Genomic DNA, 115,343 nt, shown 5'->3' on the forward strand with positions numbered 1-115,343 from the left:
CGGCTGGACGCGCCGACCGTGCGCGCCATCGCGCTGGAACACGAGGTGTGTCCGTATTACCTGTCGCAGGAGCTGATCCGATGGAGCGACGTGGTGGTGGGCGACTACAACTATTACTACGACGCCACGGCCATGCTGCATGCGCTGACGCAGGCGCATCAGTGGAAGGTGGCCGTGCTGGTCGACGAGGCGCACAACCTGGTCGACCGCGCGCGCCGCATGTACACGGGCGAGCTCGATCAGAACCGGCTGACCGCCGCGCGGTATGCGGCGCCCAAGGCGCTCAAAAAGCCGCTGGACGGGCTGCACCGGTCGTGGAACGCACTGAACAAGAAGCAGACGGAACGCTATCAGGCGTACGACGCGGCGCCAGCCGGCGTGCTGACGGCAGTGCAGAAGGCGGTGGCGGCCATCACCGAGTTCATCGGCCAGACGCCGCTGCCGCAGGGTGATCCCTTGCTGGGGTTCTATTTCGAGGCACTGCATTTCATGCGGCTGGCGGAACAGTTCGGCTCCCACGCGCTGTTTGACGTGACCCTGGGCGAAGCGGGCGTCAGCAGCGCCAAGACGCCGCCGTCGACGCTGTGTGTGCGCAATGTGATTCCCGCGCCGTATCTGACGGCGCGCTACGCGACGGCGCATGCGACGGTGCTGTTTTCGGGCACGCTCAGTCCGCAGCAGTTCTACCGGGACACGCTGGGGCTGCCCAAAGACACGCCCTGGATCGACGTGGCCGCGCCGTTTCAGGCGGGTCAGCTGGCCGTGCGCGTGGTGGGCAACGTGTCCACGCGCTTTCGCGATCGCGAGCGGTCGCTGGCGCCCATCGCGGACCTGATCGCGCGCCAGTACGACGAGCGGCCGGGCAATTACCTGGGCTTTCTGAGCAGCTTTGACTATCTGAAGCGCGTGACGGACCTGATGCGGGAGCGCCATCCGCAAGTGCCGATCTGGCTGCAGACGCCCGGCATGGACGAGCCAGGGCGGGCGGCCTTTCTGGCGCGGTTTACCGAAACGGGGCAGGGCGTGGGATTCGCGGTGCTGGGCGGCGCGTTCTCGGAAGGCGTGGACCTGCCGGGCAAGCGGCTGATCGGCGCGTTCATCGCGACGCTGGGACTGCCGCAGGTCAACCCCGTGAACGAAAACATGAAGCGCGCCATGGACATGCGTTATGGCGAAGAGAACGGGTACGACTACACGTATCTGTACCCGGGCATGCAGAAGGTGGTGCAGGCGGCGGGCCGGGTCATCCGGACCGAACACGATGAGGGCACCGTGCACCTCATCGATGACCGCTATCGGCGCGCCAAGGTGCGCGGGCTGTTGCCGGGGTGGTGGCGGGTGGACTGATCGCGCGAGCCGCTAGGCGGGGCGCGCTTCGGGATGTGGTTCGGGATGCGCCGGCGAGCGGAGTTCGGTCAGCGGCTGGTTGGGATCGCGCGACAACTGATAGCCGTACCAGAGGCTGCGCGCCATGCGCTTGGCCATTTCCTGCGCGGCATCGGCCAGGGCGCGATTCGGCAGGGCGTCGGTGGTCTCACCAAAGAGGACCAGCCAGCGTTCGAAAAGCTCGGCTTTCAGGTTGGGCATGGCCGCGTGTTTGGGCATGGGCATGCCGGTGAACCGCCGCGTGCCCAGGATAACGGCTGACCAGAAGTCCGAGAGCGTGGCCAGGTGTTCGTCCCAGTCGTGGACCATGCCGTTGAAGATGGGCCCGAGCGCTTCGTCGGCGCGCGCCTTGGCGTAGAAGGTATGGACCAGGTCCTGGATTTCGGCTTCGGTGCAGATGTCGGCGGGGGCGGTATCGGTGGCGATGTCGTGCGTGGTCAAGATGGTCTCCGGGCGGGGGGCAGGAGGCGATCTTAGGGCGAGGGTGGAAGCACGCGGGTTGATATGGCTCAAGCGGCGCGGCGTAATTTATTCGGACGCGTGCTCGGACGGGATCGGGATCCGTTTTCGGCAATAATGATATCCATTCTTATTAAGGCGGATGGATATGCGACAGATGAACGGGCGGCGCAATGGCCTGACTTCGACGGTATTGGCGGTTGCGTTGAAAGCGGCATTAACGGCTGCGCTAGCTGCGACAGCGCCGGGCGTGGCGGTTGCACAGTCAGCGCAAGGCGCGGTCATGCCGCAGGGCCATGCCGACAAGCCGCTCCCCATGCAAAAGGGTGAATTCGTGGCGGGAACGTGGTCGGCGGACAGCGGCGTGACGCTGGATCTGCTGGACCCGCAAGGGCGCCATGTCCGCCGCCTGAGCGACCGCGAAAAGCCGGCCGGCGTGCTGATGCTGGTGGGGCCGGCCGATGGCGTCTATACCGTACGGGCGCAGGGGCAGGGTGCGTATGAATGGTCCGTGACCGAACGCCTGCCGCTGGCCGAACAGCATGCGCCGGCGCCCTCGCTGGACAGCCCGCGCCTGACCGCGCTGGCGCAGACGTTGTCGCAGGGCGGCACGACGGCCACGTTCTGGGAAGAGATGAAGCGGCAGGGCACGCCGCTGATCGAGCCGGCAAACGCCACGCACGACCGTGTGACCTTCTTGTGGCAGGGCGCGGAACGTAACGTGCGCTTGTTCGGCGGTCCGTCAACGGACCACGCGCAGCTGTCGCGGCTGGGCGATTCCGACGTCTGGTACGTGAGCTTCCTGGTGCCCAAGACGGCGCGCCTGTCGTACCGGCTTGCGCCCGATGTGCCGGAACTGCCGGGGACCGGCATGGCGCGGCGGCGCGCGATTCTCGCCACGGCGCAGGCCGACCCCAACAATCCCAAGGTCTATCCCGCACGCGGCATCGACGCGTTCCAGACCTATTCGGTGCTGGAACTGGCGGACGCGCCGCCGCAGCCGTGGGTCGAGCCGCGCGCGGGCGTGCCCGCCGGCAGTGTCGAGGCGCTGGAACTGCGCAGCGACATCCTGGGCAATACGCGCACGATACATCTGTACCGGCCGGCGGGCTGGAAGCCCGATGGCCCGGACAACCACGTGCTGGTGCTGTTCGACGCGGGCGCCTATCTGGGACGCGTGCCCACGCCCACCATCCTGGACAACATGATCGCGGCCGGCGTCATTCCCCCGACTGCGGCCGTGCTGATCGACAACCCCACCGCAGACTCGCGCGGCCGCGAGTTGCCGCCCAATCCGGATTTCGCCGACTTCCTGGCGCGCGAGCTCATGCCGTGGGCGCGCAAGCAGGGCATTGCAGCGCCCGCGGCACGCACGGTGATTGGCGGGTCAAGTTATGGCGGCCTGGCGTCGTCGTATGCGGCGTTGCGTCATCCCGAGGTCTTCGGCAATGTGCTGAGCCAGTCCGGCTCGTACTGGTGGTCGCCGCCCGGCGAGGAAGACCAGTGGCTGACGCGGCAATTCGTGGCGGTGCGCACGCTGCCGGTGCGGTTCTTCCTGGGCGCGGGCCTGTTTGAATCGGGGCGCGGCGGCCAGCCCGGCATCCTGGAGACCAACCGACATCTGCGCGACGTGCTGCGAGCCAAGGGTTATCTCGTGACCCATCGCGAGGTGGCGGGTGGCCACGATTACCTGAGCTGGCGCGGAACCTTGTCGGACGGGTTGCTGGAATTGATCGGCAAGAACGGTCTGGCGCGGCAGTAGACGGGGCGCCGGGCGGCGCGGCATGCTGCCGTTGTCCTGCCGGTGTCCGCGGCGCGCGGAAGCCTTCACGCCCTGGGCGCGGCGTTGCCGATTTGCGTAGTATTGTCGCGATGCGCGCGGCCGGCCGCCGCGCTGCGCCCAATGACAATACGCGCGCCCGGCGGATCCGCGGCGCGCGCCAAGGAGACGAACGCCCATGCCTATCCCCGCCCCGCTCAATGACATCGTCGCTATGCCCGCGCACGCGCTGTCGGATGCCATCCGCAGCCGCCGGGTGTCCTGCCGTGAAGTGATGCAGGCGTACTTGGCGCATATCGACCGGGTCAATCCCAAGCTGAACGCCATCGTCGCGCGCCGCGACAGTGACGAGCTGCTGCGCGAGGCCGATGCGCGGGATGCGCAGTTGGCCGCGGGACAGTGGCAGGGATGGCTGCACGGCATGCCGCAGGCCCCCAAGGACCTGACCGCCGTGCGGGGCATGGTCACGTCGATGGGGTCGCTGGTCTACAAGGACGTGGTGACGGCGCACGATTCGATTCTGGTCGAGCGCATGCGCGCCGCCGGCGCGATCTTCATCGGCCGCAGCAATGTGCCGGAATTCGGCCTGGGCTCGCACACCTACAACAAGGTTTATGGCGCCACGGGCAATCCGTATGACGCCACCAAGACCGCCGGCGGCAGCAGCGGCGGCGCGGCGGCGGCGCTGGCGGCGCGCATGCTGCCCGTGGCCGACGGCAGCGACTTCGGCGGCTCGTTGCGCAATCCCGCGGCGTTCTGCAACGTGTATGGGATGCGTCCGTCGGCCGGGCGTGTGCCGTCCGGTCCGTCGCCCGAAGTCTTCCTGAAGCAGCTTTCCTACGAAGGCCCCATGGGGCGCACGCCGCGCGACGTGGCCTTGCTGTTGTCGGTGATCGCCGGCCACGACAAACGCGCGCCGCTGTCGCTGACGGACGATCCGGCGCAATACGCGCAGCCGCTGGATGCGGACTTGTCCGGCAAGCGCGTGGGCTGGCTGGGCGATTGGGGCGGCTACCTGGCGATGGAACCCGGCATCCTGGATCTCTGCGAAGCGGCCTTGAAGGATCTGGAGACCGCGGGCTGCCAGGTCGATGACTACCAGGTGCCTTTTGCGGGCGACCGGCTATGGCGTATCTGGCTGGCGCACCGCCACCTGATGGTGGGCGGGCAGTTCCATGCCCTGGTCAACAATCCCGAAACGCGCAAGCTGGTCAAGCCCGCGCTGATCTGGGAGGTCGAGGGACTGGAGGGCTTGACCGCCCGCCAGATCTATCAGGCGACCGAGGAACGCAGCGCGTGGTATCAGACGGTGCTGCGCATGTTTGAAGACGTCGACTTCCTGGCGGTGCCGTCAGCGCAGGTGTTTCCGTTCGACGTGAACCTGGATTGGCCCAAGGAGATCGCGAGTCGGCCGATGGATACGTATCACCGTTGGATGGAGACCGTCACGCCGTGGACGCTGGCCGGTTGCCCGGTCATCAGCGTGCCCGTGGGCTTTAACGCCGAAGGGCTGCCGATGGGCATGCAGCTTATCGGTCCGCCGCGCGGCGACCTTGCCGTGCTGCAACTGGCCCATGCGTACGAAAAGGCGCGTGATTGGGTGCAGGACAGGCCGCCGGTTGCGCTGTGGGAGGCTGCGGGCTGACCCGCCTGCCGCGTCTGTAAATTTCGCCGGCTGACCCGCCGGCCGCATCCAGAAGCATCGCCGGTTCAGCTGCCGGCGTACCCCCGCTAACAAAGGACGCTTGATTTTATGTAATAGAACTTTGCATTTTCCCGACAAGCTAGCCATGTTTTGCGTTTTCCTGCGTTTTTCATGGCTGTGATGCGGCACCTTTGTAATAATTGTCGAAATTTCCCACATTCGAGCAGGAATGCGCTGATTGCCGGCGGGGAAATACCCAGGGGCGTCCCGGCAGGGCGTCGACGAGTCGATACAGTACAAAGGTCTCCCGGTATGAAGAATGTGACGCTCCGCCAAAGAATCATGGCCAGTTTTCTGGCCATTCTTGCCATCATGACGTTGATGGTGGTGGTGGACTACCGGCGGCTTCTGGATGTCGAAGCGGAAGCGCAGATGATCAACACCGACGCCGTGCCCGGCATCTACTACAGCACGTCGATCCGGGCAGCATGGTTCGCCGGCTTCGTGGTCGTGCAGGACGCCTTCAATGCGCCCACCGAGGCCGAGCGCCGCGCCGCGCTGGAAGCCTTGCCGCGCAACGACCAGCAGCTTGAAGAACACATCGACTTCTACCGGCGCACCATCGCCCGGCAGGACGACCAGCAGATGTTCGACGACTTCCAGAAGGAATTGCTGGAGTACAAGCGCATCCGCGCCGACATCCTGACGCCGGCCCTGTTGGCGGATCCGGCGCGGGCACAGACGCGGATCCTGACCGAGTTGCGGCCGTCGTTCTACCGGGGACGCGACATCCTGGCCAGGATGGTGATCGAAAACAAAAAGCAGGCGGATGATGCTGCGGTGAGCATCCAGAAATCCGTGGAGTCGGCCGAGACCGGAATGCTGGTGTCCCTGCTGATGGCAATTGCCGCGTCCATCGTGTGCGGCTACCTGCTGATGCGCGCCATTGCCAACCCCATGCACGACATCGTGAAGACGCTGGAAGCGACGGGCGGAGGCGACCTGACGCGGCGGCTGAAGCTGGCGCGCAACGACGAATTCAACGCCATCGAGACCGGCTTCAACGGCATGGTCGACGAGCTGACCGGCCTGGTCGGCCGGACGCAGCGCTCGGCCGTGCAGGTGGCCACGTCGGTGACCGAAATTGCCGCCACGTCCAAACAGCAGCAGGCCACCGCGTCGGAAGTCGCCGCCACCACCACCGAAATCGGCGCAACGTCGCGCGAGATCTCGGCGACCTCCCGCGAGCTGGTGCGCACCATGACCGAAGTCTCCAGCGCGGCTGAGCAGACCGCCACGCTGGCCGGCAGCGGTCAGGTGGGCCTGGCGCGCATGGAAGACACGATGCGCAACGTGGTGGGCGCGGCGGGCTCGGTCAACGCCAAGCTGGCGGTGCTGAATGAAAAGGCCGGCAATATCACGCAAGTCGTGACGACCATCACGAAGGTGGCCGATCAGACCAACCTCTTGTCGCTGAACGCGGCGATCGAGGCCGAGAAGGCGGGCGAGTACGGCCGCGGCTTCGTGGTGGTGGCCACCGAGATCCGCCGCCTTGCCGACCAGACCGCGGTGGCAACCTACGACATCGAGCAGATGGTGCGCGAGATCCAGTCGTCGGTGTCGGCCGGTGTCATGGGCATGGACAAGTTTTCCGAGGAAGTGCGCCGCGGCATGGCCGACATGCAGCAGGTGGGCGACCAGCTCTCGCAGATCATCCAGCAGGTGCAGACGCTTGCGCCGCGCGTGCAGATGGTCAACGAAGGCATGCAGGCGCAAGCCACCGGGGCCGAGCAGATTAACCAGGCCCTGCAGCAGCTCAGCGACGCGGCCCAGCAGACGGTGGAGTCGCTGCGGCAGTCCAGCCTTGCGATTGAAGAGCTGACACTGGTGGCCAACGACCTGCGCAGCGGCGTGTCGCGCTTCAAGGTGTGATCGCGTCCATGACTGCTCCTGCCGTCCGCGCCCGCGCTGCCGCGAGCCACGCCGGCTCCGCTCGCCGACTGTACCTGCTTTTCAGAATTGGCGCGGATCGCTATGCGCTGGACGCCGGGGATATTGCCGAAGTGCTGGGGCTGCGCGTCTTCAAGCAGGTGCCGGGTGCACCCCATTGGGTGGCGGGCTTGATGGAGCGCCGCGGCGTTGCCGTGCCGGTCATCGACATGAGCGCGCTGGCCGGCGCGGGCACGTTCGCCGCCGTCACCAGCACGCGCGTGGCGTTGGTGCGATACCGGCCGGAACACTCTGACGCCGAGCGGCTGCTTGGGCTGATCCTGGAACAGGCCACCGAAACCGTCCACTACGACCCGTCTGGGTTTCAGCCGCATGCGCTGGACAATGCCGAGGCGCGTTATCTCGGTCCGGTCCTGACCGACGCGCAAGGCATGGTGCAGGCCGTTTCGGTCAATGATCTGCTGCCCGCCTATGTGCGGGCGCTGCTGTTTCCGTCTGACGGCAATGCGTCGGCAGCCGAGGCGCAGCCATGAGCCTGGTCGAGGAATTCAGCGGGCTGCTCAAGCGCCGCATGGGACTGGACAGCGGCTCCATCGGCCAGGCGGCCGTCGAGCGCGCGGTGCGGCACCGGATGCATGCGGCCGGCGTGGACGATGAGCAGGACTATCTGATGCGCGTGCAGGCCTGGCCTGAAGAAATGCAGCAGTTGATCGAAGCCGTGATCGTGCCCGAGACCTGGTTCTTCCGGTATCCGGAATCGCAGGATGCGATGGCGGCGCTGGCACGCGAGCGGTTGTTCGCGCCTGGCTGTGAAGGGCGCATGTTGCGCGTGCTGAGCGTGCCGTGTTCCAGCGGCGAAGAACCGTATTCGATTGCCATGGCGCTGCTGGATGCGGGCGTTCCGCCGCATCGGTTTCATGTAGATGCCATCGACATCAGCGTGCGCATGGTGGAATTCGCCCAGCGCGCCGTGTACGGCCGCAATTCGTTTCGCGGAGGCGATCTGGCGTTCCGCGATCGCCATTTTTCAGAGGTGCCGGACGGCCATCAATTGGCTGCGCGCGTGCGCGGGCAGGTCCGGTTCCAGCCGGGCAACCTGTTTGATCCGAACCTGTTGGCGGGCGCTGCGCCGTATGACTTCGTGTTCTGCCGCAACCTGTTGATCTATTTCGACCTGGCGACGCAGGAACGGGCAGTGCAGGTGCTGCGCCGGTTTGCGCGCGATGACGGTGTGCTGTTCGTGGGACCGGCCGAGACCAGTCTTCTGACCGGCCGCCGCCTGCCTGCCGTGCCGCTCGCGCGGTCCTTTGCATTCCGCGCCAAGCCTGCGCCCGCGCCGGCAGAGATGCCGGCTGCTGCGCGCGCGCCGCTGTCCGGCCAGGGTCCGATCGTTCACGCCTGGACGCCGCCGCGCCGCCCGGTCGCGCAGACGCCCGCGCCGCGGCTGCCGGTGCCACATGCGGCAATTTCCGATACGCCATCCGCACCGCCCGCCGCCGCAACGGGGCTGGCCGCGCAGACGTCGCTGCGCGAGATCGCCGCGCTGGCCGATCTGGGCCGGGTGCGCGATGCGATGGCGAAATGCCAGGCGCACATCGAGATCCACGGCGCCAGCGCCGACGCGCTGCATTTGCAAGGTCTGCTGCTGGATGCGGAAGGGCAGTCGCGGCAGGCGCAGGCCGCGTACCGCAAGGCCTTGTATCTGGACCCGAACCACCGCGAGGCGTTGCTGCATCTGGCCGCGCTGGTGGCGTCAGATGGCGATCATGAGGGCGCCCGCCGCCTGCAAGCGCGCGCGGCGCGCGGGGAGGCGCGACGTGACTGACGCGATCCAAGCCCTGTCCGGCGTGGACGACTGCTGGAACCGCATCGGGATACGCGGCGACAAAAGCTGCCCGCAGCTTGCCGAGCATGTGCATTGCCGCAACTGTCCGGTGTATGCCGCGGCGGCCAAGCGCATCCTGGACCGCCTGCCGCCCGCCATGGAAGCGGCCGACGAGGCCGCTCCGCCGCAGCATTCGGCCAATCTGTCCTCGCTGCTGGTGTTCCGGCTGCACCGCGAATGGATGGGCCTGCCGACCCGGTCGCTGGACGAGGTGGCCGGCACGCGCGGCATCATCAGCCTGCCGCACCGGCGCGATCCGGCGGTGCTGGGCGTGACCAACGTGCGTGGCACGTTGACGGTGTGCGTGTCGCTGCCGCGCCTTTTGGGCCTGGATGCCGCGGCGCCGCAGGCGCGGGAGCGTCCTGCCACCGCCCGCATGCTGATTTTCGGCGGCGCGGGCCGCGCCGTGGTGCTGCCCGTGGACGAAGTCGAAGGCATGCACGAAGTGGACCTGGAGGCGCTGGAGCCGCTGCCGTCGACGGTGCAGGGCGCAAGCCTGAAGTATTCGCGCGGCGTGGCGCGCTGCGGCGGCCGCGCCGTCGGCGTGCTGGACGAAACCCTGCTGATGCAGGCATTGGAACGGAGCCTCGCTTGAATCCCGATCAGATGCGCGACGCCTCGCTCCTCGAGCTGTTCCAGATCGAGACCCGCACCCAGGTGCAGGTCTTGAACGACGGGCTGCTTGCCCTGGAAAAGAACCCCACGTCCGCGCCGCACCTTGAAGCCTGCATGCGCGCCGCGCATTCGCTCAAGGGCGCGGCGCGCATCGTGGACCTGCATCCGGCGGTGCGCATCGCGCACGCCATGGAAGACTGCCTGGTGGCCGCGCAGGAAGGCCGTCTGCTTTTGCAAGCCGCCGACATCGATGCCTTGCTGCTGGGCACCGACCTGCTGCAGCGTGTCGCAACGCCGGGCGTGGAACTGGACGCCGAGATCGGCGATCTGGTGGCGCGGCTGAGCAGCGCGCCCAATCTGCCCAACGCCTCCAAGGCGCCCAGCACGTCCGGCACGCCGCCGGCGCCGGGCCCGCGCGCGGGGCGGCCGTCGGACTACCTGCCGCCCATCGTGCGGATCGAAGACGAGCCTGCCGCCGCCGCGCCGGCTGCCGCCGCAAAGCCGACCGCACCCGCCACCCTGCCATCGCGCCGCAGTTCGGACGGCAGCGTGGGCGAGGGCGAGCGGGTGCTGCGCGTGACCGCCGACACGCTGAACCGCCTGCTGGGCTTGTCCAGCGAGACCCTGGTCGAATCGCAATGGGTGGGGCCTTTCAGCACGGCCATGCTGCGGCTGCGGCGGATGCAGACGGGCGCGGCGCACGCGTTGGACGGCCTGCGGGCCGTGCTGGCCGATCAGCAACTGGACGCGCGCGGCCAGGCCGCATTGGACGACGCCCAGCGCATCCTTGAACAATGCCAGCGTGAACTGACGCAGCGCGCCAGCGAAGTCGACGAATTCGGCTGGCGCATGAATCATCTGACGCGGCGCCTTTATGACACCGCGCTCGCCTGCCGCATGCGGCCCTTTGGCGACGGCGTGGGCGGCATGCCGCGCATGGTGCGCGATCTCGGCCGTTCGCTCGGCAAGCAGGTTCGCCTTGAAATCGAGGGCGAAAACACGCAGGTGGACCGGGACATCCTCGAAAAGCTGGATGCGCCGCTCATGCACCTGCTGCGCAACGCCGTGGATCACGGCATCGAGGCGCCCGACGTCCGCGAACGCGCCGGCAAGCCGGCCGAGGGCCTGATCACGCTGTCGGCGCGCCATTCGGCGGGCATGCTGCTGGTCGAACTGGCCGACGACGGCACCGGCATTTCGCTGGACCACCTGCGTGAAGAAGTCGTCGAACGCAAGCTCACCAATGCCGAGACCGCGTCGCGCCTGAGCGAAGCCGAGCTGCTGGAATTCCTGTTCCTGTCGGGTTTCAGCACGCGTGACGAGGTGACCGAGATATCCGGGCGCGGCGTGGGGCTGGACGTGGTCCAGACGATGGTGCGCCAGTTGCGCGGCGCAGTACGGGTCTACCAGCAGCAGGGGCGGGGCACGCGCTTTGTGCTGGAGATGCCGCTGTCGCTGTCGGTGGTGCGCAGTCTGCTGGTCGAGGTGCAGAACGAGATCTACGCGTTTCCGCTGGCGTACGTCAGCCACGCGTTGCAAGTGGACGCCCAGGACATCGAGCAGCTCGAAGGCCAGCAGCATTTCCGGTTCCAGGACCGGCAGATCGGCCTGGTGTCGGCGCGCCAGATCCTGCGCGCCGGCGAGGCCGCGCCAGCCACGGATACCTTGTCCGTGGTGGTGGTGGGCGACCATGACCGGCTCTACGGCATTGCCGTGGACCGCTACGTGGGCGAGCGCACGCTGGTCGTGCAGCCGCTGGATCCCCGCCTGGGCAAGGTGCAGGACGTGATGGCGGGATCGCTCATGGATGACGGCACGCCGCTCCTGATCCTGGACGTCGAGGACATGCTGGTGTCCGTCCAGAAGCTGATCGAGGGCGGGCGGCTGTCGCGGGTCGACAGCGGGTCGGGCGCGGCGGCCACGCGCCGCCGCAAGCGCGTGCTGGTGGTGGATGATTCATTGACGGTTCGCGAGCTTGAGCGCAAGCTCCTGTTGAACCGCGGCTTCGATGTGGCGGTCGCCGTGGACGGCATGGATGGCTGGAACATGCTCCGCAGCGAGGACTTCGATCTGATCGTGACCGACGTCGACATGCCGCGCATGGACGGTATCGAGCTGGTGTCGCGGATCAAGGCGGATCCCAGGCTGCAGACCCTGCCCGTCATGGTGGTGTCGTACAAGGACCGGGAAGAGGACAGGCAGCGCGGGCTGGATGCCGGCGCGGACTACTATCTGGCCAAGGGCAGCTTCCATGATGATGCGCTGCTCGACGCCGTTGAAGACCTCATCGGGAAGGCACGGACGTGAGAATCGGGATCGTCAACGATATGCCCCTCGCCGTCGAAGTCCTGCGGCGAGTCATTACATTGGAACCCGGCCTGGAGGTCGCCTGGACGGCGTCCGACGGTCTGGAGGCCGTCCAGCAATGCGCCCGCGACCGTCCCGATGTCGTGCTGATGGATCTCATCATGCCCGTCATGGATGGCGTCGAGGCCACGCGCCGCATCATGGCCGAAACCCCCTGCGCAATCGTTGTGGTCACCTCCGACGTGGCGGGCCACACGTCGCGCGTTTTTGACGCCATGGGTCACGGGGCGTTGGATGCGGTGGACACGCCGGTGGTCGGCGCCGCCGACATGCGCACCGCGGCGGCCCCGCTGTTGCGCAAGATCCGCAACATCGGCTGGCTGATCGGCCGTTACGGCAATCGTGCCGCATTGACGCCGGTCAGCAAGCCTGCGGCGCCCGCCAGCACGCGCCGGCTGCTCGCGGTGGGCGCGTCGGCCGGCGGCCCGGCGACACTGGCCCAACTGTTGCGCGACATTCCCCTGGATTTTCCGGCCGGCATCGTGCTGGTGCAGCACGTGGACGCGTCGTTTGCGGCGGGCATGGCGGACTGGCTCAATGACCAGGTGCCGCTGCCGGTCAGGCTGGCGCGCGAAGGCGAACGGCCGTTGCCCGGCCAGATCCTGCTGGCGGGCACGGATGACCATCTGACGTTGCTGGAGGATGGTACCCTCCGGTACACGGATTGCCCGCGCGAAAGCCTGTATCGGCCCTCCATCGATGTCTTCTTTCATAGCGTCGCGCAGCACTGGCGCGGCGTCGCGGTCGGCGTGCTGCTGACCGGCATGGGCCAGGACGGCGCGCGCGGCCTGAAGGCGCTGCGCGAGCGCGGATGCCTGACCATCGCACAAGACCAGGCCACCAGCGCGGTCTATGGCATGCCGAAGGCGGCCGCGGCCATGCAGGCCGCGGTGGAAATCCGGCCGCTCGAACAAATCGCGTCCCGCGTCATTCAGGCTTTCGCCTGAGCCGCGGCACATCGTTAGCATCAAGGACTCACTATGCTCCCATCCCCCGACGACACGGTCTCCGCGGATCTCAATTCGCATGGGGCGATGGTGTTGCTCGTCGACGACCAGGTCATGGTTGGAGAAGCGATCCGGCGCGCGCTCGTGCCCGAGGGCAACATCGATTTTCACTATTGCTCGGACCCTTACAAGGCCTTGAGCGTGGCGATCCAGACCCGGCCCACGGTCATCTTGCAGGATCTGGTGCTGCCCGGCGTGGACGGCCTGAGCCTGGTGCGCGAATACCGCGCCCATCCCGTCACGCGCGACATCCCCATCATCGTGTTGTCCACCAAGGAAGATCCCGCCATCAAGAGCGCGGCCTTCGCGACAGGCGCCAACGATTACCTGGTCAAGCTGCCGGACTCCATCGAGCTGATCGCGCGCATCCGCTACCACTCGCGTTCGTACATGGCGCTGGTGCAGCGCGACGAAGCCTATCAGGCGCTGCGCCAGAGCCAGCAGCAACTGCTGGAAAGCAATATGGAGCTGCGCCGGCTGACCAATTCGGACGGCCTGACCGGCCTGGGCAATCGTCGCTATTTCGATGAATACCTGAATGCCGAATGGCAGCGCGCGGGACGGGACAGCCGCGAGATCAGCATGCTGATGATCGACGTGGACCACTTCAAGTCCTACAACGACACCTATGGCCACATCGCGGGCGACGAAGCGCTCAAGCGCGTGGCCAACACCATCTTCGCCAGTTGCGACCGTTCCACCGACCTGGCGGCGCGTTTTGGCGGCGAGGAGTTTGCGCTGGTGCTGCCGGGCACGCCGGGCGGCAGCGCGCGGCTGGCGGCCGAAAAGCTGCGCCGCGCCGTGGAAGCCATGCAGATTCCCCAGCGCGACGCGGGCTTTGGCCCGTGGCTGACTGTCAGCATCGGGCTGGCGACGGCGGTGCCGCAAGAGGGGCAGCCGTGCACCGAACTGATCCAGGCCGCGGACCGGGGCCTGTATGAAGCAAAGCGGCAGGGGCGCAACCGGGTGGTGCCCGGACAGCTCTGATGCGCGTGCCTGCCGCCCCGTTTGCTAGCGGGGTTGGCGGCGGCTGATGCCGGAAGCGCCCAGCATCAGCAACAGGCTGACGGCAACGGCCACCGTGGCCATCGCCATGCCTTCTCCCACTGATCCCTGCTCGAACTGCCGCCACACGAAGATCGACACGGTCTGCACGCCGGCCGGCGCCAGCAGCAGCGACGTCACCAATTCCCGGGACGCCACCGCAAACACCATCAGCATCGACGCCGCCAGCCCGGGCAACACCAGCGGCAGGACGATGCGCCGCAGCGCGCGCGCTGCGCTGGCGCCATGGACCCGCGCCGCCGCTTCCAGGTTGGCGCCGATCTGCGCCAGGGCCGCGCCGACATACCGCACCGGGTAGGGCAGAAGCAGGCAGGTGTACGACAGCAGCAGGATGGCCCAGGTGCCGTAGGGCGTGGCCGGCCAGAACGGCTGGTTCCACGCCAGGATCAGGCCGACGCCGACCACCACGCCGGGCAACGCCGCAGGCAACAAAGCCAACGCGTCGATCAGCGCGGCCCCGCGTACGTGCCGCCCCGCGATGCACCACGCCGCCAGCAGGCCGACCGCGCCCGCCAGCAAGGCGGTCCCGCTTGCCAGCGACAGGCTGGTCGACAAGGCTACCCAGGCGTCGCCACGCGCATCGAACAGCGCGGCAAAATTGGCCAGCGTCAGATTGCCGGCCGCGAGGCCGCCCGACACGTTGCGCGTCAGCGCGGCAGCCAGCATCGAGGCCAGGGGCGCCGCCACCGCAATCAACGCCACCGTGGCAAAACCCAGCAGCACGGGGGCGCGCCATGGGCCGAGTTCAACGCGCGCCAGCGGCGCAGGCTTGCCCGTCGTGGTTTCGAAACCCCGGCCCGCCAGCGCGGCGCGTTGGACGGCGTAGGCGGTCAGGGCCAGCGCCACCAGCACCAGCGACAGCAGCGATGCGCCGGGCAGGTCGATGGGCCAGTCGGCGAGCCGGCGTTCGATGGCGGTGGTCAGCACGGCAACGCCGGATTGCGAGCCCAGCGCCGCGGGTACGCCGTACTCCTCGATGGCGAGCGTGAACGCAAGCAGCAGGCTGGCGGCAATGGCAGGCAGCGCCAGCGGCAGCGTGACGCGCACGAAGGCGCGCCATGGACCCGCGCCGAATACGCGTGCCACGTCCGCCATCCGCGCGCCGGTGGCGGCCATGCTGCGCGAGACGGCGAAGTACACGACGGGAAAGATCGCCAGGCCCATCGCCAACGTCACGCCGGCCGGCGAAAACAGCAGCGGGCCAAGATTGAAGCCCGTCAGCTGTTCCAGATAGCCGCGCGGCTGCAATGCCATCGTCCACGACAACGCGGCGATGTACGGCGGAAGCAGAAAGGGAACCAGGAACAGCAGGTCCCACATCCGCGCCAGCGGCACGCGGAAAAGCCCGCGCAGGGCACCAAGCGGAATGCCGATGGCCGCGCTGACCGCCGCCACGCCAAGGCCCAGTTTCAGCGTGCCGCCGATCAGGCTGAGCGTGCCGGGACTGCCCAGCGTCGCAGGCCAGGCGCCGAACGGATCGCGTAGCGAACCTTCGCCCAGATGGGGAAAGACGGCTTGCAGCGCCACGAACGCCATGGGCAAGGCGACGAGCACCGCCAGGGCGGCCAGGGTGGCGGCCGCCAGGAGATAGATGCTTTTCATGGAGGGGATCGGATGCCGGGCAGGCCGGCATCCCGGCCTGTCAGTGTTGGCCGAAGATCCGGCCGAAGCGGGTCAGCACCTCGGCCCGGCTGGCGCCGGATTCGGTGGCGGTGTCGGGCAGCAGGGCCAGATCCTTGAACACCGGCCGCTTGGCCGCCACGTCCTGACGCGCGGGCATCAGCCAGGCGTCCGCCACGGCGCGCTGGCCTTCTTCGGACAGCACGTAATCCACGAACTTGCGCGCCTCGTCTGCCTGGCGCGCGGTCTTCAGGATCATCATCGGACGCGGGGCGATGGCGGTGCCGCTGGACGGGAAGATGACCTTCACCGACTCGCCCTTGGCGACGCTGGCATACGACACGTAATCCACCGCGCCGAACACCGCCGCCTTGGCGCCTTGCAGCACTGGCGTCAACGCCTGGGCGTTGGGGCCGGAGATCGTCATGCCGTTGTCGCGCAGCGTTTCGAACAGCTTCCACGCGGCCTCGCCCTGGGCGTTTTGCAGACCCAGCAGCAGGTCGAGCGACGCGCCTGACAGGGCCGGATCCGGCATGGTGACCAACTGCTTGAATTGGGGGGCGGTCAGATCTGACCAGTCGCGCGGTTCGGGCGTGCCGCTCTTCGTGTTCCAGACGATGCCCAGCGCCGAGATGCCTTGCGCGACATAGGTGGGCGCCTTGAAGCGCGCAGGCACCTGCGCGGCGTTCGGGCTTTCGTAGGCCATCAGCCAGCCGCGCTGGTCCAGGTCCTGGGCGGTGTCCCACGAGGCCGAGATCAGCACGTCGGCGCGCGGGTTGGCCGCTTCGGCCTCCAGGCGCGCCATGACCTTGCCCGTGGTGGCCTGGAACACGTCCACCTTGATGCCGGTCTTGTCCTGGAAGCCGGCTGCCAGTTGCTTGATGAGGCCGCCCGGTCCGGCGGTGTAGACGGTCAGCGCCTTGGCCTGGCCCGAGGCCAATCCGATAGAAAGCGTCATGAAGAGCGTTGCGAGTAGTTGGGAAGAAGGTGCGAGTGACATTTAAGCAGAGTCCTTGTTGACCGACACGAGTTCGGCGATGCGGCCGTTTTGCATGCGGGCGATCGTGTGCGCCAGCGCATGGGCTTCCTCGTGGTCGTGGGTGACGTAGACGGCGGTCGTGCCGATGCGGCGCAGCAGCGCGCCGATCTCGGCGCATAGCGTTTCGCGCAGCGTCCGGTCCAGGTTGGAGAGGGGTTCGTCGAACAGCAGCACGCGCGGGCGGGCGACAATGGCGCGCGCCAGCGCCACGCGCTGCTGCTGGCCGCCGGACAGGTCGGCAGGGCGGCGTTCGGCATGTTCGTGCAGGCCGACCATGGCAAGGGCGTCGCGCACGAGCGCGGGACGCTCGCGGCGCGAGACGCCCCGCATTTCAAGCGGAAAGCCCACGTTGCTGGCCACGCTCATGTGCGGCCAGAGGGCGTAGTCCTGAAACACCATGCCCAGGCCCCGGCGTTCCGGCGGCTCGTGCTGGCCCGCGCCGCTGACCACCGCGCCGCCGAACCGGATGTCGCCGAGCTGCGGCCGCAAGAGGCCGGCCAGCGCCTTGAGCAGCGTGCTCTTGCCGCAGCCGGAGGGCCCAAGCAGCGCCAGGACCGTGCCCGCAGGCACGTCCAGGTCCACGCCGTCCAGCACCGTATGGCCGTTGAACGCATGCCGCAGGCCGCGCACGGCGATGGCCGTGCCGCCGGCATTGGAGGCGGGCGCGTTCAAAACCGATGCCGCATGCCGAGGTTCAGGCCGAACTGGTTCTTGCCCGGTTCGACGTTGGCGCCATACTTGCCGCCGACCACGCTCAAGGACGATTTGTCGTCGTTGATGGCGTAAGCCGCCACCGCGTACAGCGTGGTGCGCTTGGACAGATCGTATTCATTGCCGAGCACGATCATGGTCGACTTCTGGCCCGTGCCGGCGGCCTGTACGGCGGGGCAGGCGGCATTGTTCATGTCGTCGCACACCGAGTCGTTCAGGTGGTAGACGGCAGCCGACAGGCGCATGTTGCCCTGCGGCTTGTAGCTGGCGCCCAGCCACGTCATGTTGTTCTTGTAGCTGCGCTGCGTCAGCTTCTGGTCCAGCCAGCGGTAGCCGGCGTAGACCTTGACGTCCTCGAAGTCGTACGACACGCCCGCGACCACGCGGTCTTCGCGGTTGCCGCTGTTGGCGCCCGTCTTGGGCTTGTCAGCGTTCTTCGAGTGATACAGCACCGCGGCGTCCAGACCGCCCGACTTGTAGCGCAGACCGCCGCCCACCATGCGTCCGAGCTTGCTGTCATCGAACGACTGTTCGTTGTTCCAGCCGAAGCTGTAGTAGCCGCCGACGGACAAGGCCCCCAGCTTGCCGACATACATGACGGCGTTGTCGGTACGGTCCGAGAACGCGGCGTCAGGCCGCTTGATCGAGAAGTTGGCGTTGTCGAACGGGTTGTACTTGCTCATCCATTCGATCATCAGCGTGTTGTGGCGCCCCAGCGTCAGGCGGCCCCACGTGTTGCTGGAAAAGCCCACGTAGGCCTGGCGCCCGAACAGCCGTCCGCCTTGCAGCGTGGTGCCGTTGCTGGAGTCAAAGCCGTTTTCAAGCACGAAGATGGCGGAAACGCCGTCGCCCAGGTCCTCGGAACCCTTCAGACCCCAACGCGAACCGTTCAGGTTGCCTGCGCTCATGCCCGTCTTGCTGTTGCCGTCGGGACCGTTGCTGAGGTACTGCAGGCCGGTGTCGATCAGGCCATAAAGCTGGACCGAGGTGGCGGTGGCGGCGAGCGCGGCGGGCGCTGCCAGGGAGAAAGCGGACAGGCAGGCGCCAGCCGCCGCAATGCGGAGTGTCGATTTCAAAATGAAAGTCCTCTTTGGGATTCAATCGGAGCCGACACTCTAGGGGCGTGTTGCTACACGTCGATGACACTGCCCCCCATGCATTGCCACTGCCTTGCGGGCGAGCCGCGGCAAATGGCCTTCGATAGTCCCGCCGCAGGCTACCCGCCCGTCTTGCCGTCCTTGCGATGCGACCGGAACAGAAGATGGGTCGTCGCCAGATGAAAGCGCACCGCGATCTCGGCGCATTCGGGATCGCGCGCGCGGATGGCGGCGATGATCTGGCGATGGTGTTCTACGCTGCGCAGCATGTCGTCGCGGCCGTAGAAGTAGAACGAGCCGATGATGATCGGCATGTCCAGCAGGTTTTCGACCAGGGACCGCACCCGCGCGGACTGCGCGGCGTTGAGCAGGGCGTGGTGGAACAGGTTGTTGTAGTGCTGGACCTGGGCGACGTGGTCGGGCGCGCCGGAGTTGACGGCGTCCAGCATGCACTGGTTGATGCGGTCCAGTTCGTCGATCTGTTCGGGCGTGGCGCGCTCGGCGGCGGCCTTGGCGGAATAGGGTTCGAGCAGCATGCGCAGCTCGAAGGCCTCGTCGATGTCGCGGTCTTGCCAGCCCAGCACGACCGCGCCGCGCCGGCCTTCACGGGTAACCAGGCCGTCCGCGATCAGGCGTTCGATCGCGTTGCGCACGGGCGTGCGGCTGACCGAGAGCTGCGCGGCGATGTGCTCCTCGCGCAGCGGCTCGCCGGGCAGGAACGAGCCGGCCATCAGGCGGCGGCGCAACTCTCCGTATACGTAATCACTGGCGCTCGACATGACGCGGATTGGCTCTTCTCGGATGTGGAAGCTGGGACTATAACAACGGCGCGCGCGGCCATGGGCGCCGAGGCTTTGGCCGCCGCGCGAGCGGGTTCTACACCTTCACCCCGTGCTCCGCCAGACGTGCCAGAAAGCGCGGCCAGACCTCGGGATTGAGCAGACGCGCAGGCTTGCGCCCGGCGAGCATGTCCAGGATCTGCGTGGCCGACCCCTGCGCCACCTTGCAGCGGCCTTCGTGCGTGACGCCGCCCGTGTGGAAGGCGGCGGCCACGTCCGGACGCTGCAAAAGGCCGCTGCGCGGAGGCGGCGGTTCCACCTGCCACACGTCCAGGCCAGCACCCGCAATATGACCGGATTCCAGCGCCGCGAGCAGGGCGTCTTCGTCATGGATGCCGCCGCGTGCAGTGGAGACGAACAGCGCGTCGCGCTTCATCCGGCGCAAGGCGGCGGCGTCGACCATCCCGCGCGTGACGGCGTTCAGCGGGCAGTGCAGGCTGACGATGTCTGCCTGTTCCAGCAGCGCATCAAACGAGACGGGCGCGGCGCCGCGTTCGGCGATCTGTGCGTCCGTCAGCAGCGGATCGTACGCAATGACCTTCAGGCCGAAACCCGTTGCGATCCGCGCCACCCTGCGTCCGATCTCGCCGATGCCCACGATGCCGATGACGCGGCCTTCGATCTCGTGACCCATCAGGGCCTCGCGGCTGACGGCGGTGCCCGCGCGCAGTGCGGCTTCCGATTCGCTCAGCCGCTTGACCAGCGACAGCAGCAGGGCAAAGGTCATTTCGGCGACCGACGCGGCATTGGCGCCGGCCTGGTTGACGACCGCCACGCCCGCGCGGGTGCATGCGGCCACATCCACCGTGTCGTAGCCCGCGCCGCCCGACGACACGCACAGCAACTGCGGGCAATGGGCCAACAGGTCCGCCGACACCTGCCACCGCGCCGGGACCTCGTCTTTCGCCGCACTGACGTGGTAAGCATGCGCGCCGGCCAGGCCGGCCGCCGTCACGGCGTCGCCGCCGGCCGGCAGCACGCGCAGGTCCAGCGTGCCGTCCCGCGCAATCGTCTCGTCGAACACCGGATCGATCCACAGATCCAGGCGCGCGACGCGCAGTTCGGGCCTGCTGACTGCCGCATCGCTCATGGTCAGACTCCCGTGCAGCCCAATGCGCGCAGACGGGCGTCGACCCACGACGTATCCAGCGTGCCGGCGGCAATGTCCGCCAGCATCTTGGTTTCCACGTCGTGCTTGGCCGCTGCGGCCTCAAAAATGGCCTGCGCCTGCTCGTACGGCACGGCAAGCAGCCCGTCGTCGTCACCCAGGATCAGATCGCCCGGGGCGATGGTCATGCCGTCCAGCGCGACCACGCAGTTGATCTCGCCGGGGCCGTCCTTGTACGGGCCGCGGTGCGTGACGCCGGCTGCGTAGACGGGAAACGCGCTGCGGCGGATGGTGCCGCAGTCGCGGATGGCGCCGTTGATGATGATGCCCGCGATGCCGCGCGACTCGGCGTAGGTCGTCATGATCTCGCCGATGATCGCGTTGGTCAGGTCGCCGCCGGCATCGACCACGATGACGTCGCCCGGCTGCGCCAGGCTCAGCGCCTTGTGCACCAGCAGGTTGTCGCCGGGACGCGTGCGCACGGTCAGCGCGGGGCCGGCCAGCGGCGTGCCGTCGTGCATGGGCCGCAGGCGCGCGCCGCCGGCCGTCATGCGCGACATGCAGTCGCTGACGTTGGCGACCGGCACCCGGCGGAATTTATCGACCAGTTCCTTGCTGACCGCGCGCTGGCGGGCGTGGATTTCAAAACCTGTCATCACTGCTCCTGATAGCGGGATATGTACAAATCGGGTTCACTGCTTGGGAATGCCGGCTTCCTGCACGACTTTGCCGAAGGCGTCGTGGTCCGTGCGATGGCGGCGCGCCAGGTCTTCGGGCGAGCCCTTCAGCACGCTGTAGCCGGCGTCCTCTAGCTTCTTGATCAGTTCGGGGTTGGACTGCACCTTCTGCAGCTCGGTGTTCAGCGCGGCGATCACGTCATCGGGCGTCTTGCCCGGCGCCATCAGGCCCCACCAGATCGACTGGTTGATGGTCGGAAAACCGCTTTCAGGAAAGGTCGGCATGTCGGGCAGGGCGGGCGAACGCTCGCTCGCGACGACGCCCAGCGCGCGCACCTTGCCGCCGCGGATCTGCGGCAGCAGCGACGCGACGGAGCCCACGTAAATGTCGATCCGACCGCTGGCCAGGTCGGGGAACGCCTGGCTCCAACCGCGGTACGGCACATGCATCAATTCCATGTTGGCGGCCTTGCGCCACAAGTAGCCGGTCAGGTCGCCCGTGCCGCCGATGCCGGGAATGCCGAGCGAAACCTGGTTGGGGCGCGCCTGCGCGGCCTTGACGACGTCGGCGATGGTCTTGAACGGCGAATCGGGCACCACGACGAAGACGCTGGGCGAAGACGCCACGGGGCCGACCGGCTTGAAGTCCTTGAAGGTGTCGTAGCTGAGCTTGCTGTAGAGCCAGGGGTTCAGCACGATGTTGTCGGTCTGCGCCATGACCAGCGTGTGGCCGTCGGGTTGAGCGCGCGCCGTGGCGTCCAGCGCCAGGTTGCCGCCCGCGCCGGGCTTGTTCTCGACGACGATGTTCCAACCGGCGTCCTGGCTGATGGCGCTGCCGATCATGCGCGTCAGGGTGTCGGTGCCGCCGCCGGGGGGAAACGGCGAGATCAGGGTGATGGGGGACTTGCCCAGGTCGGCGCCATGCGCGGCGGCGCAGCCCAGCACGAGCGTGGCGGCCAGCAGTTTCTTGAACAGTTTCATTGTCTTCCTCACGAAGTGTTTGCAGATTCGGTCCGCGCTCTGTGGCGCGGTGGGGTTGTCAGGACTGGCGGGCCAGCGTGGTCAGCCAGGCCAGGCGCGCCTCGACGGTGTCGGGCGCCGGGGCTTCGCCCTTGGCGCGCGCGGCCTCGATGCCGCGGGTGGAGCGTGCAAAGAGCTGTTCGACGCCATCCAGGACCAGGGGCTCCAGGCCTGCTTCATGCAGCTGGTCGCGGGCCTCGCGCACTTCGGCCAGCCGGCGCGGTGCATGCAGCACGTGCGAACGCACGAACGAGTCCATGAACTCGGTCAATGGCGTGCGGTCGATGTCGGCCAGCACTTCGTACAGCGATTCGCGCAGACCCATGCGCTCGGCCGCCACCAGGCATTCGACGGCCAGGCTTTCCATGCCTTTGGTCATGATGCTGCGCAAGAGCTTCAGGCGCACCGCGTCGCCGGGTTTGCCTTCGATAATCCGGACCGTGGCGCCCGCGCTTTCGCCCAGCGCCGTCACCACGGCCGCGCCTTCGCCGGCGCATAACAGTGGCGTCTTTTCGGCGAGCAGAGCAATGGCGCCCATGATGGCCACGTCCATGAACGGGATGGCGCTCGCGGCAGCGGCGGCGGCTGCCTGCTGCATGTCGGGCGCGCTGGCGGTGGTGAAGTCCGCGTAGACGGCGCCGGTGCGCATGTGGGGAAAGGCTTGCGCGGCGACTTCCGCCGCGCTGTAGCCGTACACGGCCGAGACCACGACGTCGGCCTCGGCCAACCAGGCGCCCGGTTCGGCATGCAAGGCCGCGTCTGCGGCCTTGGCGCGATCCGCCATTTCTGCGTCCGAGCGCAGGTCGCAGATGCCGACGATGCGATGTCCTGCGGCGATCCAGGCCCGGGTGTAGCAGTGGCCGACCTCGCCGCATCCAATCAGTGCGATTTTCATCTTAGAAACACATAAAAAAAACAATACGTGTTTATAGATCCGCGAATTGAGCGAGAAAAGGCCGCGTTTACCCTAGGATATGCGCCTTACTAGTACATTAAAAAAACAAATAGCGGCTCTTTGGTTTGGCATGACGGGGAGTGGCGGAGGCGGCATCGGGCGCAGCTGCAGCCCTCGATCCGCCCAGTCTGCCTGGAAGATCCACCCCGCGCACGATCGGCGTGCAGGCGCCCCCACCCGTCACAACCTGCAATGTTTCGCCCGCGGCGCGGCGTTATTGTCTGCAAGATGCATGTCGCGCCCGCCGGGTCGGCTGGAACACCAGAATGAGGCACACCATGACTTACTCGAGCTATCACAAGAAGGACATCTTCGGCCGCCCCTTGCATGCCGAAACGCAGATGATGTCCTATGGCTACGATCCCTATCTGTCCGAGGGGGCGGTCAAGCCGCCGGTGTTTCTGACGTCCACCTTCGCGTTCCGCACGGCCGAGGACGGCGCCGCGTTTTTTGATCTGGTGTCCGGCCGCAAGCCCTTGCCGCAGGGCGAGACGGCGGGGCTGGTGTACAGCCGGTTCAATCATCCCAATCTGGAGATCGTGGAAGATCGGCTGTCGCTGCTGGATGGCTCGCAGGATGCCGCCGTCACTTCCAGCGGCATGTCCGCGATCAGCGCGGTGCTCATGGCCTTTCTGCGGCCGGGCGACCAGCTGGTGCAGTCCGTGCCGCTCTATGGCGGCACCGAGACGCTGATCGGAAAGATCTTTCCGGAGTGGGGCGTGGGTTCGCATCCCGTGGCGGACGGGCTGTCGCCGCGCAACATGCGCACCGCGCTGGAAGAGGCCGCAGCCAAGGGGCCGGTAAAGCTTTTCTATGTCGAAACGCCCGCCAATCCCACCAACGCGCTGTTCGACTTCGAGGCCATGAAGAACGAGCTGGATGCGTTCGAAACGCGTCACGGCTACCGGCCGATCTCGGTGTGCGACAACACGCTGCTCGGGCCGATCTTCCAGAAGCCGGCGGAGCACGGGGTGGATCTGTCGGTGTATTCGCTGACCAAGTATGTTGGCGGCCATAGCGATCTGGTGGCGGGGGCGGTCACCGGCAGCAAGGAGCTCATCAAGAAAGTGCGCGCGATCCGCAGCGCCTTCGGGTCGCAACTGGATCCGCATTCGTGCTGGATGATCACGCGGTCAATGGAAACGGTGGTCCTGCGCATGAAGCAGGCGGCACGCACGGCAACCCGCGTGGCGGAATGGCTGGCGGGCAATCCGCACGAAAAGGTGCAGGTGTTCCACCCGGAACTGATCGCCGATCGCGCCTACCAGGAGGTGTACAAGCGGCAATGCACCGGGCCGGGTTCGACGTTCGCCTTCGTGCTGGACGGCGGCCGCGAGCGCGCCTTCCGCTTCATCAATGCGCTGCATCTGTTCCGTTCGGCCGTCAGCCTGGGCGGCACGGAGACGCTGGTGTGCCATCCGGCGTCGACCACGCATTCCGGCGTGCCCGCGGCGGAGCGTGATGCCGCGGGCGTGTCCGAAGGCCTGATCCGGGTGTCGATCGGCCTGGAGCACGAGGAAGACCTGATCGCGGACATGGACCACGCATTCCGCAACGGCTGATCGGTACAGGCAGTGCGCCCGCACGCAGGCAGACCGCTCCCGCCGCGTCCCGGGATTTCAGGCCGGCTGAATCGCCCGGCGGGCGCGGTTCAGCAGCACGAACGCGGCAGTGCCCAGCAGCATGATCGTGGCGGTGGCGATCACCGCCGCGTAGCCTGTCTCGAAGGCGCCACGTGCCATCTCGGTCAGCGTCGCCGCGAGCTCCGCGGGCAGGCTTTCGGCGACGACGAGCGCCTCGTCCAGGCTGTCACGTGCGGCGCCGGTCGCTGCCACCCCCTCGGGCACAGACAGCGACTGCGCATACACGCCCGACAGGATCGAACCCATCAGCGTCACGCCCAGCGCGCCGCCCAGTTCATATGAGACTTCCTCGATCGACGCCGCCATGCCGGCGCGTTCGGGCGTGGCGCTTTGCATGATGGTGCTGGAGGCGGCGGTCATGGTGGCGCCGATGCCCAGTCCCAGCACGCACAGGCTGATCATCTGCGGGATCACCGCCGCATCGTAGGTCAGGAGGTACCCGCCCATACCCGCGCCTGACACCAGCAGCGACAGAAACAGCATGCGCCGGCTGCCCACGCGCCCGAGCAGAAGACCCGCGAGCGGCCCGGCGACAAAGGCGGCCAGCGGCAGGGGCAGGATGAACAGCGCGGACTGGATCGGCGACATGCCCAGCACCAGTTGCAAGCGTTGGCTGAACACCAGCTCCATCCCCAGCAGTGCCGCGGCGGCAAACAAGGCGGCGGCCACGGCCGAACTGAAGGACGCGTTGCGGAAGATGGCGAAGTCGATCAGCGGATAGGGCCGCCGCCGCTGACGGCGCACGAAAACGGCCAGCATGGCGGCGCCCGCCGCGCAGGCCACGATGGCGTGTAGCCAGGACGGCGACGCACGCCCCAGTTCCTTGAGCGCATAGGCAGACAGGATCATGCCCGCCATCACCTGCAAGGAGCCGACCAGATCCCACGGCCGCGATGCGTCGGGCTGGCTAGCCGGGATGAACCTCCAGGCCAGCGGCAACGCCAGCAGCACGATGGGGACGTTGATGAGAAACACCGAGCCCCACCAGAAATGCTCCAGCAGCAGGCCGCCCACGACGGGTCCGAGCGCGGCGCCGCCCGAGGCGACCGACGCCCAGACGCCAATGGCCACGGCGCGCTCGCGCTCGTCGGCAAACGCCAGGCGCAGGATGGACAGCGTGGCGGGCATCATCATCGCCGCGCCCACACCCAGCAGCGCGCGGGCCGCGATCAGGATGACCGCGCCGGGCGAATAGGCGGCGGCGAGCGACGCCGCGCCGAATACGGCCAGCCCCATCATGAAAAGGCGCTTGTGGCCCAGCCGGTCGCCCAGCGTGCCCATGCCCAGCAACAGGCCGGACACGACCAACGCGTATACGTTCACGATCCACAGCTTGGCGGATGCGGTGACGCCCAGTTCGTGGGTGAGCCGGGGCAAGGCGGTGTAAAGGACCGTCATGTCGACGACGATCAGCAGCAAGGCGCTGGACACGATGGCCAGCACGAGCCAACGGCCGGGGGTGGCCGCGGCGACAGCGTTCGAATGAGTCCGCTGCATGGTTCTACTCCTTTTGAAGACCGTGATTCCGGGGGCGGCGTGCGCGCTCGGGATCACGGGTTGGCATTATCCATCTACATATCCGCCATAAAAAGTTGGATTGCATCTATAAAATCGATGGATTGAAAGGAGCTCACCATGCAATGGACCTTGGACCAACTACGGCAATTCGTGGCGGCGGCGGAGGCCGGCTCGTTCTCGGCGGCGGCGCGCCGCATCGGCCGCGCCCAGTCCGCGGTCAGTACGGCGGTGGGCCTGCTGGAGGCGGATCTGGGCGTGGAACTGTTTGACCGGTCGCGCCGCAACGCGGTGCTGACGCCGGCCGGCGAGGTGATGCTGCTGGAAGCGAAAGAACTACTGCGCCAGGCGGGCGGGCTGTCGCAGCGCGCGCTGGCGTTTGCCGGTGGCCAGGAGGCGCGACTGTCGATTGCGCTGGACGAAGCCTTGCCGTATCTGGTGCTAGGCGCGCTGGCGCTGGAACTGGCCGAGCGATTCCCGGCGCTTGAGCTGACGCAGTTGAACGGCACCGCGACCGAGGTTGCCGATTACGTGCGGCAGGGCCGGGCCAGCATCGCGTTCCACTTCGACCGGGGCGACCCCGGCAGCGACTTTGCGCACCGTTCGCTGGGCAACGTGGCGCAAGGGATCTTCGTGGCGTCTGGCCATCCGCTGGCTGCGCTGCCGCAGGTGTCGCGCGAAGACCTGGCGCGTCACCGCCAGCTTGTCATGCAGATGGAAGGCGTTGAGGACATGGTGCTCAGTCCCACAGTGTGGCGCACCGACAGCTTCTACAGCATCGCGGGCATGGTGGCCGACGGCCTGGGCTTTGCGATCCTGCCGCTGAATATCGCGGAATACGAGAGCTTCAGCACCACGCTGACGCCGGTGCCGTGCGCGGAACTGGCCCTGCCGATGCTGTCCGTGCGGACGTTGTGGCTGCAAGGGGCCGTGTTGAACGAGACGGAACGCTGGCTTCAGCAGCGCATGGAGCAATTGCTGAGGGCGGGATAGCGCTGCGGAGCGGAAAGCGAGTCAGCTCAGCCGCGTCTCAGCTCAGCAGCGCGGCAACCAGATCGCTGCCCGCCTGCCGGTCACCGCTGAAATCCAGCGCGGCCAGCACGTGTTCCAGGTGTTCGTCCATCAGGGCGCAGGCGCGATCGGCGTCGCCGGCGCGCGCCGCCTCGATGAAGGCGTGATGTTCGCGCGACGAGCAATTGGCGTCGTGGGAGCTTTGATACAGCACAGTGATTACCGCGCTGCGCGCCGACAATTCGCGCAGCATGCCGGTCAGCACCGAGTTGCCCACGGTTTCGGCAAGCAGGATGTGGAACTGGCTGAGCAACCGGTTTCTCGCCTGCACGTCGCCGCTTTCCAGGGCCCGGCGTTCCTCGGCCAGATGCGCATCGATGCGGCGGAAGTCGGCGGTATTGGCGCAGGCCACGAACTCCCGGGCCAATGCCGCTTCCAGGATGCGGCGCACGGCGTAGACCTCGCGCGCCTCGTTCGCGTCGGGCTTGCTGACGAAGGCGCCCTTGTCGGGAACGATGTTGATGAGCTTGTCCTTGGACAGCATCAGGAGCGCGGCGCGGATCTTGGTGCGGCTGACCTTGTAGACCCGGGCCAGGGCCTCCTCGCGCAGCCGGGTGCCGGGCGGAAGCTTGTGCGCCACGATGGCGGCGGACACTTCCTGGGCGATGTCGTCGGCGCTGGGGTCTGGCTGGACGTCCTGATTCATGAGGCGCGGCAGGGCTGCCGGTAGCGGGAAATCGTCGGGCAGCCAGTCTAACAAAAGGCGGCCGGGGCGGCAGACATTTCTTGCATACAAAATCTGTCTGCACGCTCCTTCCTAAGGGTGCGGGGCTGCGCGCGGCGCCGGGACCGGGGCAGCAGCGCCTGCCGGCCTGCCCCTGTCCTCCCGGCGTCCGTCCCACTTGCTCGTCCCGCCAGCTTGTCGCGCTACTTGGCCATCAACCCCAGGTTTTCGATCAATGCCTTTTCCTTGACGAAGGTGGCCTGCGCCCAGGCCTTGTAGTCCTCGCTGCTGCGGTAGGCCGGTTCCTGATTGAGCTGCTTCATGACGTCAATGCTGGCCTGGTCGAACAGCGCCTTCTTGAACGCGTCATGCAGGATCTTCACGACCGCCGGGTCCATGCCCTTCGGACCGGCCAGACCATACGGCGACGTGGACACGACCTTGTAGCCCAGCTCTTGCGCGGTCGGCACGTCGGGCCACCGCGTGGTGCGCTTCTCGCCAAAGGTGACCAGCAGGCGCATCTTGCCGGAATCGACGAACTGGTCCCAACCGGTGGCGTCGCTCTGCGCCATGACATGGCCGCCCAGCAGCGCCTGCTGCATGTCGGCGTTGCCCTTGAACGGCACGTGGTTGAGCTTGACGTTGGCGTTGATGGCGATCTCTTCGATGATCAAATGCGGCGACGAGCCAATGCCGGTCGAGCCGTAATCGATCTTGCCGGGCGCCTTGCGCGCCGCCTCGATGTACTCGTTGAAGGTCTTGTACGGCGAATCGGAGCGCACCGTGAAGCCGAAGGTATAGCCCGACAGGCCCAGGATGAAGGTGAAATCGTTGATCGGATCCCAGCTGCTTTTCTGCATGTAGGGCATGCGCAGCATCGCCAGCGTGTACAGCGCGATGGTGTAGCCGTCCGGCTTGGCCGTCTTGGCCATGGTCGCCGTGCCCAGCGTGCCGCCGGCGCCTGGCCGGTTTTCCACGATGACGGGCTGGCCCAAGTGTTTCGAGGCGTCCTGCGCCACGATCCGCAGGTGGCGGTCGGTGGATCCGCCGGCCGGGAAGGGCACGATCAGGGTGATGGGCTTGGTGGGAAAGTCCGTCTGGGCGCTGGCGGAAAAGGGCAACGCGGCGCTTGCCAGCGTGAGCGTCAGGGCGGCGAGGACAGCGCGTCGCAGGGGAAGTCGGTTCATATTGTTTGTCTCCTGGTGGTTTGCCTGATGGTTGTTATGGGCGGCCGGTCAGTCGCGCAAGTCGACCTTGACGGGCAGCCGGGACAGCGCTTCGCGCAGCTGGGCTTTCAGCGGCGCGGGCGCACCGGCGCCGGCTTCTACGGCGACATCCGGTTGCGCATCGGCCAGCACGCGGAAGACGGGATCGTCTTGCGCGCGGCCAGCCGTTTGCAGGGTGCGCGCCACCACGGCCTCGACCGACACGGCGGTCGCCAGGCGGCGCAAATCGGGTTTGTAGATCTTGCCCACGTTGGTCATCGGCATGGTCTCCAGCACGACGACCCGCTTGGGCCGTGCGGGGCCTTCGTCCACGTGCTCAGCGGCGTAAGCCACCAATTCCGCCTCGGTCACCTCGCTGCCTTCGGCCAGCGTGACGAAGGCGATGGGCAATTCGCCCGCGTAGGCATCGGGGGCGCCGACCGCCGCGCAAAGCTGCACCGCCGGGTGTCTGGCAAGCGCGTCCTCGATAGTCTTGGGGTCGATGTTGTGGCCGCCGCGGATGATCAGGTCCTTGGCGCGGCCCTGCAGATGCAGGCGGCCTTCGGCATCCATCAGGCCGACGTCGCCGCTGATGAGCCAGCCGTCTTCGGTGAAGGCGCGCGCGGTGTCATCGGGGTCCAGAAAACCGGGGATGACGTTCGGCGCCTTGATCAGCACCATGCCCGGCGTGCCGGGCGGCAGATCGCGCGCGGGCTGGCCCGCGGGCATGTCCAGGCTGACGATGCGGATTTGCACATATGGCAGCGGGAACCCCACGCAGTTGACGGGGAATTCGCAGCCGGGGGGCGAGATCGAGGTGATGCCCGCCATTTCGGTCATGCCCAGGCTTTCGCTGACGTGCAGGCCGAAGAGGCGCTTGAAGCGCGCGGCCAGTTCGGCGGGCAGGGGCGCGGCGCCGGTGCGGCAGTAACGGAGCGATGAAATGTCGGCGCCGGCCAACGGCACCTCCGCCAACGCGGCCAGGATGGTCGGCACGCCCTGCAGCGACGTTGCACGGTGCTTTTCGACAAGGCGCCAGTAATTGCGCAGCACGTCGCGGTTGCGCAGCAGCAGGGTGGTGGGAATGACGGTTTCGACGCCGGACGACAACGCCGCCAGCGATGCCGGCAGCACGCCCGCCACATGAAACAGCGGATAGCCATTGATGACCACGTCGCCGGGACCTGCGTTTTGCAGCTGCACGGCCGCCCAGGCGGAAAACACCTGGTTGGCGTGCGTGTGGATCGCCAGCTTGGGCGCGCCCGTGGTGCCGCCCGTGTGGAAGTAGGCCGCCACGTCGCTGGCGCGGATGACGCGTTCGCTGACCAGCCGGTCTGAAGGCTGGGCCGCACGCGCGGCATTGAAATCCAGCGCGAAGTCCGGCAGCGCGGGGCGGTTCGCTTCGGCTTCATGCCACGGCGCTACGCGCAACAGCGACTTCAGGGTCGGCACGCGCTCCATCAGACGCAGCGCCTTGGACCACGAGCCACACTCCACGTCGGATCCATAGGCGATCAGCGCCTTGGCGCCGGCCGTCGTCATCAGCGATGCCAGCTTGTCTTCGGTGAGCAGCGGATTGAGCGGTTGAACAATGCCGGCCGCCTCGCCGCCCCAGAGGGCAAGGTGGTATTCCAGGCAGCCGGGCAGCAGCACGCCCACGGCGTCGCCTTCCCGGATGCCCAGGCTGTGCAGCAGGTTGGCGGTCTGGTGGATGCCGGCCAGCAGGTCCTGATAGGTCCAGCTGATGGCGTCGTCGGCGGGGTCCGCGCTGCGCAGGAAGGTCAGCGCGCGCCGTTCGCCAAACGCGGCCGCGGAATTGCAGAAGATCTCGTAGGTGCTTTGCACCGTCAGCGTTTCTTCCAGCGGCCGCGCCTGCAGCCGCTGGACGTCCTGCGCAGTACGCACGGGGAAGGGCGCGGCGAAGGGGCGGGAGAGGGTGGCGGAACGGGATTCGATCATGGCCGTGCGTCCGCGTTCATGCCTGCCCCAGCGCAATGTAGCGGCGCAGGTGGTGGTCTTCGTCGCCCAATTGATGGTCGATCATGACCAGGCGCTTGGCGTAGTGCGCCAGCGGCAACTCCCAGGTCATGCCGATGCCGCCATGCAGCTGGATGCATTCTTCGGCCACCAGCGTGCCGATGCGCCCGATGGTGACCTTGGCGGCCGACAGCGCGCGTTCGCGCGTGACACGGTCGGGATGGTCGACGGCGGCGGCCGCGTTGATGACGGCCGAGCGCGCCTGTTCGATCTCCAGCAGCACGTCGGCCATGCGATGCTGCAAGGCCTGGAAGCTGCCGAGCGGTGCGCCAAACTGGCGGCGCGTGCGCAGGTATTCCAGCGTGGCATCGCGCGCGCAGTCCATGGCGCCGACGGCCTCCGCGCACAGCGCCAGGATGCCGCGTCCCACGGCGCGCTCCAGCAGCGGGTAACCGGCGTCCGCCTCGCCCAGCAACGCGCCGGGTCCAAGCTGCACGTTGTCCAGCACCAGCTCCGCGGCGCGCCCGCCGTCGATCAGTCCGTAGCCCCGCAGGCTCAGGCCGGGCATGGCCTGGGTCACCAGAAAGAGGCTGATGCCGGCCTCATCGTCATCAGCGCCCGACGTACGCGCCGACACCAGGAATAGATCCGCGTATTCGCCCGCGTAGACGACCGCCTTGGCGCCATTGAGCACCCAGCCGTCGGCGCTGCGTTGCGCACGCGCCTGCACCTGGTTGAGGTCGTACCCGGATTGCGGCTCGGCGTGGGCCAGCGCGGCGGTCAGGCTGCCGGCGATCAGGCCTTCCAATGCCTCGCGCTGATCCGGCGTGCCCTTTGATGCGATCGCGCTGCCCACCATCACCGCATCCAGGAAGGGTTCCACGACCATGCCGCGGCCCAGCGCTTCAAAGACGACAGAGATGTCAAAGCCCGCGCCGCCCAGCCCGCCGTCCGCCTCGGTGAACAGCGCGCCGATGGCGCCCAGCTCTGCGTAGCGTTGCCAGAATTCAGGGCTGTACCCCTGCGGCGATTCGGCGTGGCGCATGCGGGTGGCAAAGTCGTATTGCTCGGCGACAAAGCGGCGCAGCATGTCCGAGAGCATGCGCCGGTCTTCGGTATGTTCGAAATTCATGGCCAGCCCTTACAGTCCCAGGATCATCTTGGAGATGATGTTCTTCTGGATTTCATTGGAGCCGCCGAAGATCGACAGCTTGCGGTTGTTGAAGTACTGCGCCGCGGCGCTGTTGGCGCCGTCCGGGCCGATGGGCGGCAAGTCGTAGCCGTCGTGCAGCGCCTCGGGCACGAAGGGGCGCGCGTACGGGCCCATGGCGCGGCGGTTCAAGGCGCTGATCTCCTGGCGGATCTGCGTGCCGCGGATCTTCAGCATCGAACTCTCCGCGCCGGGCGCGCCACCGCCGGCCACGGCCGCGACCACGCGCAGGTTGGTCGTGCGCATGTTGGCCAGCTCGATCTCAACGCGCGCCAGCCGCGCGGCAAAATCCGGGTCTTCGGTCAGCGGGCGGCCATGCCGTTTCTGGCTCGCGGCCACGGCCTTCAGGCGTTCCAGCGCGGCCGTGGACTGGCCCACGCCCGCAATGTTGGTGCGCTCATAGGTCAGCAGATATTTGGCGCACGTCCAGCCGCGGTTCTCTTCGCCCACCAGGTTTTCGACGGGCACGCGCACGTCCGAGAAGAACACTTCATTGACTTCGTGTTCACCGTCCAGCGTGATGATGGGGCGCACTTCGATGCCCGGGCTGTTCATGTCGATCAGGAGAAAGCTGATGCCTTCCTGGCGCCGGCCTTCCTGCGAGGTCCGCACCAGGCAGAAGATCATGTTGGCGTACTGGCCCAGCGTGGTCCACGTCTTCTGGCCGTTGACGACGTAGCTGTCGCCATCGCGCACGGCGGTGGTTTTCAGCGATGCCAGGTCCGAGCCCGCGCCGGGTTCGGAGTAGCCCTGGCACCACCAGTCCGAGCCGTCGAGAATACGAGGCAGCCAGTAACGGCGCTGCGCCTCGGTGCCGTACTTGATCAGCACGGGCCCCAGCATGCTCAGGCCGAACGGCACGATGCGCGGGGCGTTGGCCAGTGCGCATTCGTTGTCGAAAATGTACTTCTGCGCGGCCGTCCAGCCGGTGCCGCCGTATTCCTCGGGCCAGTGCGTGGCCAGCCAGCCTTGCGCGTTCAGGATCGCGTGCCATTCGGTCATGTCGTCACGCGTCAGCAGCTTGCCTTCGCCAACTTTGTCCGCCAGACGCCGGGGCAGCCTGGCGTCCAGAAAGGCGCGCACTTCGTCGCGGAAGGCGATTTCTTCGGGGGTGAATTCCAGATCCATGCGGGTCTCTCAGTAAATTTCAAACAGGCCGGCCGCGCCCATGCCGCCGCCGATGCACATCGTGACGACGGCGTAGCGGGCGCCGCGGCGGCGGCCTTCGATCAGGACGTGGCCAGCCAGCCGCGCGCCGGTCACGCCGAAGGGGTGACCCAGCGCAATGGAACCGCCGTCCACGTTCAGGCGGTCCATGGGGATGCCCAGCTTTTCCTGGCAATACAGGGCCTGCGAGGCGAATGCCTCGTTCAGTTCCCACAGGTCGATGTCCTGCACTTTCAAGCCGTGGCGCGCCAGCAGCTTGGGCACTGCGTAAACCGGGCCGATGCCCATTTCGTCCGGCTCGCAGCCGGCGATGGCAAGGCCGCGGAACGCGCCCAGCGGACGGATGCCGGCGCGCTGTGCCTCGGCCGCTTCCATCAGCACGCAGGCGGCCGCGCCGTCGGACAACTGCGAGGCATTGCCCGCCGTGACGAACTGGCCTTCGCCGCGCACGGGCGCCAGGCCGGCCAGCGCCTCGTAAGTCGTGCCGGGACGGTTGCAGGTGTCCTTGTCCACCGTCACTTCGCGTTCGGTGACGGCGCCGGTGGCGCGGTCCGTGACGGACATGGTGGTGGTGACCGGAATGATTTCCTCGCGGTAGCGGCCCGCCGCTTGCGCGGCCTCGGTGCGCGCCTGGCTTTGCGCGGCAAAGCGGTCCTGCGCCTCGCGGCTGATGCCGTAGCGGGCAGCCACGATGTCGGCGGTCTCGATCATGGGCAGATAGAGCTCGGGCTTGTTGGCGACGATCCACGGGTCCATGCCGCTGACGCCATCGTCGCGGGTGCGGATCTGCGACACCAGCTCGACGCCGCCCGCAATCACGGCGGGCGCGCCGTCCATTACGATGCGGCTCGCGGCCGACGCGATCGCCTGCAGGCCGGATGCGCAATAGCGGTTGATGGTGGCGCCGCCGACGCTGACGGGCAGCTCCGCGCGGATCACGGCCTGGCGGCCGATGTTGCGCCCGGTGGCGCCTTCCGGATAGCCGCAGCCGATGAACGCGTCTTCGATCAGCGCGGGGTCGATGCCGGCGCGGTCCACGGCGGCACGCACGGCGTGCGCGGCCAACGTGGGCCCGGCAATCAGGGTGAATTCGCCGCGCCCCGCCTTGGTAATGGGGGTGCGGGCAGTGGAAACGATGACGGCTTCACGCATGAGAGTTCCTAGGATGAATTCGGATCAGGCGGCGTTCAGGCTGCCGAAGGTGCGGCCGGACTCGGCCAGTTCCACGAGCAGCGGCGACGGCTTCCAGAACGCGGGGTCTTCCTTCGCATAGCTGCGGATGTCGGCAAGAATGCTTTGCAGGCCCACGCTGTCGGCGTAGTGCATCGGGCCGCCGCGGTGGCGCGGAAAGCCATAGCCGGACAGGAACACGACGTCGATGTCGGACGGGCGCAGCGCGATGCCCTGGTGCAGCACGTTCGCCGCTTCGTTGACCATCGCGGCCAGGTAGCGGCGCAGGATGTCTTCCTGCGTGAACGGCCGCGGCGTGACGCCGGCGCGGCGGCGTTCTTCGTCGATGATGGCAAGCACTTCCGGGTCCGGCGTGCCCTGGCGCGCGCCGTCGGGGTACAGATAAAAGCCGCGGCCGGTCTTCTGACCAAACCAGCCGCGCTCGCAGAGGCGATCAGGAATCTGCACGTAGCGCAGCGCCGGGTCGCGCGTGGCGGCGCGGCGTTTGCGCGTCGCCCAGCCGATGTCTCCGCCGGCCAGATCGGCCATCTGGTACGGACCCATCGGATAGCCAAACGCGCGTATGGCGGCGTCGATGTCATAAGGCGAGGCGCCATCCTCCATCATCATGTCCGCCGCCTGCCGATGCACGGCCAGGATGCGGTTGCCGATGAAGCCATCGCACACGCCCGCGCGCACGGGAATCTTGCGCAGCCGGCGCGCCAGCTCGAAGCCGGTTGCCACGGTGTCCGGCGCGGTGTGGCGGCCGACGACGATCTCCATGAGCTTCATGATGTTGGCCGGCGAGAAGAAGTGCAGCCCCAACACGTCGGCCGGTCCGCGCGTCGCTTCGGCGATGCGGTCCACATCCAGGTAAGAGGTGTTGGTGGCCAGCACGGCGCCAGGCTTGGCAACGCGATCCAGTTGCGCGAAGACGGCCTGCTTGACGGCCATGTCCTCGAACACGGCTTCGATGATGAGGTCGGCCTCGCCCAGCGCGTCATAGCTGGTGGCGCCGGTGTAGCGCGCCATGCGCGATGCGCGGTCGTCGGCGGTGATCCGGCCTTTCTTGACCAGCAGGTCGTACACCTGCTCGACGCGCGCGCGGCCACGTGCCAGCGCGGCCTCGTCCTGTTCCACCATCACGACCGGCAGGCCCGCATCGAGCACGGCCACGGCAATGCCCGCGCCCATCGTGCCGCCGCCGACGATGCCCACGCGCTCAAGCCGGCGCGAGCGCGCTTCCTTCAGCTCGGGAATCTTGGCGGTTTCGCGCTCGGCAAAAAACGCGTGGACCAGCGCCGCGCGCTGCGGGCTGTCCAGGCATTGCAGGAAGAGCGCGCGCTCGATGCGCAGGCCTTCGTCGAAGGGCTGTTCAATGGCTGCGCGCACCGCGTCGACGATCTTTGCAGGCGAATACAGGCCGCGGGTGGTAGCGGCGACGCGTTCGGCGGCGGCATCCACCACCGCCAGTTGCGCTTGCCGGTCTGAAAGAGCCTCGGCCGCATCGCGCGTGCGGCGCGGGCCGGCGTTCAGCGCCAGCAGTTCGCGCGTGTAGGCAAGGCCTGCGTCCAGCGCATCCTCCTCTGCGGACAGCACGTCGACCAGCCCCGAAGCCAGGGCGGCTTCGGCGGGCAAGTGCTTGCCGGTCAGCATCAGGTCCAGCGCGGCTAGTGCGCCCATGAGGCGCGGCGCGCGCTGCGTGCCGCCCGCGCCGGGCAACAGGCCCAGGTTCACTTCGGGCAGGCCCAGCTTGGCAGTGGCCAGCGCCACGCGATAGTGCGCCGCCAAGGCAATCTCCAGCCCGCCGCCCAGCGTTGCGCCGTGCAGCGCCGCCACGACGGGCTTGGCGCTGGCTTCGATCTGGTTGCATAGGTCGGGCAGCAGGGGCGGTTGCGGCGGCTTGCCGAACTCGCGGATGTCTGCGCCCGCGATAAAGTTCTTGCCAGCGCCCATCAGCAAGATCGCGCGGACCCGCGCGTCCGTCTGCGCCTGTGTGATGGCGTCGGACAGGTCTCGACGCACGGCGGCGCTCAGTGCATTCACGGGGGGATGGTCGATGACGATGACCAGAATGTCTTCGTAGCGGCGCGTCTGGGCCGCGCCGGTGCTTGCGCTGTCTGTCATGGACAGTGTCTCCAATGATGCTTCCTGCTCGCGCGCCGCGCCGGCATGCCGGTGCGCCGGCGCCTGGCGCGAACGGAGCCTTGGCGGGCCAGGGGTGGCCCGTCTCTTATGGCTTTATTCTTTCGCAGCAAAGATGTCTTGACAATGACATCGATAATTGACACTACGGATAAGAAAATTTGACAATGCACGGCAAGGAGCGCCGCCATGGACACCAAATCCCTTACCCTGCTGGTCGAAATCCTGGACGCGGGCAATCTCAGCGAAGCCGCGCGCCGCCTGAAGATGACGCGCGCCAACGTCAGCTATCACCTGAGCCAATTGGAGCGTTCGGTCGGCATGCAGCTGGTGCGGCGCACGACGCGGCGCGTGGAACCCACCGAGATCGGCCTGAAGCTGTACAAGCACGGGCGCAGCATCCAGGATGAGCTCGCAGCCGCGCGCGAATCGATCGAAACTCTGGGCAAGACACCGCAGGGCAAGGTGCGCCTGAGCGTGCCCAGCGGCTACGGGCAGTTCGTGATGACGCCCTGGCTGCTTGAGTTCAAGAAAACCTATCCCGACATCGTGCTGGACGTGCTGTTTGAAAACAGCGTCGAGGACCTGCTGCGCGACGAAGTCGACATTGCTGTGCGCATCATGTCCGAACCGCCGCAGCATCTGGTCGCGCGCGAACTCGGCCAGGTCCGCTACGTGGCCTGTGCGTCCAGGGACTACGCGGAAAGCCGCGGGCTTCCCCAGCGGCCCGAAGACCTGGCCGGCACGCCCGTCATCAGCGCCGCCGTGATCGGCCGGCCGCTGCGCCTGTCGGCGTACTACGGCGGGCAGCCCCGCCAGCATGTCGTCCTGGAACCCACCGTCATTTCCCGCAACTATGCCTTCCTGCGCGACGCCATCCGCGCGGGCCTGGGCGTCGGAGTGGTGCCGGATTATGTGGTGCACGAGGACATTGCGCGTGGCGAGCTTGTCCCCGCGCTGACCGATTGGCGCTTGAGCATTTTTGGGCGCGGCATGTATATGCTGTACATGCCCAATCGCCACCATCCGCGGGCGCTCGCAATGATCATTGAATTCATCCTGGAGCGGGCGCAGCGGCAGCACGAGGGCGAGCCGGGTCTGCTGGCAATCAGCAGCGGCTGAACCTGCCGGGCACGCAACTTGCTGACGGCCTTCGCAAAACGGATGTGAGGGGAAAGATGGACAGCGCGACGCCAGTGGTCACTTCGCCGCAGAGGGAAGGCCCGGAACCTGTAGCGGCCGAGGCCGCCGAAAAAAAGGCCGAGCCGGCGGCGGCAAAGCCCGATCCTTCCGAGGAAAAAGTCACGGCGCAGGACGCCGGCCTCATCAAGCCGCCGTCGCCCACGCCGCTCGTGCGCGTCAGCGGCTTCTGTCTGGTGACGCTGACTGTCCTTGCCGTGTTGTTTGGCCTGAAGGCGGGGCAGGAATTCATCGTTCCGGTGGTGATGGCGATTGTGGTCGCCTATACCTTGGATCCCGTCGTCGCCCTGATGGAGCGATATCGCGTGCCGCGCTCGCTGGGCACCATCATCGTGATGTCGGCCATCGCCGTCGGGATCGTGGGCGTCATCTACGTCACGCAGGACCAGGTCGCCGACATCATCAATGCGCTCCCCGAGATATCTAGCAAGCTGTCCCGCACGCTGGGCGGCCTCTTGAGCGGCGACGGCTCCCTGATGGAAAAATTGCGCAACGCAGCAAGCATCCTGCAGGAGTCGGGTGCGCCCAAGCCCGGCGGTCGCGTCGTCGTGGCCAAGTCGGACGGCGGGCTGAGCGACATCCTGCTGTGGGGCTCCAAGGGGCTGGCCACCTTCGTCGGGCAGGCCACCATGTGCGTGTTCCTGGTTTTCTTCCTGCTGCTGTCGGGCAACGCGTTCAAGCGCAAGTTCGTCAAGATGGCCGGCAAGACGTTGTCGCAAAAGAAGATCAGCGTGCACATGCTGGACCAGATCAACAACTCGATCCACATGTACATGGCGATGATGCTGGTGACCAATGTGGCGCTGGGGCTGCTGTCATGGGGCGCCTTCCGCCTGCTGGGACTGGAAAACGCCGCGACCTGGGCGGTGGTGGCGGGCGCGCTGCACATCATCCCGTACTTCGGCCCGCTGATGACGGCGGTCGGCACTGGCGTCGCGGGACTGGTGCAGTTCGGTGAGCTCGGCCCCGCACTGGCCATCTCCATGAGTTCCGTCGCCATTGCGTTGTTGATGGGCGTCGTCGTCACCACCTGGATGTCTGGCCGCATCGCACGGATGAACGCCGTGGCCGTGTTCATCCTGCTGCTGCTATTCACGTGGCTATGGGGCATCTGGGGAACGCTGCTGTCCGTGCCCATTGCCTTCATCGCGAAGGTGGTGGCCGATCATATCGAAGGGTTGGAGGCGTTGTCGGAGTTCCTGAGCGAGTAGGGCGGATGGCGGTTCCCGGGTGCAATAGCCTGGCCGCCATCGATTGGTATGCTCGGGGCTTGCATCACCGGATTCTTCATGACCGAAACTTCCCAGACCCAACGAATCGCCGGCGCGCACACCGCGCTGGATGCCGATGCGCGGCGCGTGCAATTGCGCCGCATGAAGATCGGGGCGCTGGCGCTGCTGGTCGCCATGGTCAGCGGCTTCATCACCAGTCACGTCATGGGCGGGCAGGGCGCGTGGGCCTGGGTGCGGGCGTTTTGCGAGGCAGCCACCGTTGGCGCGTTGGCCGACTGGTTCGCCGTGGTTGCGCTGTTCCGGCGGCCGATGGGTCTGCCCATTCCGCACACCGCCATCATCCCCAGCAACAAGGACCGCATCGGCGACAGCCTGGCGATCTTCGTGCGCGATCACTTCCTGGACCCCGACACCCTCATTGAAAAGCTGCGCGTCTTCGATCCCGCCGCGCGGCTGAGCCGCTGGCTGGCCCGGCCCGCGCAGGCGCACGCCCTGAGCGATGGGGCCCGCCGCGTGGCGCTGCAGACGCTGGACCTGCTGGACGATCGGGCCGTGCGCGGTGTCATCCAGGAATTCGTCGTCAGCAATCTGCGCCGCTGGGATGCGGCGGGCACCGCCGGCGAGGTGCTGGGCCTGTTGACCCGCGACGGGCGGCACCAGGAGCTGCTGGACGCCGCGATGGAACGCCTGGGCGGCTACCTGGCCGAGGAAGACGTCAAGGAGCGCGCGGCGACCCTGCTCGTGAAGTTCGCCCGCAAGGAATGGCCGCGCATCATCGCCGCCGTTGACGTGGTCAAGTCCGTCGACAACATCGCCGACAACCTGGCCGACCGCCTGGCGCGCGCGCTGGTCGAAGAGCTGCGCGACGTGCTGTCCGAGCCCGACCACCCCGTGCGCCGCGACTACGAGGCGTGGGTGATGAACTACATCGAACGCCTGACGACCGACCCGGCGCTGGCCAGCCAGGTCGAAGCCCTGAAGCAGCGCGCCATCGACCACCCCAAGGTCCAGGAATACGTTCAAGGCCTGTGGGACGACATCCATGCGGCGCTGCGGCGCGACCTGGCGGACGAACATTCCGCGCTGGCCGCGCATCTGGAAAGCGCGCTGCTGGCGCTGGCGCGCAAGCTTGGCGAAGACCCCGGCCTGCGAGAAGCCATCAACAACCACATCCTGGGCGGCGCGCGGCGTCTGACCGGACGGCTGCGTGTGGGTGTCACCGAGCACATTTCGCGCACCGTCAAGAACTGGGACGAACGTCATCTGGTCGACGAACTGGAACTCAGTGTGGGGCGCGATCTTCAGTACATCCGCTTCAACGGCACGCTGGTGGGCGGCCTGATCGGCGTGCTGCTGCATGCGGTGGTCCTGATCGTGAACGGTTAGGCAGGGTCTTCGGCCTTTCCCCACACCGTGTCACAACCTTGTATCAGGAACGAAGTTTTCTGGCGGACCGCCCGGCCCCGGTGCTATCTTCATCTGCGCCGCCGGCTGCGCGAGGCGCGCCTTACCGATGGCCGCCCGCAGCTTGCGGGCATCTTTCCCGGAGGCAATTCATGAAGAAATTCTCGATGCTTGTCACGGCGCTGGCATTGGCGGGCGCGTCCAGCGCGGCGCTGGCCGAAGACGTCTCGATGTCGTTCCTGACGCCCGATGGCGTCGGCAAGAGCGCCGGCACCATCACCCTGAAAGACACCAAGGAAGGGCTGCAATTCACGCCCCACCTCAAAGGCCTGCCGCCCGGCGAGCGCGGCTTTCATGTGCACGAGAAAGGCTCGTGCGAGCCCGGCCCGGTAAGCGGCAAGACCGCGCCGGGCGGCGGTGCGGGCGGGCACCTGGATCCCAAGGGCACCAAGGCGCACAAGGGGCCGATGGCGACCGACGGACATCAGGGTGACCTGCCGTTCCTCACCGTCGCGGCCGATGGCAGCGCGACGAAAACCGTGCTTGCGCCGCACCTGAAGCTGGCTGACGTGAAGGGCCGGGCGTTGATGATCCACGCTGGCGGCGACAACTACAGCGACAAGCCCGAGCCGCTGGGCGGCGGAGGCGGACGTATCGTTTGCGGCGTCGTGAAATAGGGGGAGTGCGCCCGCGGGCGCTTTCCTCAAGCCGTGCCGTTGCGGCCGTACTGCCGGTAGCCGTCGCGCTGCGCCAGCCGGTCGTAGTACGCCGCCACGGCTGGCAGCGCGGGCTTTTCGAACGGCGTCTCGAACCAGCGGTTCACCGACAGCCCCACCGGAATGTCGGCCAGCGTGAATGCATCGCCGGCCACATAAGCGCCGGTGGCGGCCAGCCGCTGGTCCAGAATCCCCATGAACCGGGCCCAGTCGCGGCACGACGCCTCGATGGCGGCCTCGTCCCGGTGCGCGGGCGACTGCCGCGCCAACGCCATGAAGGCGTAGCTCCAGGACCGGTTCAAGTCGGTTGCCTGCCAATCCATCCACTGGTCCACCCGCGCCCGCAGCTTCGGCTCGGCCGGATACAGGTGTTGCCCCTGATACTGGCCCGCCAGATAGCGGATGATGGTGTTCGACTCCCACAGCACGAAATCGCCATCCTGGATCACGGGCACCATGGCATTGGGATTGCGCGCCAGAAACTCCGGTTCGGACGTGGGCCGGAAACCGCTGCCCCAGTCTTCGCGATCAAACGGCAAATTCAGTTCAGCGCACGTCCACAGCACTTTACGCACGTTGATGGACGAGGCTTTTCCCAATATTTTCAGCATGTTGGCTACCGCGGGCAGGGCGCTTTTCGGAATCGAAGGTCGTCGCAGTCTAGCGGGCCGGGGAACGTGCCGCCATATACAGATTCGGGCGCCGGCAGGCAGAACAGATGCCGGGGGAACGGCACGTGACGGACAAGACCACCTCGCCGCTATCCACGCGCTCCTACATTGCCGACACCGTTGCGCTGATCCTGTTCTTTACGACGACAGGCATCATCAATGAGCGCTGGATCGCGGGAATGACGTGGGAACAGGTGTTCCACGCGCGGCTGATCGGCGGTGCGCTGATGATTCCGGTAGGTAGGCCTTACGGTCTCTGGCGCGATTGGATAATGCGGCGCGCGAAGGACACGCGCGTATCCCGGCTGCTTTGGGATAGCGTGGCGCTGATGACTTTCCAGGTGCCTATTTACGCCGCGATCATCGCGATCAGCGGGGCATCGGGCGAGGGTCTGGTGCGAGGGATATTGGGCGCGGCCGTGATGATGCTGGTGCTGGGCCGGCCTTACGGCGCGTTTTTGAATGCGATCAGGCGCGTGTTCGGCCTGCCGCCGGGAGGATCGCGGCCGATGTCGCTTAACGAGTAAGCCGTGCGCTTGGGCCTGTCGTGATTGCCGCTCGACGAGTACCGGACTTGAAGTGTGCCGGTACTAAACGAGCGGCGATGGTATTGAATCTGCGACGCGGGTTTTACATCGTCGGTTGCGGAATCGGCGTTTCCGCCGGCATCGAGCCCGTCATGCGCGCCGGGCAACCCGACAGACCCCACTTCGTCACGATGCCCTTTTCGATCATGAACTTCTCGACGCACACGTGATAAGCCGAAATCGGGCCCCAGATTTCTTCGTAAGAAATGATTCTTGCACCGCTTTCAAGCGTGTAGCTCTTCTTGGGCGGTCCCCACTTGGAAACCAGTTGCTCTTCGGTGCTGCCTACCCATGCTGCATTGACGTCGTTGTAGGTCTTGTTCCGCTTGCCGGTAATCATGCTCATCTGCGCGGAAGTGCAACCCGCGAGCAGCGCAGGCAAAACCACAAGCAGTGCAATTTTTCTCATTTTGATTGTTACCCCGAAGATCGACGATTGAGACCGAGGCGCTTGAACGCGGCACGTTGTTGCTTGACGTTGTGCGTGCATGTCTCACGCACGGCGGCTGCCGCGCGGTGAGGTTGGCCTCGCTTTTTCATGATTTTTGAGGCGCCAATGTATCAGATAGGTACACGGGCGGCCGGTAACAATTCTGACGGTTTGTATGGCCTTCAGGCCCGGCCACGTTTGCGGCGCGCGGGGTGTTCAGCGCATGCCGCTTTGCCCATTGCCCTCAACAGCGCCCACGCGACCCGAAATTCTTTCGGTGTATGCTTGCCGCCAAAATGCACTGTGCCGGTGCATGAAACTCTGTCTCCACACCATGACCAAGGCCTTGTTAGTCGAAGACGATGCGAAGCTGGCGCGCCTGATCGCGCAGTTTCTGGAACAGCACGGATTCAACGTTGTTCAGGCGTATCGTGGTGATCATGCGGTGGATGCGTTTCGTCGTCACGAGCCGGCCATCACCATTCTTGATCTGATGCTGCCTGGCCGAGACGGCCTGCAGGTCTGCCGGGATCTGCGGGCGTTCTCGTCTGCGCCGATCCTGATGCTGACCGCCCGCGAAGACGACGTGGATCAAATCCTGGGTCTGGAATCCGGCGCAGACGATTACGTCATCAAGCCCGTGGAACCGCGTGTTCTGCTGGCGCGGATCCGCGCCCTGATGCGTCGTCACAACCAGGCTGAAATGCAGCCTGAACTCCTGGTGTTCGGACCGTTGTCGATCGACCGTCAGACCCGCGCGGTCGTGCTGGCCGGCGCAGAGGTCGACCTGACGACGCTGGAATTTGAAATGTTGTGGGCGTTGGCTAGCCAGGCCGGCCAAGTGCTGACGCGCGACGATCTGCTCAACGCCGTGCGCGGCATCGAGTTCAACGGGCTCGATCGCACCGTGGACGTGTGCATCAGCAAGTTGCGCCGCAAGCTGGACGACGATCCGCGTGACCCGGCGCGCATCAAGACCATTTGGGGCAAGGGCTACCTGTTCTCGCCCAAGGTCCACGAGCTGGGCAATGCTTAGGTTCGTCCTGCGCATTTTCGTGGTGCTGGCCATCGGGTTCGTGCTGTCGAACGAGGTGGTGGACCGGGCGGCGAACTATCTCTTTGAGTCCGAGACGACGAACTACACGCGTGAAGCCGTGCGCGGTCAGCTGCACAGCCTGAAGCAGGAACTGGCCCATGTGCCGCCCGAGGCGCGCCCCGACTACGTGCGCAACACGTTGGCGCCCCATTACGGTTTGGCGTTGCAGGTCCTGAATCCGGCCGACTACAACGCGGCGGAATTTGCGCTGACCGATGCGGAACGCCGCACCATCGACGCCGGCGGATTCTTCCTGCGCGACGACCAGATGAGCTTCGTGGCGGCCATACCGGGTCCGGGCGCGCAGTGGCTGATGGTCAAGCTGCCGCCCGAGCCGCTGGTCGGCACGTGGGTGATCGTCGCCATCTACGCCGCCCTGGGCGTGATGTTGTGTGGATTCATGCTGGTGTGGGCGCTGCCGGTCTGGCGCGATCTGGAAGCGCTGAAGACCGCCGCGCAACGGATGGGACAGGGCGACCTGCGTGTGCGCGCCGAATTGTCGCGGTTTTCCAGCATCCGTGGGCTGGGCGACACGTTCAACCAGATGGCCGATCGCATCAGTGCGCTGATCAGCAATCAGCGCGAGCTGACCAACGCGGTGTCGCACGAACTGCGAACGCCCATCGCCCGGTTGTCGTTTGAACTGGACATGATCGAGCAAGAGGCCGACGCCGCTTCGCGCAAGCGTCTTGTCGAGGAAATGAAGAACGATGTCGCCGAGCTGGACAGCATGGCATCGGAGTTGCTGATGTACGCCCGCCTGGAGCACAAGCGCGACGACATCCCGCTACAGCCCCAGGATGCCCGCGGCTGGCTCGATTCCGTTGTGCAGCACGCGTCGTTTGAGGCTGAGCGGGCGCGTGTGCATTGCGAGGTGACGCACTGTGATGCGGGCGAAGTCCGGCTACATCCGCGTTACATGACGCGCGCGTTGCTGAACCTGCTGCAGAATGCCATCCGGCATGCCGGCGGAAACGTTCAGGTTGGACTGACCAGTCCAGAGCCTCTGCATTACGTGCTGACGGTGGATGACGACGGACCCGGCGTGCCGCCTGCGGATCGTGAGCGGGTTTTCGATCCCTTCATCCGGCTCGACGAGAGCCGCGCGCGCGGCACCGGAGGAACGGGACTGGGATTGGCCATCGTGCGCCGTGTGGCCCGATGGCACAACGGCGAGGCGCTGGTGTCCGACAGTCCGCTGGGCGGCGCCCGCTTCGTTATCCGTTGGCATGCCGCCTGACTCGACCTGGCGCGCGCGCAACGCACGCGCAAAGATCTTCACAAACTCCCTACAAAGCAGGAAGGATCGCGCGGTGGCGCATCGATAGCATCTCGGCATTTCTCTTTCACGGGGTTGCCGTCATCCATGTTCTCGCTTGCCCGCCTGATTGCCATCGGATCGCTCTTCGTCGCTGTGGGCGGTTGCCAGGGGTTGCCACCCGCCGCGCCCGCGACGATTCAGAAAGGGGACTATGCGGCGGTGGTCGACTACCTGACCGAGCGCATCCCTTACGAAATGGGCGTGTCCAAGGTTCCCGGCCTCTCCATTGCGGTCGTGGACGATCAGCGCATCGTCTGGAGCACGGGTTTCGGGTACGCGGACACGGCACGGCATCGACGGGCGACCGGCGACACGCTGTATCGCGTGGGCGCCATCAGCAAGGTCGTCACGGCGGCGGCCGTGCTTCGCGCCGCGGACGACGGCTTGCTGTCGCTGGACCTGCCGGCTGACGACGCCTTGATATACGGGCGCCTCGAACCGCGCCGCAACGCCGCGCAGTGGATGGATGCTGCGCCCTTCACCGCCCGCACGCTGCTGGGCGTGCATCCGGCCACGCTGGAAGACACGATGGGCCGAGCCCGTGCCGACATGGCGTATGCCTTGCTGGGCGACATGGTGGCGCATGCGGCACAAGAACCGCTTGACGCGTACGTGAGGCGCACCGTTCTTCGACCCCTGAACATGCCGCGCGCGGGATTTCATCCGCACGAGCGCATGAAGGGGCAGCGGGCGGCCGGCTACCGGCGCGGCCAGCCCTGGGCGGAAGGGCCACAGCCGAACGCGGCGGCAGATGGCCTGTGGATGAGCGCATCCGAGATGGCGCGCTTTTCCAGCATGCTGTTCGGGCAAGGCAGAGCCGGCGCCGGATCCGGGGCAGGACAGGTGCTGTCCGAGCGATCCGCGCAGACGTTGCTGGGTTTGGAAACCGTGGCCGTTAGCAGCATGGATCTGGATTGCCGCCTTGCCTTGTCATGGCTGGCCGCGCCTTGCGGCGACGAATTGGTGAGCGCGACATCGCTACGCGACCATAGCGGTGCGACGGAAGCGTTCCACTCGCGGTGGGTCGTTGCGCCGCAGGACAGACTTGCCGTGATGGTCATGAGCAATGCGGATTCGGGCGAGGCGCTGGTCGGCTCGGTTGCGACGCTGACGATGCGCCTGATGCGCCAGGCCAGGCATGGCATGTAGTCGCCGCCCGGGGCGGCTATCGCAATGCGCCGCGGACAACATGTGAAGCTGTTTTAAGGGCCGCGCAAACTTCTTCACAATTGTTCAAAGGACGCCGGAATTATGCCGGCCACCTGCCGATACATTGCCCGCCAGCGGCCGACCGGCCGTGCAATCAGCAGGGAGGCAGCAGGTGTCGGAAATCGTTGTGTATGTCAGAAGCAAGCCGCAGCTTGGCGATCAGATCGTCGCCATGCCGACGCTGTATCAGCTCAAGACATGGTGGCCGTCGCGCCGGATCAAGGTGGTCGCGCGTGACGATGTGGGCAGCTTCTACCGCGCGTTGCCCTGGGTCGATGAGTTCGTGCGCGCGGCTACGTTCTTCGACTATTTGCGCAGTCTGAGAAAGGAAACGCGCCTGTCCGTCAGCCTGCATCACAGCAGCGAGCGCTTCGGCGTGGTCAACCTGCTGCGCCCGCCGTCGATCCGTTTGGGGTTCCGCAACGCCCGGATCAGCGACCTGGCCTGGACGCATTGCCACCGCAAGGACGTCACGGAATATATCGGCCAAGCCAATCTGCGCGTGCTGGCCGCATATCGGCCGTTCGACCTGCAAGGCGCGACGCGCGCGTGCTTCCAGATGCTCGCTCGTCCCCACGTGCACTCGGTGCTGGGCGCCGACGTGGTGATGATCCCCGGGGGCGGCGCGGGCGCTTTCAAGCGGTGGAGTCTTGCAAACTACGTGAGGCTGGCCGACAGGCTCAAGCCGCTGCTGGGCGCCGGCGCCCGCTTTCTGTTCGTGCTTGGGCAGCAGGAAAGCGCCGAGCGGGAAGCCCTGCAGGCGATGCAACGGCCCGACTTTTCCATTGCCTATTGCCGGCCCATTTCGGAATTGAGCGCCATCATGTTGCGCGCGCGCCTGGTGGTGGCCAATGACTGCGGTCCCTCGCATATCGCGCAGGGCGCTTGTGTGCCCTATGTCGGCATCTTCAACGAGGCGAATCCCGAGTGGTTCTGGCAACGGCCCGGGTCGGCGTTCGTCGTCCCACGGCACCCCCAGAGCGGCATCAACTCGATCACGCCCGGTGAGGTGCTTCCCGCCTGCCTGGATGTACTGGATCATCATGCGCATTCTGCATACGCTCGCTGAGCGCAGCCTCGGCGGCCTGGAGTTCCGCACGCTGGAGCAGGCTAGCTGGCTGCACGACCGTGGCTACGAAGTCGCGATCGCCTCGCCCTCGAACAGTGCCGTCAGCCACGCCGCGCGCGAGCGCAAGCTGACGACCATAGACATCGATTTCAATCCCGCGTACTCGATTCGGACCGTCTTGGCGCTTCGCCGGGCCGTCCGATTCCTTCGCATTGAGGTCATCGACAGTCACAGCCGTGCCGACGCGAAGACCGCCGCGCTCTGCCGTGACCTGTGCGCCGTCGTCCGGACGCGTCACTTCGCCAAACCCATGCGTTCCTCCCTGCGTCGCCGGCTGGAATGGGCGATCGGGTGCGATCACGTCATCGCAACCAGCGAAGTCGGCAAACAGGAGCTGCTGGCGGCCCGGTTGGCCGCTGAAGACAGGATCAGCGTTGTCGGGGAGTGGGCCGGGGACCCGTTCTTTTCGCCCAATGACGCGCTCGATGCGAGCCTGCACATCCGTCGCGCCCTCGGGGTGCCCACGCCCAGAGCCGCATACGTCGTCGCCACCATCGGGATGCTGCGGCCAGAAAAAGGGCAGGCTGATCTGCTTCACGTCGTGCAACGCCTGCGCATCCGAGGGGTGCCGGCGGTGGCGCTCGTCGTGGGCATGGCGACCGCTCGCACTCAACCCTATGCCTATGCGCTTTACCGTCTGGCGATCGATCTTGGCATTTCGGACTATGTGGTGTTTGCCGGTCACCGCACCGATGTGCCTGACATGATCCGCGCGGCGGATGTCGTGCTGGTTCCATCCGCAACGGAAGCCTGGTCGCGTATCGTGCCCGAGTCGTTTGCCGCAGCCCGGCCTGTCGTTGCCAGCGATGTGGGCGGCTTGCCGGAGATCGTCGTGCCCGGCCAGACAGGCTGGCTGGCTGCGCCCGGCGATATAGCGGGCTATGCCGACTGCATCATGCAGATTCGAAACCGGCCCTGGCGTACCCACGCCATCGTTGCCAATGCGCGGGCGTTCGCGGATACGCACCTGCGCCTGGGCGAACAGATGCTACGCACGCTCGCGGCGTATCGACGCGCCATGGGCGTCAGCTTGCCCTCTGACGGCCACAAGTGCGAGGAGGCGTCTGCATGAATGTGGTCGACGCAATCTGCAAGGTGGCGGAAGGTAGGCCGGTGGGGTGCGCGCGGCCGGCCGATGGCCCGATCCCGGCGCGCGGTGCAACGCCGCAGCCTTTGGAACCCATGGCCGGCGAGCATCTGCTGGCGGGCCATGGCGGGCACGGACGCACGGGCATCCTTCTGATTCATCGGGTGGGCGGCCTGCCAAGCGAGCTGCACGAGCTGGCGCGCGGCCTGAATCGGTACGGCTACGCGGTGCTCGTGGTCAAGCTGGCGGGGCACTGCGGCTCTGTGCAGGATCTGGCCGGCGCAGGGTGGCTGGATTGGTTGGCCAGCGTGCGGCGTGGCGCGGATGTGCTGGCTTGCCAGGTTGATCGCGTGATCGTCGGCGGTGTTTCCACGGGGGCCGTGCTGGCGCTCGCCTTTGCGCAGGAACGTCCGTTCCACGTGGCCGGTGTCCTGGCGCTGTCGCCCGTGTTTCGTCATGACGGCCGGACGGTTCCGCAACGCGTGAGGGTGGCCTTACGGCTGCTGGCCGCAAGGACACTGGGCATAGGCCGGCATCGGGCGCTTCAGCGCCGGGAGCGCGCGGCGGGCTTGCCGCGCCTCCCCTGGGGGTCACTTGCCGAGATGCGCAAACTGGCGGCCTCGGTATCGCGCCGCCTGGACATGCTGCGCGCTCCCTGCCTTGTCATTCATGCGCGGCAGGATGACGTGGCGCCCGTATCGAACGCGTTCAAGATCGTGAAGAGGGCGTGCAACACGAATGTGCAGCTGCAGTTGCTCACAGATCGCCGTCACGTGGTCACGATGGGCCGCGGGTGCGGCGATGTGGTCTCGCGGGTGGCGGCGTTTGTCAGCAACACGTCCCTTAACCCTTCGCCGCCGGCAAAGCCTTCAGCAACGCTTCGTTGAACCGCTTCGGATCCTGTACCTGCGGGGAATGGCCAAGCTCCGGCCACGTGACGAGCTTTGCATTCGGGATGGCCTTGGCCGCCTTCGGGCCCAGCTCAGGATAGTTGCCGAGCTGTTTTGCCACCTCGGGCGCCGCGGCGTCCTTGCCGGGGGCAGTGTTGTCCTTTTCCCCGATGAGCAGCGTGGTGGGCACGGCGATCTGACCGAACTCGTGCACGACGGGCTGCGTGTAGAGCATGTCGTAGGTCAGCGCCTGGTTCCACGCAACACGTTCGCGGCCTTCGCCTTGCAGCATGCCGGCGGCCATGAGGACCCACTTGTCGTAGTCGTCGCGCCATTGGCCGGCGTAGTAGGTGCCCAGCTGGTACTTCTTCATGCCCTCGAAGTTGGCCTTGAGCTCGCGCTGATACCAGTCGTCGATGCTGCGGTAGGGCACGCCTTTCTGTTTCCAGTCTTCGAGGCCGATGGGATTGACGAGCACCAGGGCGTCGGTTTGCGGGCCGTACATCAACGCGTAGCGCGCGGCGAGCATGCCGCCCATGGAGTGGCCGACGATGCTGGCGCGGTCTATTTTCAAATGATCGAGCAGGGCGTGGGTGTTGGCGGCCAGTTGATGAAACGAAAACTGGTAGGCCTGCGGCTTGTCGGATTTGCAGAACCCGATCTGGTCGGGAACGACGACGCGGTATCCGGCTTGGCTCAGGGCGGCGATGCTGGCGTCCCAGGTGGCGCCGCAGAAATTCTTGCCGTGCATGAGCACGACGGTCTTGCCGTTGGGCTTGGCGGCGGCCACGTCCATGTAGGCCATCGACAGCTTCTGGCCTTGCGTGTCCAGCGCCAGCCGCTTGACCTCGTGCGGATACTCAAAGCGCTCCAGGTTGGGGCCGTAGTCCGGCACCTTGGGGGCGTCGGCCGCGATGGCGGTGCCGGCAAGCGCCACGCCCGCGCAGAGTGCGCTCAGCCGGAGATGTTGGGATCGTGTCATTCATGTGACTCCTGTTATGACGCCGGCCCGCTGCCGGCGCTGTACAACAGGGACAGCAAAAATGGGGCCTGGGTTCCGCAGGGGGTGAACTCGAAGGCCATCGTCATTCTCCCTGCGTCGCGGAGGTGGCGGACAGTGCCGGCAGCAGGCCGCCGGTTCCTGGCGGGTAATGCGACGCTGCATATTGTCTGGCCTTGGCCTGGAAGTAGGCTTCGACCCACTTGAAACGCTCGCCGTCCTTGGCAAGCCCGACGGTGTTTGCAATGGCGGCGAGGCTGATGGTGTGTCCGCCCGCGCCCCAATTGCCTTCCGACACTTCCTCGATGATGACCAATGCGCCGCTGCCGTCTTCGTGCGTGGCGCCCAGGCTTTCCATCATGGCTGCGTGTACCGACGCGTGGACCTCGGACTTGTGCTGCTGGCTCATGTAGCCTTCAGGAATGCTGACGCGGGCGAGCAGGCGGCCGTGGGTGCGGATGGGCGTGTCGTCGATCTTACCGCCAACCCACCAGTCTTCGGCGGGCACTTCGGTGAACAGCACCGACGCGAAGGCCAAGCCGCCCGGGGTGCGGGCGCCGCCTTCCATCGTCAACAGCACCTCCGTCAGCCGCTTGCCCATTTCGTTCTTGCTGGCGGGGTCGAGCATCCCCTTTGCGTAATACAGCTGAATCACTGGCATGACATTCTCCTCGCATCCCCCAGACGGGGGGCAAGCGGCGTGTGAATCCAAGCGCCGCTTGCAACGCAGGTTGATCTGGACGGCGTTACTGGATGGTTTCAATAATGAGGAGATCGGCGCCTTCACCGTCCGTCTGAATCGTGATGGGGCGATCGCCCCAAACGCCTCGGCTATCGCGGCGCGCCAGCGTGATGTCATCGACGCTGGCCTCTCCGTCCAGCATGAACACATACACGCCATGACGATTTGATTTGGGCGTGTATTGCAGGTGCATTGCCTGGTCGGCCACCAACCTTGAAACCGATACGTCCTGGCTGATTCGCAAGGCGCCGTCGGCGTTGCCCACCAGTTGCGTAAGCTGATTGCGGCGCGTGCTCGCATCGAAGTGGCTGCGCGTATAGGAAGGCGGCGTCAGCAGGCGGTCGGGCAAGAGCCACAGATACAGCACTTGCATATCGGTGCTGGCCAGATTCAATTCGGAATGCTTGCCGCCGGAGCCGGCAGAGAAGGCGTAGAAGTCGTTCGGTCCAAGTTGATCGATGTTGCCTACCGTGTTCACGTGCGTCAGCGTGCCCGCCAGAACGAACGCGCAAATGATGAAGTCATGGTGGCGGTGCATGTTGTAGCCGCTACCGGTGCCACTGAATACTTCCTCGCCAAAAACGCGGATCCGGCCGAATCCCGGAATGCCGCTTTGGTAAGCGCCAAAGTTGAAGCTGGAATGGCGGGTCACCATGCCTTCGGGGTGGCCCGCGATATAGCTGGACGCTTCGCCCGTCGACAGAAATTTTTCAAAGCCGCGGTCGTGCGCGCGCAGCACAAAGTCTTTGTTCATGATGAGTTCTCGGCAGGCGTTCAGACGAGGGCGTGCGCGGCGGCTTCGGCGCTGGCGTACGGAAGTTCGACCATTTCGAACCGGCTCTTTGGGGTGCCGCAGTCGGGGCAGACCCAATCGTGGGGAATGTCGGCCCATCGGGTTCCTGGCGCAATGCCGTGTTCGGGCAGTCCCAGGGCTTCGTCGTACAGAAAGCCACAGCCAAGGCAGACGTGGCGCTTCAAAGGTTCATCCATAGATGTCTCCATTGGGCCAATTCGCCTCGGCCCGGGGCGGGCGCATCAGGTAGCGCGTGACGCATTTATATAGCGCGTCACGCGCTACTGCAAGGGATTTGATATAGTGACGGTTCGATTTTTTCCAGGGGATCTCGATGGAAAGCGTCACCAATTTGCGGGAAATGGTGCTGGCGCAACTGCGCTCCCGCATCGTGTCGGGCGAAGCGGCACCGGGCACCATTTATTCCGTGCCGGCAGTGGCGACCGAGATGGGCATGTCCACGACGCCGGTGCGCGAGGCATTGCTGGAGCTGAGCCGCACGGGCCTGGTTGCGCCGCTGCGCAATCGGGGGTTCCGTGTGGAAGCGGCCACGCCGAAGGATCTGGAGAACCAGTTTGACGTGCGCATCATGCTGGAGGCGGGGGCGCTGGTCGCAGTTGCGCGGGCGGGTCTCACCGACGCGGCGCCGCTGATTGAGCTGGCCGACGCGGTTGCCGCCGCCGTCAAGGCAGGCAATGTCGCCGATTACATCGAAACGGACCGCCGGTTCCATGAAGCGTTGGTGTCGCGCGCGAACAATCCGCTGCTGACACGAATGATCATGGACCTGAGAGCCGACATGCGCCTGTATGGAATCAATTCGCCGGAGGGTCTGGAGCGGCAGCGCGCGTCCGTGTCGGAGCACTACGAAATGATCGAGTTGGCGCAAACGCGGCAGACCGAGGCAATTGCCGCGTTGATCACCCGGCATATCGAATCCTGGAAGCCGCTGCTGACGGCCGCGCTGCAGGACGTGTCGGCGGGGAGTGCGAGGGCCCGAGCCTGATCAGCGCCCGGCGCCCCGTGCACGGCGGTTGGCGGAATGCCTTCCCGCCGCCGCCTCACGTCGCATAGAGATTCGTCAACGATGCCTTGACGAAACCCCCATCCACCACGAGATCCTGGCCATTCACATACGACGACGCATCGCTGGCAAGAAATGCGACCGCGCCGCCAATGTCCGCCGGCCGCCCGATCCGCCGAGCAGGAATGCTTGCAATGCGCTTGTGCAGCACACCTTCATTTCGATAGTGCGGTTCGGACAGTGGCGTGCGTATCATGCCGGGGCTGATGGAATTCGCGCGTATGCCCAGCGGTCCCCACTCAACGGCCATCTGGCGCGTCAGTGCCTGCAGCGCCGCCTTGGTCGTGCCGTAAGCGCCGAGCCGGGTTGGCGTCTGGGCGGAGATCGATGACACATTGATGATGCTGCCGCCCTGTTGATCCCGCATCAACGGAAACACGGCCTGCGCGCACAGCAACGCGCCGCGCAGATTGATGCGGAAGATGCGGTCCCAAAGTTCAAGCGGCAGCGCCTCCAGTCCCACCGGCGCCGCGCTGACGGCGGCGTTGTTGACCAGTATGTCGCACCGCCCAAATCGGGTTCGCACCTGGTTGGCCATTTCTTCAACCGAGGCGGAATCGGAGACATCACAACGCACGTTCAGGCGGCCATCGGCATCCGAGCCGGCAGGGCATGCGTTGACATCCACCTGGACGACGGCGGCGCCCATCGCATGCAGGTGCTCGCAAATGGCAAGACCGATTCCGCCGGTCGCGCCGGTTACCACCGCCACGCGGTCCTGCAAGGCATCGGAGGAAAAAGGAAGTTTGAAAGGCGTGTCCATGCGCGCTTCCTATTTGTTCTTCAGGTCGGCCACTTTCGCCAACCCTTGCCAGATGACGGCGTCGCGTTTGATGGATGCTGCGAATTCCTTTGCAGACATGTCCGCCGGCACGATCATGTTCTGGCCTTCGATTTTTTCCCGCACGTCCGGCGTGTGCTGCGCGCGATAGATCTCGGCGTTGAGCTTGTCGATGATCTCGGCCGGCGTGCCGGCGGGGGCGAAGACGCCGTACCAGCCGTCCGCCTCAAATCTGTAGCCTTGTTCCCCCAGCGTCGGGACGTCCATCGACGCGGGCCAGCGCCTTGATCCGGTCTGGCCCAGGGCGACCAGCTTGCCGCTGCGCATGTGGGGAATGGGCGAGGCGATGTCCATGAAGCCGACGCTGATGTTGTTGGCGATCAGGTCGGTGCTCTCGGTTACCAACTGCTTGTAGGGCACGTGCGGCATGTCCAGGCCGTAGTGCGCCTTGATGCCTTCCATGGCCAGGTTGCCGGACGAGCCGGTGCCCCACGAACCATAGGCGAGTTTGCCAGGATTGGCCTTGGCGTACGCGACCATGTCGGCCAGGTTCTTGAAGCCGGTGGTCGGATTGGCGACCAGCAGGATTCCGGCGGCCCCGACCTGGGCGATAGGGAGCAGGTCTTTTTCCGGATCGTACGGCAGCGAGGGAAGCACGACTGGATTGAGCAGGATGGCGGAGGAGGGGGCGAACAGCAGGGTGTAGCCGTCTGGCGCCGCCTTTGCCACCGTGTCGCACGCAATCATGCCGTTGGCGCCGGGCTTGGCTTCCACGACCACCGGCTGGTTCAGCGCCTTGGCAAGCGGCGCGGCGATCAGGCGCGCGAAGATGTCGCCGCCCGCGCCGGACGAGCCGGCGACGACAAGGCGGACGGGGCGCTCCGGCCACCCGCCTTGGGCGGCAAAAGCGTTCACACCCAGGCCCATCAGCATGCCGCCGAGCAGGATGGCGCGTCGTGTGGGTAAAGGATGGGTCATTGCAGCGTCTCCATAATTTTTGATTTATTGGAGCTTTCAAATTCTAGGTAGCCGTACCGGATTGGCTATAGCCGAAACCGCAGTTCAGAACTGCGCGAAACGAAGAAGTCGCGGCCACCGTTGTCGGCAACGGCGATGACGCAGTGCTGCGTTTTCTGCAGGAGAGTTCTTCGGGATGGTGGCTGAATCAACGGATGGGTGCTCTATACACTTTTTGTGGGTCAACATATGAAGAGCCAGCCATGCCTTTCACGCTTCGCCGCCGGTCGCCGCTTCGCTTGCCGTTTCTTCAGACGATTCGTCTGTCGATTCGCCCGCCATTTCGATTGCTGTTGGGTAGCGCGGTGCTGACGACACTATGTTCGTTTTCCGCCACGGCGCAAACAGACTATCCGACGAAACCGGTGCGGCTCGTGGTGCCGTATCCGCCGGGCGCGGCGACCGACGCGATCTCGCGCGCGTTTGCCCAGCAGTTGGGAACGATCATGGGGCAGCCCGTGGTCGTCGAAAACCGGCCTGGCGCGGGTTCGGCGATCGGCATCACGGCGGTGAAAGGCCGGCCGGCCGACGGGTACACGCTGTTGGTCCATGCCGAAGGGTTCTACAGCGCGAAATTGACGACACCGGGCGCGGGCTACGCGTTTTCGGATTTCGAGATTCTTGCGCCGTTAGGTCAGAGCAGTTACGCCTTCATCGTGCCAGCCGACAGGGGCTGGAATCGCCTCGAGGACCTGAAGGGGGCAAAGCGCGAATTGGATATCGGCATCGCCGACCTGGGCGTGGGCACTTATTCCACGCTGGCCGCGCGACTGGCATCAGGCCTTCAGACGCAGTACCGTCCCATTCCCTTCAAAGGCGGCGCGGAAGGCCTGACGGCGATCCTGGGCGGGCAGATCGACGGCTACTTCACCACGATTGGCACGACGCAGAACGTCAAGGACAATCCTCACGTCAAGGTGTTGGCGTATACCGGGCGGCCAGGAAGCACCTCGCATCTGCCCGGCGTGAAGACGTTCGCAGAACTCGGCGTGCCGGACATGGTATTTCACAGCAGCTACAGCGTGGCCGTGCGGACGGGCATCCCTGAACCGGTGAGAGACAGGCTGGCAGGATTCGTCAGGCAGGCGGTCGCGTCTGAAGAAATGAATAAGGCGCGCCGCGATCTGTTCCTGGACGAATACAGCGGGAGTCTGGACGAGTACAAGCAAGAGCTTCTGGGCCTGGCTGCGGAATTCGAAGCCAGCGCGCGGGCCCGCAAGGCGGAATGATTTCAGGAGGCCACGGCTTCCGGTTGCTGGCGCAAGCGCAGTACTGGCGATGTGAACAGCACGGCGAACTGGATGAAAAACCCCAGGGTCGACACCCAAAGACACGCCTCCACCCCAAAACGCGCCGCCAGCGTCGCGCCGATCAACGCGCCGATGGGGCGCGCGCCGAAGTTGGCGGTCACGATGACGGATGACACGCGGCCCAGCAGGGCGTTGGGCGTCACCGATTGACGCAGCGTGGTGGTGGTGATGGTCCACAGGATCGGCCCGGCGCCGAATAGAAAGAACCCCACCGCCGCCCATGCCCCTGACGGATACACCAGCGTCGACAAGAGGATGAAGCTGGCCAGCAAGGCGGACAGCGGGCCCGCGCCAATCATCGCGCCGAACGGCAGGCGGCGGGCGAGCCACGGGGCGGCCAGTGCGCCGGCCAGCATGCCTGCGCCATAAACCCCCAGCGTAATCCCCACGCCCGCAGCGGACAGGCCGAGGCGGTCGACGGCGTAGGCGACGTAGATCGCCAGCAGGACAAACCAGGCGGTATTGAAAAAGAGGGCGGTCAGGAGAACCGGACGCAACAGGGGATGGGTGGCGACGAAGGCGGCGCCTTCGCGCAATTCGGTGAGCGGATGACGGCGTTGTGCCGTCTTCGGCGCGTCCTGCGGCAGGCCTGCCAGAAAGACGGCGGCCAGCAGCGACAGTGTGGTCGCGAGCACATAGGCGGTGGAGGCGCCCATCCACCCCACGAGCGCGCCGCCCGCCGCGGGGCCGGCCGAAAACGCGGCGCTGCGCGCCAGTTCCAGCCAGCGGTTGGCATTGGAGAGTTCACCAGGCGGAACCAGCTTGGGCACCAACGCAGGCGCCGCCACGTTGTAGGCGACGGTGCCCACTGCCCCGGCGAAGCCCAGCGCGGCGAGCCATTGCAGGCTGAGGCCGCCCGACCACAACAGCGCCAGCAGCACGATCAGGCTTGCCGCGCGCACGGCCTCGGCGGCGGTCATCAGCGAGCGGCGCGACATCCGGTCGGCCAGCACGCCGGCGGGCAGGGACAGCAATAGGAACGGCAGCGTCTGCGCGGTTTGCAGGTAGCCGGTCTGCGCGGCGGTGGCGCCCAAGGCCAGCACGGCATACAGCGGCGCGGCGGCGAGCGCGATCTGCTCGGAGAACTGTGCGGCCAGGTTCGACGCCGCGAGGCGGCGGAAAGCGGAGGGCAGGGCGGGCATGAACGGGGCGGCGGGCGCCGCAGAAACGGCAAGGGCACGATGATGATCGTACCCGTGCGGCCCTGCACTCCGGTCCTTGCTGGGACGCGTCCCGATCAGGGAATCGGGGGGTAGTCGCCGAAGCCGTCAGGCCAGGTGGTCAGCACGTCGTAGCCGGTCTCGGTGACGACGACCATATGCTCCCATTGCGCGGACAGTGAGCGGTCCTTGGTGACAACCGTCCAGCCGTCGGGGAGTTGCTTGGTCTGCGGCTTGCCGGCGTTGATCATGGGCTCGATCGTGAACATCATGCCGGGCTGCAGCACCAGGCCTTCGCCGGGGCGGCCGTAGTGCAGCACCTGCGGGTCGTCGTGATAGATCTGGCCGATGCCGTGGCCGCAGTATTCGCGCACGATGCTGAAGTGCTCGCGATGGGCGACGGTCTGGATGGCGTGGCCGATGTCGCCCAGCGTGGCGCCGGGCTTGACGGCCATGATGCCGGCGCGCATGGCTTCGTACGTGGTGTTGACCAGGCGGCGCGCAAGCGGACTGGGCTGGCCGACGTAGTACATGCGGCTGGTGTCGCCGAACCAGCCGTCCTTGATGACGGCCACGTCGATGTTCAGGATGTCGCCGTTCTTGAGCACCTTGGCCGACGGGATGCCGTGGCAGATGACGTGGTTGACCGACGCGCAGATGGTCTTGGGAAAGCCGTGGTAGCCGACGTTGGCGGGCGTGGCTTTCAGCACGTTGACGATGTAGTCGTGACAGACGCGGTCGAGCTCATCGGTGGTGACGCCGGGACGGACGTGTTCGCCGATCATGTGCAGCACTTCGGCCGCCATGGCGCCCGCCTTGCGAGCCATTTCGATGTCGGCGGCCGATTTGATGGAAACCTTCTTGGCCATTTATGCGGCCTCCTGCTGTAAGGGTTGCGGCAACCCTTGCGAGAGGGAGGCGATGGTGAAGCCTTCTGCCTGGTCGATGCGGATCAGCAGTTGGCAGATGTCGGCGTGGCGCAGTTCGGGATAGAGCTCGGACAGCATGCCGATGCGCATCCAGTGTTCGGCCTGGGAATTGATCGAGCGGCTGAGGGCGCCGCTGGCGACGCGCAGGTTCTCATGCATCTGCTCGGAAATCTTGACGATACCCATAGTGGATGTTCCGTATATGTTTTGTATATGGAACGTATCGTACTGCGGCAAGAGGCCGCGTGCAAATCGGCCCTCAGGCTTCCTTGCTTTCCTTGCTTTCCTTGCGCGGCTTGGCTCGCGTGGACTTTTTGGCAGCGCCCGCGCGCGGCGCATCCTTCGGTGCGGGGGCGGCCGCGGCGGTCATCTGTTCCATCCACATCAGCGCGTCGGTGTACGACAGGAACTGCTGGAGGTAACCGGGCGACATTTCGCGCATCAGGGTCAGGGCGCGGTGCACGAGCTGGTTCGAGTTGAGCGGGCCGGCGTTCTTGTGGACCCGTTCCTGCGATTGGCGGACCTGGCGGTCGGCGCTGAAGCGGGACCAGAGCGCGCGGAATTCATCGAGCAGCGGCAGCTCGGGGTAGGCGGCGCGCAGGCCTAGCGGGTCGCGGGAATCGTCGGAGCCAAGATAGGCGATCAACTCGGCCAGCGGTCCACCCCACACGGCGTCTTGCGAGGCCTCTGCATCAGCCTCAGCGCCTGCATCCGCAGCCGCATCCTCCGCGCCGATCAACTCCCCCTCATACGCCGCGATCAGACCCGCAAGCCGCTCGTCCAGCCGCTGACGCACCGCGCCGTCGTACGCGGCCGCGCGGCGGTCCAGCGCGTCGATCAGGTGAAAGCGCAGCGGGTTGAGGCGATCCGCGCCGCTGGCGCGCCAGGCGTCCAGCACCGCACGTGCATTCAGGCTCTCAGCGCGGCTGCCGTCACTGTTCACCGGGCTTACCCGCTTCGTTGGACGGCTTGGGGATGGGCGTGATTTCCACGCGGCGGTTCTTGGCGCGGCCTTCCTCGTCGGCGTTCGACGCCACGGGTTGCTCGGCGCCAAACGCCGCGGCAAACACGGTTGACGACGGCACGCCTTCGTCGATCAGGGCGCGCGTCACCGTGAGCGCGCGCTGGGCGGAAAGGTCCCAGTTGTCCGCGAAGCGGCGGTTGCCTTCGCGCACCTGCTGGTCGTCGGTAAACCCGCTGACCATCAGGATTTCGTTGTGGGTCTTCAGGTAGGCGGACAGCGGCTCGATCAGGCTTTTCAGGATCTCGCGGCCCTCGGGCTGGAGCTGGTCGGAGTTCAGCGCGAACAGCACGCTGCCGCTGATGCCGATGCGGCCGTTGATGAGCGTCACGCGGCCGGCGGCCAGGGGGCCCGCCAGCGCCTGCTCCAGGGTTTCGCGGCGATGGGTTTCTTCCTGGCGCTGCTTGACCTCTTCTTCCAGCTGCGTCGACAGCTGCAACTGCACCGCGACGACGCTGACCAGGATGAGGACGAAGGCGCCCAGCAGCACGGACATCAGGTCGCCGAAGACGGCCCAGGCGGGCGCCGTTGCCTCCACGCCGCCGTCGATATCCTCGCTCATGCCGTTTCCGCTCCGGCGGTGGCGCGCTGGGCGGCCAACTGCTGCAGGTTCTCGATGATCTGCTTCTGCGACATCAGGCTCAGGTCGACGACCTCACGGGCCTGCGCCACGTAGTAGGAAAGCTGCTCGTCGCCGCGCGCGATGGACTTGTCCAGTGCGGCTTCGATGCGTTGCAGATGCGCCGTAAGCTTGTCGTTCGATTCGCCGAAGGCCTGCACGGCCGCGCCAAAGGATTCGCCCAGGCTGGCGACTTCGACGGCGCTGCTGGTGACCAGCGACGCCACGTCGGACAGCTTGCCGGTTTCGGATTCGACCTGCGCGGTGAACTGCGCGCCCACGCGTTCCAGCATGTCGGCCGACGAGGCGACCAGCCTGTCCACGGCGGTGCGCTGCTCGGCGGCGGTGTGGTTGACGGCGTCCAGCAGCGTGCTCAGCGTTTCGAGCAGGCGGTTGCGCTCCTGCAGCATGTCGTTGTCGCGCACCATGCTGTCAGACAGCTTCTGGCGCAGCTCGCCGATGACCTCGGCGGCGGCGCGGGGCGCTTCAGAAGCCGCTTGAACCAGACGGCCGATCTCGGCGATGGTTTCACTGGCGTGGGCCTGCGTCTGGGCAGTGATGTCCTGCGCGGTCAAGCTCAGCGTGTCGCAGATTTCCTGCTGCAAACCGGCGGCCTGTGCGCCGGCCTGCTGCCATTCGGTGCGCAGGGCGTCGGCCATGGCCGCCAGCTTGCCGGTCCAGGCGGTAAGGCGCTCCTCGTCGTTGGCAGCCAGCGCCGTTTGCAGGGCAGTGTGCGATTGTTCCAGCGTCTGAAGCAGCTCGGCGGCTTGCGTGCCGAAGGCGGCGGACGCGGTTTCCAGCGCCTGGCGATTGTCGCGGGCGAGTTGTTGGCCGGTTTCTTCCTGGCGGGCCTGCGCATCGGTCCAGGCCTGCGTGACGCCGCCGGCTGCCGTTTCCAGGCGCGTCGACACGCTTTCCAGTAGGGCGGCCTGCTGCTGCGTCTGGGCAGTGATGTCGCGGGCGGTCTGAGCGAGCGCGTCGCTGATTTCGAGCTGGCGCAGGGCGGCTTGGGTGCCGGCCTGTTCCCATTCCTCGCCCAGCTTGGCGGCCATTGCCGTCAGCGAACCGGTCCAGGCGGCCAGACGCTCCTCGTCGCGCGAGGCCAGCGCGGTTTGCAGGTCGGCGTGCGATTGATCCAGCGTGCGCAGCAACGCGTCGGCATGCTGGCCAAAGGTGGCCGCGGCGGTTTCCAGCGCGCGCTGGTTGTCGGCGGCCAGTTGCTTGCCCAGGTCTTCCTGCCGCGTTTGCGCGTCGCGCCAGGCTTGCGTGACGCTGCCTGCCGCGGTTTCCAGGCGAGAGGACACGTCCTGCAGCAAGCGGGCCTGCGCCTCGGTCTGGCCGGTGATGCCGCGCGCGGTCTCGGCCAGTGCGTCGTTGATTTCCTGCTGACGGGCCACGGTGTTCGCGCCGGCCTGTTCCCATTGCTGGCCCAGCTTGGCGGTCATGGCGCCCAGCGTATTGCTCCAGACGGCAAGGCGGTCTTCGTCGCGGGCGGCCAAGGCGGCCTGAAGTTCGGTGTGCGATTGGTCCAGCGTGCGCAGCAGCGAGGCGGCGTGCTGTTCGAAGGCCGCCGTGGCGGCTTCGAGCGCCGCCTGGTTGCCCGCGGCCAGCTTGCCGCTGGATTCTTCCTGGCGGGCGAGGGCGCGGGTCCATTGGTCCGACACGCCGATGGCGGCGGCTTCCATGCGGGCCGACACGCCTTCCATCAGCGCAGCTTGCGCCGCGGCCTGCTCGGCCACGTCGCGCACGGTCTGCGCCAAGGTGTCGTTGATTTCCTGCTGGCGGGCGGCGGCTTGCGCGCCGGACTGCTCCCATTCCTGGCGCAGCGTGGCGCCCATCGCGCCCAGCGTTTCGGTCCAGGCGGCCAGGCGCTGCTGATCGCGCGAGGCCAGATCCGTTTGCAGCGCGGCGTGCGAGGCGTTCAGGGTGCGCAGCAGCGATGCGGAATGTTGTTCGAAGCTGGCTGCCGCGGCGGTGAGCGCCTGCAGGTTGTCGCCCGCCAGCTTCTCGCCGGCTTGCTGCTGGCGCGACAGCGCGTCGGTCCAGGCTTGCGACATGTTGCCGGACGACGCTTCCAGGCGCGCCGACACGCTGTCCAGCAGGTTGGCCGAGCGTTGCTCGAAGGTCTGGGCGAAGCGGTCGAGCGAGGCGCGCAGGTCTTCGGCCATGGCCTCGCTGGCGCGCTGCTGGCCGGCCACTGCCCGGCTCCAGATGCCGGCAACGTCGGTCGTCGCGGCTTGCAGCCCGGCGGTCAGGCCTTCCAGTTGCTGGCGCACGGCCTGCGAGACCGTGTCCTGCAGCGTGGCGGTTTCGCGCGACAGGCTGTTCATGGTGGCTTGCACGACGGGCTGCAGCGCTTCGCCGGCGGAGCGCGCGCTTTGCGCCACGCTGTCCTTCATGGACTGTTCCATCACGGATGCGAGGCGGGCGTAGGCGGCTTCGGCCTTGCCCTGGAAGGCGGTCTGGCTGGCGATCTGGCGTTCGTTCAGCGCCTGATTCTGCTGTTCCATGCTCTTCATCATGGATTCCAGCTGGCCGACGATGGCGGGCATCGCGTCGGCCTGACGTTGCATCACTTCAGCCTGGCGCTGGAGCAGCTTGAAGGATTCTTCGCGCTGGTAGCTTTGCGAATACACGCGCAGCGTGGTCGCGGCCTGGGTGTCCAGGAGTTGCGCCGCGTGGACGCGGTCGCGGCGGCACAGCGCGGCCAGGAGGCCCAGCATGGCGGACGCGGCGACGCCAGCGATCGAGGTGCCGAACGCAAAGCCCAGGCCCTTGACGGGTGCGGCCAGCGACGCGCGGATCGCGGCCAGATCCGTGGAGCTTTCAAGCGCAAGGCCAGTGCCGCGCAGCGTGACGACCATGCCGAGGAAGGTGCCCAGCATGCCCAGCAGAACCAGCAGGCCGACGAGGTAGGGCGCCAGCGTCGGGCCGGGCAGGCCCACGCGCTCGCCTTCGATACGCAGGCGCGCCGCGTTGCGCAGGCCGGCCGGCACCTTGTCCAGCCAGGCGCCCAGGCTGCCGGGCGCTTCCTTGATGTCCGTCACGGCGCGTGACAGGGCAGTCGTTGCCTGCTGGTAGCGCAGCAGCTCGAGCGCGCCGGCCAGGTAACAGACGCCGATCAGCAGCGTCACGGCCAGCGCCAGCGGGTTCGTTCCCGCGTAACCGGCACCGATCCAGCCCACAACGGCCAGTCCGGCCAGGAAAACCACGATATTGATCAGAGTCTTGGACATAGTGTCCTAATTAGCTGGTGCGAAGGGCGGCAAGCAACCCTTCGACCGGTTGTAAACGAACATCCAATTCGGCCAGCAGCACGGCGCGCATGTCGGCGCGGAACGTGTCCAGCCAGGCGCCCGCGGTAATTGCCGGGACGGCCGCCGCCGCGTTGGCCGGCGCGGCGTCAAGGGCTGCGACCGCTGCATCGCCGTCGGCCCTTGCATTGCCGTCGGCCTCCGCAGCGGTATCAGCCGGCGCGTCGGCGTCAGCCACGTCCTGCGCCTCGGCAGCAGCCTGGGCTTCTGCGGCAGCCAGCGCCGCTTCCTCGGCCTTGCGCAGCCGGTCAAAGTGCGTCTGCAGCAGCTTCGGAATCGCGCCGAGCAGGGCCCGCTCCTTGGGCAGCAGCGCGCGGTCCATGATCGCGTCCACCACGGCCAGGCGCGTCCATTCACCATTGCGCGCCGCGACCATCCCGCGCAGACGGCTGCGCAGATTGCCGATGCTGGTCTCCATCGTGTGCTGCAACGAGAGATACCGCTGGCGAAAACTCGAATAATCGAACTCGTCCTCGGCCAGGACGGCAGCCAGTTTCTTGGCTGGCGCCGGTACCGGGGCAATCCGCTTGGCGGCCGTGGCCGCCGTGTCGCTGGCGATGGCGTCCGCCAGGGTGGTGCGCACGCGCACGCATTCGCGTTCTTCGGCGCTGCTGAACAGGCGGGCGCCGGGCGCAATGACCGGCGGGCTTGTATTCAAGGCCGCCGACAGGGCGATCGCGTCCGTCCAGCCAAGCCATTGGCTCAGATGGTCGGATAGCGACTGCCTGGACTGCTGGACATCCGCGTCCGTCAGGCGAGTCAGCAAGCGAATGAGCGTCGGGCCGCTTAAACCTGTGCGCTGGGGGGCTTGCAACATACCACCAGAGTCAAAAAGGGGGGAGTTTACACGCTGCGACGGGCCGAGAGGGCCTGTACAGGCGGTCCGGGTGGCCGTCCGGGTCACAAAACGGGGCCGCATCACGGACGCTGCGTCGAAGGCGCTGCAATACTGTGTCGCCGCCCAGCGAGCAGGAACCCTGGGCCCGCATGGCCGTCGAACGTTCCATGGATGCCCGCACCCCCTGGCGATTTGCCCGACGACTTCTCATCCTGGCCGCGTTGGCCGCCCTGGCGGTCTGGGCCTGGCCGCGTCTGCCGGAGGCGGCGCGCGCGCCCTGGCACATGGCGCGGCTGTCCTGGCAGGACGCGCCCGTGTCGCTGCCCGTGCCGGTGCAGGGCGTGGCGCCCCGGCGGCTGGCCGATACCTGGGGCGCAGCGCGGGCGGGCGGGCGCACGCACCAGGGCATCGATATTTTTGCCAAGCGCGGCACGCCGGTGGTGTCGGCGACCGAAGGCGTGGTCACGCGCATCGGCGAAAACACGCTGGGCGGGCAGGTCGTCTGGGTGATGGGACCGGGCCGGCAGATGCACTATTACGCGCACCTGGACGGCTACGCGGATATCCGCCGCGGCCAACTCGTTGCCCCGGGCGATGTGCTGGGCTTTGTGGGCAATACCGGCAACGCCAAAGGCACGCCGCCGCATCTGCATTACGGCATCTATGCAGGGGGCGGCGCGCTCAACCCGTATCCGCTGTTGACCGCGCCCAGCGCACCGCAAGGTTCGTCTCTGCCCGTGTCGTCCGCGCAATAGCCCTGCAAGCAGCCCGCTGCGCGGTGTAGATTGGTGCCCGGGCCAGAACAACGGGGCAGGCAGTGCCGCAATTTCCATGGACTTTCTGATTGAAACGGCGGCGCGCGCGTTGGCCGCAGGCGACCCGCTGGGCGCGTTGAATCAGGTGGCGCTGCGCAGCGACGCGCCAGCGCTGGCCTTGCGCGGCATTGCCTTCGCGCAACTGGGTGATCTGCCCCGCGCCAGGACGCTGCTGCGTAGCGCCGCCCGTGGGTTTGGTCCGCGGCAAGCGGTGGCGCGGGCCCGCTGCGTGGTTGCCGAGGCCGAGATCGCGCTGGCTTCGCGAGATCTGGGCCACCCGGACAAGGCGCTGGATACGGCGCGCGCCACGCTGAAGGCGCACGGCGACGTGGTCAACGCGGCGCATGCCGGTCATCTGACGGCGCGCCGCCAGTTGCTGCTGGGGCGGCTGGAAGACGCGGAGCACACCCTCGCGCAGGTGGATGCCGGCTCACTGCCTTGGGCGTCGCGGGCCATCCAGGACCTGATCGTCGCGGGCATCGCACTACGCCGCCAGCAGGCGGCCGCCGTTCGCGCAGCGCTGGCGCGCGCGGAACAGTGCGCGGAGCGGGCCGGAATTGCGGCGCTGATGGCGGAAGTGGCCCAAGCGGCGCGGACATTGGACGAGCCAGCCGCCCGGCGTATCGGACTCGACGGCGAGTGCACGTTGTCGCTGGACCAGGTCGAAGCCTTGCTGGCGTCCGGCACGCTGGTCGTGGATGCCTGCCGGTTCGCTGTGCGGGGTGGGCAAACGGCTGTCGCGCTGGCTGGCCGTCCCGTGCTGTTTGCGCTGGCGCGGGCGTTGGCGCAGGCCTGGCCAGAGGATGTGACGCGCGACGCGCTGATCGCCCAGGCGTTTCGCACGCGCTACTTTGACGAGACGCATCGTGCGCGCCTGCGCGTCGAGATGGGCCGCCTGCGCACCGCGATCCGCCCATTGGCCGGTGTCCACGCCACTCGGCACGGCTATGCGCTTGCGCCTGCGGGCGCTTGCGACGTTGCGGTGCTGGCGCCGGCCGGCGACGAAGCGGATCCGGAGCAGGGGGCGCTGTTGGCCTTTCTGGCTGATGGCGAAGGCTGGTCGAGTTCGGCGCTGGCGCTGGTGCTCGGATCGAGCCAGCGCACCGTGCAGCGCGCGCTTGAGGCCCTGGCCGAGGCCGGCAGGGTGCAGGCCTTCGGCCAGGGGCGCGCGCGGCGCTGGATGCTGCCGCCGGTGCCTGGATTCACGACAAGCTTGTTACTCCCGGCGATTCTGCCCGCCCAGTAGCATGGAAGCACCCCTCTAAAAGGAAGCCACCATGAAACGATCACAAGCCGAAATCCTCCATGAATATGGCCCGTTCCCGGGCGTCGAGGCCGTCCATGGGCTGACCTATGACGGCAAGCAGGTGTGGTTCGCCACGGGCGACAGCCTCGTTGCCCTGGACCCGGCCACCGGACAGACGTCGCGCTCGCTCGACATCACCGCGAATGCGGGCACCGCCTTTGACGGCACGCACCTCTATCAGATTGCCGATGGCCGGATCCAGAAGGTCGATCCGCAAAGCGGCAAGGTGCTGTCCACCATCCCGGCGCCCGGCGGCGAGGGCGTGTCTGGCCTGGCCTGGGCGGAAGGCAGCCTGTGGGTCGGCGCCTATCGCGACCGCAAGATCCACCAGGTCGATCCCGAGACCGGCAACGTGCTGCGCACCATCGACTCCAACCGCTACGTCACGGGCGTTACGTGGGTGGACGGCGAGCTGTGGCACGGCACGTGGGAAGCCGAAGAAAGCGAATTGCGGCGGCTTGAACCACGCACCGGCGAAGTGCTGGAGGCCGTCGAAATGCCCGCGGGCATTGGCGTATCGGGGCTGGAATCCGACGGTGGCGCCCGCTTCTATTGCGGCGGGGGCGAGAGCGGCAAGGTGCGCGCGGTGCAGCGGCCGGGCAAGACCCGGGATTGACGCAAAGCATGGGAAAAAACAACAGCAGATGGAGATGAGAAGGATTTGCATTTAAACTTCCTGCCGATTTGGCACCCTTTTGACCCACTCGGTAGGAAGCCCAATGCAAGCAGAAAGACGCGCCCGACGCGGCCACATCGTTCACCCACGTTTCATGCTGCGCCGCACGTCGGCGGCGGTTTTCCTGGCGTTGGCCTCGGGGGCCGTTGCCGCGCAGGACGCCAACGTGTCGACGCTGCCTTCGGTGCAAGTGGTGGGCGACAACGCCAATCCGAACACCACCGAGGGGACGGGGTCCTACACGCCGCGCGCCACGGCGGCCAGCACCGGGTTGTCGCTGTCGCTGCGCGAGACGCCGCAGTCGGTCACCGTGATGACGCGCCAGCGCATGGATGACGAAGACATGCGGTCGCTGGCGGACGTCATGGGCAGCACGCCGGGCATTTCGGTGCAGAACTTCGACAGCGAGCGCTACACGTTCAATTCGCGCGGCTTCAGCATCACCAACTACATGTACGACGGCGTGCCCACGGCATTCGACGTGGGCTACGCGGCGGGCGAGTCGTCCGTCGACCCCATCATCTATGACCGGGTGGAGGTCGTGCGCGGCGCAACCGGCCTGATGACGGGCGCGGGCAATCCGTCGGCCTCCATCAACCTGGTGCGCAAGCACGCCGACAGCCGTGAGTTCAAGGCCGACCTGAGCGCGGGCGTGGGCAACTGGGACACCTATCGCGTGACGGCCGACCTGTCCACGCCGCTCAATGCCGAAGGCACTGTGCGCGGCCGCATTGTGTCCGCCTACCAGGACAACCATTCGTTCCTGGACTACTACCAGAACAAGAAGAAGGTCTTTTACGGCGTCGTGGACGCCGACCTGACCTCGCGCACGACGCTCAGCGTGGGCTACAACTACCAGGACAACGAGCCGCAGGGCAGCAGTTGGGGCGGCTTTCCGCTCTGGTACGCCGACGGCGGCCGCACCGACTGGCGCCGGTCGCTGAATACCGGCGCGCGGTAGACCTCGTGGGGCAGCACGACGCAGGGCGCGTTTGCCAGCCTGGAGCATCGCTTCGACAACGATTGGCGCGTTCAGGCCGTGGGCTCGTATTCCAAGAACGAAATGGACGGCAAGCTGCTGTATCTGTACGGCTGGCCGGACCGCGAAACCGGCCTGGGCATGGGCGCGTCGCCCGCCTGGTATCTGGGCGACCGCAAACAGAATGCGCTGGACCTGAAGGCCAACGGTCCATTCACGCTGTTTGGCCGCCGTCACGAAGCCGTGATCGGCGCCAGCTTCAACCGGCAGAAGGGCGATTTCAACTACCGGTCCGCCATCGATGCGGCCGACGTCGGCAACTTCCTGAACTGGAACGGCTCGTATCCCGAACCGGACTGGAACGATTCCATCATCGCCAACCGCTACACCACCACCCAGACCGGCTGGTACGGCGCGTTGCGCCTGAACCTGGCCGATCCGCTCAAGCTCATCGTGGGCGGGCGCTACAGCACGTGGAAGACGAACGCGATTGGCTTTGGCGGAGAAGGCCGCACCGAGTTCGACAAGAACGCCTTCACGCCGTACGCCGGCCTGCTGTACGACATCAACGACACCTACACCGCATACGTCAGCTACACCGGCATCTTCAATCCGCAGACCTACCAGGACCGCAACGGCAACTGGTTGGATCCGCTGGAAGGCAAGTCGTACGAGGCCGGCATCAAGGGCGAATGGCTGGAGGGCCGTCTGAACGCCAGCGCCGCAATCTTCCAGATCGACCAGGACAACGTGGCGCAGGTCGACCCGGGCCAGATAGTGCCGGGCACGACCAACCAGGCCTACACGGCCGCGCAGGGTACGCGCAGCCGCGGCTTCGACCTGGAAATGTCGGGTGAAGTGACGCCGGGCTGGAATGTGGCGGCGGGATGGTCGCATTGGACGGCCAGCGACGGCGAGGGCAACGCGATCCAGACCGACCAGCCGCGCAGCCTGGTGCGCGTCTTCACGACGTATCAGTTGCCGGGCGACTGGAACCGCCTCACGATCGGCGGCGGCGTGAACTGGCAAAGCCATGTCTACACCATCGCCAGCGGCCCGAACGGCGACGAACGCGTCAGCCAGGGCAGCTACGCCATCACCAACCTGATGGCGCGCTACCGCTTCAACCGCAGCCTGTCGGCGCAGTTGAACGTGAACAACGTGTTCGACCGCAAGTACTACAGCCAGATCGGCTTCTACAGCCAGGGCGCGTGGGCCGCGGGACGCAGCGCGATGCTGACGATGCGCTACCAGTATTGATCGCGGGCGTTATGCGGGCCGCCTTGCACGGCCCGGCATTACTGGGGCCCGGCATTACCCGGCCCGGTCTCAAGCCGGCCCGACCGGTCCGGAGGCTGCCCGTGCGGCCTCCGCGATGCTGGCGATGAACGCCTTGGCGGCCTCGGGCATGATGCGTCCGGCCAGCGTCTGCACCTCGAAGTGACGTTCGTTCATTTCGCGGTCGCGTAGCGGCACGGCGACGATCTTTCCCCATTGCAGGCGGTTGCGGATGGCCAGTTCACCACAGAAGGCCACGCCGCCGCCCGCGCTGGCAAAGCCGACCAGCGCGTCGATGCTGCGGCTGGTGAACGCCGCCTCGCAATGCAGTTGCTGGCGGCTGCAACTGATGTCGATCAGCTGGCGCAACGTGGAATCGGGGCTGGGCAGGGCCAGGGGATAGGCGATCAGCTGCGCCAGCGCCATCTCGCGCCGGTCGGCCAGCGGATGGTCTGCCGCCAGGATCGCGCGCACCGGCGCCGGCACGCGCGCTTCCACGCGGATGTCGCGCTGCGACGTGAGGCTGAGGGTGATACCGATATCCGCCGAGCCGTCCCGGATGCGCTGGGGGATCTCCTGCTGCGAGCAGACGTCCAGCGAAAACCGGATGCCCGCGTAGTGCTGCCGGAAAGCCGCGATGGCCGCCGGCACGAACTCCGACGCATAGCCCTCGGTGCTGACGATGCGCACATGGCCCTGCCGCAGGCCGCGCAGCGCCAGGATGTCGCCCGCTACCCGTTCCACGTCCTGCTGCATGCGCTTGGCGTGCGCGGCCAGGAGTTCGCCGGCGGCGTTCGGGACCATGCCGCGCGCGCGGCGCTCGAACAGCAAGGTGCCGAGTTCCCGTTCGATGCGGGCGATCTGGCGGCTGACGGCCGAGGGGGCCACATCCAGGCGCCCCGCGGCTTCACTGACCGAGCCGGTGCGCACGACTTCCAGGAAATAGCGCAGGGAAATCTCCTGCAGGACGCGGGGGTTCATGGTCAACTCCAAGGTTTGCGGAAAACGCAAAGAAGAATTCTAACCATTGATATTGCTGCAAAGCGCTGGCCGCCTCTAGGATGTGGGCATTATTTGCGCTTCCCATTCGCTACCACAGCCATGTTTCAATCCGACGCTCCTTCCCAATCCCCCGTTCTGGATTCCCTGCGGCAGGCCAAGCCGGTGCTGTGGACAGGCCCGGACATGCCGGCGCCCGCAAGCGGACCGGGTGCGCATTTCCTGATGGATCAGGTGCTGTCGGCGCAGGAACGCTTTACGCGATTCGCGCCGCTGCTCGCCGAGCTGTTTCCGGAGTTGGCCGAGACGGGCGGCGTGATCGAGTCGCCGCTGCTCCCTGCCGCGGCCATGCAGGTAGCGATCGGCCTGCCGCCGGACGCCGGCCGGTTGTGGATCAAGGCGGACCACGCATTGCCGGTGGCCGGCTCCATCAAGGCGCGCGGCGGCATTCACGAAGTGCTGGAATTTGCCGAATCGCTGGCGCTGCGCGAAGGGTTGCTGCTGCCGGGCGATGATTACCGCAAGCTGGCCGGTCCTGAAGCCCGCGCCGTGTTCGGCCGGTATCAGGTCGCCGTGGGTTCCACGGGCAACCTGGGCCTGTCCATCGGCGTGATTGCATCGGCGCTGGGGTTCCGGTCGGCCGTGCACATGTCTGCCGATGCCAAGGAATGGAAGAAGGCGCGTCTGCGGGCGCGCGGCGTCGAGGTCGTGGAGCACGCGGGCGACTACGAAAAGGCCGTGGCCGCGGGCCGGGCGCAGGTCGAAGCCGATCCTTTTGGCTATTTCGTGGACGACGAGCGGTCGGCGTCCCTGTTCATGGGCTACGCCGCCGCCGCGCTGCACCTGCGCGTCCAATTGATCGAGGCGGGCGTGCGGGTCGACGCCGAGCATCCCCTGTTTGTCTACCTGCCTTGCGGCGTGGGCGGGGCGCCGGGCGGGATCGCCTTCGGCCTGACCCAGCTGTACGGCCCGCACGTGCATTGCTTCTTCGCCGAGCCGGTGCAGTCGCCGTGTTTCCTGGTGCGCATGATGGCCGGCCAAGGCGAGCTGCCGGGTGCGTCCGCGTCCGCGTCGGTGTATGACGTCGGCCTGACCAACGTGACCGAGGCCGACGGCCTGGCGGTTCCGACGGCGTCCGAGCTGGCGTACGCGGCGGTGGGCGCGCAACTGCGTGGCGTCTACACCGTTGAAGACGACACGCTGTACGCCGACCTGGCGCGCCTGAAGGACAGCGAAGGCCTGCGCATCGAGCCGTCCGCGGCCGCAGGTTTCAGCGGTCCGCGCCATCTGTGCGGCACCGACGCCGGCCGCGCATGGCTGCGCGCGCACGGCCTTGCCGCGCATCTGCCGCGCGCGACGCACCTGGCCTGGACCACCGGCGGGCTGTTCGTGCCTGACGAAGAATATGACCGATTCCTGAGCCGCGGGCGTTCGCTCGCGGCCGGCAACTAGGCGCCGACAGACGCGCCGCTTATCCACCACCTCCCCATCGAGCACCGCCATGAAAACCTCGTTTCTTGCAGTCAGCCTCGCTTTTGCCAGCACCGTCGGCGCCGTCGCGCCCGCAGTGGCCCAGGACGCCTATCCCAGCCGGCCGATTACGCTGGTCGTGCCTTTTCCGCCGGGTGGCGCCACCGATGTGCTGGGCCGCGTGGTGGCGCAGAAACTGGGGCAGGAATTGGGGCGCACGATCGTGGTGGAAAACCGCGCGGGCGCTGGCACGGTGATCGGCGCCAGCTTCGTCGCCAAGGCCGCGCCGGACGGCTACACGCTGCTGGTCAGTTCGGGCACGACGTTCACGGTCAACCCGGCCATTCAAGCCAACCTGCCGTACGACCCGGTCAAGAGCTTCGAGCCGATCGGCATTGTCGGCCGCACCGGCCTGGCGCTGCTTGCGAACCCCAAGGTGCCCGTCAAGGACTTGAAGGAGTTTGTGGCCTATGTGAAGGACCCGGCTCACGATCAGCCGCCGTACGGATCGTTCGGCACCGGCACCACCGCGCATTTCGTGGGCGAGGCCTTTACCTCGGCCGCCAAGCTGAAGATGACGCATGTGCCGTACAAGGGCAGCTCGCCCGCGATGACCGACCTGATCGGCGGACAGATTCCGTTCTCGGTCGACACCGTGGCCGCGGCCCTGCCGCAAAGCAAGCAGGGCAAGGTGCGCGTCCTGGCAGTGTCCGCGCCCAAGCGCTCCGCCTTCCTGCCCGACGTGCCCACGTTCGCGGAACAGGGGTATCCGTCGGTCGCGATGGATACGTGGCTGATGGTCGCCGCGCCGCGTGGCCTGCCGGCCGACGTGAAGACGCGGCTGGAGAAGGCGCTCAAGGCGACCGTCGAATCGCCCGAGGTGGTCAAGAGCCTTGAGGCGCAAGGCTTCGAAGCCGCCTTCGCCAGCGCCGCTGAAGGCGAGGCGCTGATCCAGCAGGAACTGCCCGTCATGCGTGAAGTGGCGCAGCGGGCCAACATCAAGATCGACTGAAGGAAGACGACGATGGCATTGGACGACACCCTGGTATCTCTGACGGCGGTCGAGCTGCGGCGCATGATCGGCGCCCGCCAGCTTTCGCCGGTGGAATTGCTGGAGGCCTGCATCGCGCGCATCCAGGCCGTGAACCCGTACATCAACGCGGTGACCGCCACTGCCTATGAGCGGGCGAGGGCGGAAGCGCGCGCCGCCGAGCGCGCCGTGATGGCGGGCGAGCCGCTGGGCCTGTTGCACGGCCTGCCGATGGGGGTGAAGGATCTGGAACCCACCGCCGGTGTGCTGACCACGTACGGCTCGCCCTTGTATCGCGGCCACGTGCCCGACGAGGACATCGAGCTGGTGGCGCGCCTGCGCCGCGCCGGCGCCATCGTCGCTGCCAAGACCAACGTGCCCGAAATGGGCGCGGGCGCCAACTCGCGCAACACGGTGTGGGGCGCGACCGGCAATCCTTTCAACCCGAACCTGAACGCAGGCGGTTCGTCGGGCGGCTCAGCCGCAGCGTTGGCCGCCGACATGCTGCCGGTCTGCACGGGCTCGGACACCGGCGGCTCGCTCCGCATTCCCGCGTCCAAGTGCGGCGTGGTCGGATTCCGGCCGTCGCCGGGCGTCGTGCCCAGCGTGCGCAAGCCGCTGGGCTGGACGCCGATTTCCGTGGTCGGGCCGATGGGCCGCACGGTGGCCGACGCCTGCCTGCAGATGGCGGCGTCCGCGGGCATGCATGCCGGCGATCCGCTCAGCTATCCGTTGGACCCGCTGCAATTCCTGAACCCCGGCGTCGCGGACCTGGGCTCGCTGCGTGTGGCTTACACCGAAGACTTCGGCGCGTGCGATGTGGACGACGGCATCCGCGCCACCTTCCGCGAAAAGATCGCCGCGATGCGGCATCTGTTTGCCGCCTGCGATCCGATCGACCTGGATGTGGGCGAGGCCCACCGGTGCTTCGACGTGCTGCGCGCCGAAGCCTTCGTGGCGGGCATGCGCGACGCCTACGAGAAGGATCCGTCCAGCCTGGGTCCCAATACCCGCGCCAACTTCGAAATGGGCGCGGCGATGAGCCTGAAGGACTGCGCGTGGGCGCAGGCCGAGCAGACGCGCCTGATCAAGCGCTTTCAGCGCGCCTACGACGATTACGACCTCATCCTTTCGCCCACCACGCCCGTGTCGCCGTTCCCGTGGACGCAGTTGTACGCGGACAAGATCAACGGCGTTGCGCAGGAGAACTACTACCGCTGGCTGGCACTGACGTATGTGGTCACGCTGACCACGCACCCGGCGCTGACGCTGCCGTGCGGGCGCGATGCCAAGGGCATGCCGTTCGGACTGCAGATCGTGGGCCGCTTTCGCGCGGACCGTGAAGTGCTGGCCGCGGCGCAGGCGATGGAGCAGGCGTTTGCGGGCTCGGACGTGCTGCAGCGCCCAAGGCCGGATCTGGCTGCGTTGCGTCCTGCCGAGCCGGCGTTGACGTCGATCGTGACATCGCCGCCACAGTTGCAGGGCGGGGGAGAGACGGGTTCCGTGTCGGCGGTATAACCCCCGCCTTTCAGCGCATCGGGCCAGCACGCCGCGCCACGCGGCCTGCTGGCCTTTTTGCTATTTCAGGCTAGTCCGTTTTCTAGGGTAATTCCTGACTAAAAGCTGATTGTCAGCCGTTTGTCAGGCAGGTTTAATCACTCCAAAGTTGCGCATCAGACGCATCAACCGGCATCGGATGGCTCGCAGCAGCCAATCTGTGCCACACCCTTGCAGCCGTAGTAACAACACGCTGGTCCATGTAGTCCACCCCAGGAGACAACAAGCCATGCAACACGTTACAAAGCCCCGCCGCCGCAAATTCATCTCCGGCGCAGCCGCCGCAGGGGTCGCGGCGCTAGGATTTCCCGCCATCGCCAAGGCGCAGAACGCACCCATTTCCTTCCGGTTCCAGAGCACCTGGCCCGCGACCGACATCTTCCACGAATTCGCCCGCGACTACGCCAACAAGGTCAACGAGATGGCCGGCGGTCAGTTGAAGATCGAAGTGCTGCCCGCGGGCGCCGTGGTCAAGGCGTTCGACTTGCTGGATGCGGTGTCGGCCGGGACGCTGGACGGCGGTCACGGCGTGGTGGCCTACTGGTACGGCAAGAACACGGCGGTGGCGCTGTGGGGGTCCGGTCCGTCGTTCGGGATGGATGCCAACATGCTGTTGGCCTGGCATGAATACGGCGGCGGCAAGGAGCTGCTGGTCGAGATCCAGAAGGCCATGAACGTGAACGTGCAGTCCCTGATGTACGGACCGATGCCGACGCAGCCGTTCGGTTGGTTCAAGCGGCCGGTCACGAAGGTCGAGGACGTCAAGGGCGTGAAGTTCCGTACCGTGGGCCTGGCCATTGACATGTACACCGCGATGGGCGCGGCCGTGAATGCGCTGCCCGGCGGGGAAATCGTGCCGGCGCTGGACCGCGGCCTGCTGGACGGGGCGGAATTCAACAACGCGTCTTCCGACCTGGCGCTGGGATTCCAGGACGTCTCCAAGATCTGCATGCTGCAGAGCTTTCACCAGAGTGCGGAGCAATTCGAGGTGCTGTTCAACAAGGCCAAGTACGACGCCTTGCCCGAACACCTGAAGCACATCCTGAGCTATGCGGCGCAGGCGTCCAGCGCGGACATGTCCTGGAAGGCGGCGAACCGCTACTCGCAGGACTACATCAAGCTGCAGAAGGATCACAACGTCAAGTTCTACAAGACACCGGACGCGATCCTGCAGCAGCAGCTCAAGATCTGGGACGAGATGATCGCCAAGCGGTCGGCCGAGAATCCGCTGTTCAAGAAGGTGCTGGAATCGCAGCGGGCGTTCGCGGAGCGGGTGGGGCGCTGGCACGGCGACACCACCGTCAACTACCGCATGGCCTACAACCACTACTTCTCGCGCAGCACCAAGCCGGCCTGACGCCGTCATGCGCCGCACCCGCGCGCCGCCTGGCCGGCGCGCGGGGTTTCGCCATGCGTCCAGGTTCCGTGCAGGCCGGCGGCAGGTTTGCCGCGGCCTGAGCGGATCCGACTCCAGGACCTTCGATGATCCGAATCGTACGTTTCATAGATAGCATCTCCACCCTTGTGGGCAAGACCTTTGCCTGGCTGATCGTGGTGCTGACGCTGCATGTGTGCTGGGAAGTCGCGGCGCGCTACATCCTGAACCAGCCCAGCGCCTGGGCGTTCGACCTGCAGATGATGTATTACGGGATCCTGTTCATGATGGCCGGGGCGTATACGCTGGCCAAGAACGGGCACGTGCGCGGGGACATCCTGTACGGATTCCTGCCGCCGCGTGTGCAGGCGGGGCTGGACCTGCTGCTCTACATCGTCTTTTTCTTTCCGGGCGTCATCGCCTTGGTGTGGGCGGGCTGGTACTACGCCGGCTATTCCATCGCCATCCGCGAGCATTCCTCGCTGATGGCCAACGGGCCGCCGATCTATCCATTCAAGGCCTTCATACCCGCTGCCGGCGCAGTGCTGCTGCTGCAGGGCGTGGCCGAGGTCATGCGCTGCATCCTGTGCCTGAAGCAGGGCGCGTGGCCGTCGCGTGAAGAGGACGTCGAGGAAGTGGACGTCGACAAGCTCAAGGAGATGGTGCACGTGAAGGACGAAGACATCGCCAAGCTCGATCGTTACGTCAACTCCGGGGAGTCCCAGCGATGAAAATCCACAAGGCATTGTGGTTCGGCCTGTCGTGCATCGCGCTGGTGCTGCTGATGATCGCGTTTTTGACGCCGTGGGACAACCTCACCACCGGCCACATCGGGCTGCTGATGCTGGCCCTGATCGTGGTGGCGATCATGCTGGGCTTTCCCACGGCGTTCACGCTGATGGGCATGGGCGTGCTGTTTACGTTTCTGGCGTATTACATGCAGAGCTCGGATCCGGGGCGGTCGCTCGGACAGACGCTGGACCTGATGGTGCAGCGCACGTACGCCACGATGACGAACGATTCGCTGATTTCGATTCCGCTGTTCGTGTTCATGGGCTATCTGGTCGAACGCGCCAACCTGATCGAAAAGCTCTTCCGGTCGATGCATCTGGCGCTGGCGCGGCTGCCCGGCGCGCTGGCGGTGGCCACATTGGCGACGTGCGCCATCTTCGCGACGGCGACAGGCATTGTGGGGGCGGTGGTCACGCTGATGGGGTTGCTGGCAATGCCGGCCATGCTGAAGGCGGGCTACAGCGTGCGTCTGACGGCCGGTTCGATCACGGCGGGCGGCTGTCTGGGCATCCTGCTGCCGCCGTCGGTGATGCTGATCGTGTACGGCGCCACCACGGGCGTGTCGGTCGTGCAGTTGTATGCCGGTGCGCTCTTTCCCGGGCTCATGCTGGCGATTCTGTACATGGTGTACGTCATCATCGTGGCCAAGCTGCGGCCCGACATGGCGCCGCCTTTGCCAGAAAGCGAGCGTGGCGTGCCGCTGTCGCCCGGGACGGCAGCGCTTGCCGCGGGCCCCTACACGCGCGCCGTATCGGGCATGCTGGCCGCCATGTTCAAGGGCCGGCGCAACAGCGCGGTGTCGTTTGGCTACCTGACGCGCAATATGGCGATGGCGTTGTCGCCGTTGTTGGTCACGGTGCTGATGCTGGCGGTGGTGCATCATGCGCTGACCAAGCCCGCTGTGGAGTACGAGATTCCCGCCGAACTGCAGTTGGGCTCGGGCGGCTTCGATTCCGGCTCTGGGTTGAGCGAACCGCCCACGGATGGCTTGGCCGAGCCCCCGTCCAATGACCTGCCCGAACCGCCGTCCAATGAACTTGCCGAACCGCCGGGTAGCGCGCCCGCCACGTCGGGTTTGAGCGAACCGCCGGGCACGCCCGCCGCCCAGCCGCCAGCAGGCGCGGCCGCACCTGCAAAGCAGGCCGCACCCGACACGGCCGACGCCCGCAAGCCCGCGCCCACCGGCTTCTGGATCTTTGCAGGCGTCTGCGCAGTGATGCTGGCAGTGTTCTACGCCGCGCTGACGTGGGCGCGGCTGGAAATCTTCAAGATGCTGATGGCGTCGTTCTTTCCGCTGGCGGTGATGATTGCAGCTGTGCTGGGCTCAATCGGCTTTGGCCTGGCCACGCCCAGCGAGGCCGCCGCCATGGGCGCGATGGGCGGGGCGCTGCTGGCGCTGGCGTATCGCAGGCTGAATCTGCCGGTGCTGCGTGAATCGGTGTTCCTGACGGCCAAGACCAGCGCCATGGTGTGCTGGCTGTTCGTGGGATCATCGATCTTCTCGGCGGCGTTCGCGCTGCTGGGCGGCCAGCGCATCATCGAGGAATGGGTGCTGTCGTTGGGTCTGACGCAGATTCAGTTCCTGCTGCTGGCGCAGATCATCATCTTCCTGCTCGGCTGGCCGCTGGAATGGACCGAGATCATCGTGATCTTCATGCCGATCTTCGTGCCGCTGCTCAATACCTTCGGCATCGATCCGCTGTTCTTCGGCTTGCTGGTCGCGCTGAACCTGCAGACCGCGTTCCTGTCCCCGCCGGTGGCCATGTCGGCGTTCTACTTGAAGGGCGTGTCGCCGCCGCACGTGACGCTGAATCAGATCTTCCTGGGCATGATGCCGTTCATGGGGATCCAGGTCGTCGCGATCTTCCTGCTGTACATGTTCCCGGCGATCGGCATGTGGCTGCCGACGGTGCTGTATCGGTAAGGCGCGAAGGTGTCAGACACCTGCTTTCACTCGGGTGTCAGACACCATTGTTGAGATACACCACGGCCGCGACGAGCCAGGACGCCGCCAGCGCCACATAAGCCAGCAGCAGGATCTGCGTAACGGATGCCGGCCAATGCTTGCCCAAGCCGGCGCTTTTGCCCAGCGCGCCCAACAGGTAGCCGCCGTTCGCGCCCGGCAAAGGCAGCAGGTTCAGCGCTGCCGTGGTGGCGGCGGTCAGGCCCAGCAACGTGGAAAATGGCAGACCGTGCGCGGCGGCATCCACGCGCGCCAGCAGCGCCTGCGCGGTGTGCAGCGGCGACAGCGCGCCGATGAGGATGTTCGTGAATCCACCCGCCAGCGCCTGCACACCGGCCATGCCGCCGAGCAGCGCGCACGCCAGCGCGATCAGCGCGAGGCAGCCGGAGGCGCCGATGAACAGTTGCGCCCAGAGCGGCTGCGCTTCCAGGTGTTGCGAGTGAATGTCCGCGTCATCCGCCGGCATCGTGCCGCCCGCCGTCTGGAAGCGGACCGCGCCGCCGATGGGCAGCAGCCGGATGCTGAGCTTACCCATCCGCAACAGGCGCGGCCCCAGCCCGAACGACAGTTCGTCCAGCGCCACGCCCAGCGCACGTCCCGCGAAGGCCATCACCGCCACATGCACCAGCGCGCAAAGCGCGACGGCCAGCAGCAGGCCGATGACCCCTGACGCCACCGTCACTCGCTTTCCGCCTTCGACAGCGACACTTTCCCGAATGTCATCCACACATGCGCCGTCTCCGACGCCTGCGCGCGATACGAGCCGGAGGCTTCACCCAGCCGCATGGCGACGGCGGTGAACTCCCAAGCCTGGGCGTCGTCGCAATCGACCTTGCGTTCGGTGTAAGCGGGCAGTCCATGCGCACGCCCGAATGCCAACGCCAGTTGCGCGTGCTCGGCCAGCTCGGCCGGCACCGACGGATGGTCCCAGCCCCACAGGAAGCTGCCGTCTTCGCTGTTGGACGTGCCGATGATCTGCACCGGCGCGGACGCGACGATGCCGCCCGGCAGCTGGAACACGATCAGGCCGCTATCCATGTCCACCGACCATTGCTCGGCCTCGTCCAGGTGCCAGGTCGCGCAATGCGCCGTGGTGGCGGCCTGCATGCCTTCCATGCTTTGGGCGATGAAGTTCTGGACGTCGAAGGGCTTGGTGGTGTCGGACATGCTCGCTTGTTCCATCTAGATAAAGGGGCTGGTGATGATACGTGAAACGCGTTTATGCGCGGCAATGAGGGAGGGCGCGCCGTCGCAACGGGCATCGGCGGCCGGCCGGTCCAACAGCTCAAGACGGAGAAATGGTGTCTGACCTCCCCGCGGTGCCGGATCGAATTGACGATCAGTTTCTCGGGTGTCACACACCGGGGCCGACATTGACGATCCTGCCGCCCGGATGTCAGGCAACGCCTGCTGCAGCGCTTCAATACGTCAGCGGCGCGCCCGTGACGACCTCATACAAAAACCGGTCCAGCGTCTCGGTCTGGCCGTCGGGCCGGTCGAAGTAGGGCGCCTTTTCCAGTTCGGCCAAGGTCGATTCAAGATACGCGTGGATCAGCGGGAAGCGAGGACCGTGCTCGGCTTCGCCCGCCGCCATCTTAATGGCCAGCAGTTCATTGATCTCGGCGCGCAACGCGGCGTCGGTGATGATGACGTCGGCCAGATCGGCAAAGCGCATCGGCGGAACGCCCCGGCCGCTGTCGATCCATTGCGCGGCCAGCACCGGGCGCAGGACGTACAGATACTTCTTCAGGCGAACCGTGTCGCCCTGCAGCGATTCGCGGAAGTTGCGGCCGGCCATGGCAACGTAGTGCCAGCGCCCCTTGGTGCTGGAGAAGTACGCGCTGCGGAAATGCCGCAGCCACGCGCTGACGGCGTCGTCCTGGCGATAGATGATGGGCGAATCCAGCCACTCGAAAAGCGTGGGGTTGGAACCGCGCAAGAGTCGCAGGGACTTGCGCAGCTCCCAGCCCGAGACGTCCAGTTCGTCGTCAATCGGCAGCTCGATCACGTCGCGTTGCGGCGCCACGCGCAGATACCAGTCCAGCTTGTGTACGTACAGAAAGCGCACGTCGTAGTCGCTGTCGGGCGAGGCAAAGCCCCAGCCGCGGCTGCCGGATTCGCAGGCGAGCAGGACGCGCACGTCGTGGCGCTGCTCGATGTCTTGCAGGGTCGCCATCACGCGTTCGCGGACGGCGGGGTCGATGGGGTGGGCGTGCAGGATCGAAGTCATGCCCCGCATCCTAGCACCGCCCGGCCATCGGCCCGGCGCCGGCTCAAAGCTGGCTCATCCCGCCGTCCGCAATGATCTCCGTGCCCACGATGAAGGCCGATTCGCGCGCAGCCAGATGCAGGACGGTTGCGGCGATTTCTTGCGGCGTACCGAAGCGGCCCAGCGGAATCTGCGACTGGATGCTGGCGGCTGTCTTCTCAAGCGTGTCGGCGTCCAGGCCCAGCTTGCCGTAGATCGGCGTCGTGACCGGACCGGGGCTGACGACGTTGACCCGGACGCCTCGCGGCAGCCATTCGGCCGACAGCGTTTTCGCCAGCGAGATCAGCGCCGCCTTGCTGGCCGCGTAGATCGACGACGCCGGCATGCCGATATGGGCATTGATGGACCCGTTGAGCACGATGGACGCGCCCGCGTTGAGCAAGGGTTCCAGCGCCTGCAACTGAAAGAACACGCCCTTGACGTTGGTGTCGAACGTCTGGTCCCACAGGTCTTCGGTGGCGTCGGCCAGCGTGGCGAATTTGGCGATGCCTGCATTGACGAAGACGGCGTCCAGGCGCACGCCCGCCGAGGCCAGTGCGTCCGCCAGGGCCGCCGCCGCGCCGGGCGCGCCAGCGGTGTTCTGGATGGCCAAGGCGTTGCCGCCCAGGGTGACGCGGGTCTTTTCCAGCGCCGCGGTGTCGCGTCCGGTGACGATGACGCGGGCGCCTTCGGCGGCGAAGGCTTGGGCGGCAGCGAGGCCGATGCCGCTGGTGCCACCGGTGACCAGGACGGTCTTTTGTTCAAAACGGTTCATGACGGGTTCCTTTGGTGTGGAGGTGAGGTGTAGCCATGTTGCGCCTGGCCCGGTGGTTTGTCGTACGATCTGACGCACAAACACGTTCGAAGAAATTGCACATGTTTGGCCCGGAACGTGTATCCCCAGAGGTACAGCCCACTATGTTGAGCCCGCGATGCTGACTGCCAATGAACTCTCACTGCTGGAAGCCATCCGCGATAGCGGCAGCCTGTCCCGGGCGGCCGCCCGGCTGGGCAAGGCGCCGTCTTCCGTGTCGCACGCCGCGCGGCAACTGGAGGAACGCTTCGATGCCCTCTTGTTCGACCGCCGCGGGTATCGGCTGCAACTGACGCCCGCCGGCCAATTGCTGGCGGACGAAGCCGCGCGGCTAGCGCAGGACGTCAGCCGGCTCACGCAGCGCGTGCGGCAGGTGGCCAGCGGCTGGGAAGACCGCCTGCACATTGTCAGCGACGAGATCCTGGAATTCGAACTGATGGCGCCGCTGCTCCGGGCCTTCGACAAGCTGGATTCAGGCGTAAGGCTGCGCTTCACGCACGAAGTGCTGGGCGGCACGTGGGAAGCGCTGCGCGAGGGACGGGCAGACCTGATTGTGGGCGCGACCAACGAGCCGCAAACCATGCCGAACCTGCAATGGGCGGCGTTGGGCGAGATGGAATGGCTGTTTGCCATATCACCGCGCCATCCGCTGGCCAAGGCAAAGGGGCCGTTGCGCCAGGACCAGATCCAGCAACATCGCGCCGTCGTCGTCGCCGACACGGCGCGCGGCTCGTCGGCGCGCGGGTACGGCAGGGTCGGCGGGCAGGTGACATTGGCCGTGCCCAGCATGCGCGCAAAAATCCTGGCGCAACGCGAAGGGCTCGGCGTGGGTTGGGTGCCGCGCCACCGCGTGGCCTCGCTGCTGGCGCGAGGCGAACTGGTCGAAATGTCCACCGAGACGCCGCGCGAGCCCAACCTGCTGTATCTCGCCTGGCGCGGCGATCACGACGGGCGGGCGCTGCGCTGGTGGCTGGACCAGTTGCGCCAGCCGCGCATGGCGGCGGCGCTGATGCGGGGCATCGACGGGTTCGCCTGACGCGTTGTAGTCTTGACCGCGTGCGGCAGCGCGGGCCTCCGGCGCGCCAGACCGCAAACAACAGTCCAAAGGACGAACATGGAAGAGACAACGCAGGAAACCGCGCTCGACTGGGCGTCGCTGGTCGACGACCTGAACCGGCTGCTGCGGCTGAAGACCACTGTCATCGGCATGAAGCTTTACGAGCACGAAGCCGACATGGCGGGGGTGAAGGGCCTGCGCCGGCCCAAGGCCACGCACACCACGGACCAGATCGTGGGCATGGCGGCAAGGCTGGGCTGGACGGTTGGCATCACGGGCGACGATCTGGTCGGCGCGCAATGCCGCGCGGTCATCGGGCTGGGGCCGCAGGACGAAGATTGGAAGCGCGGCAAGGAATATGTGGGGGTCTGGCACGCGACCGAAGCCGATGCCCGGGCGCGCCAGGAGGCGCTGACCTGTGTGCCGGCGGACAAGTACCGCGCCATGGTCGTGTCGCCGTTGGCATCTGGGCGCCTGGATCCGCCGGACATCTGCCTCGTGTACGCCACGCCGGGTCAGATGATCATCCTGATCAACGGGTTGCAATGGAAGAACTACCGGCGCTTTGACTGGAGCGTCGTCGGAGAAACCGCCTGTGCGGATTCCTGGGGCAGGGCGCTTGCCACCGGCGAGCCCAGCCTGTCCTTGCCCTGTTTCGCCGAGCGTCGCTATGGCGGCGTGCCCGACGAAGAAATGCTCATGGCGCTGCCTCCCCGCTATCTGCCGATTGCCATCGAGGGCATGAAGGCGCTGGCGGCCAATGGCCTGCGCTATCCCATCGCGCCCTATGGCATCCAGAACGACGTGCGCGCCGGCATGGGGGTGAGCTACGCGCAGCCGCCCAAGTCCCCGGGTTGAACGCCGGCGTGCAGCGCCGCGGCCAAGGCGCGCGCAGCCGGCCCGAGCGGCCGGTCGATGCGGTGCGCAAGATAGGTTTCGCTGGTGATCTGGCTGTCGCGGCCCAGGCTGGCGGTGGGCACGCGCAGCAGGCGGCCCTCGGCCAGGTCGCGCTCAACCTGCCACAGCGGCAGTCGGCCCCAGCCGAGCCCGGACAGGATCAGCGCGTGCTTGGTGTCCTGGCCGCTGACGCGGCAGGTCTGCGGCGACAGCACGGCAAAGTCGCGGCCTTCGGACAGCGACGAGGGATCGGACTGCACGATCTGAAGGTGATCCGCCAGGTCCGCCGCGGTAAGCGCGCGGCCGGCGCGCGCAGTCTGCGCCAGGGGATGCGAAGCGCCGACCACGGCCACCATCTGAATGGCGCCAAGCGCCTGCACCGCAATGCGCGGATGCCGGAAATGCTCGCCTGCAAGAATGCCCAATGTGTGCGTGCCGGCCAACAGCGCGTCGACCGGTCCGCCCAAGGGCAGCACCGAGACGCGCATCGCCACCGAGGGATACGCCGCGCGCATGTGGTTCAGCGCCGCACCAGCCCGTTCGATCGGAAAGAGCGTATCCACCACCAGCGAAAGCTCCAGCTCGACGCCTTCGCCCAGGCCTTGCGCACGGGCGCGCATCGCATCGACCCGCAGCAGGATGTCGCGGGCATTGGCAAGCAGCGCCTGGCCTTGCGGCGTCATGACTGGACGATGGCCGGTGCGGTCGAACAGCGGCACGCCCAGTTGCGCCTCCATGTTGGCAATGGCGTGGCTGACGGCGGACTGCACGCGGGACAAGCGGCGGGCGGCCGCGCGAAAGCTGCCGGTATCTGCGACGGCGGCGAACACACGCAGTTGGTCCAGGGTCAGCGCGTCAATCATGGGAAGGTTGATCTATTTGTTCGATCAATATCGTCGAAAGGTTATCACTTCGCGGAATCAATTTTGCGAGGCATGATGCCGGAATCTTGGTGAAAGCGAGGGTGGGATGGACAAGGTCGAAGGGGCGGAACGTGCCATCGGGCACCCGCATTGGGGCGCGGTGCTGGCCATCGTGGGCGCGGGCGTCGTGGCGGCGTTGCAGGTGGGCAAGGTCATCATCGCCGCGCCGCTGCTGCGCAAGGACATGGGGCTGGACCTCGCGTCCATTGGCACGCTGACGGCGGTGTTTTCGATATTGGGCATGGTGGGCGGCATCGCGGCGGGCGGGGTGATCGCGCGCTTTGGCGCCCGGCGCATGCTGATCCTAGGCCTGGCGGCGACCGCGGCGGGCACGGCGGTGGGCGCGCTGGCGCCCGGCTATGGCGTGCTGCTTGGCTCCCGGGTGATCGAGGGACTGGGTTTCCTGATGATTACGGTGGCGGGGCCCGCCGCGCTGCAGCGCATCGTCACCGGCGGCAGGCGCGATTTCGCCTTTGCACTCTGGAGCTGCTACATGCCGGCCGGAATGGCAATCGCGATGCTCGCCTCGCAGGCGTTCGACGACTGGCACGCCTATTGGTGGTGCGCGGGCATCGCTGCAGGCGTGGCGCTTGCCAGCATCGCCGCGCTGGCGCCGCCCACGCCTCGCGGCTCGCCCCTGTCGTGGCAGGGGCTACGACAGGACACGGTCGACACCATGGGCGCGGCCGGCCCGATGCTGCTGGCGCTGTCGTTCACCCTTTACAGCCTGATGTTCTTCGCGCTGTTCACCTTCCTGCCGGTGCTGCTCATGGAGCAACTGGGGCTGACGCTGGCGGCGGCCGGGCTGTACAGCGCCATTGCCAGCGCTGCCAACGTGGTGGGCAATCTGGGGGCGGGCGTACTGCTTGCACGCGGCTGGCGGCGGTCCACGTTGATCGCCTGCGCCAGCGCAGTGATGGCGGGCGTGTCGCTGCTGATCTTCGGTTCCGCGCTGCCGGCCATGACCACCTTTCTGCTGTGCGTGCTGTTTTCGGCCGTGGGCGGGCTGATCCCTGCGACGCTGCTTGGCACCGCGCCGCAGGTGGCGCCACGTCCGGCGTTGACCGCGGCGTCGGTGGGGCTGGTCATGCAGGGCAGCAATCTGGGGCAGGTCATCGGACCAGTGGCGGTGGGCGGCGCGATCGACCGTTTTGGCTGGTCCTCCGCGTCGTTCATCGTGGCGGCGGCAGGACTGGCGGGCGTGGCCGTCGCCTGGCGCCTGCGGCGCGTCGGGGGCACCAATCTTTGACAAGGCTTGGCAGCGCGCGCCGTCGGTCACTCGGTGCCGGTCATGAGGCGGGCGCTTCGCTGTAACCGGGCTGGCCTATCATGGAGCGGCCGAACACGTTGGAGGTTACATGCACACGCCCGCCCCGCGCCTGGTCATCTTTGATTGCGATGGCGTCCTGATCGACAGCGAAATCATCGCCGCGCGCGCCCAATCCAGCGCCCTGGCCGAACACGGCATCGCCATCACGCCCGAAGAGGCCGCGCTGCGCTTTGCCGGCATTCCGGATGCGGACATGTGGCGCACGTTGCAGGCCGAGCACGCCTGCGCGTTGCCCGAAGGCTTCGCGCGCCAGTATGCCGATCGGCTGGATCGCACGTTCCGCACCGAACTGCGCCCCTTGCCGCACGTGCACGAGACGCTGAAGGTGTTGAAGGAACGCGGGCTGGACCTGTGCGTCGCGTCCAGCAGCATGCCGGCCAAGCTGGAGGCGGCGCTCAAGATGGTGGGTCTGTGGGAGACGTTTGCACCGCATGTGTTCAGCACGGCGCAGGTGGCCAAGGGCAAGCCGGCGCCGGACGTTTTTCTGTACGCAGCGCGGCAGATGCGGGCCGCGGTGCTGGATTGCGTCGTGGTCGAGGACAGCGTGCCGGGTGTGCGCGCTGCTCGTGCGGCGCGCATGCGGGCGGTGGGGTTTGTGGGCGCCTCGCACAACGGACCGCAACAGCGGCAGCGGTTGCTGGACGAGGGCGCCTTTGAAGTGATCGATGATCTGCGGCGGCTGCCGGAGATCATCTGAGAGGGGCTGCTGACCTATGCCGCGGCGGGCATCTCGCCGTGCAGCAGGTAATCCATCAGTTCGCGCACGGAACGCATGGCATTGCCAAACGGCAGTTTGGACGCGCCGCGGAAGAAAAGACCGCGGCTGACTTCGCCACGCATCGCGGCCGCGAGTTTCAGGTCGATGCAGAATTGGCCGAACTTGGCGATGCCGTCGCGCAGGCCGCATTGCGTCAGGCAGTCCATACGCTGGCTGCAGCGGCGCGGGTCGGCACGGGTGTTGGCTTGCAGCGTGCCTTCCTGGCGCAGGTAGCGGGTCAGCCACGGCGTGGCGACCGCACGTGCCGGCAGGCCGGCCACGCTGGTGAATTCCGCCAGTTCGGCGGGGTCGGCGTCGATCAGGACGCGCTTGAAGTTTTCGTGGGCGTCGCCTTCGTGGGTGACGGCGAATGCGGTGCCGACCTGCACGCCATCGGCGCCGTTGCCGAGCCAGTGGCGGACCTGTTCGTGGCTGCCGACACCGCCGGCGACGATCAGGCGGGGCGCATCGCGGCCCAGTTGCAGTTCAGTGAACAGGGCGTGGCAATCGGCCAGCACCTTTTTGAAATCGAAACGTTCGCTGTGCAGGTCGTCGAGCCGTGCCGCGCCCAGGTGGCCGCCCGCGTAACCGGGGTGTTCGATGACGACGGCGTCGGCCAGTCGTCCTTTTTTCATCCATTTCTTCAGCACGGCGGCGACGCCGCGGGCCTCGGAAAGAATGGGCACCAGCGCAACCTTGGGGAAGTCGGCGGTCATTTCGGGCAGGTCGAGCGGCAGGCCGGCGCCCATGACGATGGCCTCTGCGCCGCTTTCGCAGGCTTGGCGCACCAGCGCGGGATGGTCGCGCACGGCTTTCATGACGTTTACCGCCACCAGGCCGCGCCCTTGCGCCGTATCGAGCGCGGCGCGGACCTCCCGATGCAGGGCTTCGCGGTTGGCGGTGTCGATCGTGTCGCGGTCATTGCATTTTTCGGTTTTTTCCACGAGATCGGCGTGGTGATGGCGCAAATCGACGCTGGCAATGGTGCCCACGGCGTTCTGGCTGGCAACCGCGCCGGCCAGGCGATGGGCGGATACCCCAACGCCCATGCCGCCCTGCACGATGGGCAGCAACTCGCGTCCGGCGAGGGTGAGTGATTTGAACCACGTCATGATATGAGTCTTTCCTCTGGTCAAGAGAGCAGAGGCTAGAGCAACGTGGGGAGCGCCGCCTTGCGAAGGATCAAGTGGCGCGGCAATGGGCGGGGACCAGACAGCCCCCGCCCATCTGTCACGCTTTTATCCCAGCAGCTTGATGATCGCCGGCACGGACAGCACGGCGGTGTAGTACCCCATGAACTGCACGCCGGTATTGAAGCCGAACAGGCGCGACAGCAGGCCGCCGATGAGGCCCATGGTCAGGATGACGAGCAGGCCCAGAAATTGGCCTTCCCAGACGCTGATCACGATGATCAGGCCGACAAACGTGGCAATGATGGCCTCGTGGCTGACGCGGCGCGACACGAACAGCGCGGCGCGGCGCGCGAAGTTCATGGCGAAGGGGTAGGACACCACTGCCGCCAGTAACACCGCCAGCATGCCGTAACCCAGGAATTCCCAATGGTTCAGCAGGTTGTGCAGGTTGTGCGTCTGGCCCGTTGCCGAATCCACCGTGAAGCGGGGCGGGGCGTTGAAGAGCGGCGCGGCCGGTCCCGCCGCCACGGGGCTCAGGGGCAGGCCGAAGGCGATCAGCGGAATCAGGGCCTCGGCGATGTAGGTGGCCTCGGTCACGCCGTTGCGCGCGCTCAGCACCGTCGTCAGCCGGTGATAGGCGTGCTTGACGCGCGAGCCCACCAGCTCGCCCAGCACGACGGTCATGGCGACCGGGCTGAACACGAAGGTGGCGCTGGACACGGCTGCGGTGGCAAGCGTCCAGCGCGTCTGCACCCGGTCCATGACTTTCAGCGGGTTCGGAAAGTAGCCCGACCAGCCTTTTACGTCAGGCGCCAGCGAGAACGTGCGCACCTTGTCGCGCATCATCTTGCCGCGGCCTTGCGGCGACAGCACGGTGAACAGGTCGGCGATCAGCGGTCCGATGGCGATGCCCAGGAAGTAGCTGATGCTGAGCTTGACGCCGTACTTGGCCGTCAGGCTTTGCAGCGCAATGATCACCATGACGAACGGCACCAGCAGCGCCACCGCCGCCCAGCGTCCCGCGGAAAAATACGCGATCAGCAATGCGGCCGCCAGGAAGATCCACGGGGCGGACTTGGTGATGGCGGCGCCGAACGGCGCCAGCAGCACGGCGAACAGCACCGCCAGCGGCACCGCGACAAAGGCGGCGACGATGGCGCCGGACACCATCTTGCGCAGCGCAATGTGCGGCACGCCCAGCTTGCGCAGCATGTTCGCGTCCTGCAGCAGCGGCGTGGCCAGCGTGTCGCCCGGGATGCCCAGCAGCGCGGTCGGCACGGCGTGCGTCATGTGCTTGGCCACCGCGCCCGCCAGAAAGAACGTGAAGACGCCGGCGGGCGGCACGCCCAGCAGCACGACCAGCAGCGTCAGCGGCGCGAGCGTCGTGGTTTCATCGGTGCCGGACACCAGGCCGATGGCCGCAAACACGACCGCGCCCAACAGGCCCATGCCCGCGGCCACCATGATTTGTTCAAGCAGTTCGGGGCTCATGCCAAGGCCTCCTTGGCGGCGCCGCGCCGGGGGGCGGCAACATCGGCGGCAGCGGCAGAGACGGCGGGCGCCGCCGGCTGCGCGAACAGGTCGTACAGGTCCAGTTCCTTCAGCTCGCGCACCACGGCCTCGGGCAGGTCCGCCAGCGTGCCCAGGCCGCCGGGCTGTTCGGCCAGCTCGGCCAGCACTTCGGCGCGCCAGGCAGGATCGTGCGTGGCGCTGTGCTCGACGACCTCGCGTTTGGGCGGGAACAGTCGGGCGCAGATCACGCCAGCCAGCACGCAGCCGGCCAGCCCGGCCAGCATCGCGTATGCGTGCGCGAGCTCGGGTGACGCCACCACGCCGCGCAGCCAGCGGCTGGCGGCAAAGAAGCCGGCCACGCTGACCGAGATCCCAATGCCGATGGCCCAGGCCAGATGCCTGAGATCCACGGTGTCGCTCCAGACTTCAGCCAGGCGCGTGGACGGCGCCTGAGGGCTTTGTTTCATGTCTCTCTCCTGTGTTTATCGGACGGCGCGCGGGGTGACCGGCGCCGCCTCGGGTACTCGCCGTGCGGGTTATCGGGACGCGCGCAGCTCCTCCAGCAAGGCCAGCGCGCGGTCGGTGCGGACGTCTTTTTCCGCGGCCATGCGCTTGGCGACCTCGTCGATCTCCGCGCCCGTGGCGCCGGCCACCAGCGCGATGTTGCGGGCGTGCAGCGCCATGTGGCCGCGCTGGATGCCTTCGGTGGCCAGCGCCCGCAGCGCGCCCAGATTCTGCGCCAGGCCGACGGCCACGGCGACTTCGCCCAGTTCCTGTGCCGAACGTACGTCCATGATCTTGAGCGCAAGCCGCGCCAGCGGATGGGTCTTGGTGGCGCCGCCGACCAGGCCCACAGGCATGGGCATTTCGATGCTGCCGACCAGCGCGCCCGACGTGTCCTTTTCCCAGTGGGTCAGCGACGTGTAGCGGCCCGACCGGGCGGCGTAGGCGTGCGCGCCGGCCTCGACCGCGCGCCAATCGTTGCCGGTGGCGACGATGACCGGGTCGATGCCGTTCATGATGCCCTTGTTGTGCGTCGCAGCGCGGTACGGGTCGATGGCGGCGAACGTGTACGCGTCCAGCACGCCTTCAATGATCTCGGCGCCGCTGCGCTCCTTGGTGTCCAGCGTCTGCGGCGTCAGGCGCACGCGGGCGCGGGCCAGCCGCAGGTCTGCCAGGTTGGACAGGATACGCAGGCGGACCGAGCCGCCGACAATTTCCTCGACCAGCGGGGCCACGGCCTCGGCCATGGTGTTGACGGTGTTGGCGCCCATGGCGTCGCGCACGTCGACGATCAGGTGCATCACGATCATCGGGCCGCGCGGCGTGTCCGGGAACACGTGGACCTCGATGTCCTGGCAGCCGCCGCCCAGCTCGATCAGCACCTTGTCGCGGCTGTTGGCCAGCGTCAGGATGCGTTCGCGCTCGCGCAGCAGGGCAAGGCGCGCGCCATGCGGGTCGGTCAGGCCCAGGACCTGCACCTGTGCGCGCATGAGCGGGCGGGTGCTGGACGTCTCGAAGCCGCCGCCTTCGCGCGCCAGCTTGGCCATGAACGAGGCGGCCGCCACCACGGACGGCTCTTCCACGGCCATCGGCACCAGCACGTCGCGGCCATTGACCTGGAAGTTGCCCGCCACGCCCAGCGGCAGCTCGAACGTCCCCAGGACGTTTTCGATCATGCCGTCGGCGCGGGCCAGGTTCAGCGCGCCGGGCTCGCCCAGCATTTGGCGCTCTTCATCGGTGAGCGAGGCGGCGTCGGCAATGAAGGCCAGGCGTTGGGCGGGGGTGAGGGCCCGGAAGTTGGGCAGGCGTGAATCGGCCACGATGGCGTGTCTCCATATAAGAATCGAGTGGCCTGATTCTAGGTAAACTGTACCGCTATTCAGAGGTACAGTTTGGGCAAACAGTACCACCGCACTGCACCAATTTTGGCAACGACAAGACAGGGATCGCAACGTGGATGACGCCAATTCGCCGGGCAGGCCGCAGCGCGCGGCGCCCATCGCCGAGAGCCTGGCCAACCTGATCGGCCAGCAGATCGCCGACGGCGTCTACCGCGCGGGCGACAAGCTGCCGTCCTTGCGCGAGCTGGCGCAACTGCACCGCTACGCCAAGAACACAGTCGTGGTGGCGTTTGAAATGCTGGTGGCGCGCGGGCTGGTCGAACCCCGGCGTGGCTCGGGCTTTTACGTGCTGGACGTCGATCACGCGCACGCGGCCGCGGACGAAGAGCCGGGGCAATTGAGCCGGGCGATGGACATCGTGTGGCTGATGCGCGAACAGCTCAAGACCCAACCGGATGCGGTCGCCGTGGGCGACGGCTTTCCGCCGGTGGAGTGGCTGGCGGACATGCGCATGGATCGCTATCACCAGAAGGTGGTGCGCACGGGGCTGGGCGCGCTGTTCCGCTACGGCAGCCGATTTGGCTATGCGCCGCTGCGCGAAAGCCTGGTCCGCAAGCTGGGCGACGTGGGCATCAACACCGCGCCGTCGCAACTGGTGCTGACGCATGGCGCCAACGAGGCAATGGATCTGGTGATCCGCTACTTCCTGCCGCCGGGGTCGACGGTGCTGGTGGACAATCCCGGCTACTACCCGCTCTTTGGCAAGCTGAAGCTGGCCGGCGTGCGAATGCTGGGCGTGCCGCGCCTGCCTGACGGGCCGGACGTCGTTGCACTGGAATCGTTGCTGCAGCGCGAAAAGCCGCGCCTCTTCTTTACGCAGTCGATCGCGCACAATCCCACCGGCTCGGACATGTCGCCGGCCAAGGCCTACAAGATCCTGCAACTGTCAGAGCGCTACAACCTGATGGTGGTCGAAAACGACCCCCTGGCGGACTTCAAGCCCACGTCGTCGGTCAGGCTGTCGGCGCTGGATCAGCTTGAGCGCACCATCTACATCGGCAGCTTCTCGAAGTCTTTCTCGGCGGCGTTGCGCGTGGGTTTCATCGCGTGCAACGCCGCGCTAGCAAGCGACCTGGCCGATCTGAAGGCGCTGGTGCACGTCAGCAGCTCTGAGTATTGCGAGCGCATGGTGGACGTGATGCTGCGCGAGGGCCATTACGAGCGGCATCTGGTGCGTCTGCGGCAGCGGCTGGAAGCTGCGACCGGCCAGGCGTTGCAGGTGCTGGATTCGCTGGGCGCGCAGGTGTTCACGCGGCCGACCAGTTCGTTGTATCTGTGGTCTGCGTTTCCCGGCGTGGCGGATTCGCTGACGCTGGCCGCGGCGCTGATGCCCGAGAAGGTCATCATGGCGCCGGGTCGCGTGTTCAGCGTGGATCCCACGGCGGTGTCGCCGTGGTCTCGCTGCAATGTGGGCGCCGTGGTGTCGCCGCGCTTCCACGCCACCCTGGCTGCGCATCTGGATCAGCGATAGGAGAATTCCTGAAAGGCCTGCCGCAGCTCGCCTTGCGCCTGGTTGCTGAGCGCCCGCGCGACGGGTGCGCCGGGCGCGGCGCGCGCGGCCTGCACCGCAAATTGGCGCACGCCGCGGCGGGCCAGTTCCCGCGCCAGCGCCATCAGCCGCGATTCGTCCAGCCAGTCGGGATGCCACGTGATGCGGCATTCGAAATCCAGTCCTGCAGACAGCAACTGCGTCAGGCACGCCAGCGCCGGTCGCTGGGAATCGCGCCGGCCCGTGATGTCGTCGTAACCCTTGGCGTCCGCCTTGATGTCCATGCCCACCCAGTCCAGATGACGCAGCACGTCGGCCAGCCGTAGCGGGTAGATGCCCGCGGTGTGCAGGCCCACGCGGTAGCCCATGCGTTTGACGTCGCGGATCATGGCGGGCAGGCGCGGCTCGCTCAGCGGCTCGCCGCCTGAGAACACAACGGCGTCCAGGAGGCCCTTGCGGGTTTCGAGGAAGGCGCGGACCTCGCGCCAGTCATAGCGGGCGGCGCGCGTCTGGAGTTCGACGTTGTGGCAATAGTGACAGCGCCACGGGCAGCCCGAAATGAAGACGACCGCGGCCAGTTGGCCGGGCCAGTCGACGGTGGAAAAAGGCACCAGCCCGCCCACGGCGGGCGAGTGCCGGGGCAGGGGCTGGATAACCGGCTGTGGTGGTGCGGCATAGGCCGGCCGATCCGCCAGCAGGCGAATGGCCTGGGCGGCGGGCCGGCCGGCGCCGCCGGCCTGCGAGTTGCCCTGGGGCGATCCGCCTTCAGGCACTGCGTTCGACGAAGAAGCGGCGCTCATTGAATTCGCCCTGTTTGCCGGTGTTGAAGGAAGAAACCGGGCGGTGGTAGCCCATCACCCGGGTCCAGACTTCGCAGCGCACGCGCTGGCTGTCGTCCAGTTGGACAGCGGGAGCGGACGCGGCGACGGGAGCGGTCAAGGTTTGCATAGGTTTTCCTCGGAAAGTGATGCCGGACGCTTGCCCGGCGGGTGAAGGACAGCGCGCGCCGGAAGGTTGCGCACCGCCCCGGATCCCGGCAACGCTAGGCCGGGGTGCAGCAAGACGATTGCTTGGCCAGCAGTTCCGCGTCGCACTTGGGGCAGAACTCGTGGTGTCCGGCCAGGTAGCCGTGATTCGGGCAGATGGAGAACGTGGGCGTGACCGTGATGTAAGGCAGGCGGAAGTTGGTGAGCGCGCGGCGCACGAGCTGCTTGCAGGCCTCGGCGGTGGACACGGCCTCGTTCATGTACAGGTGCAGCACGGTGCCGCCCGTGTACTTGCTTTGCAGCGTTTCCTGCAGTTGCAGCGCGTGGAAGGGATCGTCCGTGTAGCCCACCGGCAACTGGCTGGAGTTCGTGTAGTAGGGCTGGGCGTCCGTCCCCGCTTGCAGGATGCCGGGATAGCGCTTGCGGTCTTCGCGGGCGAACCGGTACGTGGTGCCCTCGGCCGGCGTGGCTTCAAGGTTGTAGAGGTGGCCGGTTTCTTCCTGGAATTCGGTCATGCGCTGGCGCACGCGGTCCAGGAGGCGCACCGCAAAGGCGTGGCCGGCGGGCGTGGTCACGTCTTCGGCATCGTCCGTGAAGTTGCGGATCATCTCGTTGATGCCGTTCACGCCCAGCGTGCTGAAGTGGTTGCGCAGCGTGCCCAGGTAACGGCGGGTGTAGGGGTAGAGGCCCTGATCGATGTAGCGCTGCACGACCTTGCGCTTCGTTTCCAGCACGTCGCGGCCCAGCGCCAGCAGGTAATCCAGCCGCGCCATCAGCCGCGCTTCGTCGCCGCGGCAGGTATGGCCCAGCCGGGCGCAGTTCACGGTCACCACGCCGACCGATCCGGTCTGCTCGGCCGAACCGAAGAGGCCGTTGCCGCGCTTCAGGAGTTCGCGCAGGTCGAGCTGCAGGCGGCAGCACATGGAGCGCACCATGTGCGGCTCCAGGTCGGAGTTCAGGAAGTTCTGGAAGTACGGCAATCCGTAGCGCGCCGTCATTTCAAAGAGGCGCTCGGTATTGGGATGGTCCCAGTCGAAATCGGGCGTGATGTTGTAGGTGGGAATGGGGAACGTGAACACGCGGCCCTTCGCGTCGCCGGCCATCATGACCTCGATGTACGCGCGGTTGATCATGTCCATCTCGGCCTGCAGGTCGCCGTAGGAAAACGGCATTTCCTCGCCGCCCACGTAAGGGATCTGGTCCTTCAGGTCGGCCGGGCAGGTCCAGTCGAACGTGAGGTTGGTGAAGGGCGTTTGTGTGCCCCAGCGGCTGGGCACGTTCAAGTTGAAGATGAGTTCCTGGATGGATTGCTTGACGTCCGCGTAGGTCATCGCGTCGCGGCGGATGAAGGGCGCCATGTAGGTGTCGAACGAGCTGAACGCCTGCGCGCCGGCCCATTCGTTCTGCAGCGTGCCCAGGAAGTTGACGATTTGGCCGATGGCGGCCGACATGTGTTTGGGCGGCGTGGATTCGACCTTGCCGGGAATGCCGTTGAAGCCTTCGGTCAGCAACTGGCGCAGCGACCAGCCGGCGCAGTAGCCGCTGAGCATGTCCAGGTCGTGGATGTGGATGTCGCCTTCGCGGTGGGCATGGCCGGCTTCCGGCGTGAAGACGTTGGACAGCCAATAGTTGGCAGTGACCTTGCCGGCGACGTTCAGGATGAGGCCGCCCAGACTGTAGCCCTGATTGGCGTTGGCGTTGACGCGCCAATCGCGCTGCTCCAGATACTCTTCCATGGCGCTTTCGACGTCGACCAGCGTATGGCGCAGCGAACGCAGGCGGGCGTGCTGCTCGCGGTGGACGATGTAGGCGCGCGCCGTGCGCCAGTGGCCTGCCTGGACCAACACGTCTTCGACGCGGTTCTGAATGGTTTCGACGCCGGGGCAGACGTTGCCGTCCAGCTTTGCGATGACGGTGCCGGTCAGCGCGCGTGCGCCTTGCAGGTCCAACTCCCCGGTGCTTTGGCCCGCCGCCGCCATGGCTTGCGCGATCTTCTCGCTATCGAATGCAACGACGCGGCCGTCGCGCTTGAGGATATGTTGGATTTCCATTGTTGGCACCATATGTAGTGGAGTGCGAAGACTCTATCACCACATATGGTGCTGGAACCGCTGGATGTGGATGCCGGTTGACCCGCGTCAAATGGCCGAAAACTGTCGTGAATTTGCGCAATGCGGCGGTCGGTCGCACCCGGCGCCTGTCGCCGGCCCGGCCGGATCAGAAGCCGATGCTCACGCCGAGCAGGGAAATCGCCACCGCGACCGCCGCCGTGCCGGCGGCCGGCCGCGGGGCCCATGACAGCAGGCCGAACCACAGCAGCGCGCCTGCGGACAGCCAGCCCAGCCAGACCACCATCCCCAACACGTCGCCCCACAGGCCCACGCAGGGAAGGATGGCCAGCCCCATCAACAGGACCCCGGCGCCGCGCAGGACGCGCGTGTGGCCGGCGTGCGGATTGCGCGTCCAGACCTGGTGATAGTGACGGGGGGTGGCAAGCGCCAGGCAAGCCATGCCGGCGTAGGTCAGCAGCAAGGCCATCGCGATGGCGCAGAGGTCGTTCATGGTCATGCGGCTGCTTTGTTGCGCGGGTCGCTGTGCCTGCCGGGTGGCGCGACGCCCTTGCGCTGTTGTGGGTAATGCCCCCGATTCTACGGGAATCGGCGCGGCGTCTGGCTTTGGAGCGCTTTGTATTTTCTGCACAGCTTCCGGGCCGCCACTGCTCTCACGGCGGCAATCGCCTGCCCGGTTCGGCGGACGCAGCCTCGGGAACGCGAATTGCTGTGTTCGCGCCTCCATCGGAAGCGATCGCCCGCCGTGCGCATCGTTGATGACCTACGACAAGGAGCCCAACCATGAAACGCAAAGCCGGAAACGCCCGCCAGATCAAGGAGCTGCTGTACCAGGCGCTGGAAACCGAGATCGGCGGCCTTGCCATTTACGAGACTGCGGTCAGCTGTGCCATCAATGAAGACCTGAAGAAAGAATGGCTGGGCTATCTGGAAGAAACCCGCACCCATCGCCGTGTGTTGCTGACGGTGTTCGAACAACTGAAGCTGGACCCGCAGGCCAAGTCGCCGGGCCGCGACGTGGTGCGTCACCTGGGCGAATCGCTGGTGCGGGCGATGAAGATGGCCATCAACGCCGGCGACCCGGCCGCGGCTCAGCTGGTGGCGACCGAATGCGTCGTGCTGGCAGAGACCAAGGACCACGCCAACTGGTCGCTGATCGGGCTGATTGCCGAGCAGCAATCGGGCGAAGAAGCCAAGATCCTGAAGCGGGCCTATGACGCCGTGGCCACCGATGAGGACCATCACCTGTATCACACGCAAGGTTGGTCGCGCGAGTTGTGGATCGAGTCGCTGGGATTCCCGGCCGTGCTGCCGCCGCCCGAAGAGGTAAAGAAGGTTGAAACCGCCATTGGTGCATCCCGTGCCGAGCAGGCGCGCGAAACGATGCTGACCCATTAAGGAGAAAAAATCATGGCAAGCAAGAAGCCAGCAAAGGGCGGCGCGCTCGACACCGCCTACATGCATACCGACAGCGGTCCGGCCACCGGTCCCGCCGGCAAGCCGACCCACCCCGCGCTCCAGCGCGCGGCTGCCGTGGGCGCCACCACAGGCGCCATCCCCCATAACGCCAACAAGGAAGCGGAGTACGGCGAGCAGGCCGCGCGCTGTCCCTACGCTGGCGCACACGTGGGCACGGTGGACCCCGCCGTGGGCGCAAGCTCGCTGTCCGAGAAGGAAGTCTCGGACAAGACGGGCGACGCCGCCACGCCGGGCGTGAACCAGAATGACGGTACGTTGCCCCGTGTGCGCGCGGACGGCGGCGGCCAAGCCCTGACCACCAACCAGGGCGTGCGCATCAGCGACAACCAGCACTCGCTGAAAGCAGGGCTGCGCGGTCCGGCGCTGCTGAAGGACTTCATCCTGCGTGAAAAGATCACGCATTTCGACCACGAGCGCATCCCCGAGCGTATCGTGCACGCGCGCGGCTCGGCTGCCCACGGCTACTTCGAGTGCTACAAGCCGCTGACGGACCTGACCGCTGCGTCGCTGTTTGCCGAGGCCGGCAAGCGGACCCCGGTCTTCGTGCGCTTTTCGACCGTGGCTGGCGAGCGCGGGTCCAAGGATACGGCGCGCGACGTGCGCGGCTTTGCCGTGAAGTTCTACACGGATGAGGGCAACTGGGATCTGGTCGGAAACAACATGCCGGTGTTCTTCATCCAGGACGCAATGAAGTTCCCGGACCTGGTTCACGCGGTCAAGCCCGAGCCGCACCATGGCATGCCGCAGGCGGCTTCCGCGCACGACACCTTCTGGGACTTCGTGTCGCTCATGCCCGAATCGACGCACATGCTGATGTGGGCGATGTCGGACCGCGCCATTCCGCGCAGCTACCGGATGATGCAGGGCTTTGGCGTGCACACGTTCCGCTTCGTCAACGCGCAGGGCGAATCGCGGCTGGTGAAATTCCACTGGAACCCGATCCTGGGCACGCATTCGCAGGTATGGAACGAGGCGGTCAAGGTGTCGGGCGCGGACCCGGACTACCACCGGCGCGATCTGTGGGAAGCGATCGACGCGGGCCATGGCCCCGAATGGGAACTGGGCGTGCAGGTCTTCACCGAGGATCAGGCCGAAGGGTTCAGCTTCGACGTGCTGGACGCCACCAAGATCGTGCCCGAGGAACTGGTGCCGGTCGTGCCGATTGGCCGCATGGTGCTGGACCGCAACCCCGACAACTTCTTTGCCGAGACCGAGCAGGTGGCGTTCTGCGCCGCGCACGTGGTGCCCGGCGTGGACTTCACGAATGACCCTCTGCTGGCTGGCCGCATCCATTCCTACGTCGACACGCAGATCTCGCGTTTGGGCGGCCCGAACTTCCACGAGATTCCCATCAACGCGCCGCTGGCGCCGGTGCACAACAACCAGCGCGACGGCATGCATCGTCAGGCCATCCATCGCGGCCGGGTGGCCTATGAGCCCAATTCGCTGGCCGGCGGTTGTCCGTTCCAGGCGGGCATGGACGGCTTCGTGTCGTTCCCGGAACCGGTGACGAGCGATGAATTGCGCGGGCATCCCGAAAAGTTTGCCGAGCACTACAACCAGGCCACGCTGTTCTACGACAGCCAGACCGCCTGGGAGCGCAAGCACATCGTCGATGCCTTCGCGTTCGAGCTCAGCAAGGTGACCGTGCCGCAGATCCGCCAGCGCATGGTGGCGTCCCTGCGCAACGTGTCCGACGAGTTGGCCCAAGGGGTGGCCGATCAGCTCGGCATGGCGCTGCCGGACCCGTTGCCGCGCGCCATAAAGAATCCGCCCAAGCCCGAAGTGCAGGTGTCGCCCTCGCTGTCCCTGACCGCGCGGCCGGGCGACGGCAGCGTAGCCACGCGCAAGGTCGCGATCCTGGTGGCTGAAGGCGTGGATGGCAAATCCGTATCCGCGGTGGCCGACGCGCTGATTCAGGCGGGCGCCGTCGTGCGGCTGGTGGGTCAGCGCATTGGTCCCGTCCAGACCGCCGACGGCGGCGCGTTCGATGCGGATGCGTCGCTGGACAACCATCCGTCCGGCGTGTTCGACGGGGCGGTGGTGGCGGGCGGCGCGGATGCCGCGGCGCTTCTGGCTGCCGACGGTCGGGCGCTTGAGTTCCTGCGTGATGCCTACCGGCACGGCAAGACGCTGATGGGTATTGGTGATGGCGTGCAGGTCTACGCGGCCGCAGGCATCGATCCCGATCCGAACGATGGCGGTCTGCTGCTGGGCGGGGAAGATCCGCAGGCGTTCATCGCGGCGCTGGGCAAACACCGCCATCCGGAGCGGGAGACCACGCCACCGAAGGTATGAGGACGCGCCCGCACGGGTAAGAACGGATCATTGACACGTGCGGGGCGGCTGCGAATACTGAGCCGGCAGGTCGGACGCGCGCAATCGGCGCGCGTCCTTCTTAACCGGGGAGGCCGTATGAATCGCGCGTCCGTGTTGCCTGTGAAGTTCCTTGGCTGGCTCTGCGCCAGCCTTTTGACTTTTTCCGCCCTGGTCAGCGTCTCACCGTCCGCGCGGGCCGCGTCGGCGGCGGAGATCGGCGCCGACGCGATGGCGGCGCTGGAGCAGCTTTACTCCCAGGATCCGCGCATGCGTGAACTGGGCAAGCAGGCTGTCGCGGTGCTGGTGTTTCCCGACATCATCAAGGGCGGCTTCCTGGTCGGCGGCGAGCGCGGCTCGGGCGCATTGATCCGCCGCGGCCAGGTCGAAGGGTTTTATTCGATATCTGCACTGTCTTTCGGGTTCCAGGCCGGCGCGCAGCAGTTTTCGTACGCGCTGTTCTTCATGAATGAGCCGGCGCTGGCGTACCTGGATCAGAGCGACGGGTGGAGTCTGGGGGCGGGGCCCAGCCTGGTCGTGGTGGATCAGGGCTACGCCGCCAGCATCTCGACCACCACCTTGACGCAAGACGTGTACGCGGTGCCGTTTGGCGAGCAGGGCCTGATGGCGGGGATGGGTCTGCAAGGATCGAAGATCAGCCGCATGGATCCGAACTGAGTCATTTGCAGAAATGGGGGCGGGACCCCGGTTGGCGTCCCGCCGGCCGTCATTCCAGCGTTATGCCGGCACGCTGGGCGATGGCGCTGAAAGTGGCGATTTCTATCGCAATCTGCTCGCGGAAAGCCTGACCTGGCAGGAAGACCGGATTCAGTGACAGTTCCGATACGCGCTTGCGCACCTGAGTGTCCTGCATGATTTCCGCCATTACCCGGTTCAAGGTGTGCATGACCGGAGTCGGCGTGTTCGCCGGCGCGACCAATCCGTACCAGCCGACGAACGATACCTCCGGCATGCCCGCTTCGGCGAAGGTCGGCACGTCCGGCAATTGCGGCATGCGTTGCTCGCCGGTGACGGCCAGTGCGCGGATCTTGCCGGCGCGCACGTGGGCGGCGGACGCCGAAACCGTATCGACGGCCAGCGCGATCTCGCCGCCGATCAGCGCGGTCATGAGTTGCGCGCTGCCCTTGTACGGCACCGGCGTCATCTTGGCGCCGGCAGCCTGCGCGAACATCTCGCCGGTGAGGTGGGGGGCGGACCCGGAGCCAAACGTGCCGTACATCAGTCCGCCTTTGGCGCTTTCCTGTCGGGCGAGCTCGGCCGCCTGTTGTGGCGTCGCCGCGGGCAGCGCGTTTTGCGCCAGCAGCACGACGGGCGCCATGGCGACGATGCCGATGTGCTCGAAGCTGCGTACGGGATCGTAGGGCAGCGACGGTTTGAGTGCGGGCAGGACGCTGTACGTGGTGCTGCCCGACAGCATGAGCGTGTAGCCGTCGGGCGCTGCGCGGGCGACGGCCTCGGCGCCGATAAGCGTGGAGGCGCCGGGGCGGTTCTCGACGATGACGGGCTGACCCAGCTTGCCCGTCAACTTGGTGGCGAGCAGGCGCGCCACCGCGTCGGTGGCGCCGCCCGGCGTGAACGGGACGACGATCTTGATGGCTTGGTCCGGATACGCGGCGTGGGCATTCGCGGCGGCAAGTGTCAACGCCAACAGGGCGGTGCGAAGTCTGGCGGTCATGATGGGGCTCGGTCGGATCAGGCGTAGGTGGACGATTGGGAGCAGGCTTGTTCGAGCAAGTCGGCGCCCTGGGTGCCGAGGTCCCAGAAAAGGCCAGCCATGATGGCCAGGCCTTCCCGGGCGACGCTGCCCAGCAGGTGTTCATTGGGCGCGTGCTGCGCGCAAGCGGGATAGGAGTGAGGCACCCACAGGGTGGGAAGGCCAAGTTGGTCGGCAAAAATGTCGTTGGGCAGGGAGCCGCCCAGGTTGGGCAAGAGGGCCGGCCGTTTGCCGGTGGTGCGCTCCAGCGAGGCGGCGGCCCAGCGCACCCACGGGGTGTCGGGCGACAGGCGCGTCGCGCCCGCCTGCATGCCGACACGAACCTCGACGTCGTCGAAACCGCCCTGATGCAGGTGTTCGACCACGTGTTCCTGCAGGGCACGCCAGTCGGTGCCGACCACGAAGCGCAACTGGCACCAGGCCGACGCTTCCGGAGGAATGGCGTTCACGGGCTTGGCGGGGTCGCCGGCGCCGAATGTCAGGACGTCGAGACTGTTCCAGCCGAATACCTTTTCCGGCGAGGTCAAGCCGGGTTCGCCCCACCAGTCGTTGATGTCCGGATCGTCGTCGCCACCACCGACTTCCAGGTCTGCCAGCGCCAAGGCGACCGCAGCGGGGATGGGCGGGGGGCGTAATCCCGGCACGGCGATGCGGCCGTTCGCGTCCACCAGCGAACTGATCGCATGCGTCAGCCGGATGGCCGGGTTGGAAAGCAGTCCGCCCCAGTTGCCGGAATGGTAGCCGCGTTCCCGAGCCCGTACCTTGAGTTCGAAATTGACCGCGCCGCGCGAGCCCATGAACAGCGTGGGCCGCGCGGCGTTCAGGCGCGGCCCGTCGCTGGCGATGAAGACGTCGGCGGCCAGAAGATTGCGGTGCGTCTTGCAGAACGCAGCCAGGCCGGGCGAGCCCGCTTCTTCGCCGGTTTCGATGAGCCAGATCGTATTGAACCCCAGCACGCCGCCGCGGACGGCGATGACGCGCGACAGCGCTTCAAGGTTGATGGAGTGCTGGCCCTTGTTGTCGGCCGTGCCGCGCCCGTACCAGCGGTCGCCTTCGACCTGCAGGCGCCAGGGGTCCCGGCCGGCGTCCCATTTGGCGGCGTTGCCTCGCACCACGTCGCCGTGACCGTACATGAGGACGGTCGGCAACTCGGCCGCTTCGATGCGGCGTGCGACCAGGATCGGCAGGTCCACCCCGGCAGGGTTGCGATGCACTTCACAGGAAAAGCCCAGTGCCGACAGGCGCGGGACCAGTTCGATCGACAGGTAGGCATGCTGCGCCGGGCCCTGGGTGGAGACTTCGCTTTCGGTGGTGTACGCGATGCGGCGCGCGAGGGTGTCCTGAAGGACGCCGCTGTCATACGCTTCTGTCGCGTGGAGAATGGCTTGTTCGCGGGTCATGGCGGTTCTCGGGGCAGTACGGAAAAACAAAAGTATTACGGTTCTACGCGTGCCACAATTAGATATTTCGCACCTTAGCGTTGCCATAAAGGCATCTCATCCAGGAGCCATCCATGATCTCCCTCGGTCTCAGATATTTCCTGGAAGTCGCGCGCTGCGGTTCGATCGCAGGCGCGGCGGCCAGCCTGCACGTGGCGGCATCCGCCGTCAGCCGGCAGATCGCCAAGCTGGAAGACAGCCTGGGCATCGTACTGTTCGAACGCCAGGCGCGCGGCATGGCGCTCAGCGAGGCCGGGCTTCAGCTCGCGGCATACGCCCGGGCGGCCGCGCTGGAGGCCGAACGCGTCACCAAGGAGATCCGGCGGCGGAGCGCGCTAGGCGACGTCACGATCCGGCTGGCCTGTAGCGAGGGATTCGCGCACCGATTCCTGCCGCTATGCATGGCCGACTTCAAGCAGGTCCGGCCCGAGACGCGTTTTCATCTTCAGGTGGACCGGCCGGAGGAGGTGATTCGCCGGATTCTCGAGGGAATGTCGCAGATCGCGCTGCACTACACGGTGGCGCAGGACGATCGCTTGAAGACCGAACTGCTGACGCGCGCGCCGGTTTACGCGGTGATGTGCCGGCAGCATCCGCTTGCCGCGCGCCGTGCGATCAGCCTGCGTGACCTGGCCGACGTGCCGGTATCGGTTGGCGACAAGGGCACGACCGTGCGGCAGCTTTTCGATACCGCCTGCGCCAATGCCGGCTTGCACATCGAGCCGGCCTACGTGTCCAACAATTCGGCGGCCTTCCTGCCCATGCTGCCGGGCAGCCGGATCGTGGCGCTGACGGGTTACCTGACCTTGATGGGGGATCCGCAGGGCACCGCGCTGGCCGCAGTGCCGTTCAGCAACCCGGAAATGCGCCAGCGCAGCATCCAGGCCGTGACGCTGCAAGGGCGCACCTTGCCGCCGCTGGCCAAGGAGTTTCTGGAATTCATGGCGGCGCGGCTCACCGCGGCGCCGCGCGCGCCGGATCTGGAGAAGGGCGCCGCGTAATGGCCGTTGCCTAGACCGACCGCACGAACAGTGCGCGCAGCTTGTTCCAGAAATCGCCGCCCAACACGAAGAAGCTGGCCACCAGCATGACGTCGCCCAGCAGTTGCGCCTGCCACAGCCGCGGCCGGAAACCGGGCCAGATCTGGTCGACATAGGGTTCCAGCATCGATGTGAGCAGCGGCAGGATGAACATCACCATGCCGATGGCGTGGCGCACGGGGCCGACCTTCTGCACGGGCGCCAGTTTCTTCGCGTGACCGCCGATGATGGCCTTGAGTTGCTGGAATCCCTCTTTGCCCATGACGGCGATGCAGGTGATGAGCAGCACCTTGTTGGCGATGAAGATGGCGCCGGTCAGTGCCGCGATGCGCGATCCGGGGATGTCCATCGCGGCGCCGATGGGAATCAGGAACCAGAGCGCGAAGGCCAGGATGAAAATTCCGATTCCGCACTTGAAGCGCCAGCCCATTGCCGGCGCGGGTTGGGTTGGCATGTCTTGGACACTCATGGCGGTCTCCTTGCGAGGGGTGGAATTTGAGGCGAGGGGATTCAAGGCAGGTGAATCAAGTTCCGGAAATACGGCGGCGTGAGGAAAATACGCCCGGCTTGCGGGGCGCACGCGGCCGGGGTTCAAGCAACTGCAGCATCAGGCAGGCATACAGGGTGACGGCGATGAACAGCCCCATGCGCACGGCGAAGGCGGTGTAGACGTCCTTGCCCGCCACGCTGTCCTGCACCGACTGGCCCAGCAGGATGATGAGCGTGATCAGGGTGTTCAGCCAGAAAGTGGGCGCATGCGGCGTGGGACTCAGCCGGTACAGCTTTCTGGCCATTACCAGCCCGAACAGCAGCATCCACAGGAAGTACATCCACAGGCTGGGAAAGGGCCGCAGGGCGATCCAGAACCCCACCGCAAGCACGCCGGCCAGCAGCGTCGATCCCAGGATCTCGCGCGCCGCGCCATGCGCCGCCGTGACGCAGCTTTGGCGGCCCAGGCTGACTGCCTTCAGGATGATGGGCATGTAGCCCAGCGGATCGGTCATGGCCAGCAGAAAGGCCGGCAGCACGACCAGCGCCGCGCGCAGGGCCATGCGGCTTGCCTCGGCGGCCGGCAGAACAGGCGGGGGCGGCGGCGCCGGCAGGCCGGGCGGTTCGGGAAACAGCGCGTGGCAGACCCCCAGCACCAGGGCGGCCAGCAGCAGCGCTTTGACCAGGGCCTCGATCACCGTCACCGCCAGGCCGAAGTCCAGGGTGCCTGCCGCGGAAATCATGGTCAGGCCGATGATCAGGAACGTCGACACCAGATTGTTGCCGCCGCGCAGCCCGTGGCGAAACGCCAGGAACAGGCACAGGCCGACGATCAGCACCCCGCCGGCCGGGTAGTAGCGAAGCAGGGGAATCAGCAACAGCCCGCTTCCCGTGGTGAACATCGCCACCAGGGCCAGGCCGAGGCCGGCTTTCAACGACAGCGGCCGGTTCATCTGCGCCAGCAGGAACACCCCGAGCACCGGCGCGATCATCGGGATCGGCATGTCCAGCCCGAAGCTGATGGCCAGGCACAGCGCCGTCCCCACGCCCAGGCGCAGGGCGCGCTGACCGCGGGGGTCGCGCCGGGCGGGGGGCGTGTCAGTAGGCATAGGACAGCCAGCTCATCAGCCGCAGGTACAGGCGGCCCAGGGGGTTGAGCGGATTGCCGGGGTTGGGAAACGCCATGACTTCGGCCTGGCCGCCCACCCGGATGCCGCGCAGGGACGGAAGCTGTCCGGGATCGAGGTCGATGGCGACCGGGAAGCGTTGGGCGGGCCGCAGCCAGTCGCGGCTGTTCTGCACCGTGGGGAGGCTGCCGGGCTGCGTGGGCGTGCCGACGTTCACGCCATAGCCCACGCTGCGCACGCGGCCCTCGAACACCTGCCCGGGCAGTGCGTCCAGGATGATGGCGACCGGCGTGCCGGGGTCGACGTGCCCCAGGTTGTTCTCGGTCATTTCCGCGTTGATCCACACGTCGTGAATGGCGATCAGCGTCATCACGGGCTTTCCCGCCGCGGCGAATTGGCCGGCGTCGGTCCGCAGGTCGGTGACGAGGCCCGCAGCGGGGGCGCGCACCTGCGTGTTGGCCAGGTCCAGTTCAGCCTTTTCCACGGCGGCGGCGGCGCTGCGCAGCTTGGCGTTGTCTTCCTCGCTGCCGCCTTCCTGTTCGCGCGCCCGCTGCACCTCGGCACGTGCGGCCGCCACCTGGCTGACCGCCTGCGCCAGATTGGCCCGCGCAATCTCCAGCCGGCGCAGCGATATCGTGCCCTGGTCGTCGCGGTACAGGCGCTCGAGTCGGGTGCTGTCCTGGCGCGCGCGGACTTCATTGGCTTGCGCCGCGCGCAGGGACGCCTGCGCCGCATCGATGCCGGCGGTGCTGGCGCCAATCTGCCGGCGCGTGGCGTCCAGATCCGCCCGGGCGCGGTCGAGCGCAATCCGGTAATGCTCCGGGTCGATGTCGAACAGCACGGCGCCCGACTTCACGTCCTGGTTGTTGCGCACATGTACCTGCGTCACCCGGCCCGCCACTTCGGATGCCACCGGCACTACGAAGGCCTCCACCCGCGCCTGCTGCGTGTACGGCGTGTAGCGGTCCGCCAGCAGATACCAGACCAGGCTGATGACGATGACCACGAGAACCCAGCGGACCCCCTTTTTGGCGGGATCCGCGGGGGGCGGCGGGGCGGCCGGCGGTGCGGGCGGTGGCGGCGGCTCGGACGGCGCGGGGCGTGCCGGCGTATCGCGGGCAGGCGAGCCAGGGCTCGCCGCGGGCGCAGCGCTGGCCGTCGGGGGCGCGGGCCTGGGACTAGTCATCGGATCGCCTCGTGGTCTTGGGAAGCGCCGGCGCGGGCCGCCCGGCCTCGGACAGCAGGTCGCCCCAATTGGTGCGCCGCTGCATCTGTTCTTGCGTGGCCGGATCGATGACCGGCTGATCGCTGTACCAGCCGCCGCCCACTGCCTTGTACAGGGCGATCAGGTCGCGCACGGCATTGCCCCGGTTCACCAGATAGGTGTCCTGCTGCGTTGCCAGCGCGCGCTGCGCATCCAGCACCCGCTGAAAGTCGGAATAGCCCTCGCGGTAGAGCGCAGTGGCCAGCGTCAACGAGCGCTTGGCCGCCAGCGCCGAGTCGTAGAGGATCCCGTCGCGTTCCAGCGCCTTGACCAGTCCCGTGGCGGCGTCGTCGGCCTCGCGCGCGGCCTGGCGCACGGCGTCCTGGTAGATGACGATAAGCTGCTGCAGCCGCGCGTCCTGCAGGCGCACGGTGTTGGTGATCCGGCCGTGGTCGAACACGTTCCAGGTCAGGCTGGGGCCTGCAAGCAGCGCTGCGCCACCGGACGTGCCGGCCAGCGACGTGGCGGTCCAGGCGATGCTGCCCAGCAGCGTCAACGAGGGGTAAAGATCCGCCTTGGCCACGCCCACCTGCGCGGACTGCGCCGCGATCCGCAGCTCGGCGGCACGGATGTCCGGTCGCCGCAGCAGCAGGTTGGCCGGCACGTCCTGCAGCACCGCCCGGTCGATTAGCGGAATCACGGCCTCGCGTGTCGCCAGGTCGGGCAGCTCCGGCATCGGGCCCGGCGGCTTGCCGACCAGCACCGCCAGCGCGTTGCGGGTGCGCGCGATCTGGCTTTCGAACTCCGGAATGGTGCTAAGCGTGCCAAGGTATTGCGTGCGCGCCTGCTGCAGGTCCAGTTCGTCGGTCTCGCCGCTCTTGAAAAGGCGCTCGGTGATCTCGTAGCTGCGCTTCTGGATGGCCGCATTGTCGCGGGCGATGCGCAGCCGGGCTTCGGCCGTGCGCAGCGCGTAATAGCTTTCGGCGACCTGCGCGTGCAGCAGCACCAGCACGTCTTCGCGGTTGGCCTCGGCCGCGAAGTAGGCGGCATCGGCGGATTCGATGGCGCGGCTGAAACGGCCCCAGAAGTCCAGTTCCCAGCCGATGCTGAACCCGGCGCTGTATTGCCAGAAGCTGCTGGGCCGCGGATTGCCTTCCGAGGAGCGCGATGACCGATGCTGATAAAGCGCGTCCGCGCCGACGACCTGCGACTGCGGATACAGCCCGCTGCGGGCAATGCCAAGCTGGGCGCGCGCCTCCATGATCTGCAGGCCGGCCACCTGCACGCCGGGATTGTGCGCATCGGCCTGGGCGATCAGGGATTCAAGAACGGGGTCATCGAAGATACGCCACCACTGCCGGGCGTCCGGCTGCGAGGCGTCCAAGGTGGCCTGTTGCAGCGCGGGCGTGTCCCACTGGCTGGACCAGTCGACACGCTGAGGCTCGAAGTCGGGCCCCACCTGCACGCAGCCGGCCAGGCACAGCACGCCGGTCAGCAGCAGTCGATTCAAACAAGTCATCGGCCACATTGGGCACCAGGTCTGTCAGAGGCCAAACTGCAAGTCCCCGGTGACGGCCCGATGGTGCCCGCACCGCGAACGCCGGAAAGCTCGGCAGCGACAACGTGTTGTGTGGTCGCGCCGGCATCGCGGGCAGCAGTCGCGTTCCCGGCGGCGCGAAAAAGCGCCGGACCGGATCGGGCGGTTTGCGTCAGCGTGCCAACCGATTCTATTGAGCTTTTTATTTTCCGGCTAGCGGGAAGATACGGGGGGCGGCCCGGCAGGCCGCGCCGGTCAGGCGGTGCGGCGGCGCCAGCCCAGGCGGCGCAACCGCTCCAGCGCCAGATACACGATCGGCGTCGTATACAGCGTCAGGAACTGGCTGATCATCAACCCGCCCACAATGGCGACACCCAGCGGGCGGCGCAATTCCGACCCTTCGCCCATTCCAAGCACCAAGGGCAGGGCGCCCAGAAGACCCGCCAGGTTGGTCATGACGATGGGCCGCAGGCGCAGCATGGCGGCGCGGTGGATGGCCTGCTCGGGCGTCAGGTTCTCGCGCCGCTCCAGACTCAGGGCGAAGTCGATCATGAGGATGGCGTTCTTCATGACGATGCCCACCAGCAGGAACAGCCCCAGCAGCGCGATCAGCGTGAACTCGATACCGGCCAGCCGCAGCGCCAGCAGCGCCCCGACGCCGGCCGACGGCAGCGTGGACAGGATGGTCAGCGGATGCAGCGCGCTTTCGTACAGGATGCCCAGCACCAGGTAGATGGCGACCAGGACCCCCAGGATCAGCCAGGGCTGGTCCTGCAGGCTCTGCTGGAAGTTGCGCGCATCGCCGCCCAGGCGGGTCTGGATGTAGGACGGCACCATCAGCTTGGCCGTTGCCGCGTCGATGGCGGCCAATCCCTGTTCCAGCGACACGCCGGGCGCCAGCGAGAATCCGACCCACACCGCGGCAAACAGGCCATCGTGAAACACCCGGTCGTTGACCAGCCCGTTGTCGTAGGTGGCAAATGCGGTCAGCGGAACGCGGTTGCCATCGGCAGCCACGACGTGCACCTGTTCCAGGACTTCCGGGTCTTCGGTGTAGCGCGGGTCCAGTTCCAGCACGACGCGGTACTGGTTCATCGCGTCGTACAGCGTTGCGACCTGCCGCTGGCTGAACGAATTGCTCAGTACGCTGCTGATGGTGTCCATGTCGACGCCCAGCCGCTGCGCCGCGCTGCGGTCGATGTCGATCACGACCTGCTGCGTCGCGCCGTCGCCTTGCGCGTCGACATCGCGCAGCTCGGGGATCTCCTGCATCGCCTTGGAGATCTTGCGCGACCATTCCCGCAGCGCCGGCACGTCGCTGGCCATGATGGCCAGTTCATGGTCGCCGGAATTGCCGAAGCCGCCGGGCATGCGCAGGTCCTGGTCCACGTTCAGGAAGAACATACCGCCCGGCACCGCCGGCGCGTTCGTGCGCATCCAGTTGATGACCTCGGTGGACGACGCCTCGCGTTCGGCGGCGGGTTTCAAGCGGATGAGGAACAGCGAATTGCTGATGCCCAGGCCGCCGCCGTTGTAGCCGATGACGTCGTCGACGGCCGGGTGCTTGAGGACAAGTTGCCGGTACTGGTCGATCTTGGGCTGCATGACCTGAAACGAGAACCCGTCGTCGCCGCGCACGAAGCCCATGAGCTGGCCGGTGTCCTGCACCGGCAAAAATCCCTTGGGCGCCTGGACATACAGGTAGACGTTCAGCCCGACGACGCCGGCCAGCAGCAGCAACGTCAGGCGCGCGTGGCCAAGCACGCGCGCCAGCGACACGCCATACCAGTCGTGGATGCGGGCAAACACCGCCTGCATCCGCGAGGGCTTGGCCGCAACATGGCTGACGGGCCGCAGCCAGCGCGCGCACAGTGCCGGAATGATGGCCACCGACACGACCAGCGAGATGACGGTGGCCGCCACCAGCGTGATCGAAAATTCGCGGAACAGCCGCTCCACCAGACCGCCCATGAACAGGATCGACACGAACACGACGCTCAGCGCCACGGTCATGGCCACCAGCGTAAAGCCCACCTCGCGCACGCCGCGCAGCGCGGCCTTGACTGGGGTGAGGCCGCGCTCCAGATGGCGCGAGATGTTTTCCAGCACGACGATGGCGTCGTCCACCACCAGCCCGGCGGCCACGATCAGCGCCATGAGCGACAGGTTGTTCAGCGAAAAGCCCCACGCGTACATGACGGCAAAGGTGGCGATCAGGCAGACCGGAATTGCCACGCTGGGGATCGCGGCGGCACGCGCATTGCCCAGAAACAGCCACACCACCAGGATGACCAGCCCGGCGGCCAGCGCCAGGGTGATGTGCGCCTCGCGCAGCGTCGCCTTGATGCCCGGCGAGCGGTCCAGTGCGACGGTCAGGTCCACGTCGGCGGGCATCAACTGGCGCAGGCCCGGGAGGGCCTGGTTGATGGCGTCGATGGTTTCGATGATGTTGGAGCCCGGCTGCCGGCTGATGGTCAACACCACCGCCAGATTGCGGTTGTGAAAGCCGCTGCTGTAGCGGTTTTCGACCGAATCGCTGACGCGCGCCACCTGCGACAGCCGGATCACGGCGCCATCCTGGTAGCGCACGATGAGACTGTCGTAGTCCTGCGCGCGGCGCGGCTGCTCGGGGGTGCTGACCTCCCAGCGCTGGCCGGCCGAATCGAGCTGCCCTTGCGGGCCCATCGGAGCGGCGTTCGAAATTGCCTCGCGCACGTCGTCCAGCGCCACGCCGTAGTGCGCCAGCGCGTTGGGATTGACCTGGACCCGCACGGCCGGCAGTGAACTGCCGCCCATCGTCACCTCGCCCACGCCGCTGATCTGCGAAAGCTTCTGCGCCAGCACGGTTGAACCCAGGTCGTAGAGCTGACCAGCGGGCCGCGTGGCGGAACTGAGCGCCAACGCCATGATGGGCGCCTGCGACGGATTGACCTTGCGATAGCTGGGATTGCCCGGCATGCCGGCGGGCAGTTCGGCGCGTGCGGCGTTGATGGCGGCCTGCACGTCGCGGGCGGCCTCGTCGATGTTGCGATCCAGTTCAAACTGGAGCTGCACGCGAGTCGAACCCTGGTTGCTGGACGAGCTCATCGAGCTGACGCCCGCAATGCTGCCCAGCGCCCGTTCCAGCGGCGCGGCGACTGTGCTGGCCATGCTTTCGGGGCTGGCGCCGGGCAGATCGGCGCGCACTTCGATGGTCGGAAAATCCACCTGCGGCAACGGCGCCACCGGCAGCAGGCGCCACGCCACCGCGCCCAGCAGCGTCAGCGCCACCGCCAGAAAAATGCAGGCGACCGGCCGGTGCAGCAACGCCCGGATCATTTCACCGGGCCTTCGGCGTTGGGCGCCGGTGCGGCATCAGCGCGGCGGTGGCCCAGCCGGTGAAAGAACAGGTACACGGCCGGCGTGGTGAACAGCGTCAGCACCTGGCTGACCAGCAGCCCGCCAACCATGACCCAGCCCAGCGGCTGGCGCAGTTCGGCGCCGGAGCCGGTCGCCAGCATCAACGGCAGCGCGCCAAATAGTGCGGCCAGCGTCGTCATCAGGATGGGGCGCAGGCGCAGCAGCGCGGCCTCGCGGATGGCGGCTTGCGGGTCAAGGCCGCGCGTGCGCTCAGCCTCCAGCGCAAAGTCGACCATCATGATGCCGTTCTTCTTGACCAGCCCGATCAGCAGAATGATGCCGATCACGGCAATCAGGTCCAGCGGCCGGCCGGTGATCAGCAGCGCCAGCAGCGCGCCGACCGTAGCCGAGGGCAGGGTGGACAGGATGGTGACCGGGTGGATGGCGCTTTCGTACAGCATGCCCAGCACCAGGTACATGGTCACCACCGCGGCCAGCATCAGCCACAACGTGTTGGACAGCGACGCCTCGAACGCCGACGCCGCGCCTTGCAGCCGCAGCTCGACGCTTTCGGGCATGCCGATTTCCTGCTTGGCCGCTTCGATGGCAGCGATGGCTTCGCCCAGCGAACCGCCCGGCGGCAGGTTGAAAGACAGATTCACGGCGGGGAACTGCGACAGGTGATTCACCGCCAGCGGTGCGGCGCGTTCACTGACCGTGGCCAGTGCGGACAGCGGAATGGCCTGCCCGTTTTCCGTCTGCAGATGAACGCGTTCCAGCGCCTCAGGGCTGGTCGCCATTGTGCGGTCCACTTCCAGCACTACACGGTACTGGTTGGATTGCGTGAACAGCGTGGCGACCTGACGCTGGCCGAATGCGTTGTACAGGGCCTGGGCCACGTCGTCCATCGTGACGCCCAGACGCGCGGCGGCGTCGCGCGAGACTTCCAGATAGGCCTGGCGCCCGCCGCCCTGCAGGTCGGAAGACACGTCGGCAAGCTGGGGCGCCTGCGCCAGCTGTTGCATCAGCGCGGTGGTCCAACGCGTCAGCAGGGCGCTGTCGGGCGAAGTCAGGCTGAACTGATATTGGCCGCGGCTGACGCGGTCTTCGATGTTCAGTTCCTGCACAGGTTGCAGGTAAAGCGAGATGCCGTTCACCTCGCGCGCCCGCGTGTCCAGCCGCGCCATGATGTCCGCCAGCGGCGCGCTGCGTTCGTTCCAGGGCTTCAGATTGATCAGCAGACGCCCCGTGTTCAGCGTGGCGTTCATGCCGTCGATGCCGATGAAGGACGACAGGGTGGCGACGTCGGGATCGGCCAGCAGGCTTTCCGCCACGGCCTGCTGACGACGCGACATGGCGTCAAACGACGTGCTCTGCGCGGATTGGGTCACGCCTTGCAGGACGCCGCCGTCCTGCGCTGGAAAGAAGCCCTTGGGCACCGCCAGATACAGCAGGCCGGTCAGCCCCACGGTGGCCACCATCGCCAGCAGCGTCACCCGCTGGTGGCGCAGGGTCACGTCCAGCCAGCCGGCGTAGTGCACTTGCAGGCGGTCCAGCAACCCGGGGCGCGACGGCTCGTGCGCCGGCAGCAGGCGCGCGCACATCATGGGCGTCAGCGTCAGCGAAACCGCCAGCGAGATCAGGATGGCGACGGCCAACGTAATGGCGAACTCGCGGAACAACCGGCCCACCACGTCTTCCATGAACAGCAGCGGAATCAGCACCGCGATCAGCGACAGCGTCAGCGACACCAGCGTGAAGCCGATCTGCCCCGCGCCCTTGAGCGCGGCCGCCATCGGGCTGTGGCCTTGTTCGCGGTAGCGCGCAATGTTCTCCAGCATGACGATGGCGTCATCCACCACGAAGCCCGCGCCAATGGTCAGCGCCATCAGCGTCAGATTGTTGGTGGAGAAACCGGCCAGGTACATGAAGCCGAACGTGCCGATCAGCGACAGCGGGACGGCCAGGCTGGGGATCAGCGTAGCGGGCAGGTTGCGCAGGAACAGAAAGGTCACCAGGACGACCAGTCCCACGGCGAAGGCCAGCTCCCATTGCACGCCGCGCACCGAGGCGCGGATGCTCTCCGTCCGATCGGTCAGGATGCGTACCTGCACGGCGGCGGGCAGGCTGGCCGTCAGTTGCGGCAGCAGCGCCTTGACCTGGTCCGCCACCGCAATGACGTTGGCGCCCGGCTGGCGCTGGATATTCACCAGCACTGCGGGCTGCTTGTCCACCCACGCGGCCAGATAGCGGTCTTCGGCGCCGTCCTCCACTGTCGCGATCTGACCCAGCCGCACCGGCGCACCATTCTTCCAGGCGACGATCAGGTCGCGGTATTCCTCAGCGCTCTGCAATTGATCATTGGCGTCCATGATGACGGACCGCACGGGGCCATCAAAGCTGCCTTTAGGCTGATTGGAGTTGGCCTTGGCAATCGCCTCCTGCACGTCCGACAACTGCAGGCCGCGCGCGGCCAGCGCCATCGGGTTGACCTGCACGCGCACGGCGGGGCGCTGCCCGCCCGCCAGGCTGACCATGCCCACACCCGACAGCTGCGACAGCCGCTGCGTCATCCGCGTATCCACCAGATCGTAGACCTTGGGCAGCGGCAGGGAATCCGACGTGACGGCCAGCGTCAGGATCGGCACGTCCGCGGGGTTGACCTTGCGGTAGACGGGCGGGGTGGGCAGATCGTTCGGCAGGAGCGAATCGCTGGCGCTGATGGCTGCCTGCACCTCTTGTTCGGCCACGCCCAGCGGCACGTCCAGCGCAAACTGCAGCGTGATGACCGAGATGCCGCTGCCGCTGGTGGACGACATCTGCTTTAAGCCCGGTATCTGTCCGAAGCGCCGCTCCAGCGGTGCGGTGACCGCGCGCGCCGTCACGTTGGGACTGGCGCCCGGATACTGCGTGGTGACCTGGATGATGGGATAGTCGACCTGCGGCAATGCGGCCACGGGCAGCAGGCGCCACGCCAGGATGCCGGACAGCAGCAGGGCGATCATCAGGAAAGATGTGGCGACCGGGCGCAGGATGAAGGGGCGTGACAGGCTCATGCGGGCTCCTTGTCCTGATCGTGCTGCTCCACGATCTGCACATCGCGTCCGTCATGCAGCCGATCCACGCCCTCGACCACGACGCGCTCGTCCTCGGCCAGGCCCGCCAGCACGACGATGCGACCCGCGTTGGCCGGACCCAGTTCCAGCACGCGGCGGGTGGCGCGGTTGTCGTCGCCGATGACGAAGACGAACGATCCTTCAGAACCGAACTGCACGGCGGCGGTGGGTATGGTCACGACATCGTCCTGCTGCACGACGGCCAGCCGGATGTTCACGAACTGGTTGGGAAACAACGACTCGTCGGCATTGTCGAAGCGCGCGCGCAGCCGCACCGTGCCGCTGGCCGCCTGGATGCGGTTGTCCAGCGCCTCGAGCGTGCCTTCGGCCAGAATGCGGCGCTCATCGGCGTCCCAGGCCTGCACGCGCAACACGGGCGTCTTCGCCTGCGCCTGACGCAGGATGTCCAGGCGGGTCTCCGAGATGCTGAACAGGGCCGACGTGGGCGCCATCTGCACCAGCGTGGTCAGCCCGTCCGCGTCTGTCGTGCGCACGTGGTTGCCGGCATCCACGCGCCGCAAGCCCACGCGGCCGGCGTGCGGCGCCACGATACGCGTAAGACTGAGCCGGCGGCGGGCGTCGGCGACCTGC

At 66.8% G+C, this 115,343-nt stretch carries 100 protein-coding genes and 1 pseudogene (2 of these 101 only partly in view); 45 read left to right on the top strand and 56 right to left on the bottom strand.

What is annotated here, in order from left to right; all coding sequences use genetic code 11:
• Positions 1–1,347: the 3' portion of an ATP-dependent DNA helicase gene (locus tag HV681_RS00505; protein WP_175121202.1), read on the top strand. Its footprint begins 924 nt before the window's first position; 1,347 of the gene's 2,271 nt are visible here — the last part of the coding sequence; the start codon falls outside the window, past its left edge; it ends in the stop codon at positions 1,345–1,347.
• 12 nt (positions 1,348–1,359) lie between these two features.
• Here HV681_RS00505 and HV681_RS00510 read toward each other — a convergent pair whose 3' ends face one another.
• Positions 1,360–1,827, bottom strand: a complete 468-nt coding sequence (locus HV681_RS00510) for a group III truncated hemoglobin (RefSeq protein WP_254594844.1) — start codon at positions 1,825–1,827, stop codon at positions 1,360–1,362.
• A 301-nt stretch (positions 1,828–2,128) separates the two neighbouring features.
• Here HV681_RS00510 and fes point away from each other — a divergent pair, with 301 nt between their 5' ends.
• The 9 genes from fes (at position 2,129) to HV681_RS00555 (ending at position 14,081) form a co-directional block, all read left to right on the top strand.
• Entirely contained in the window at positions 2,129–3,607 is a 1,479-nt protein-coding gene (gene fes, locus HV681_RS00515) for an enterochelin esterase (protein WP_254594845.1), read from the top strand.
• Positions 3,608–3,803: 196 nt separating this feature from the next.
• Positions 3,804–5,270 carry an amidase gene (locus HV681_RS00520; RefSeq protein ID WP_175121203.1) on the top strand — a complete coding sequence of 489 codons (1,467 nt, stop codon included), beginning with the start codon at positions 3,804–3,806 and terminating at the stop codon, positions 5,268–5,270.
• A 312-nt stretch (positions 5,271–5,582) separates the two neighbouring features.
• On the top strand, positions 5,583–7,202 hold the full coding sequence (locus tag HV681_RS00525) for a methyl-accepting chemotaxis protein (RefSeq protein WP_175121204.1): 1,620 nt from the start codon (positions 5,583–5,585) through the stop codon (positions 7,200–7,202).
• A gap of 8 nt (positions 7,203–7,210) precedes the next feature.
• Positions 7,211–7,753, top strand: a complete 543-nt coding sequence (locus tag HV681_RS00530; RefSeq protein ID WP_175121205.1) for a chemotaxis protein CheW — start codon at positions 7,211–7,213, stop codon at positions 7,751–7,753.
• Positions 7,750–9,045 carry a CheR family methyltransferase gene (locus tag HV681_RS00535; RefSeq protein WP_175121206.1) on the top strand — a complete coding sequence of 432 codons (1,296 nt, stop codon included), beginning with the start codon at positions 7,750–7,752 and terminating at the stop codon, positions 9,043–9,045. The genes HV681_RS00530 and HV681_RS00535 overlap by 4 nt, the downstream gene beginning before the upstream one ends.
• Positions 9,038–9,700 carry a chemotaxis protein CheW gene (locus tag HV681_RS00540; protein ID WP_254594847.1) on the top strand — a complete coding sequence of 221 codons (663 nt, stop codon included), beginning with the start codon at positions 9,038–9,040 and terminating at the stop codon, positions 9,698–9,700. Before HV681_RS00535 ends, HV681_RS00540 begins: the two co-directional genes overlap by 8 nt.
• On the top strand, positions 9,697–12,027 hold the full coding sequence (locus HV681_RS00545; RefSeq protein WP_175121208.1) for a hybrid sensor histidine kinase/response regulator: 2,331 nt from the start codon (positions 9,697–9,699) through the stop codon (positions 12,025–12,027). Before HV681_RS00540 ends, HV681_RS00545 begins: the two co-directional genes overlap by 4 nt.
• Positions 12,024–13,034, top strand: a complete 1,011-nt coding sequence (locus HV681_RS00550) for a chemotaxis response regulator protein-glutamate methylesterase (RefSeq protein ID WP_175121209.1) — start codon at positions 12,024–12,026, stop codon at positions 13,032–13,034. Before HV681_RS00545 ends, HV681_RS00550 begins: the two co-directional genes overlap by 4 nt.
• 33 nt (positions 13,035–13,067) lie before the next feature.
• On the top strand, positions 13,068–14,081 hold the full coding sequence (locus HV681_RS00555; protein WP_175121210.1) for a response regulator: 1,014 nt from the start codon (positions 13,068–13,070) through the stop codon (positions 14,079–14,081).
• 24 nt (positions 14,082–14,105) lie between these two features.
• On the opposite strand, the gene HV681_RS00560 is transcribed toward HV681_RS00555, so the two are convergent.
• The 9 genes from HV681_RS00560 to HV681_RS00600 form a co-directional block, all read right to left on the bottom strand.
• The gene (locus HV681_RS00560) at positions 14,106–15,761 is read right to left on the bottom strand and encodes an ABC transporter permease (protein WP_175121211.1); all 1,656 of its coding nucleotides are present in this window, start codon (positions 15,759–15,761) and stop codon (positions 14,106–14,108) included.
• A gap of 40 nt (positions 15,762–15,801) precedes the next feature.
• On the bottom strand, positions 15,802–16,737 hold the full coding sequence (locus tag HV681_RS00565; RefSeq protein ID WP_175121212.1) for an ABC transporter substrate-binding protein: 936 nt from the start codon (positions 16,735–16,737) through the stop codon (positions 15,802–15,804).
• Positions 16,738–16,779: 42 nt separating this feature from the next.
• The gene (locus HV681_RS00570; protein ID WP_175121213.1) at positions 16,780–17,490 is read right to left on the bottom strand and encodes an ABC transporter ATP-binding protein; all 711 of its coding nucleotides are present in this window, start codon (positions 17,488–17,490) and stop codon (positions 16,780–16,782) included.
• Positions 17,487–18,605, bottom strand: coding sequence for a porin (locus tag HV681_RS00575; protein WP_175121214.1), 1,119 nt, complete (start codon positions 18,603–18,605; stop codon positions 17,487–17,489). Before HV681_RS00575 ends, HV681_RS00570 begins: the two co-directional genes overlap by 4 nt.
• A gap of 140 nt (positions 18,606–18,745) precedes the next feature.
• Positions 18,746–19,405, bottom strand: coding sequence for a GntR family transcriptional regulator (locus HV681_RS00580; protein ID WP_175121215.1), 660 nt, complete (start codon positions 19,403–19,405; stop codon positions 18,746–18,748).
• 97 nt (positions 19,406–19,502) lie between these two features.
• Positions 19,503–20,555, bottom strand: coding sequence for an NAD(P)-dependent oxidoreductase (locus HV681_RS00585; protein ID WP_175121216.1), 1,053 nt, complete (start codon positions 20,553–20,555; stop codon positions 19,503–19,505).
• A 2-nt stretch (positions 20,556–20,557) separates the two neighbouring features.
• Positions 20,558–21,229 (bottom strand): RraA family protein, encoded by a 672-nt coding sequence (locus tag HV681_RS00590; protein ID WP_175121217.1) that lies wholly within the window; start codon positions 21,227–21,229, stop codon positions 20,558–20,560.
• 36 nt (positions 21,230–21,265) lie between these two features.
• Positions 21,266–22,231 (bottom strand): Bug family tripartite tricarboxylate transporter substrate binding protein, encoded by a 966-nt coding sequence (locus HV681_RS00595; protein WP_175121218.1) that lies wholly within the window; start codon positions 22,229–22,231, stop codon positions 21,266–21,268.
• A 58-nt stretch (positions 22,232–22,289) separates the two neighbouring features.
• Positions 22,290–23,165, bottom strand: a complete 876-nt coding sequence (locus tag HV681_RS00600) for an NAD(P)-binding domain-containing protein (RefSeq protein WP_175121219.1) — start codon at positions 23,163–23,165, stop codon at positions 22,290–22,292.
• Positions 23,166–23,503: 338 nt separating this feature from the next.
• On the opposite strand from HV681_RS00600, the gene HV681_RS00605 reads away from it, so the two are divergent.
• Positions 23,504–24,787 carry a cystathionine gamma-synthase family protein gene (locus tag HV681_RS00605; protein WP_175121220.1) on the top strand — a complete coding sequence of 428 codons (1,284 nt, stop codon included), beginning with the start codon at positions 23,504–23,506 and terminating at the stop codon, positions 24,785–24,787.
• 57 nt (positions 24,788–24,844) lie between these two features.
• Here HV681_RS00605 and HV681_RS00610 read toward each other — a convergent pair whose 3' ends face one another.
• Positions 24,845–26,365 (bottom strand): MFS transporter, encoded by a 1,521-nt coding sequence (locus HV681_RS00610; protein ID WP_175121221.1) that lies wholly within the window; start codon positions 26,363–26,365, stop codon positions 24,845–24,847.
• 138 nt (positions 26,366–26,503) lie between these two features.
• On the opposite strand from HV681_RS00610, the gene HV681_RS00620 reads away from it, so the two are divergent.
• The gene (locus HV681_RS00620) at positions 26,504–27,376 is read left to right on the top strand and encodes a LysR family transcriptional regulator (RefSeq protein WP_175121223.1); all 873 of its coding nucleotides are present in this window, start codon (positions 26,504–26,506) and stop codon (positions 27,374–27,376) included.
• Between the two features lie 37 nt (positions 27,377–27,413).
• On the opposite strand, the gene HV681_RS00625 is transcribed toward HV681_RS00620, so the two are convergent.
• The 7 genes from HV681_RS00625 to HV681_RS00655 all read right to left on the bottom strand — a co-directional run bounded on the left by HV681_RS00625 (position 27,414) and on the right by HV681_RS00655 (position 36,974).
• On the bottom strand, positions 27,414–28,100 hold the full coding sequence (locus tag HV681_RS00625; RefSeq protein ID WP_175121224.1) for a GntR family transcriptional regulator: 687 nt from the start codon (positions 28,098–28,100) through the stop codon (positions 27,414–27,416).
• Positions 28,101–28,321: 221 nt separating this feature from the next.
• On the bottom strand, positions 28,322–29,305 hold the full coding sequence (locus tag HV681_RS00630; protein ID WP_175121225.1) for a tripartite tricarboxylate transporter substrate binding protein: 984 nt from the start codon (positions 29,303–29,305) through the stop codon (positions 28,322–28,324).
• 48 nt (positions 29,306–29,353) lie between these two features.
• On the bottom strand, positions 29,354–31,282 hold the full coding sequence (locus tag HV681_RS00635) for an acyl-CoA synthetase (protein ID WP_175121226.1): 1,929 nt from the start codon (positions 31,280–31,282) through the stop codon (positions 29,354–29,356).
• A gap of 16 nt (positions 31,283–31,298) precedes the next feature.
• Positions 31,299–32,432 carry an acyl-CoA dehydrogenase family protein gene (locus HV681_RS00640; protein ID WP_175121227.1) on the bottom strand — a complete coding sequence of 378 codons (1,134 nt, stop codon included), beginning with the start codon at positions 32,430–32,432 and terminating at the stop codon, positions 31,299–31,301.
• A 9-nt stretch (positions 32,433–32,441) separates the two neighbouring features.
• Complete coding sequence (locus HV681_RS00645; protein WP_175121228.1) at positions 32,442–33,638, bottom strand: acyl-CoA dehydrogenase family protein; 1,197 nt, start codon at positions 33,636–33,638, stop codon at positions 32,442–32,444.
• Positions 33,639–33,647: 9 nt separating this feature from the next.
• Positions 33,648–34,829: an acetyl-CoA C-acyltransferase gene (locus tag HV681_RS00650; protein WP_175121229.1), complete on the bottom strand. Its 1,182-nt coding sequence runs from the start codon at positions 34,827–34,829 to the stop codon at positions 33,648–33,650.
• Between the two features lie 24 nt (positions 34,830–34,853).
• Positions 34,854–36,974 carry a 3-hydroxyacyl-CoA dehydrogenase NAD-binding domain-containing protein gene (locus HV681_RS00655; protein WP_175121230.1) on the bottom strand — a complete coding sequence of 707 codons (2,121 nt, stop codon included), beginning with the start codon at positions 36,972–36,974 and terminating at the stop codon, positions 34,854–34,856.
• 207 nt (positions 36,975–37,181) lie between these two features.
• Between HV681_RS00655 and HV681_RS00660 the strand changes: the two genes are divergently transcribed.
• From HV681_RS00660 to sodC, 4 genes are all read left to right on the top strand, one after another.
• Positions 37,182–38,114: a LysR family transcriptional regulator gene (locus HV681_RS00660; RefSeq protein WP_175121231.1), complete on the top strand. Its 933-nt coding sequence runs from the start codon at positions 37,182–37,184 to the stop codon at positions 38,112–38,114.
• A 56-nt stretch (positions 38,115–38,170) separates the two neighbouring features.
• Positions 38,171–39,403 carry an AI-2E family transporter gene (locus HV681_RS00665; protein WP_175121232.1) on the top strand — a complete coding sequence of 411 codons (1,233 nt, stop codon included), beginning with the start codon at positions 38,171–38,173 and terminating at the stop codon, positions 39,401–39,403.
• A gap of 78 nt (positions 39,404–39,481) precedes the next feature.
• Entirely contained in the window at positions 39,482–40,810 is a 1,329-nt protein-coding gene (locus HV681_RS00670; RefSeq protein ID WP_437340371.1) for a DUF445 domain-containing protein, read from the top strand.
• A 170-nt stretch (positions 40,811–40,980) separates the two neighbouring features.
• Positions 40,981–41,505 carry a superoxide dismutase family protein gene (sodC, locus tag HV681_RS00675; protein ID WP_105239237.1) on the top strand — a complete coding sequence of 175 codons (525 nt, stop codon included), beginning with the start codon at positions 40,981–40,983 and terminating at the stop codon, positions 41,503–41,505.
• Between the two features lie 26 nt (positions 41,506–41,531).
• Here the strand turns inward: sodC and HV681_RS00680 are convergent, their stop codons facing one another.
• Complete coding sequence (locus tag HV681_RS00680) at positions 41,532–42,155, bottom strand: glutathione S-transferase family protein (RefSeq protein ID WP_175121233.1); 624 nt, start codon at positions 42,153–42,155, stop codon at positions 41,532–41,534.
• Positions 42,156–42,280: 125 nt separating this feature from the next.
• Between HV681_RS00680 and alaE the strand changes: the two genes are divergently transcribed.
• On the top strand, positions 42,281–42,742 hold the full coding sequence (alaE, locus tag HV681_RS00685) for an L-alanine exporter AlaE (RefSeq protein WP_254594848.1): 462 nt from the start codon (positions 42,281–42,283) through the stop codon (positions 42,740–42,742).
• Between the two features lie 103 nt (positions 42,743–42,845).
• Here the strand turns inward: alaE and HV681_RS00690 are convergent, their stop codons facing one another.
• The gene (locus HV681_RS00690; RefSeq protein WP_239212621.1) at positions 42,846–43,142 is read right to left on the bottom strand and encodes a hypothetical protein; all 297 of its coding nucleotides are present in this window, start codon (positions 43,140–43,142) and stop codon (positions 42,846–42,848) included.
• 424 nt (positions 43,143–43,566) lie between these two features.
• On the opposite strand from HV681_RS00690, the gene HV681_RS00695 reads away from it, so the two are divergent.
• From HV681_RS00695 to HV681_RS00720, 6 genes are all read left to right on the top strand, one after another.
• On the top strand, positions 43,567–44,268 hold the full coding sequence (locus HV681_RS00695; protein ID WP_175121963.1) for a winged helix-turn-helix domain-containing protein: 702 nt from the start codon (positions 43,567–43,569) through the stop codon (positions 44,266–44,268).
• Positions 44,261–45,568, top strand: coding sequence for an ATP-binding protein (locus tag HV681_RS00700; RefSeq protein WP_175121236.1), 1,308 nt, complete (start codon positions 44,261–44,263; stop codon positions 45,566–45,568). The genes HV681_RS00695 and HV681_RS00700 overlap by 8 nt, the downstream gene beginning before the upstream one ends.
• Positions 45,569–45,694: 126 nt before the next feature.
• Positions 45,695–46,798: a serine hydrolase domain-containing protein gene (locus HV681_RS00705; protein WP_175121237.1), complete on the top strand. Its 1,104-nt coding sequence runs from the start codon at positions 45,695–45,697 to the stop codon at positions 46,796–46,798.
• 172 nt (positions 46,799–46,970) lie between these two features.
• The gene (locus HV681_RS00710) at positions 46,971–47,927 is read left to right on the top strand and encodes a glycosyltransferase family 9 protein (RefSeq protein WP_175121238.1); all 957 of its coding nucleotides are present in this window, start codon (positions 46,971–46,973) and stop codon (positions 47,925–47,927) included.
• Positions 47,887–49,059: a glycosyltransferase family 4 protein gene (locus HV681_RS00715; protein ID WP_254594849.1), complete on the top strand. Its 1,173-nt coding sequence runs from the start codon at positions 47,887–47,889 to the stop codon at positions 49,057–49,059. The genes HV681_RS00710 and HV681_RS00715 overlap by 41 nt, the downstream gene beginning before the upstream one ends.
• Positions 49,056–49,961: an alpha/beta hydrolase gene (locus HV681_RS00720; protein WP_175121239.1), complete on the top strand. Its 906-nt coding sequence runs from the start codon at positions 49,056–49,058 to the stop codon at positions 49,959–49,961. The genes HV681_RS00715 and HV681_RS00720 overlap by 4 nt, the downstream gene beginning before the upstream one ends.
• Here the strand turns inward: HV681_RS00720 and HV681_RS00725 are convergent.
• The 4 genes from HV681_RS00725 to HV681_RS00740 form a co-directional block, all read right to left on the bottom strand.
• Positions 49,918–50,946, bottom strand: a complete 1,029-nt coding sequence (locus HV681_RS00725) for an alpha/beta fold hydrolase (protein WP_175121240.1) — start codon at positions 50,944–50,946, stop codon at positions 49,918–49,920. The genes HV681_RS00720 and HV681_RS00725 overlap by 44 nt on opposite strands.
• A 103-nt stretch (positions 50,947–51,049) precedes the next feature.
• Entirely contained in the window at positions 51,050–51,625 is a 576-nt protein-coding gene (locus tag HV681_RS00730) for a tautomerase family protein (protein WP_175121241.1), read from the bottom strand.
• 85 nt (positions 51,626–51,710) lie between these two features.
• Entirely contained in the window at positions 51,711–52,460 is a 750-nt protein-coding gene (locus tag HV681_RS00735) for a pirin family protein (RefSeq protein WP_175121242.1), read from the bottom strand.
• A gap of 20 nt (positions 52,461–52,480) precedes the next feature.
• Positions 52,481–52,696, bottom strand: coding sequence for a rubredoxin (locus HV681_RS00740; protein WP_175121243.1), 216 nt, complete (start codon positions 52,694–52,696; stop codon positions 52,481–52,483).
• Positions 52,697–52,833: 137 nt separating this feature from the next.
• Here HV681_RS00740 and HV681_RS00745 point away from each other — a divergent pair, with 137 nt between their 5' ends.
• A complete protein-coding gene (locus HV681_RS00745) occupies positions 52,834–53,505 on the top strand; it encodes a GntR family transcriptional regulator (RefSeq protein WP_175121244.1) in 672 nt (223 codons plus the stop codon).
• A 55-nt stretch (positions 53,506–53,560) separates the two neighbouring features.
• On the opposite strand, the gene HV681_RS00750 is transcribed toward HV681_RS00745, so the two are convergent.
• A complete protein-coding gene (locus HV681_RS00750) occupies positions 53,561–54,346 on the bottom strand; it encodes an SDR family NAD(P)-dependent oxidoreductase (protein WP_175121245.1) in 786 nt (261 codons plus the stop codon).
• A gap of 9 nt (positions 54,347–54,355) precedes the next feature.
• Entirely contained in the window at positions 54,356–55,342 is a 987-nt protein-coding gene (locus tag HV681_RS00755) for a Bug family tripartite tricarboxylate transporter substrate binding protein (RefSeq protein ID WP_175121246.1), read from the bottom strand.
• Between the two features lie 242 nt (positions 55,343–55,584).
• On the opposite strand from HV681_RS00755, the gene HV681_RS00760 reads away from it, so the two are divergent.
• Complete coding sequence (locus HV681_RS00760) at positions 55,585–56,610, top strand: Bug family tripartite tricarboxylate transporter substrate binding protein (protein WP_175121247.1); 1,026 nt, start codon at positions 55,585–55,587, stop codon at positions 56,608–56,610.
• A gap of 2 nt (positions 56,611–56,612) precedes the next feature.
• On the opposite strand, the gene HV681_RS00765 is transcribed toward HV681_RS00760, so the two are convergent.
• From HV681_RS00765 to HV681_RS00795, 7 genes are all read right to left on the bottom strand, one after another.
• A complete protein-coding gene (locus HV681_RS00765; RefSeq protein ID WP_175121248.1) occupies positions 56,613–57,833 on the bottom strand; it encodes an MFS transporter in 1,221 nt (406 codons plus the stop codon).
• A 95-nt stretch (positions 57,834–57,928) separates the two neighbouring features.
• Entirely contained in the window at positions 57,929–58,720 is a 792-nt protein-coding gene (map, locus tag HV681_RS00770) for a type I methionyl aminopeptidase (RefSeq protein WP_056318211.1), read from the bottom strand.
• The gene (locus HV681_RS00775) at positions 58,721–58,966 is read right to left on the bottom strand and encodes a ParD-like family protein (RefSeq protein ID WP_175121249.1); all 246 of its coding nucleotides are present in this window, start codon (positions 58,964–58,966) and stop codon (positions 58,721–58,723) included.
• A gap of 73 nt (positions 58,967–59,039) precedes the next feature.
• Positions 59,040–59,723: a DUF2894 domain-containing protein gene (locus tag HV681_RS00780; RefSeq protein ID WP_175121250.1), complete on the bottom strand. Its 684-nt coding sequence runs from the start codon at positions 59,721–59,723 to the stop codon at positions 59,040–59,042.
• Entirely contained in the window at positions 59,713–60,363 is a 651-nt protein-coding gene (locus tag HV681_RS00785) for an OmpA family protein (protein ID WP_175121251.1), read from the bottom strand. The genes HV681_RS00780 and HV681_RS00785 overlap by 11 nt, the downstream gene beginning before the upstream one ends.
• Positions 60,360–63,656, bottom strand: coding sequence for a DUF802 domain-containing protein (locus tag HV681_RS00790; protein ID WP_175121252.1), 3,297 nt, complete (start codon positions 63,654–63,656; stop codon positions 60,360–60,362). Before HV681_RS00790 ends, HV681_RS00785 begins: the two co-directional genes overlap by 4 nt.
• A gap of 10 nt (positions 63,657–63,666) precedes the next feature.
• Positions 63,667–64,551: a DUF3348 domain-containing protein gene (locus HV681_RS00795; protein WP_175121253.1), complete on the bottom strand. Its 885-nt coding sequence runs from the start codon at positions 64,549–64,551 to the stop codon at positions 63,667–63,669.
• A gap of 188 nt (positions 64,552–64,739) precedes the next feature.
• Between HV681_RS00795 and HV681_RS00800 the strand changes: the two genes are divergently transcribed.
• From HV681_RS00800 to HV681_RS27765, 5 genes and pseudogenes are all read left to right on the top strand, one after another.
• Positions 64,740–65,327, top strand: coding sequence for a M23 family metallopeptidase (locus HV681_RS00800; protein WP_239212643.1), 588 nt, complete (start codon positions 64,740–64,742; stop codon positions 65,325–65,327).
• 76 nt (positions 65,328–65,403) lie between these two features.
• The gene (locus HV681_RS00805; protein ID WP_175121254.1) at positions 65,404–66,633 is read left to right on the top strand and encodes a winged helix-turn-helix transcriptional regulator; all 1,230 of its coding nucleotides are present in this window, start codon (positions 65,404–65,406) and stop codon (positions 66,631–66,633) included.
• A gap of 31 nt (positions 66,634–66,664) precedes the next feature.
• Positions 66,665–67,309: a Vgb family protein gene (locus tag HV681_RS00810; protein WP_175121255.1), complete on the top strand. Its 645-nt coding sequence runs from the start codon at positions 66,665–66,667 to the stop codon at positions 67,307–67,309.
• 103 nt (positions 67,310–67,412) lie between these two features.
• Positions 67,413–68,330: a TonB-dependent receptor plug domain-containing protein gene (locus tag HV681_RS27760; protein WP_254594851.1), complete on the top strand. Its 918-nt coding sequence runs from the start codon at positions 67,413–67,415 to the stop codon at positions 68,328–68,330.
• A gap of 27 nt (positions 68,331–68,357) precedes the next feature.
• Positions 68,358–69,608: pseudogene (locus HV681_RS27765) on the top strand (TonB-dependent siderophore receptor); the annotation flags it as partial.
• Positions 69,609–69,677: 69 nt separating this feature from the next.
• Here the strand turns inward: HV681_RS27765 and HV681_RS00820 are convergent.
• A complete protein-coding gene (locus tag HV681_RS00820; protein WP_175121256.1) occupies positions 69,678–70,607 on the bottom strand; it encodes a LysR family transcriptional regulator in 930 nt (309 codons plus the stop codon).
• 120 nt (positions 70,608–70,727) lie between these two features.
• Between HV681_RS00820 and dsdA the strand changes: the two genes are divergently transcribed.
• The 6 genes from dsdA to HV681_RS00850 all read left to right on the top strand — a co-directional run bounded on the left by dsdA (position 70,728) and on the right by HV681_RS00850 (position 78,773).
• Positions 70,728–72,077 (top strand): D-serine ammonia-lyase, encoded by a 1,350-nt coding sequence (gene dsdA, locus HV681_RS00825; RefSeq protein WP_175121257.1) that lies wholly within the window; start codon positions 70,728–70,730, stop codon positions 72,075–72,077.
• Positions 72,078–72,126: 49 nt separating this feature from the next.
• Complete coding sequence (locus tag HV681_RS00830; RefSeq protein WP_175121258.1) at positions 72,127–73,107, top strand: Bug family tripartite tricarboxylate transporter substrate binding protein; 981 nt, start codon at positions 72,127–72,129, stop codon at positions 73,105–73,107.
• A 12-nt stretch (positions 73,108–73,119) separates the two neighbouring features.
• A complete protein-coding gene (locus HV681_RS00835; RefSeq protein WP_175121259.1) occupies positions 73,120–74,643 on the top strand; it encodes an amidase in 1,524 nt (507 codons plus the stop codon).
• Positions 74,644–74,911: 268 nt separating this feature from the next.
• A complete protein-coding gene (locus HV681_RS00840) occupies positions 74,912–76,039 on the top strand; it encodes a TRAP transporter substrate-binding protein (RefSeq protein WP_175121260.1) in 1,128 nt (375 codons plus the stop codon).
• A 125-nt stretch (positions 76,040–76,164) separates the two neighbouring features.
• The gene (locus HV681_RS00845; protein ID WP_175121261.1) at positions 76,165–76,788 is read left to right on the top strand and encodes a TRAP transporter small permease subunit; all 624 of its coding nucleotides are present in this window, start codon (positions 76,165–76,167) and stop codon (positions 76,786–76,788) included.
• Positions 76,785–78,773, top strand: a complete 1,989-nt coding sequence (locus HV681_RS00850; protein WP_175121262.1) for a TRAP transporter large permease — start codon at positions 76,785–76,787, stop codon at positions 78,771–78,773. The genes HV681_RS00845 and HV681_RS00850 overlap by 4 nt, the downstream gene beginning before the upstream one ends.
• 37 nt (positions 78,774–78,810) lie before the next feature.
• On the opposite strand, the gene HV681_RS00855 is transcribed toward HV681_RS00850, so the two are convergent.
• The 4 genes from HV681_RS00855 to HV681_RS00870 form a co-directional block, all read right to left on the bottom strand.
• Positions 78,811–79,494, bottom strand: a complete 684-nt coding sequence (locus tag HV681_RS00855) for a site-2 protease family protein (protein WP_175121263.1) — start codon at positions 79,492–79,494, stop codon at positions 78,811–78,813.
• Complete coding sequence (locus HV681_RS00860; RefSeq protein WP_175121264.1) at positions 79,491–79,979, bottom strand: DUF6882 domain-containing protein; 489 nt, start codon at positions 79,977–79,979, stop codon at positions 79,491–79,493. The genes HV681_RS00855 and HV681_RS00860 overlap by 4 nt, the downstream gene beginning before the upstream one ends.
• Before the next feature lie 253 nt (positions 79,980–80,232).
• Positions 80,233–81,042 (bottom strand): nucleotidyltransferase domain-containing protein, encoded by an 810-nt coding sequence (locus HV681_RS00865; protein ID WP_175121265.1) that lies wholly within the window; start codon positions 81,040–81,042, stop codon positions 80,233–80,235.
• A gap of 43 nt (positions 81,043–81,085) precedes the next feature.
• Positions 81,086–81,835, bottom strand: coding sequence for an SDR family oxidoreductase (locus HV681_RS00870; protein WP_175121266.1), 750 nt, complete (start codon positions 81,833–81,835; stop codon positions 81,086–81,088).
• A 157-nt stretch (positions 81,836–81,992) separates the two neighbouring features.
• Between HV681_RS00870 and HV681_RS00875 the strand changes: the two genes are divergently transcribed.
• Both HV681_RS00875 and HV681_RS00880 read left to right on the top strand, forming a co-directional pair.
• Positions 81,993–82,910, top strand: a complete 918-nt coding sequence (locus tag HV681_RS00875; RefSeq protein ID WP_175121267.1) for a LysR substrate-binding domain-containing protein — start codon at positions 81,993–81,995, stop codon at positions 82,908–82,910.
• A 78-nt stretch (positions 82,911–82,988) separates the two neighbouring features.
• The gene (locus HV681_RS00880) at positions 82,989–83,789 is read left to right on the top strand and encodes a DUF169 domain-containing protein (protein WP_175121268.1); all 801 of its coding nucleotides are present in this window, start codon (positions 82,989–82,991) and stop codon (positions 83,787–83,789) included.
• On the opposite strand, the gene HV681_RS00885 is transcribed toward HV681_RS00880, so the two are convergent.
• Positions 83,759–84,691 carry a LysR family transcriptional regulator gene (locus tag HV681_RS00885; protein WP_175121269.1) on the bottom strand — a complete coding sequence of 311 codons (933 nt, stop codon included), beginning with the start codon at positions 84,689–84,691 and terminating at the stop codon, positions 83,759–83,761. The two genes, HV681_RS00880 and HV681_RS00885, sit on opposite strands and share 31 nt — an antisense overlap.
• Before the next feature lie 106 nt (positions 84,692–84,797).
• Between HV681_RS00885 and HV681_RS00890 the strand changes: the two genes are divergently transcribed.
• Both HV681_RS00890 and HV681_RS00895 read left to right on the top strand, forming a co-directional pair.
• On the top strand, positions 84,798–86,000 hold the full coding sequence (locus HV681_RS00890; RefSeq protein WP_175121270.1) for an MFS transporter: 1,203 nt from the start codon (positions 84,798–84,800) through the stop codon (positions 85,998–86,000).
• 109 nt (positions 86,001–86,109) lie between these two features.
• Positions 86,110–86,778 (top strand): HAD family hydrolase, encoded by a 669-nt coding sequence (locus tag HV681_RS00895; protein ID WP_175121271.1) that lies wholly within the window; start codon positions 86,110–86,112, stop codon positions 86,776–86,778.
• Positions 86,779–86,792: 14 nt separating this feature from the next.
• Here the strand turns inward: HV681_RS00895 and HV681_RS00900 are convergent, their stop codons facing one another.
• From HV681_RS00900 to HV681_RS00915, 4 genes are all read right to left on the bottom strand, one after another.
• Complete coding sequence (locus tag HV681_RS00900) at positions 86,793–87,950, bottom strand: NAD(P)H-dependent flavin oxidoreductase (RefSeq protein WP_175121272.1); 1,158 nt, start codon at positions 87,948–87,950, stop codon at positions 86,793–86,795.
• 126 nt (positions 87,951–88,076) lie between these two features.
• Positions 88,077–89,462, bottom strand: coding sequence for a tripartite tricarboxylate transporter permease (locus HV681_RS00905; RefSeq protein ID WP_175121273.1), 1,386 nt, complete (start codon positions 89,460–89,462; stop codon positions 88,077–88,079).
• Positions 89,459–89,950, bottom strand: coding sequence for a hypothetical protein (locus tag HV681_RS00910; RefSeq protein WP_175121274.1), 492 nt, complete (start codon positions 89,948–89,950; stop codon positions 89,459–89,461). Before HV681_RS00910 ends, HV681_RS00905 begins: the two co-directional genes overlap by 4 nt.
• 69 nt (positions 89,951–90,019) lie before the next feature.
• Positions 90,020–91,309 carry a hydroxymethylglutaryl-CoA reductase, degradative gene (locus HV681_RS00915; RefSeq protein ID WP_175121966.1) on the bottom strand — a complete coding sequence of 430 codons (1,290 nt, stop codon included), beginning with the start codon at positions 91,307–91,309 and terminating at the stop codon, positions 90,020–90,022.
• Positions 91,310–91,439: 130 nt separating this feature from the next.
• Here HV681_RS00915 and HV681_RS00920 point away from each other — a divergent pair, with 130 nt between their 5' ends.
• On the top strand, positions 91,440–92,858 hold the full coding sequence (locus HV681_RS00920) for an aminotransferase-like domain-containing protein (RefSeq protein WP_175121275.1): 1,419 nt from the start codon (positions 91,440–91,442) through the stop codon (positions 92,856–92,858).
• On the opposite strand, the gene HV681_RS00925 is transcribed toward HV681_RS00920, so the two are convergent.
• From HV681_RS00925 to HV681_RS00940, 4 genes are all read right to left on the bottom strand, one after another.
• The gene (locus HV681_RS00925) at positions 92,849–93,676 is read right to left on the bottom strand and encodes an anaerobic ribonucleoside-triphosphate reductase activating protein (RefSeq protein WP_175121276.1); all 828 of its coding nucleotides are present in this window, start codon (positions 93,674–93,676) and stop codon (positions 92,849–92,851) included. The two genes, HV681_RS00920 and HV681_RS00925, sit on opposite strands and share 10 nt — an antisense overlap.
• The gene (gene nrdD, locus HV681_RS00930) at positions 93,642–93,824 is read right to left on the bottom strand and encodes an anaerobic ribonucleoside-triphosphate reductase (protein ID WP_175121277.1); all 183 of its coding nucleotides are present in this window, start codon (positions 93,822–93,824) and stop codon (positions 93,642–93,644) included. Before nrdD ends, HV681_RS00925 begins: the two co-directional genes overlap by 35 nt.
• Positions 93,825–93,918: 94 nt before the next feature.
• Positions 93,919–95,913: a ribonucleoside triphosphate reductase gene (locus HV681_RS00935; protein ID WP_175121278.1), complete on the bottom strand. Its 1,995-nt coding sequence runs from the start codon at positions 95,911–95,913 to the stop codon at positions 93,919–93,921.
• 166 nt (positions 95,914–96,079) lie between these two features.
• Entirely contained in the window at positions 96,080–96,430 is a 351-nt protein-coding gene (locus HV681_RS00940; protein ID WP_175121279.1) for a DUF3325 domain-containing protein, read from the bottom strand.
• 284 nt (positions 96,431–96,714) lie between these two features.
• Here HV681_RS00940 and HV681_RS00945 point away from each other — a divergent pair, with 284 nt between their 5' ends.
• From HV681_RS00945 to HV681_RS00955, 3 genes are all read left to right on the top strand, one after another.
• A complete protein-coding gene (locus HV681_RS00945; RefSeq protein ID WP_175121280.1) occupies positions 96,715–97,329 on the top strand; it encodes a hypothetical protein in 615 nt (204 codons plus the stop codon).
• Positions 97,330–97,341: 12 nt separating this feature from the next.
• Positions 97,342–99,708, top strand: coding sequence for a catalase (locus HV681_RS00950; protein WP_175121281.1), 2,367 nt, complete (start codon positions 97,342–97,344; stop codon positions 99,706–99,708).
• Between the two features lie 117 nt (positions 99,709–99,825).
• A complete protein-coding gene (locus HV681_RS00955) occupies positions 99,826–100,404 on the top strand; it encodes a lipid-binding SYLF domain-containing protein (RefSeq protein WP_175121282.1) in 579 nt (192 codons plus the stop codon).
• Positions 100,405–100,453: 49 nt separating this feature from the next.
• Here HV681_RS00955 and HV681_RS00960 read toward each other — a convergent pair whose 3' ends face one another.
• Together HV681_RS00960 and HV681_RS00965 are read right to left on the bottom strand one after the other, a co-directional pair.
• Entirely contained in the window at positions 100,454–101,422 is a 969-nt protein-coding gene (locus tag HV681_RS00960) for a Bug family tripartite tricarboxylate transporter substrate binding protein (RefSeq protein ID WP_175121283.1), read from the bottom strand.
• Positions 101,423–101,439: 17 nt separating this feature from the next.
• Complete coding sequence (locus HV681_RS00965) at positions 101,440–102,861, bottom strand: M20 family metallopeptidase (RefSeq protein ID WP_175121284.1); 1,422 nt, start codon at positions 102,859–102,861, stop codon at positions 101,440–101,442.
• Positions 102,862–102,974: 113 nt separating this feature from the next.
• On the opposite strand from HV681_RS00965, the gene HV681_RS00970 reads away from it, so the two are divergent.
• Positions 102,975–103,901, top strand: coding sequence for a LysR family transcriptional regulator (locus HV681_RS00970; RefSeq protein ID WP_175121285.1), 927 nt, complete (start codon positions 102,975–102,977; stop codon positions 103,899–103,901).
• A gap of 10 nt (positions 103,902–103,911) precedes the next feature.
• Here the strand turns inward: HV681_RS00970 and HV681_RS00975 are convergent, their stop codons facing one another.
• From HV681_RS00975 to HV681_RS01005, 7 genes are all read right to left on the bottom strand, one after another.
• A complete protein-coding gene (locus HV681_RS00975; protein WP_175121286.1) occupies positions 103,912–104,409 on the bottom strand; it encodes a transporter suffix domain-containing protein in 498 nt (165 codons plus the stop codon).
• A 55-nt stretch (positions 104,410–104,464) separates the two neighbouring features.
• Positions 104,465–105,538 carry a DUF2955 domain-containing protein gene (locus HV681_RS00980; RefSeq protein ID WP_175121287.1) on the bottom strand — a complete coding sequence of 358 codons (1,074 nt, stop codon included), beginning with the start codon at positions 105,536–105,538 and terminating at the stop codon, positions 104,465–104,467.
• The gene (locus tag HV681_RS00985; RefSeq protein WP_239212811.1) at positions 105,528–106,550 is read right to left on the bottom strand and encodes an HlyD family secretion protein; all 1,023 of its coding nucleotides are present in this window, start codon (positions 106,548–106,550) and stop codon (positions 105,528–105,530) included. Before HV681_RS00985 ends, HV681_RS00980 begins: the two co-directional genes overlap by 11 nt.
• Before the next feature lie 184 nt (positions 106,551–106,734).
• Positions 106,735–108,288, bottom strand: coding sequence for an efflux transporter outer membrane subunit (locus tag HV681_RS00990; protein ID WP_175121289.1), 1,554 nt, complete (start codon positions 108,286–108,288; stop codon positions 106,735–106,737).
• Between the two features lie 264 nt (positions 108,289–108,552).
• Entirely contained in the window at positions 108,553–111,615 is a 3,063-nt protein-coding gene (locus HV681_RS00995; protein ID WP_175121290.1) for an efflux RND transporter permease subunit, read from the bottom strand.
• Positions 111,612–114,692 (bottom strand): multidrug efflux RND transporter permease subunit, encoded by a 3,081-nt coding sequence (locus HV681_RS01000; protein WP_175121291.1) that lies wholly within the window; start codon positions 114,690–114,692, stop codon positions 111,612–111,614. The genes HV681_RS00995 and HV681_RS01000 overlap by 4 nt, the downstream gene beginning before the upstream one ends.
• A protein-coding gene (locus HV681_RS01005) for an efflux RND transporter periplasmic adaptor subunit (RefSeq protein ID WP_175121292.1) crosses the window boundary here: on the bottom strand, positions 114,689–115,343 show its 3' portion. The gene runs 533 nt beyond the window's last position; 655 of the gene's 1,188 nt are visible here — the last part of the coding sequence; its start codon lies off the right edge, out of view; the stop codon is at positions 114,689–114,691. Before HV681_RS01005 ends, HV681_RS01000 begins: the two co-directional genes overlap by 4 nt.

This window comes from Achromobacter animicus (genome assembly GCF_902859585.1).
GTDB lineage: Bacteria > Pseudomonadota > Gammaproteobacteria > Burkholderiales > Burkholderiaceae_B > Achromobacter > Achromobacter animicus.

Coding starts and splice junctions, on each gene's coding strand:
- fes (WP_254594845.1), top strand. CDS start 2,129: ATGCCGCAGGGCCATGCCGACAAGCCGCTCCCCATGCAAAAGGGTGAA.
- HV681_RS00520 (WP_175121203.1), top strand. CDS start 3,804: ATGCCTATCCCCGCCCCGCTCAATGACATCGTCGCTATGCCCGCGCAC.
- HV681_RS00525 (WP_175121204.1), top strand. CDS start 5,583: ATGAAGAATGTGACGCTCCGCCAAAGAATCATGGCCAGTTTTCTGGCC.
- HV681_RS00530 (WP_175121205.1), top strand. CDS start 7,211: ATGACTGCTCCTGCCGTCCGCGCCCGCGCTGCCGCGAGCCACGCCGGC.
- HV681_RS00535 (WP_175121206.1), top strand. CDS start 7,750: ATGAGCCTGGTCGAGGAATTCAGCGGGCTGCTCAAGCGCCGCATGGGA.
- HV681_RS00555 (WP_175121210.1), top strand. CDS start 13,068: ATGCTCCCATCCCCCGACGACACGGTCTCCGCGGATCTCAATTCGCAT.
- HV681_RS00560 (WP_175121211.1), bottom strand. CDS start 15,761: ATGAAAAGCATCTATCTCCTGGCGGCCGCCACCCTGGCCGCCCTGGCG.
- HV681_RS00565 (WP_175121212.1), bottom strand. CDS start 16,737: ATGACGCTTTCTATCGGATTGGCCTCGGGCCAGGCCAAGGCGCTGACC.
- HV681_RS00580 (WP_175121215.1), bottom strand. CDS start 19,405: ATGTCGAGCGCCAGTGATTACGTATACGGAGAGTTGCGCCGCCGCCTG.
- HV681_RS00585 (WP_175121216.1), bottom strand. CDS start 20,555: ATGAGCGATGCGGCAGTCAGCAGGCCCGAACTGCGCGTCGCGCGCCTG.
- HV681_RS00590 (WP_175121217.1), bottom strand. CDS start 21,229: ATGACAGGTTTTGAAATCCACGCCCGCCAGCGCGCGGTCAGCAAGGAA.
- HV681_RS00595 (WP_175121218.1), bottom strand. CDS start 22,231: ATGAAACTGTTCAAGAAACTGCTGGCCGCCACGCTCGTGCTGGGCTGC.
- HV681_RS00600 (WP_175121219.1), bottom strand. CDS start 23,165: ATGAAAATCGCACTGATTGGATGCGGCGAGGTCGGCCACTGCTACACC.
- HV681_RS00605 (WP_175121220.1), top strand. CDS start 23,504: ATGACTTACTCGAGCTATCACAAGAAGGACATCTTCGGCCGCCCCTTG.
- HV681_RS00610 (WP_175121221.1), bottom strand. CDS start 26,365: ATGCAGCGGACTCATTCGAACGCTGTCGCCGCGGCCACCCCCGGCCGT.
- HV681_RS00620 (WP_175121223.1), top strand. CDS start 26,504: ATGCAATGGACCTTGGACCAACTACGGCAATTCGTGGCGGCGGCGGAG.
- HV681_RS00625 (WP_175121224.1), bottom strand. CDS start 28,100: ATGAATCAGGACGTCCAGCCAGACCCCAGCGCCGACGACATCGCCCAG.
- HV681_RS00630 (WP_175121225.1), bottom strand. CDS start 29,305: ATGAACCGACTTCCCCTGCGACGCGCTGTCCTCGCCGCCCTGACGCTC.
- HV681_RS00635 (WP_175121226.1), bottom strand. CDS start 31,282: ATGATCGAATCCCGTTCCGCCACCCTCTCCCGCCCCTTCGCCGCGCCC.
- HV681_RS00640 (WP_175121227.1), bottom strand. CDS start 32,432: ATGAATTTCGAACATACCGAAGACCGGCGCATGCTCTCGGACATGCTG.
- HV681_RS00645 (WP_175121228.1), bottom strand. CDS start 33,638: ATGGATCTGGAATTCACCCCCGAAGAAATCGCCTTCCGCGACGAAGTG.
- HV681_RS00650 (WP_175121229.1), bottom strand. CDS start 34,829: ATGCGTGAAGCCGTCATCGTTTCCACTGCCCGCACCCCCATTACCAAG.
- HV681_RS00655 (WP_175121230.1), bottom strand. CDS start 36,974: ATGACAGACAGCGCAAGCACCGGCGCGGCCCAGACGCGCCGCTACGAA.
- HV681_RS00660 (WP_175121231.1), top strand. CDS start 37,182: ATGGACACCAAATCCCTTACCCTGCTGGTCGAAATCCTGGACGCGGGC.
- HV681_RS00665 (WP_175121232.1), top strand. CDS start 38,171: ATGGACAGCGCGACGCCAGTGGTCACTTCGCCGCAGAGGGAAGGCCCG.
- HV681_RS00670 (WP_437340371.1), top strand. CDS start 39,482: ATGACCGAAACTTCCCAGACCCAACGAATCGCCGGCGCGCACACCGCG.
- sodC (WP_105239237.1), top strand. CDS start 40,981: ATGAAGAAATTCTCGATGCTTGTCACGGCGCTGGCATTGGCGGGCGCG.
- HV681_RS00680 (WP_175121233.1), bottom strand. CDS start 42,155: ATGCTGAAAATATTGGGAAAAGCCTCGTCCATCAACGTGCGTAAAGTG.
- HV681_RS00690 (WP_239212621.1), bottom strand. CDS start 43,142: ATGATTACCGGCAAGCGGAACAAGACCTACAACGACGTCAATGCAGCA.
- HV681_RS00695 (WP_175121963.1), top strand. CDS start 43,567: ATGACCAAGGCCTTGTTAGTCGAAGACGATGCGAAGCTGGCGCGCCTG.
- HV681_RS00700 (WP_175121236.1), top strand. CDS start 44,261: ATGCTTAGGTTCGTCCTGCGCATTTTCGTGGTGCTGGCCATCGGGTTC.
- HV681_RS00705 (WP_175121237.1), top strand. CDS start 45,695: ATGTTCTCGCTTGCCCGCCTGATTGCCATCGGATCGCTCTTCGTCGCT.
- HV681_RS00715 (WP_254594849.1), top strand. CDS start 47,887: ATGTACTGGATCATCATGCGCATTCTGCATACGCTCGCTGAGCGCAGC.
- HV681_RS00720 (WP_175121239.1), top strand. CDS start 49,056: ATGAATGTGGTCGACGCAATCTGCAAGGTGGCGGAAGGTAGGCCGGTG.
- HV681_RS00725 (WP_175121240.1), bottom strand. CDS start 50,946: ATGACACGATCCCAACATCTCCGGCTGAGCGCACTCTGCGCGGGCGTG.
- HV681_RS00730 (WP_175121241.1), bottom strand. CDS start 51,625: ATGCCAGTGATTCAGCTGTATTACGCAAAGGGGATGCTCGACCCCGCC.
- HV681_RS00735 (WP_175121242.1), bottom strand. CDS start 52,460: ATGAACAAAGACTTTGTGCTGCGCGCGCACGACCGCGGCTTTGAAAAA.
- HV681_RS00740 (WP_175121243.1), bottom strand. CDS start 52,696: ATGGATGAACCTTTGAAGCGCCACGTCTGCCTTGGCTGTGGCTTTCTG.
- HV681_RS00745 (WP_175121244.1), top strand. CDS start 52,834: ATGGAAAGCGTCACCAATTTGCGGGAAATGGTGCTGGCGCAACTGCGC.
- HV681_RS00750 (WP_175121245.1), bottom strand. CDS start 54,346: ATGGACACGCCTTTCAAACTTCCTTTTTCCTCCGATGCCTTGCAGGAC.
- HV681_RS00755 (WP_175121246.1), bottom strand. CDS start 55,342: ATGACCCATCCTTTACCCACACGACGCGCCATCCTGCTCGGCGGCATG.
- HV681_RS00760 (WP_175121247.1), top strand. CDS start 55,585: ATGCCTTTCACGCTTCGCCGCCGGTCGCCGCTTCGCTTGCCGTTTCTT.
- HV681_RS00765 (WP_175121248.1), bottom strand. CDS start 57,833: ATGCCCGCCCTGCCCTCCGCTTTCCGCCGCCTCGCGGCGTCGAACCTG.
- map (WP_056318211.1), bottom strand. CDS start 58,720: ATGGCCAAGAAGGTTTCCATCAAATCGGCCGCCGACATCGAAATGGCT.
- HV681_RS00775 (WP_175121249.1), bottom strand. CDS start 58,966: ATGGGTATCGTCAAGATTTCCGAGCAGATGCATGAGAACCTGCGCGTC.
- HV681_RS00785 (WP_175121251.1), bottom strand. CDS start 60,363: ATGAGCGAGGATATCGACGGCGGCGTGGAGGCAACGGCGCCCGCCTGG.
- HV681_RS00790 (WP_175121252.1), bottom strand. CDS start 63,656: ATGTCCAAGACTCTGATCAATATCGTGGTTTTCCTGGCCGGACTGGCC.
- HV681_RS00795 (WP_175121253.1), bottom strand. CDS start 64,551: ATGTTGCAAGCCCCCCAGCGCACAGGTTTAAGCGGCCCGACGCTCATT.
- HV681_RS00800 (WP_239212643.1), top strand. CDS start 64,740: ATGGATGCCCGCACCCCCTGGCGATTTGCCCGACGACTTCTCATCCTG.
- HV681_RS00805 (WP_175121254.1), top strand. CDS start 65,404: ATGGACTTTCTGATTGAAACGGCGGCGCGCGCGTTGGCCGCAGGCGAC.
- HV681_RS00810 (WP_175121255.1), top strand. CDS start 66,665: ATGAAACGATCACAAGCCGAAATCCTCCATGAATATGGCCCGTTCCCG.
- HV681_RS27760 (WP_254594851.1), top strand. CDS start 67,413: ATGCAAGCAGAAAGACGCGCCCGACGCGGCCACATCGTTCACCCACGT.
- HV681_RS00820 (WP_175121256.1), bottom strand. CDS start 70,607: ATGAACCCCCGCGTCCTGCAGGAGATTTCCCTGCGCTATTTCCTGGAA.
- dsdA (WP_175121257.1), top strand. CDS start 70,728: ATGTTTCAATCCGACGCTCCTTCCCAATCCCCCGTTCTGGATTCCCTG.
- HV681_RS00830 (WP_175121258.1), top strand. CDS start 72,127: ATGAAAACCTCGTTTCTTGCAGTCAGCCTCGCTTTTGCCAGCACCGTC.
- HV681_RS00835 (WP_175121259.1), top strand. CDS start 73,120: ATGGCATTGGACGACACCCTGGTATCTCTGACGGCGGTCGAGCTGCGG.
- HV681_RS00840 (WP_175121260.1), top strand. CDS start 74,912: ATGCAACACGTTACAAAGCCCCGCCGCCGCAAATTCATCTCCGGCGCA.
- HV681_RS00845 (WP_175121261.1), top strand. CDS start 76,165: ATGATCCGAATCGTACGTTTCATAGATAGCATCTCCACCCTTGTGGGC.
- HV681_RS00850 (WP_175121262.1), top strand. CDS start 76,785: ATGAAAATCCACAAGGCATTGTGGTTCGGCCTGTCGTGCATCGCGCTG.
- HV681_RS00860 (WP_175121264.1), bottom strand. CDS start 79,979: ATGTCCGACACCACCAAGCCCTTCGACGTCCAGAACTTCATCGCCCAA.
- HV681_RS00865 (WP_175121265.1), bottom strand. CDS start 81,042: ATGACTTCGATCCTGCACGCCCACCCCATCGACCCCGCCGTCCGCGAA.
- HV681_RS00870 (WP_175121266.1), bottom strand. CDS start 81,835: ATGAACCGTTTTGAACAAAAGACCGTCCTGGTCACCGGTGGCACCAGC.
- HV681_RS00875 (WP_175121267.1), top strand. CDS start 81,993: ATGCTGACTGCCAATGAACTCTCACTGCTGGAAGCCATCCGCGATAGC.
- HV681_RS00880 (WP_175121268.1), top strand. CDS start 82,989: ATGGAAGAGACAACGCAGGAAACCGCGCTCGACTGGGCGTCGCTGGTC.
- HV681_RS00885 (WP_175121269.1), bottom strand. CDS start 84,691: ATGATTGACGCGCTGACCCTGGACCAACTGCGTGTGTTCGCCGCCGTC.
- HV681_RS00890 (WP_175121270.1), top strand. CDS start 84,798: ATGGACAAGGTCGAAGGGGCGGAACGTGCCATCGGGCACCCGCATTGG.
- HV681_RS00895 (WP_175121271.1), top strand. CDS start 86,110: ATGCACACGCCCGCCCCGCGCCTGGTCATCTTTGATTGCGATGGCGTC.
- HV681_RS00900 (WP_175121272.1), bottom strand. CDS start 87,950: ATGACGTGGTTCAAATCACTCACCCTCGCCGGACGCGAGTTGCTGCCC.
- HV681_RS00905 (WP_175121273.1), bottom strand. CDS start 89,462: ATGAGCCCCGAACTGCTTGAACAAATCATGGTGGCCGCGGGCATGGGC.
- HV681_RS00910 (WP_175121274.1), bottom strand. CDS start 89,950: ATGAAACAAAGCCCTCAGGCGCCGTCCACGCGCCTGGCTGAAGTCTGG.
- HV681_RS00925 (WP_175121276.1), bottom strand. CDS start 93,676: ATGAGCGCCGCTTCTTCGTCGAACGCAGTGCCTGAAGGCGGATCGCCC.
- nrdD (WP_175121277.1), bottom strand. CDS start 93,824: ATGCAAACCTTGACCGCTCCCGTCGCCGCGTCCGCTCCCGCTGTCCAA.
- HV681_RS00935 (WP_175121278.1), bottom strand. CDS start 95,913: ATGGAAATCCAACATATCCTCAAGCGCGACGGCCGCGTCGTTGCATTC.
- HV681_RS00940 (WP_175121279.1), bottom strand. CDS start 96,430: ATGACCATGAACGACCTCTGCGCCATCGCGATGGCCTTGCTGCTGACC.
- HV681_RS00945 (WP_175121280.1), top strand. CDS start 96,715: ATGAAACGCAAAGCCGGAAACGCCCGCCAGATCAAGGAGCTGCTGTAC.
- HV681_RS00950 (WP_175121281.1), top strand. CDS start 97,342: ATGGCAAGCAAGAAGCCAGCAAAGGGCGGCGCGCTCGACACCGCCTAC.
- HV681_RS00955 (WP_175121282.1), top strand. CDS start 99,826: ATGAATCGCGCGTCCGTGTTGCCTGTGAAGTTCCTTGGCTGGCTCTGC.
- HV681_RS00960 (WP_175121283.1), bottom strand. CDS start 101,422: ATGACCGCCAGACTTCGCACCGCCCTGTTGGCGTTGACACTTGCCGCC.
- HV681_RS00965 (WP_175121284.1), bottom strand. CDS start 102,861: ATGACCCGCGAACAAGCCATTCTCCACGCGACAGAAGCGTATGACAGC.
- HV681_RS00970 (WP_175121285.1), top strand. CDS start 102,975: ATGATCTCCCTCGGTCTCAGATATTTCCTGGAAGTCGCGCGCTGCGGT.
- HV681_RS00975 (WP_175121286.1), bottom strand. CDS start 104,409: ATGAGTGTCCAAGACATGCCAACCCAACCCGCGCCGGCAATGGGCTGG.
- HV681_RS00980 (WP_175121287.1), bottom strand. CDS start 105,538: ATGCCTACTGACACGCCCCCCGCCCGGCGCGACCCCCGCGGTCAGCGC.
- HV681_RS00990 (WP_175121289.1), bottom strand. CDS start 108,288: ATGTGGCCGATGACTTGTTTGAATCGACTGCTGCTGACCGGCGTGCTG.
- HV681_RS00995 (WP_175121290.1), bottom strand. CDS start 111,615: ATGATCCGGGCGTTGCTGCACCGGCCGGTCGCCTGCATTTTTCTGGCG.
- HV681_RS01000 (WP_175121291.1), bottom strand. CDS start 114,692: ATGAGCCTGTCACGCCCCTTCATCCTGCGCCCGGTCGCCACATCTTTC.